This is a genomic window from Paraburkholderia sp. FT54, from assembly GCF_031585635.1.
Lineage (GTDB): Bacteria > Pseudomonadota > Gammaproteobacteria > Burkholderiales > Burkholderiaceae > Paraburkholderia.
Window position 1 is genome coordinate 2,402,639 of record NZ_CP134196.1, and the last position, 115,343, is coordinate 2,517,981.

At 59.7% G+C, this 115,343-nt stretch carries 96 protein-coding genes, 1 rRNA gene and 11 pseudogenes (2 of these 108 running past the window's edge); 52 read left to right on the forward strand and 56 right to left on the reverse strand.

The features are described from left to right. A protein-coding gene (locus tag RI103_RS30395) for a LysR family transcriptional regulator (protein ID WP_310816355.1) crosses the window boundary here: on the forward strand, nucleotides 1-300 show its end. Its footprint begins 585 nt before the window's first position; the window shows 300 of its 885 coding nt (coding positions 586-885); the start codon falls outside the window, past its left edge; it ends in the stop codon at nucleotides 298-300. 185 nt (nucleotides 301-485) lie between these two features. Then, nucleotides 486-1,082, forward strand: coding sequence for a TetR/AcrR family transcriptional regulator (locus RI103_RS30400; protein ID WP_310818610.1), 597 nt, complete (start codon nucleotides 486-488; stop codon nucleotides 1,080-1,082). 1,182 nt (nucleotides 1,083-2,264) lie between these two features. Here the strand turns inward: RI103_RS30400 and RI103_RS30405 are convergent. Both RI103_RS30405 and RI103_RS30410 read right to left on the reverse strand, forming a co-directional pair. After that, nucleotides 2,265-3,365, reverse strand: a complete 1,101-nt coding sequence (locus tag RI103_RS30405) for an NAD(P)-dependent alcohol dehydrogenase (RefSeq protein ID WP_310816357.1) — start codon at nucleotides 3,363-3,365, stop codon at nucleotides 2,265-2,267. 197 nt (nucleotides 3,366-3,562) lie between these two features. After that, a complete protein-coding gene (locus tag RI103_RS30410; RefSeq protein WP_310816358.1) occupies nucleotides 3,563-5,431 on the reverse strand; it encodes a CoA transferase in 1,869 nt (622 codons plus the stop codon). A 72-nt stretch (nucleotides 5,432-5,503) separates the two neighbouring features. Here RI103_RS30410 and RI103_RS30415 point away from each other — a divergent pair, with 72 nt between their 5' ends. After that, entirely contained in the window at nucleotides 5,504-6,409 is a 906-nt protein-coding gene (locus RI103_RS30415) for a LysR substrate-binding domain-containing protein (RefSeq protein WP_310816360.1), read from the forward strand. Here RI103_RS30415 and RI103_RS30420 read toward each other — a convergent pair. Further along, complete coding sequence (locus RI103_RS30420) at nucleotides 6,406-7,209, reverse strand: enoyl-CoA hydratase-related protein (RefSeq protein WP_310816361.1); 804 nt, start codon at nucleotides 7,207-7,209, stop codon at nucleotides 6,406-6,408. The genes RI103_RS30415 and RI103_RS30420 overlap by 4 nt on opposite strands. Nucleotides 7,210-7,220: 11 nt before the next feature. Beyond that, on the reverse strand, nucleotides 7,221-7,997 hold the full coding sequence (locus tag RI103_RS30425) for an SDR family NAD(P)-dependent oxidoreductase (protein ID WP_310816362.1): 777 nt from the start codon (nucleotides 7,995-7,997) through the stop codon (nucleotides 7,221-7,223). 244 nt (nucleotides 7,998-8,241) lie between these two features. Here RI103_RS30425 and RI103_RS30430 point away from each other — a divergent pair, with 244 nt between their 5' ends. Then, the gene (locus tag RI103_RS30430) at nucleotides 8,242-9,543 is read left to right on the forward strand and encodes an MFS transporter (RefSeq protein WP_310816364.1); all 1,302 of its coding nucleotides are present in this window, start codon (nucleotides 8,242-8,244) and stop codon (nucleotides 9,541-9,543) included. Nucleotides 9,544-9,565: 22 nt separating this feature from the next. After that, nucleotides 9,566-10,738: a thiolase family protein gene (locus tag RI103_RS30435; RefSeq protein ID WP_310816365.1), complete on the forward strand. Its 1,173-nt coding sequence runs from the start codon at nucleotides 9,566-9,568 to the stop codon at nucleotides 10,736-10,738. 165 nt (nucleotides 10,739-10,903) lie between these two features. Here the strand turns inward: RI103_RS30435 and RI103_RS30440 are convergent, their stop codons facing one another. Next, nucleotides 10,904-11,077 (reverse strand): DUF3563 family protein, encoded by a 174-nt coding sequence (locus RI103_RS30440; protein ID WP_409077005.1) that lies wholly within the window; start codon nucleotides 11,075-11,077, stop codon nucleotides 10,904-10,906. Nucleotides 11,078-11,152: 75 nt separating this feature from the next. Beyond that, nucleotides 11,153-11,448: pseudogene (locus RI103_RS30445) on the reverse strand (ammonia channel protein); the annotation flags it as partial. A gap of 350 nt (nucleotides 11,449-11,798) precedes the next feature. On the opposite strand from RI103_RS30445, the gene RI103_RS30450 reads away from it, so the two are divergent. The 4 genes from RI103_RS30450 to RI103_RS30465 all read left to right on the forward strand — a co-directional run bounded on the left by RI103_RS30450 (nucleotide 11,799) and on the right by RI103_RS30465 (nucleotide 18,033). Then, complete coding sequence (locus RI103_RS30450; protein WP_310816367.1) at nucleotides 11,799-12,725, forward strand: LysR family transcriptional regulator; 927 nt, start codon at nucleotides 11,799-11,801, stop codon at nucleotides 12,723-12,725. 568 nt (nucleotides 12,726-13,293) lie between these two features. Beyond that, the gene (locus RI103_RS30455) at nucleotides 13,294-15,612 is read left to right on the forward strand and encodes an alkaline phosphatase family protein (protein WP_310816369.1); all 2,319 of its coding nucleotides are present in this window, start codon (nucleotides 13,294-13,296) and stop codon (nucleotides 15,610-15,612) included. A gap of 187 nt (nucleotides 15,613-15,799) precedes the next feature. Continuing rightward, a complete protein-coding gene (locus RI103_RS30460) occupies nucleotides 15,800-17,266 on the forward strand; it encodes a cytochrome c peroxidase (protein WP_310816371.1) in 1,467 nt (488 codons plus the stop codon). Nucleotides 17,267-17,358: 92 nt separating this feature from the next. After that, nucleotides 17,359-18,033 carry a hypothetical protein gene (locus RI103_RS30465; RefSeq protein ID WP_310816372.1) on the forward strand — a complete coding sequence of 225 codons (675 nt, stop codon included), beginning with the start codon at nucleotides 17,359-17,361 and terminating at the stop codon, nucleotides 18,031-18,033. Nucleotides 18,034-18,106: 73 nt separating this feature from the next. Here the strand turns inward: RI103_RS30465 and RI103_RS30470 are convergent, their stop codons facing one another. The 9 genes from RI103_RS30470 to RI103_RS30510 all read right to left on the reverse strand — a co-directional run bounded on the left by RI103_RS30470 (nucleotide 18,107) and on the right by RI103_RS30510 (nucleotide 26,959). Continuing rightward, nucleotides 18,107-18,997, reverse strand: coding sequence for a 2OG-Fe(II) oxygenase (locus RI103_RS30470; RefSeq protein ID WP_310816373.1), 891 nt, complete (start codon nucleotides 18,995-18,997; stop codon nucleotides 18,107-18,109). Between the two features lie 190 nt (nucleotides 18,998-19,187). Beyond that, nucleotides 19,188-20,816, reverse strand: coding sequence for a 3-(methylthio)propionyl-CoA ligase (locus RI103_RS30475; RefSeq protein WP_310816374.1), 1,629 nt, complete (start codon nucleotides 20,814-20,816; stop codon nucleotides 19,188-19,190). Nucleotides 20,817-20,841: 25 nt separating this feature from the next. Then, on the reverse strand, nucleotides 20,842-21,186 hold the full coding sequence (locus RI103_RS30480; RefSeq protein WP_310816376.1) for a Rieske 2Fe-2S domain-containing protein: 345 nt from the start codon (nucleotides 21,184-21,186) through the stop codon (nucleotides 20,842-20,844). Beyond that, a complete protein-coding gene (locus RI103_RS30485; RefSeq protein ID WP_310816377.1) occupies nucleotides 21,186-21,902 on the reverse strand; it encodes a DsbA family oxidoreductase in 717 nt (238 codons plus the stop codon). The genes RI103_RS30480 and RI103_RS30485 overlap by 1 nt, the downstream gene beginning before the upstream one ends. Before the next feature lies 1 nt (nucleotide 21,903). After that, the gene (locus RI103_RS30490) at nucleotides 21,904-22,464 is read right to left on the reverse strand and encodes an alpha/beta hydrolase (protein WP_310816378.1); all 561 of its coding nucleotides are present in this window, start codon (nucleotides 22,462-22,464) and stop codon (nucleotides 21,904-21,906) included. A gap of 18 nt (nucleotides 22,465-22,482) precedes the next feature. Beyond that, complete coding sequence (locus RI103_RS30495) at nucleotides 22,483-23,331, reverse strand: TauD/TfdA family dioxygenase (RefSeq protein WP_310816379.1); 849 nt, start codon at nucleotides 23,329-23,331, stop codon at nucleotides 22,483-22,485. A 10-nt stretch (nucleotides 23,332-23,341) separates the two neighbouring features. After that, the gene (locus tag RI103_RS30500; RefSeq protein ID WP_310816381.1) at nucleotides 23,342-24,322 is read right to left on the reverse strand and encodes a quinone oxidoreductase; all 981 of its coding nucleotides are present in this window, start codon (nucleotides 24,320-24,322) and stop codon (nucleotides 23,342-23,344) included. Nucleotides 24,323-24,430: 108 nt separating this feature from the next. Beyond that, entirely contained in the window at nucleotides 24,431-25,750 is a 1,320-nt protein-coding gene (locus RI103_RS30505; RefSeq protein ID WP_310816383.1) for an MFS transporter, read from the reverse strand. A gap of 153 nt (nucleotides 25,751-25,903) precedes the next feature. Then, nucleotides 25,904-26,959, reverse strand: a complete 1,056-nt coding sequence (locus tag RI103_RS30510; protein ID WP_310816384.1) for a 3-keto-5-aminohexanoate cleavage protein — start codon at nucleotides 26,957-26,959, stop codon at nucleotides 25,904-25,906. A 216-nt stretch (nucleotides 26,960-27,175) separates the two neighbouring features. Here RI103_RS30510 and RI103_RS30515 point away from each other — a divergent pair, with 216 nt between their 5' ends. The 8 genes and pseudogenes from RI103_RS30515 to RI103_RS39725 all read left to right on the forward strand — a co-directional run. Beyond that, complete coding sequence (locus RI103_RS30515; RefSeq protein WP_310818612.1) at nucleotides 27,176-28,177, forward strand: AraC family transcriptional regulator; 1,002 nt, start codon at nucleotides 27,176-27,178, stop codon at nucleotides 28,175-28,177. A 497-nt stretch (nucleotides 28,178-28,674) separates the two neighbouring features. Beyond that, the gene (locus tag RI103_RS30520; protein WP_310816386.1) at nucleotides 28,675-29,172 is read left to right on the forward strand and encodes a MaoC family dehydratase; all 498 of its coding nucleotides are present in this window, start codon (nucleotides 28,675-28,677) and stop codon (nucleotides 29,170-29,172) included. A gap of 2 nt (nucleotides 29,173-29,174) precedes the next feature. After that, complete coding sequence (locus RI103_RS30525; protein WP_310816388.1) at nucleotides 29,175-30,905, forward strand: class I poly(R)-hydroxyalkanoic acid synthase; 1,731 nt, start codon at nucleotides 29,175-29,177, stop codon at nucleotides 30,903-30,905. 605 nt (nucleotides 30,906-31,510) lie between these two features. After that, complete coding sequence (locus tag RI103_RS30530; RefSeq protein ID WP_310816389.1) at nucleotides 31,511-32,512, forward strand: AraC family transcriptional regulator; 1,002 nt, start codon at nucleotides 31,511-31,513, stop codon at nucleotides 32,510-32,512. Between the two features lie 248 nt (nucleotides 32,513-32,760). Further along, on the forward strand, nucleotides 32,761-34,563 hold the full coding sequence (locus RI103_RS30535; RefSeq protein ID WP_310816390.1) for an acyl-CoA dehydrogenase: 1,803 nt from the start codon (nucleotides 32,761-32,763) through the stop codon (nucleotides 34,561-34,563). Between the two features lie 17 nt (nucleotides 34,564-34,580). Then, nucleotides 34,581-36,254 (forward strand): electron transfer flavoprotein-ubiquinone oxidoreductase, encoded by a 1,674-nt coding sequence (locus tag RI103_RS30540; protein ID WP_310816391.1) that lies wholly within the window; start codon nucleotides 34,581-34,583, stop codon nucleotides 36,252-36,254. Nucleotides 36,255-36,315: 61 nt separating this feature from the next. After that, on the forward strand, nucleotides 36,316-37,503 hold the full coding sequence (gene bktB / locus RI103_RS30545) for a beta-ketothiolase BktB (protein WP_310816392.1): 1,188 nt from the start codon (nucleotides 36,316-36,318) through the stop codon (nucleotides 37,501-37,503). Between the two features lie 42 nt (nucleotides 37,504-37,545). After that, nucleotides 37,546-37,686: pseudogene (locus tag RI103_RS39725) on the forward strand (3-hydroxyacyl-CoA dehydrogenase NAD-binding domain-containing protein); the annotation flags it as partial. Here the strand turns inward: RI103_RS39725 and RI103_RS30555 are convergent. From RI103_RS30555 to RI103_RS30580, 6 genes are all read right to left on the reverse strand, one after another. After that, on the reverse strand, nucleotides 37,646-38,290 hold the full coding sequence (locus RI103_RS30555; RefSeq protein WP_310816393.1) for a glutathione S-transferase family protein: 645 nt from the start codon (nucleotides 38,288-38,290) through the stop codon (nucleotides 37,646-37,648). The pseudogene RI103_RS39725 and the gene RI103_RS30555 sit on opposite strands and share 41 nt — an antisense overlap. A 9-nt stretch (nucleotides 38,291-38,299) precedes the next feature. After that, nucleotides 38,300-39,952, reverse strand: a complete 1,653-nt coding sequence (locus tag RI103_RS30560; protein ID WP_310816394.1) for an AMP-binding protein — start codon at nucleotides 39,950-39,952, stop codon at nucleotides 38,300-38,302. A gap of 50 nt (nucleotides 39,953-40,002) precedes the next feature. After that, a complete protein-coding gene (locus RI103_RS30565) occupies nucleotides 40,003-40,989 on the reverse strand; it encodes a nitronate monooxygenase family protein (protein ID WP_310816395.1) in 987 nt (328 codons plus the stop codon). 88 nt (nucleotides 40,990-41,077) lie between these two features. Further along, nucleotides 41,078-41,701, reverse strand: coding sequence for a 2-hydroxychromene-2-carboxylate isomerase (locus RI103_RS30570; RefSeq protein ID WP_310816398.1), 624 nt, complete (start codon nucleotides 41,699-41,701; stop codon nucleotides 41,078-41,080). 182 nt (nucleotides 41,702-41,883) lie between these two features. Then, nucleotides 41,884-42,714 carry an IclR family transcriptional regulator gene (locus RI103_RS30575; RefSeq protein ID WP_310818613.1) on the reverse strand — a complete coding sequence of 277 codons (831 nt, stop codon included), beginning with the start codon at nucleotides 42,712-42,714 and terminating at the stop codon, nucleotides 41,884-41,886. 161 nt (nucleotides 42,715-42,875) lie between these two features. Next, the gene (locus RI103_RS30580; RefSeq protein ID WP_310816399.1) at nucleotides 42,876-44,444 is read right to left on the reverse strand and encodes a class I adenylate-forming enzyme family protein; all 1,569 of its coding nucleotides are present in this window, start codon (nucleotides 44,442-44,444) and stop codon (nucleotides 42,876-42,878) included. Between the two features lie 177 nt (nucleotides 44,445-44,621). Here RI103_RS30580 and RI103_RS30585 point away from each other — a divergent pair, with 177 nt between their 5' ends. From RI103_RS30585 to RI103_RS30615, 7 genes are all read left to right on the forward strand, one after another. Continuing rightward, nucleotides 44,622-45,356 carry an SDR family oxidoreductase gene (locus tag RI103_RS30585; protein WP_310818614.1) on the forward strand — a complete coding sequence of 245 codons (735 nt, stop codon included), beginning with the start codon at nucleotides 44,622-44,624 and terminating at the stop codon, nucleotides 45,354-45,356. A 272-nt stretch (nucleotides 45,357-45,628) separates the two neighbouring features. Further along, nucleotides 45,629-46,810, forward strand: a complete 1,182-nt coding sequence (locus RI103_RS30590; protein WP_310816400.1) for an acetyl-CoA C-acyltransferase — start codon at nucleotides 45,629-45,631, stop codon at nucleotides 46,808-46,810. 13 nt (nucleotides 46,811-46,823) lie between these two features. Further along, the gene (locus RI103_RS30595; protein WP_310816401.1) at nucleotides 46,824-48,029 is read left to right on the forward strand and encodes an acyl-CoA dehydrogenase family protein; all 1,206 of its coding nucleotides are present in this window, start codon (nucleotides 46,824-46,826) and stop codon (nucleotides 48,027-48,029) included. Nucleotides 48,030-48,040: 11 nt separating this feature from the next. Beyond that, nucleotides 48,041-49,177 carry an acyl-CoA dehydrogenase family protein gene (locus tag RI103_RS30600; protein ID WP_310816403.1) on the forward strand — a complete coding sequence of 379 codons (1,137 nt, stop codon included), beginning with the start codon at nucleotides 48,041-48,043 and terminating at the stop codon, nucleotides 49,175-49,177. 140 nt (nucleotides 49,178-49,317) lie between these two features. After that, nucleotides 49,318-49,641, forward strand: coding sequence for a DUF485 domain-containing protein (locus RI103_RS30605; protein WP_310816404.1), 324 nt, complete (start codon nucleotides 49,318-49,320; stop codon nucleotides 49,639-49,641). Next, nucleotides 49,638-51,320 carry a cation/acetate symporter ActP gene (actP, locus tag RI103_RS30610; protein ID WP_310816405.1) on the forward strand — a complete coding sequence of 561 codons (1,683 nt, stop codon included), beginning with the start codon at nucleotides 49,638-49,640 and terminating at the stop codon, nucleotides 51,318-51,320. The genes RI103_RS30605 and actP overlap by 4 nt, the downstream gene beginning before the upstream one ends. Before the next feature lie 96 nt (nucleotides 51,321-51,416). After that, the gene (locus RI103_RS30615; protein ID WP_310816407.1) at nucleotides 51,417-52,202 is read left to right on the forward strand and encodes an enoyl-CoA hydratase-related protein; all 786 of its coding nucleotides are present in this window, start codon (nucleotides 51,417-51,419) and stop codon (nucleotides 52,200-52,202) included. A 480-nt stretch (nucleotides 52,203-52,682) separates the two neighbouring features. Here the strand turns inward: RI103_RS30615 and RI103_RS30620 are convergent, their stop codons facing one another. The 8 genes and pseudogenes from RI103_RS30620 to RI103_RS30655 form a co-directional block, all read right to left on the reverse strand. Then, nucleotides 52,683-53,444: a hypothetical protein gene (locus tag RI103_RS30620; RefSeq protein WP_310816408.1), complete on the reverse strand. Its 762-nt coding sequence runs from the start codon at nucleotides 53,442-53,444 to the stop codon at nucleotides 52,683-52,685. Nucleotides 53,445-54,067: 623 nt separating this feature from the next. Further along, nucleotides 54,068-54,823: an SDR family oxidoreductase gene (locus RI103_RS30625; RefSeq protein ID WP_310816409.1), complete on the reverse strand. Its 756-nt coding sequence runs from the start codon at nucleotides 54,821-54,823 to the stop codon at nucleotides 54,068-54,070. Between the two features lie 432 nt (nucleotides 54,824-55,255). Next, nucleotides 55,256-56,236, reverse strand: a complete 981-nt coding sequence (locus tag RI103_RS30630; RefSeq protein ID WP_310818615.1) for an alpha/beta hydrolase — start codon at nucleotides 56,234-56,236, stop codon at nucleotides 55,256-55,258. Between the two features lie 148 nt (nucleotides 56,237-56,384). Further along, a pseudogene (locus tag RI103_RS39730) lies at nucleotides 56,385-56,504 on the reverse strand (NmrA family transcriptional regulator); the annotation flags it as partial. 119 nt (nucleotides 56,505-56,623) lie between these two features. Continuing rightward, the gene (locus RI103_RS30640; protein WP_310816410.1) at nucleotides 56,624-57,622 is read right to left on the reverse strand and encodes a LysR family transcriptional regulator; all 999 of its coding nucleotides are present in this window, start codon (nucleotides 57,620-57,622) and stop codon (nucleotides 56,624-56,626) included. Between the two features lie 108 nt (nucleotides 57,623-57,730). Further along, nucleotides 57,731-58,138, reverse strand: a complete 408-nt coding sequence (locus tag RI103_RS30645) for a cupin domain-containing protein (RefSeq protein ID WP_310816411.1) — start codon at nucleotides 58,136-58,138, stop codon at nucleotides 57,731-57,733. 70 nt (nucleotides 58,139-58,208) lie between these two features. Then, nucleotides 58,209-58,688 (reverse strand): carboxymuconolactone decarboxylase family protein, encoded by a 480-nt coding sequence (locus RI103_RS30650; RefSeq protein ID WP_310816412.1) that lies wholly within the window; start codon nucleotides 58,686-58,688, stop codon nucleotides 58,209-58,211. Between the two features lie 335 nt (nucleotides 58,689-59,023). Then, on the reverse strand, nucleotides 59,024-59,731 hold the full coding sequence (locus tag RI103_RS30655; protein WP_310816413.1) for a phosphatase PAP2 family protein: 708 nt from the start codon (nucleotides 59,729-59,731) through the stop codon (nucleotides 59,024-59,026). Nucleotides 59,732-60,093: 362 nt separating this feature from the next. On the opposite strand from RI103_RS30655, the gene RI103_RS30660 reads away from it, so the two are divergent. The 5 genes from RI103_RS30660 to RI103_RS30680 all read left to right on the forward strand — a co-directional run bounded on the left by RI103_RS30660 (nucleotide 60,094) and on the right by RI103_RS30680 (nucleotide 65,229). After that, nucleotides 60,094-62,262 carry a TonB-dependent receptor gene (locus RI103_RS30660; RefSeq protein WP_310816414.1) on the forward strand — a complete coding sequence of 723 codons (2,169 nt, stop codon included), beginning with the start codon at nucleotides 60,094-60,096 and terminating at the stop codon, nucleotides 62,260-62,262. 22 nt (nucleotides 62,263-62,284) lie between these two features. Beyond that, nucleotides 62,285-62,974: a MotA/TolQ/ExbB proton channel family protein gene (locus RI103_RS30665; protein ID WP_310816415.1), complete on the forward strand. Its 690-nt coding sequence runs from the start codon at nucleotides 62,285-62,287 to the stop codon at nucleotides 62,972-62,974. Nucleotides 62,975-62,976: 2 nt separating this feature from the next. Further along, on the forward strand, nucleotides 62,977-63,375 hold the full coding sequence (locus tag RI103_RS30670; RefSeq protein ID WP_310816416.1) for a biopolymer transporter ExbD: 399 nt from the start codon (nucleotides 62,977-62,979) through the stop codon (nucleotides 63,373-63,375). A gap of 442 nt (nucleotides 63,376-63,817) precedes the next feature. Next, entirely contained in the window at nucleotides 63,818-64,084 is a 267-nt protein-coding gene (locus RI103_RS30675; protein WP_310816417.1) for a TonB family protein, read from the forward strand. Between the two features lie 65 nt (nucleotides 64,085-64,149). Next, nucleotides 64,150-65,229: a hypothetical protein gene (locus RI103_RS30680; RefSeq protein ID WP_310816419.1), complete on the forward strand. Its 1,080-nt coding sequence runs from the start codon at nucleotides 64,150-64,152 to the stop codon at nucleotides 65,227-65,229. Between the two features lie 103 nt (nucleotides 65,230-65,332). Here RI103_RS30680 and RI103_RS30685 read toward each other — a convergent pair whose 3' ends face one another. After that, nucleotides 65,333-66,010 carry a response regulator transcription factor gene (locus tag RI103_RS30685; RefSeq protein WP_310816420.1) on the reverse strand — a complete coding sequence of 226 codons (678 nt, stop codon included), beginning with the start codon at nucleotides 66,008-66,010 and terminating at the stop codon, nucleotides 65,333-65,335. Between the two features lie 148 nt (nucleotides 66,011-66,158). Here RI103_RS30685 and RI103_RS30690 point away from each other — a divergent pair, with 148 nt between their 5' ends. Further along, complete coding sequence (locus tag RI103_RS30690; protein WP_310816421.1) at nucleotides 66,159-66,842, forward strand: response regulator transcription factor; 684 nt, start codon at nucleotides 66,159-66,161, stop codon at nucleotides 66,840-66,842. Then, a complete protein-coding gene (locus RI103_RS30695) occupies nucleotides 66,829-68,184 on the forward strand; it encodes an ATP-binding protein (RefSeq protein WP_310816422.1) in 1,356 nt (451 codons plus the stop codon). The genes RI103_RS30690 and RI103_RS30695 overlap by 14 nt, the downstream gene beginning before the upstream one ends. A 110-nt stretch (nucleotides 68,185-68,294) precedes the next feature. On the opposite strand, the gene serC is transcribed toward RI103_RS30695, so the two are convergent. The 5 genes from serC to RI103_RS30720 form a co-directional block, all read right to left on the reverse strand. After that, nucleotides 68,295-69,389, reverse strand: a complete 1,095-nt coding sequence (gene serC / locus RI103_RS30700; protein ID WP_310816423.1) for a 3-phosphoserine/phosphohydroxythreonine transaminase — start codon at nucleotides 69,387-69,389, stop codon at nucleotides 68,295-68,297. Continuing rightward, nucleotides 69,386-70,633, reverse strand: coding sequence for a RimK family alpha-L-glutamate ligase (locus RI103_RS30705; RefSeq protein WP_310816425.1), 1,248 nt, complete (start codon nucleotides 70,631-70,633; stop codon nucleotides 69,386-69,388). The genes serC and RI103_RS30705 overlap by 4 nt, the downstream gene beginning before the upstream one ends. Then, on the reverse strand, nucleotides 70,626-70,841 hold the full coding sequence (locus tag RI103_RS30710) for a hypothetical protein (protein WP_310816427.1): 216 nt from the start codon (nucleotides 70,839-70,841) through the stop codon (nucleotides 70,626-70,628). The genes RI103_RS30705 and RI103_RS30710 overlap by 8 nt, the downstream gene beginning before the upstream one ends. A 452-nt stretch (nucleotides 70,842-71,293) precedes the next feature. Then, nucleotides 71,294-71,620 carry a winged helix-turn-helix domain-containing protein gene (locus tag RI103_RS30715; protein ID WP_310816428.1) on the reverse strand — a complete coding sequence of 109 codons (327 nt, stop codon included), beginning with the start codon at nucleotides 71,618-71,620 and terminating at the stop codon, nucleotides 71,294-71,296. Next, nucleotides 71,557-71,736 carry a hypothetical protein gene (locus tag RI103_RS30720; protein ID WP_310816429.1) on the reverse strand — a complete coding sequence of 60 codons (180 nt, stop codon included), beginning with the start codon at nucleotides 71,734-71,736 and terminating at the stop codon, nucleotides 71,557-71,559. Before RI103_RS30720 ends, RI103_RS30715 begins: the two co-directional genes overlap by 64 nt. Before the next feature lie 418 nt (nucleotides 71,737-72,154). On the opposite strand from RI103_RS30720, the gene RI103_RS30725 reads away from it, so the two are divergent. Next, nucleotides 72,155-73,291 (forward strand): porin, encoded by a 1,137-nt coding sequence (locus RI103_RS30725; RefSeq protein ID WP_310818616.1) that lies wholly within the window; start codon nucleotides 72,155-72,157, stop codon nucleotides 73,289-73,291. 102 nt (nucleotides 73,292-73,393) lie between these two features. Here the strand turns inward: RI103_RS30725 and RI103_RS30730 are convergent, their stop codons facing one another. Genes RI103_RS30730 through RI103_RS39735 form a run of 4 tightly spaced genes read right to left on the reverse strand, consistent with a single transcriptional unit; the run spans nucleotide 73,394 to nucleotide 77,174 of the window. Further along, nucleotides 73,394-74,758: a HAMP domain-containing sensor histidine kinase gene (locus tag RI103_RS30730; protein WP_310816431.1), complete on the reverse strand. Its 1,365-nt coding sequence runs from the start codon at nucleotides 74,756-74,758 to the stop codon at nucleotides 73,394-73,396. Further along, nucleotides 74,751-75,467 carry a response regulator transcription factor gene (locus tag RI103_RS30735; protein ID WP_310816432.1) on the reverse strand — a complete coding sequence of 239 codons (717 nt, stop codon included), beginning with the start codon at nucleotides 75,465-75,467 and terminating at the stop codon, nucleotides 74,751-74,753. Before RI103_RS30735 ends, RI103_RS30730 begins: the two co-directional genes overlap by 8 nt. Continuing rightward, the gene (locus RI103_RS30740) at nucleotides 75,457-77,013 is read right to left on the reverse strand and encodes an alkaline phosphatase family protein (protein ID WP_310816433.1); all 1,557 of its coding nucleotides are present in this window, start codon (nucleotides 77,011-77,013) and stop codon (nucleotides 75,457-75,459) included. The genes RI103_RS30735 and RI103_RS30740 overlap by 11 nt, the downstream gene beginning before the upstream one ends. 32 nt (nucleotides 77,014-77,045) lie before the next feature. Next, the gene (locus RI103_RS39735) at nucleotides 77,046-77,174 is read right to left on the reverse strand and encodes a hypothetical protein (RefSeq protein WP_409077006.1); all 129 of its coding nucleotides are present in this window, start codon (nucleotides 77,172-77,174) and stop codon (nucleotides 77,046-77,048) included. Between the two features lie 61 nt (nucleotides 77,175-77,235). Between RI103_RS39735 and RI103_RS39740 the strand changes: the two genes are divergently transcribed. Beyond that, nucleotides 77,236-77,370: a hypothetical protein gene (locus tag RI103_RS39740; RefSeq protein WP_409077007.1), complete on the forward strand. Its 135-nt coding sequence runs from the start codon at nucleotides 77,236-77,238 to the stop codon at nucleotides 77,368-77,370. Between the two features lie 135 nt (nucleotides 77,371-77,505). On the opposite strand, the gene RI103_RS30750 is transcribed toward RI103_RS39740, so the two are convergent. After that, nucleotides 77,506-78,972, reverse strand: coding sequence for a hypothetical protein (locus RI103_RS30750; RefSeq protein ID WP_310816436.1), 1,467 nt, complete (start codon nucleotides 78,970-78,972; stop codon nucleotides 77,506-77,508). Nucleotides 78,973-80,591: 1,619 nt separating this feature from the next. Here RI103_RS30750 and RI103_RS30755 point away from each other — a divergent pair. After that, on the forward strand, nucleotides 80,592-81,296 hold the full coding sequence (locus RI103_RS30755; protein ID WP_310816437.1) for a response regulator transcription factor: 705 nt from the start codon (nucleotides 80,592-80,594) through the stop codon (nucleotides 81,294-81,296). Nucleotides 81,297-81,305: 9 nt separating this feature from the next. Here RI103_RS30755 and RI103_RS30760 read toward each other — a convergent pair whose 3' ends face one another. The 4 genes from RI103_RS30760 to RI103_RS30775 all read right to left on the reverse strand — a co-directional run bounded on the left by RI103_RS30760 (nucleotide 81,306) and on the right by RI103_RS30775 (nucleotide 86,945). Further along, nucleotides 81,306-83,282, reverse strand: a complete 1,977-nt coding sequence (locus tag RI103_RS30760; RefSeq protein ID WP_310816438.1) for an ATP-binding protein — start codon at nucleotides 83,280-83,282, stop codon at nucleotides 81,306-81,308. Nucleotides 83,283-83,412: 130 nt separating this feature from the next. Continuing rightward, nucleotides 83,413-84,234, reverse strand: coding sequence for an ATP-binding protein (locus RI103_RS30765; RefSeq protein WP_310816439.1), 822 nt, complete (start codon nucleotides 84,232-84,234; stop codon nucleotides 83,413-83,415). 353 nt (nucleotides 84,235-84,587) lie between these two features. After that, nucleotides 84,588-85,742 (reverse strand): IS110 family transposase, encoded by a 1,155-nt coding sequence (locus RI103_RS30770; protein ID WP_310812849.1) that lies wholly within the window; start codon nucleotides 85,740-85,742, stop codon nucleotides 84,588-84,590. A 60-nt stretch (nucleotides 85,743-85,802) separates the two neighbouring features. Further along, nucleotides 85,803-86,945 (reverse strand): HAMP domain-containing sensor histidine kinase, encoded by a 1,143-nt coding sequence (locus tag RI103_RS30775; protein ID WP_310816441.1) that lies wholly within the window; start codon nucleotides 86,943-86,945, stop codon nucleotides 85,803-85,805. A gap of 634 nt (nucleotides 86,946-87,579) precedes the next feature. On the opposite strand from RI103_RS30775, the gene RI103_RS30780 reads away from it, so the two are divergent. Continuing rightward, nucleotides 87,580-87,960 carry a DUF4148 domain-containing protein gene (locus tag RI103_RS30780; protein WP_310816442.1) on the forward strand — a complete coding sequence of 127 codons (381 nt, stop codon included), beginning with the start codon at nucleotides 87,580-87,582 and terminating at the stop codon, nucleotides 87,958-87,960. Between the two features lie 1,028 nt (nucleotides 87,961-88,988). Here the strand turns inward: RI103_RS30780 and RI103_RS30785 are convergent. Further along, nucleotides 88,989-90,005, reverse strand: coding sequence for a hypothetical protein (locus RI103_RS30785; protein WP_310816443.1), 1,017 nt, complete (start codon nucleotides 90,003-90,005; stop codon nucleotides 88,989-88,991). A 426-nt stretch (nucleotides 90,006-90,431) separates the two neighbouring features. On the opposite strand from RI103_RS30785, the gene RI103_RS30790 reads away from it, so the two are divergent. From RI103_RS30790 to RI103_RS30800, 3 genes are all read left to right on the forward strand, one after another. Next, the gene (locus RI103_RS30790; protein WP_310816444.1) at nucleotides 90,432-91,463 is read left to right on the forward strand and encodes an AraC family transcriptional regulator; all 1,032 of its coding nucleotides are present in this window, start codon (nucleotides 90,432-90,434) and stop codon (nucleotides 91,461-91,463) included. Between the two features lie 411 nt (nucleotides 91,464-91,874). Beyond that, nucleotides 91,875-92,948, forward strand: a complete 1,074-nt coding sequence (locus RI103_RS30795) for a helix-turn-helix domain-containing protein (protein ID WP_310816445.1) — start codon at nucleotides 91,875-91,877, stop codon at nucleotides 92,946-92,948. A 440-nt stretch (nucleotides 92,949-93,388) separates the two neighbouring features. Continuing rightward, nucleotides 93,389-95,128 carry a sulfate permease gene (locus tag RI103_RS30800; RefSeq protein WP_310816447.1) on the forward strand — a complete coding sequence of 580 codons (1,740 nt, stop codon included), beginning with the start codon at nucleotides 93,389-93,391 and terminating at the stop codon, nucleotides 95,126-95,128. A gap of 63 nt (nucleotides 95,129-95,191) precedes the next feature. Here the strand turns inward: RI103_RS30800 and RI103_RS39745 are convergent. From RI103_RS39745 to RI103_RS30825, 6 genes and pseudogenes are all read right to left on the reverse strand, one after another. Continuing rightward, a pseudogene (locus tag RI103_RS39745) lies at nucleotides 95,192-95,380 on the reverse strand (hypothetical protein); the annotation flags it as partial. Next, nucleotides 95,370-96,383 carry a DUF2955 domain-containing protein gene (locus RI103_RS30805; protein ID WP_310816448.1) on the reverse strand — a complete coding sequence of 338 codons (1,014 nt, stop codon included), beginning with the start codon at nucleotides 96,381-96,383 and terminating at the stop codon, nucleotides 95,370-95,372. The pseudogene RI103_RS39745 and the gene RI103_RS30805, both read right to left, overlap by 11 nt. A gap of 5 nt (nucleotides 96,384-96,388) precedes the next feature. Then, nucleotides 96,389-97,516 carry an HlyD family secretion protein gene (locus RI103_RS30810; RefSeq protein WP_310816450.1) on the reverse strand — a complete coding sequence of 376 codons (1,128 nt, stop codon included), beginning with the start codon at nucleotides 97,514-97,516 and terminating at the stop codon, nucleotides 96,389-96,391. Further along, complete coding sequence (locus RI103_RS30815) at nucleotides 97,513-99,054, reverse strand: TolC family protein (protein ID WP_310816451.1); 1,542 nt, start codon at nucleotides 99,052-99,054, stop codon at nucleotides 97,513-97,515. The genes RI103_RS30810 and RI103_RS30815 overlap by 4 nt, the downstream gene beginning before the upstream one ends. Nucleotides 99,055-99,105: 51 nt before the next feature. Beyond that, nucleotides 99,106-100,209, reverse strand: a complete 1,104-nt coding sequence (locus RI103_RS30820; protein WP_310816452.1) for an AI-2E family transporter — start codon at nucleotides 100,207-100,209, stop codon at nucleotides 99,106-99,108. A 648-nt stretch (nucleotides 100,210-100,857) separates the two neighbouring features. Continuing rightward, the gene (locus tag RI103_RS30825; protein WP_310816454.1) at nucleotides 100,858-101,037 is read right to left on the reverse strand and encodes a hypothetical protein; all 180 of its coding nucleotides are present in this window, start codon (nucleotides 101,035-101,037) and stop codon (nucleotides 100,858-100,860) included. 118 nt (nucleotides 101,038-101,155) lie between these two features. Here RI103_RS30825 and RI103_RS30830 point away from each other — a divergent pair, with 118 nt between their 5' ends. Both RI103_RS30830 and RI103_RS30835 read left to right on the forward strand, forming a co-directional pair. Beyond that, nucleotides 101,156-101,563, forward strand: a complete 408-nt coding sequence (locus RI103_RS30830) for an OsmC family protein (RefSeq protein ID WP_310816455.1) — start codon at nucleotides 101,156-101,158, stop codon at nucleotides 101,561-101,563. 392 nt (nucleotides 101,564-101,955) lie between these two features. Then, complete coding sequence (locus RI103_RS30835; RefSeq protein ID WP_310816456.1) at nucleotides 101,956-102,252, forward strand: hypothetical protein; 297 nt, start codon at nucleotides 101,956-101,958, stop codon at nucleotides 102,250-102,252. A gap of 358 nt (nucleotides 102,253-102,610) precedes the next feature. Here the strand turns inward: RI103_RS30835 and RI103_RS30840 are convergent, their stop codons facing one another. Continuing rightward, nucleotides 102,611-103,114 (reverse strand): hypothetical protein, encoded by a 504-nt coding sequence (locus RI103_RS30840; RefSeq protein WP_310816458.1) that lies wholly within the window; start codon nucleotides 103,112-103,114, stop codon nucleotides 102,611-102,613. Nucleotides 103,115-103,432: 318 nt separating this feature from the next. On the opposite strand from RI103_RS30840, the pseudogene istA reads away from it, so the two are divergent. Then, nucleotides 103,433-103,999, forward strand: a pseudogene (gene istA / locus RI103_RS30845) (IS21 family transposase); the annotation flags it as partial. Between the two features lie 13 nt (nucleotides 104,000-104,012). Here istA and rrf read toward each other — a convergent pair. The 4 genes and pseudogenes from rrf to RI103_RS30865 form a co-directional block, all read right to left on the reverse strand. After that, nucleotides 104,013-104,126 (reverse strand): 5S ribosomal RNA (gene rrf, locus RI103_RS30850). 192 nt (nucleotides 104,127-104,318) lie between these two features. Next, a pseudogene (locus RI103_RS30855) lies at nucleotides 104,319-104,405 on the reverse strand (IS6 family transposase); the annotation flags it as partial. A 180-nt stretch (nucleotides 104,406-104,585) separates the two neighbouring features. Next, nucleotides 104,586-104,846, reverse strand: a pseudogene (locus RI103_RS30860) (UPF0182 family protein); the annotation flags it as partial. Between the two features lie 648 nt (nucleotides 104,847-105,494). Next, on the reverse strand, nucleotides 105,495-106,079 hold the full coding sequence (locus tag RI103_RS30865; RefSeq protein WP_310816459.1) for a hypothetical protein: 585 nt from the start codon (nucleotides 106,077-106,079) through the stop codon (nucleotides 105,495-105,497). On the opposite strand from RI103_RS30865, the pseudogene RI103_RS30870 reads away from it, so the two are divergent. The 11 genes and pseudogenes from RI103_RS30870 to RI103_RS39750 form a co-directional block, all read left to right on the forward strand. Then, nucleotides 106,072-107,260, forward strand: a pseudogene (locus tag RI103_RS30870) (ISNCY family transposase); the annotation flags it as partial. The gene RI103_RS30865 and the pseudogene RI103_RS30870 sit on opposite strands and share 8 nt — an antisense overlap. A 241-nt stretch (nucleotides 107,261-107,501) precedes the next feature. Next, a pseudogene (locus RI103_RS30875) lies at nucleotides 107,502-107,678 on the forward strand (DUF427 domain-containing protein); the annotation flags it as partial. A gap of 172 nt (nucleotides 107,679-107,850) precedes the next feature. Continuing rightward, a complete protein-coding gene (locus RI103_RS30880) occupies nucleotides 107,851-108,480 on the forward strand; it encodes a PAS domain-containing protein (protein WP_310816460.1) in 630 nt (209 codons plus the stop codon). Then, nucleotides 108,470-109,441, forward strand: a complete 972-nt coding sequence (locus RI103_RS30885) for an ornithine cyclodeaminase family protein (RefSeq protein WP_310816461.1) — start codon at nucleotides 108,470-108,472, stop codon at nucleotides 109,439-109,441. The genes RI103_RS30880 and RI103_RS30885 overlap by 11 nt, the downstream gene beginning before the upstream one ends. An 88-nt stretch (nucleotides 109,442-109,529) precedes the next feature. Beyond that, on the forward strand, nucleotides 109,530-110,492 hold the full coding sequence (locus tag RI103_RS30890; protein WP_310816462.1) for a threo-3-hydroxy-L-aspartate ammonia-lyase: 963 nt from the start codon (nucleotides 109,530-109,532) through the stop codon (nucleotides 110,490-110,492). A 93-nt stretch (nucleotides 110,493-110,585) separates the two neighbouring features. Then, complete coding sequence (locus tag RI103_RS30895) at nucleotides 110,586-111,734, forward strand: DSD1 family PLP-dependent enzyme (RefSeq protein WP_310816463.1); 1,149 nt, start codon at nucleotides 110,586-110,588, stop codon at nucleotides 111,732-111,734. Between the two features lie 26 nt (nucleotides 111,735-111,760). Continuing rightward, complete coding sequence (locus tag RI103_RS30900) at nucleotides 111,761-113,020, forward strand: dicarboxylate/amino acid:cation symporter (RefSeq protein ID WP_310816464.1); 1,260 nt, start codon at nucleotides 111,761-111,763, stop codon at nucleotides 113,018-113,020. 382 nt (nucleotides 113,021-113,402) lie between these two features. Next, a pseudogene (locus tag RI103_RS30905) lies at nucleotides 113,403-113,603 on the forward strand (MFS transporter); the annotation flags it as partial. Between the two features lie 176 nt (nucleotides 113,604-113,779). Further along, nucleotides 113,780-114,247, forward strand: coding sequence for a YbaK/prolyl-tRNA synthetase associated domain-containing protein (locus RI103_RS30910; RefSeq protein WP_310818617.1), 468 nt, complete (start codon nucleotides 113,780-113,782; stop codon nucleotides 114,245-114,247). Continuing rightward, entirely contained in the window at nucleotides 114,238-114,981 is a 744-nt protein-coding gene (locus tag RI103_RS30915; protein ID WP_310816465.1) for an HAD-IA family hydrolase, read from the forward strand. Before RI103_RS30910 ends, RI103_RS30915 begins: the two co-directional genes overlap by 10 nt. 279 nt (nucleotides 114,982-115,260) lie before the next feature. After that, nucleotides 115,261-115,343 (forward strand): annotated as a pseudogene (locus RI103_RS39750) (response regulator transcription factor); its annotated part runs 151 nt beyond the window's last position; the annotation flags it as partial.

Here is a 115,343-nt window from a genome sequence, read left to right on the forward strand (position 1 = left end):
GTACAACTCGTCCTCAGCGACCGAACCGCACTGTCCCAAGGAAGCGAATTCGGTGTCCTGTCTCCCTCGACGTGGAGGCTCGGGGATCTGGGGGCCAAGCATGCATTTCTGAAGGCGGGACTGGGCTGGGGCCACATGCCTCTGCACATGGTCAAGGAGGATCTCGAAAGCGGCACCCTCGTGACGATCCGCATTGAAGGCCTGCCGCGCGAAGTCGTGATGCCGATGAAGGTTGTCTACCGGAAGGACGCGCCGCCGGGACCGGCTGCCCGCGCCTTCATCGCACAACTCGGAAAGTAGGCTGATTGCCGCGAGCTGGCCGCACGGACTTTCTCCAGGATGTCGGTCCACCAGAACAGATTGTCCATTCGGATATCCAGATCGGTGTCGGCCTGGCTCATTGCCACCTGGCCAATGACAATGGCATTCGTCATCGTTTCATGGAAAAATGGTCGAACATGACGCGTGGACAAGGAGAACAGTTCATGGGTGTTTCAAGACAGCAAGCCATTGAAAATCGGCAATCGATCATTGCTGCTGCGGAAAAACTCTTCCGCGAGCGCGGCGTCGATGCGGTGGGACTGACCGAGTTGACCAAGGCCGCGGGTTTCACCCAAGGGGGCTTCTACAACCATTTCGAGTCGAAGGACGCGTTGGTGGCAGCGGTGATGAACAAAGCCATGGAGGACGGCGCACATCGACTGGTCGCGGCCATCGAACAATCGGAAGCGATGGGCGTAGATCCCATCAAGCGTCAGATCGATTGGTATCTTTCCCCCGATCATCGGGCCGCTATTGAGTCCGGCTGCCCGGTAAGCACCTTCGCCGGCGACGTCCGACGATTAGGCACGGAAGCGCGAAAATCTTACGCCGAAGGGGTTGCGTCGAATCTCGATTACCTCGCCGATGCACTTGACGGCGCAAATAAAAAAGAACGCCGAAGGAAGGCTATTTCGATCTTGAGTCAATTGGTCGGGACATTGATTCTGTCGCGCGCGGTGGTCGATGCTGATAAAGACCTGGCTGACGAAATATTGAAAGACGGTCGTCGACAATTGCTGCTTGATTTGACCGACTCTTGAGACGTTCGTGCGCGCGTGCACTCCGCACACCTGGCCGATAGCTGAATTCTCATAAGTTGCTATGCTATTTTTGCGTGCTGTCCTCCCTTTTTGAAAAAGCTTCGCGACCGGTCCCGAGAACTCATCTTCACTGGCTCCCGCACGCTCGACGCACCGGTCGCTCTCAAGCGGAGGCGACTGGGTTTTCCGCCCACACTTCAAATTGATTTAGCGTCATTTGAATTGCAAAGTTCCATTGTCGAATCCGCGCTGCAAGTCATTCGCTTGAGGCATTCGATGCACTGCATTCGCTGCTGTCCCGGTCGCGCGATCCGGGCCTGTCGTTGGGCTTATACACATGGTTGTCGCGCGATCCGTTTCGACGATCACACCTGCGGGAATGGGAGCCGCAGTTCGCTTGGTGGTCCGGGACCTCGCCTCAAATGAGGCTACTAGCGGCCGTTTTGCCCTGACCGGCTGAGTCCGCCGTTGACGTCGCTGTTCGCGCCGCTATTAGTACCCATATTTAACCGGTTTGTCTTCCCGCTGTTCGGAACGGTGGTCGCAGTGTTGTTAGACCGGGAACCCGCTCCGGCGTCGGTACGCGTGTCCCCCGGCGAACCATAGTCCTTCTGATTCAGCCCCTTCGTGGAACCGGCGCCCGCGCCAGATGTTGTGATCCCTGCAGCATCGGCAGCTTGCGCGCTTACTGCAGACGATAATGCGACGGCGAGAGCCAACGCAACAAACGACCTGGTTCTATGTTTCATGTCTCACCCCAAAAGATAGTATTCAGGCCAGCGCCTGCCTTCCTATACAGGAGGAGGCGCAAGGCGCGTGCCACGCGCCGTTGATTTGTTGCCTTACGCTGTACCCGTTGGCGCTGATGATCAACGCGCCTGTGCACGGGCATTGTTCATGCGGATGGAAAGGCCGCTCTTCCGCTCCTGACGCGCCGCGACCTGAAAACCGTCGCGAAGACGGCCCGCCTTTGGAGACTCGTACTGTTCGCAAACATCGTCGGAGCGCTGGTGTTTGCGCCGATATTGCAGATTCCGGGCGTGTTTTCCGACGACGTCACTTCAGTCCTCCCTCTGACCCGGACCATCGTGCTATTCGTTGATGGCCCCATAACTCGTTCCCACCGCGGAATCTTCTCGACTCGCCGGACTTTTTTCGACACAACCAGCCTACGTTCTGTCTTCAGTGCGGCTTGATTGCCACCTTCAGAACGCCGTCGCGCTGGTTCGCAAAGAGGTCATAGGCCGAGACAATGTCGTCGAGTTTGTAGTGGTGAGTGACCAGCGCTCCCAGATCGACGCGGCCAGATGCCACCACGTTCAACAGGCGGCGCATACGCTCCTTTCCACCCGGGCACAGCGCGGTATTGATCTTGTGATCGCCCAGTCCAGCCGCAAATGCCGACAAGGGGATCTTCAGGTCGGTCGAGTACACGCCCAGGCTGGAAAGCGTGCCGCCGGGCTTCAGAATGCGCAGACCCGATTCGAACGTGGCCTGCAGGCCCAGCGCCTCGATTGACGAATCGACACCACGGCCGCCGGTCGCTTTCATGATTTCATCGACCACATCACATTGCGTGAAGTTGAGCGTAATATCGGCCCCCATCTTTCTGGCAACGGCCAGTCGCTGATCGTTGCCGTCCACTGCGATGATGGTGGTGGCGCCCAGCAACCGCGCGCCTGCTGTAGCGCACAAGCCGATTGGCCCCTGCGCAAACACGGCCACGGTGTCGCCAATCTTGATATTGGCGTTCTCCGCGCCCTTGAAGCCGGTCGACATGATATCGGGGCACATGAGCACCTGCTCGTCAGTCAGACCATCGGGGATTGGGGCGAGGTTGGCCTGGGCATCAGGCACCAGCACGTATTCGGCCTGCGTGCCATCGATCAGGTTGCCAAAACGCCAGCCCGCCGTTGCCTTGTAACCGTGGCAGCCACACAAGCCCTTGGGAATCAGGTAGCTGCCGTCCTGCGAGGGATTGCCATCCATCGCGGCATAGGAGTTGAAGTTGGGGCAGATCGCGCCGGCAATGACGCGCTGGCCTTCCCGGTAGCCGACCACTGCGCTACCCAGCTTTTCGATAGTGCCAACCGGTTCGTGACCGATCGTGAGGCCTTTGGCGACGGGGTATTCACCCTTGAGGATGTGGACGTCGGTGCCGCAGATGGTGGTGGTAGTGATGCGAATCAACGCATCGTTGGGGCCGACATCGGGAATCGGCTTGTCGGCGAGTTCGATGCGGCCGGGTTCGACGAACACGGCCGCTTTCATCATGGCGGGCATAGCATTTCTCCATTATCAATGGTTTGCACATTCGCCCGGCACCCCCGCGCCCGAGCCTTCGGGATTGGCGACCCGGCAAGGTGATCCTGCAGTCTCCCGGTCAGTCAAAAAGGCGGGGCACCGGCGCGCCAGAAGCCTTAGCTTACGCTCTTGCACTCGCCACCGATCTGTCCGACGTCAACACATATCCACGCCGGCTAAAAGATCCGGCGAGTCGAGAAAATTCCGCGGTGGGGAGGAGTCCCCATGCCACCAGCTCGATGCATCGGCCGCTGTGTCGCACCGGGCACTCGGCGCACGTGCGCTGGTGTCTGCGAAAGCTGATACGGAAGCTTGACCACGGGCCACGAATGCCCGTACGGATCCGTCGCGGTGCTCAATGCGTGATCGCGAAAAGCGGCATCTTGCATCAACGTTTGCAGGCGTATCACGTCGCTTTCGGTCACGCCGGCGGGGCGCCGATTCCCCGCTGCAAAGAGCGCGGACCACGCGGCAACATCCTGCATCGCGATCTCGATGAACTTGCCCTCATCGCCCGACCGCGCTGCAAGTCGCGCGACAATTGCGAAGAGCGCGGCCTGACCGCCGAGAATATCTGCTGCCGACGCGCCGACCTTGACAGGCTCTCCATCGCTGCGCGTGAGATCCATGAGACCGCCCATTGCCTGAATCACGGTATCGAAAGCGGGCCGCGATGGATACGCGGTTTCGATGCCGAAACCGGATATCGAGCAATAGATCAAGCGCGGATTAATCTCGGCAAGCGCGTGGCGATCGAAACCCAGCCTGGCGAGCGCGCCGGGACGCAGGTTCTCGACGAGCACATCCGCATCCGCGAGCAGCGTCCTCAAATGCGCACGATCGTCGGCATCTTTCAGATCGAGCGCCATGGTTCGCTTGTCCGTATTGTTGAGCGCGAAGAAATAGCTAGTTCCGTGCTGGCTGGGTGACCACGTGCGGGAGACCTCCCCTTCGGGGGCCTCGATTTTCACGACATCGGCGCCAAGCGCCGCAAGATGTTTGCCGACCAGCGGCGCGGTCGTGTACTGACCGATTTCGATCACGTTCACGCCGGCGAGCGCGCCTGCGTTCGGGTAGACGCCATCACGCCTGTTCGCGGCCGCATGCGGTTTGCCGGACAACCTGGACTCGCGAAACAGCGAAACATGGCGATAAGTCTCGCTGTCGATACCCCCTGCCGTCATGCGCGCCGCGGCATCTTCATGACGCAATGCAAAGTTCGGTTCGAGCGCCAATCCATCCACGGACACAATGGGTCCCGCCGCGACTCCGATGCCCTCGCAAAGCGAAGCGCATTTCGCCGTCGTCATCGTCGATGTCCACGCGTCAAGCAAGGAGTCGAGTTCCTCGACGTGCCGCACTCGCTCTCGCAAGGTCGAAAAACGCGCATCGTCGAGACTGGGCATGGCGGCCGCGCTTCTGATCTTTCGCCATTGCTCCTCTGTGCTCGTGCAGATGACAATCCAGCCGTCGCGCGTTTTGTACGCGTTCCAGGGTGCGCAGGAAGGGTGCCGGTTTCCCACACGTTCGGCCGGATCGCCCGCGAAAGCCGCGGGAAGAAAGGTCGTGAGCGCACTGACGGCGCACCCAAACAGACTCACGCCGATATGTTGATTCAATCCGCAGATGCGCCTGACACGCAGCGCCGCGGCAATCGCCGCTGAGGCGTACAGCGCCGCCGAAATCTCCGTGAACGGCATGCCGATGCGCACCGGCTCGCCATGCGAAAAGCCGGTCGTGTCCATCAGGCCGCTCATCGCCTGGATCTGCGCATCCGAATACGCGGGGCTTTCGCCAGCACACTGGGAACCCATCGCGGTAATGTCGCAGACGATCGTTTCGCCCGTTGCCTTGAGCCGCGCGATGACGCTTTTCTCGTCCGCGGTGCACGTGTCCGACGAGACAATGATCACGTCATGAGTGGCATCTTCCAAGGTCACGGCTCGAGCAAAGGCGACCTGCGCCCCGGCTTGCGCGAGCACCGCCGCGCTCAGTTCGACGGCCTCGCGCGTGCCCGCTGCAAGAATCCGCATTCCATTCAACATGTCTGTCTCCTCGACTCTCTCTAGGTATCAATCCCGGCACGCGGCACGGTCACTGCGTGCTACCATTTTTTGATGCGAACCCTTCCCTCACTCAACGCGTTGCGAGCCTTCGAGGTCTGCGGCAGGCTGCTCAGCGTGCAACTCGCGGCGCATGAACTGAACGTCACGCCCGCTGCCGTCAGCCGGCAAATCAAGCTGCTCGAGGACCAGCTCGGCGTGCAGTTGTTCGAACGCGGCCACCGCTCAATCACGTTGACGCCGATAGGCGTTCGCTATCTCGCCGACATCTTGCGAGGCTTCGAAACCATGCGAACCGCAACCGTCAATCTCACCGAGGTGCGTCGTCGGCGCACGCTCAAGATTCGCGGCTACACGACGTTCGCGATGAACTGGCTGCTACCGCATCTGTCGACGTTTCATCGCGAGCATCCGGACGTCGAAGTCATCTTCACGACGTCGTTGCAGCCGGTCGACTTCAATACCGAAGATGTCGACGCGGCGATTCGTCTGTCGCATGCGCCTTCGTCCGATATCGGCTCGGACCGCCTCGTTCCGAACGAACTCGTGCCCGTGTGCAGCCCTGACTTTTTGCGCGCGCATGCTGACCTGAACGACGCCACGCCCGAAGCGCTCTCCAACGTGACGCTTCTGCATTCGTTGGCGCGTCGCGAGGACTGGGCGAAATGGCTCGATGAAGCCAAAGTGAGCGGCGTGAATCCGCTCGGCGGACTAAGCTACGAAAGCTCGGTTCTCGCATACGCCGCGGCGATGCAGGGACACGGGGTTGCGATCGCGCAGCGCGTGCTCGTTGCCAATCAGCTTCGTGATGGCACGCTCGTCATGCCTTTCTCGTTCATCCTCGATCTCGGCTCGTTCACGTACTACCTCGTCTATCCGCACGAACATCTGCAGAAACCAGAGTTCGCCGCGTTTCGCGACTGGCTGCTCTCGGTGAGCGCGGCATCGCCCGATGCCTAGCGTCCTTTGAAGCTCGGGCTGCGCTTCTCGGCGAAAGCCTTCCGTCCTTCGACGCGATCTTCCGAATCGCGCATCGCACCCCAGGCGAGTTCCGTGAATTCGATAGCCTGCGCGTGCGGCACGTTGCTGCTCGTCTCGACGATCTTCTTGATCATCTGCACAGCAAGCGGGCCATTCGCTGCAATCGTGCCTGCTATTTGCAGCGCCTTATCCATCAGCGCGGCTGGGGCGGCGACATCTGACACGAGGCCGACACGCTCGGCGTAAGCCGCGTCGATTCGCGAACCGGTGTACAGCATCTTCATCGCGATGGCGGAGGGCACGGCCTTCTGCAAGGCCTGAATGCCGCACACGGCCGGAATGCTCGCCACGACCGGTTCAGGCAAGCCGAACACCGCGTTATCCGACGCGATCCGCAGATCACACTGCAACGCGAGTTCGAGCCCGCCGCCGAGACAATAGCCATTGATCGCGGCAATCATCGGCTTGAAGAGGCGCAACGATGTCAGGTCCATCATTCGCACGTAGATGCCTTCGGCTGCGGCGCGTTCGATCGGCCTCACGAACGACGAAGCAAAGCTCGTCTCCGGTGGCAAGGTGTTCTTGAGATCCGCCCCCACGCAGAAGGACTTGTTGCCTGATCCGGTCAGCACGATGGCGCGCACGTCGTCGTCATCCCGCGCCGTGGCGAGCGCAACGCGCAGTGCTTTGAGACTGTCGAGGTTGAGTGCGTTAAGCGCCTCCGGGCGATCAAGCGTGACAATCGCGACATGCGCTGACTTGCTGTAGTGAATAGTCATGGCGCGCTCCGTCAAACGCTGGGCGACGACAACGAACGCCCGCCGCACACATAGAGCGTTTGTCCGGTGATGTACGACGCTTCACGCTGCGCAAAGAACGACACGGCCTGCGCGATATCGGCGGGCGTGCCGATACGCTGCGCGGGTACGGATTTCTGCAGACGCTCCTGAAGCGCGCTGTCGAAGGTGCGAAACAGCGGCGTATCGACGATGCCTGGCGCAATCGCGTTGACCGTGATGCCCGCACTGGCCCATTCGAGCGCGAGGCTACGCGTCAGACTGACGACGCCGCCCTTGGACGCCGAATAGTTCGACTGGCCCACACCGCCGAGCCAGGCGCGCGAAGCGATATTGACGATGCGCCCATAGCGCGCCGTCGACATAGGCGTGAGTACCGCGCGGCAGCACAAGAACTGCGACTTCAGATTCACGTCGATGACTATGTCCCAATCTTCGTCGCTCATCTTCGTGATGCGCTTGTCACGCACAATGCCCGCGTTGTTCACCAGCACGTCGACGCGTCCGAAGCGCTCCATCACGGCATCGACGGCCTGATTCACGGATTCGCCTTTCGTCACGTCTACGGCGAGTCCGATGACCTCGGCGCCGGAAGCCGCGAGTTCAGTCGATGCCTGATCGAGCGCCGCACGATCGAGATCAAACAGTGCAATGCGCCGCCCGTGATGCGCCAGCGCCCGCGCGATCCCCAAGCCGATGCCTTTGGCGCCGCCCGTGACAATCGCGACTTCGGCGTTATCGGCTTCGGATGAATGATGTGAAGCGTTCATGAAATGTCTCCGTGAAATCCGGTCAGCAGTCTGTGGATTCCATGCTAGGGCGTGCGCCCGTCGGCCTCAAACGACTTTTTTCGTGACTTCGATTGACTTGCGGTCAATCGAGAACGCCTGGCTTCGATACAGAAAAAATCAATCGAAAGCGCAGAAAAAGTCGTTTGCCCGACGCGCGCCATGAAAACTAGGATGCGTTCATGTGCCATTGAGCACGTTCACATCGATAGACACGGAGACAAGCATGCATACCACCCTTCCGGGCATTGCGGAGCCATCCACCGCGACGCTCACGCGCGCCCAGAAACGAGCGATCGTTGCGGCGACGCTCGGCACCGTCGTCGAATTCACGGACTGGATCATTTACGCGACATTCGCCGCCCTTTTCTCGCGGCATTTCTTTCCTGCGCACGACGAGCGCGTCTCGCTCCTGTCCGCATTTGCCGTGTTCGCGGTTGGCTTCATCATGCGGCCCATCGGCGGCGCTTTGCTTGGCGCTTATGCGGACCGTCACGGTCGCAAGAATGGCCTCGCGTTGTCAGTGGCGTTGATGGCCGGCAGCTCGCTTGTGATCGCCGCTTGTCCCGGCTATCAATCAATTGGTTTCGCGGCACCGGTCATCCTCGTGCTTGCGCGGCTCGTGCAAGGCTTCGCGGCGGGCGGCGAATTCGGCTCGGCATCGACGTTTCTGATCGAATCGTCAGCGCCTTCACGGCGCGGCTTCGCGGGTTCTTGGCAGCACTTTGCCGTCAACGCGGGCGTGCTCATGGCGGCATCCATCGGTGCGCTTCTGACTTCGTTCATCGAACCTTCCGGCATGGCGGAATATGGCTGGCGCATTGCGTTCGGCATCGCGGGGTTGATGGGTTTCGTCGCGTTGTGGGTACGACTTGCGGTCGTCGAAACCGATGCGTTCAGGAAGCTCGCCAGGCACGGTCACGTGCGGCATCCGTTTATCTCGATCGTGCGCGATCATCGGCGCGCGGCGCTGCGTGTGGTGGGCATCGCGATGGCGGGCAATCTCTGCATCTATCTCTGGCTCGTACTGTTCCCAACGCTCGCGCATCTGCGCACCGGTCTACCCCTTTCCAGCGCGTTTCGAGCGAGTGTGATTTCGATCGTCGTATCGCTGATCGCGATTCCGTTCATCGGCATCCTGTCGGATCGCATTGGACGCAAGCCAGTTCTGCTCGCGTTCGCCGGCGGCTCGGCACTCTTCGCGTGGCCCGCGCTGACCCTGCTTTCGAATGACTTCTGGACTGCGACCGTTATCGTCACGATCGGCATGGTGCTGTCATCGGGATTCGCCGCGACGTGCGCGACGGTAATGGCCGAACAGTTTCCCGCTCATGTGCGCGCAACCGGCGTCGCCCTACCGTATGCAATCTCGGCGGCGCTCTTTGGCGGCACACTGCCCTACATCGTCACCGCGATGTCCAACTCGGGCCTGTCGCAATACCTGTGGGTCTACGTGGCCGCAGTGTGCGCCGTGGGCTTCGCTGTGTATGCGCGCATGCCGGAGACGCGCGGAAAGATCCTCGATTAACGCTTATTTTCTGGAGACAGCAATGCGAAAAGTAGTCATTGGTGGCGTCGGCATGACGTCATTCGGGAAGTTCCTTGAACGCAATCTGAAGTCGCTTTCCGAGGAAGCGGTTGCGCTCGCCCTTAAGGATGCGCGAGTGAGCGCAAACGACGTGCAGCGCATTTTCTTCGGCAACGCGGCGGCGGGCGTCGTGACAGGGCAGGAAATGATTCGCGCGCAGTCATCGTTGCGTAACACGGGGCTCGACGGCAAACCGATGTTCAACGTGGAGAACGCGTGCGCATCGGGCAGTTCGGCGCTCAATCTCGCGTGCTGGTCGGTTGCATCGGGACAGTCGGAGACGGCGCTGGTCGTTGGTGTCGAAAAGCTCTCGCACGAGGATAAAGCGATCTCGTTCGGCGCGTTCGCGAAAGCCGTCGATCTCGAAGAGCCGCTGCCGGAAGGCGTCACCACGGGCACCGGTTCACTCTTCATGGATCTCTATGCAGCGAAAGCCCGCAAGTGGATGGAAAAGAGCGGCGCCGATGCCAGCGACTTCGCGCGCGTGGTCGTGAAGAGCCGCCGCGCGGGATCGCTGAATCCGGTCGCGCAGTTCCGCAAGGAAACAACTGTCGACGAAGTGCTCGCGAGCCGGATGGTCAGCGATCCCCTGACGCTCTTCATGTGCTCCTCGATCGGCGATGGCGGTGCGGCCCTGTTCATCTGCTCGGAAGACTATGCACGCAAGCACGACATGCCGCCCGTGTTCATCCGCGCGAGTTCGGTCGTCTCCGCCAAGGCGGATGGCTCGGGCGAACTGGTCGCCGTGCGCGCGGCGAGAGAAGCGTACGAAGCGGCGGGCATCGGACCGGAAGACGTGCATGTCGTCGAATTGCACGATGCCTCCGCGCCCGCCGAGTTGATTCATTACGAGAACCTCGGTCTGTGTGCCCCCGGCGATGCCCCGAAGCTCATCCGTTCCGGCGCTACGGATATTGGTGGCCGCGTGTCGGTGAATCCGAGCGGCGGCTTGCTGTCGCGGGGCCATCCGGTGGGCGCGACGGGCGTGGCGCAGATCGTCGAACTCACGCAGCAACTGCGCGGCAAAGCGGGCGCGCGGCAGCGTCCGGGCGCCCGCGTGGCGCTTGCTGAGAACAATGGCGGTCAGCTCGCGGGAGATTCTGCCGTCGCGCTGGTGACGATTCTGTCGCTGTGAGTTTGGGCAGGAGCCGAACCTGGTGAGTCCGGGAAGGCTCCGAAAGCGGTGCGGGAGGAAGCCTGTTCTCCGAAAACGGAAATAGTCGGCAACGCGGTGTGTGCGCCTGCCGTAGCGCAATGGCTCTCTTGCGCGCCACGCTGACCGTGCCCGCTCGCCGTCGCACTATCGCGGAAAGCCGTCTCTTTCGAGCGCGCGCATGCGCAGTTCAAGATCAACCAGGTCTCGCGCGCCCGCAAGGTACTCTTCCCTTCGCTGTCGTTCGGCGCGCTCGAACGAGCGGCCAATGTGATCGAGAAGCAAAGCAAAGTACATGAGGAAGAACATGACGATCTCCATTAAGTCGTGTTTGAGTTGACTCCGCGGCCGTGACAGCGTCGATGAAATCGGCGACGCGCTCACGTCCTTGTCTTAGCCCGCACACTTACCGAGCACGAGACAGCAGACCATATCCGCAATACCGAGTTGATGTGCACCGCCGTGCGGCTCGCGAAGTCAAGGATGCCCGCGCTAGCCAGCCCGCCCGTCGGTTCCCACACCATATGGGCGATCGGCGAGTAGACGATGATCGACCGCAGCGCCATGAATATCAGCATGGCGCAGAACTTCGCACGGTCAGAAAACGCACCCGTAAACAATACCGGCGTGACGATCGCGAAAGTCATCTGATACGCGCAGTAGACCTTTTCCGGAACGGTCGGCGCGAGATGGCATGACGCTCCTGAGACAATGGAAGTGAGTTAGGGACGCCGGTTGCCCGCTGGAAGCGCGGGGATCGCGTTCGTCGACAAGGACGCCTGCGGGACGATTTCTGGCTTCGATCAGTCACCGGGCCATAAAGGGGTGCGAAGCAACATGGATCGTGTCGAGGATCGGTCCCGGGCTGGCCGTCACGTAGTGTCCAGCGCCATGCGCCACGCGCATCGCCGCGCCGCGCTTTGCCCAGCCAGTTGGCGGCCCTTTGCGGCAGGCTCCATGGAACAAGCGTACTGCCGCCAGCCATGGGTTAAATCTACGCGGCCGTTGATGAGGCATGAACTCCAGGTTCATAATCGGAGTGATGCGAAAATCCACAGTCACACGTCCGAAATCCCGAACACCAGGCACGGTTCACCTGCCCGCATTGGTCTGTTTCGAATGCGTGGCGCGCCAACTCGGCTTCGTTCGCGCGTCAGAAGAACTCGACGTGACCACCACGGCGATTTCGAAAACCATCAAGCAGCTCGAAGCGCAGTTGGACGTACGCCTGTTCAACCGCACGACGCGAAGTGTCGCGCTCACCGAGGCCGGGACGAAGCTGCTCGACACGCTCGCACCGGCGTTGGCTCAGATTCGTGATTCAGTGCTGCAAGCCGGAGATTTCTCCGAGCGCCCGCATGGCCTGCTGCGCATCAACACCGGCTACGTCCCGTACGCCACTCTGATTCAGCCGCACCTCGCCGCGTTCGGCGAACGCTACCCGGAGATCACGCTCGATATCGCGATCGACAACAATCTCAGCGATATCGTCGCTGGCGGATTCGATGCCGGCATTCGCCTGGGCTATGCGCTGCAACGTGACGTGATCGCCGTACCCTTGGGGCCGACGCAGCAACTCACGGTGGTGGGTTCGCCGCGCTACTTCGAACGTCGCGGAACGCCGGGAACGCCGCACGAACTGCTCGAACATGATTGCATCCGCCATCGCCTGAACCGTTCGCGGTTCTTCGAGTGGGAATTTCGGGTCGGCGGCAAGGACGTAACCATTGACGTGGGCGGCCGACTTGTCCTCGACGAGATGCGCGCGGTGCTCGACGCCGCGTGTCAGGACATCGGGCTCGGCCTCGTCTTTCGACAATTCGCGGCCGCTGAGATTGCCTCGGGCGCCGTCGTTCCGATACTCGACGAGTTTCTGCCGCCGGACCAGCCGTTTCATCTCTACTATGCAAATCGCGCCCACACCCCAAGCAAGTTGCGCGCGTTCATCGACTTCATGCACGAACGGTGAATTGAAAAGCGCCAAAGCAAGTTAGGGCGCTGATCTTTATTTTGTTTGTCGGCATCCTAAGTTATTCCGCACGTGTAAACGGTACTTGATTGCAAGAACCATTTATACACGGTCACATGGCGGAGCCGCGCCGGGCTCAGGTGCCCCTAGCCGGAAAAATTCACGAAAATTAAAGCGCCCCATTACAGCGGCTCGCAGTGCGCACGTCTATGCTGCGCCCATGTCGGGGCCTGCAATTTGGTGTCGATCCGCTTGTCACGCGATTGCGCGTGTATTGAGCAATTCGAGCGGTCCAGTAAGCGTCGCTAATACAACGCGGCACCACTGCGCCTTCCCTTATTCTTACAAGACGATTACGCCTCGATCAAATCCGATATTGCTTTCCCCTGCCATAGACGAATTTCAATTCGATGAAAAATTGCTGTTTACGATGCCACGGAATATTCCGTGGAAGTAATTGTAATGAAAGTTCCCGTTCACGTTAGATAAATACATCGACTCGATAATCCCTGTCGCCTACGCATAAGGGCGAAAAAGCAGTGCATGCAACCTACAGGGGCCCCCCACAATGTCGGTCAATCGAATAAAACGTACTACTCCTCTGCTAACCTCAATCGCCGCTGCCTGCGTGCTGGCAGCTTGCGGCGGCAATAACGACATCACGCCGACCTCGACAATCTCGGGTGTCGTCGCCTCCGCCGGCTTCGTGCCGGGCAGCACGACTGGCGATCCGACGCTCAAGGCTGGCTACTACGCGGGCGCCACCGTGTGCGTCGACGCGAACGGCAACGGCCGGTGCGACGGGTCTGAAGCCGTCGCGACGACCGACGCCACGGGCCATTTCACGCTGACGACCAGCGGCACCGGCCAATTGATCGCCGACGTGAGCACCAAGGCCATCAACACCGCAACCGGCGCAGCCGCCCCGAGCCACATGATCCTGCGCGCCTCGGCAGCGCAGCTCGCCGACCAGGGCGCGACGAACGTCGTGATCAGCCCGATGTCGAGCGAAGTGCAGCGTCTGGTTGAAGCGAACGCCACGACCTACGCAACCGAGAAGGCCAACCTCGCGACGCGCCTGAGCGGTCCGGGTGTAGCCGCTTCGGCAGCGACTGTCGCAGCCGCCGACGTGCTCGGCGACGTGAACAAGCTGTCGGGCGCCGAACAGTCGGCGATCCTCTTTGAAGACAATGCACTGACGAACCGCTATACGTACGCGACGACCAAGCTCGATCGCGGCGACATGTACCCGGACAACCTCGCGGTGATCGGCGGCGATCCGTCGCTCGTCGGCAACAGCCGTTTGACCTCGCAGACCACCGTTGTGCCGACGCAGAAGCAGACGCCGATCACGTTCGCACAGTCGCAGCAGGCTGCGTTCAACGTCGAAGGCATTCCGCGCTATGACGCGGTCTTCATTGTCATGCTCGAGAACCGCTCGATCGGTACCACGACGGGCGGCACGATCGGTATCGAGGGCTCGGGCGACGCGCCGTTCATCGCCGGCAACCTCGACTTCACGAGCGGCAAGTGGAACCAGGCCACGACCTATTACTCGACCGGCAACCCGTCGGAGCCGAACTACACGGCACTCGGCGGTGCGGACGACTGGGGTATCACCGACGACAACTGGTGGGGCTGCGGCGTAGACGCTTCCGCCCTGAAGGACGTCGCGTTCTCCGGCGGCAAGGCATCGGACGGTCAGCCGCTGGTGGCAACGCCCGCTGGTGCTCCGACCAACCAGAGCGCCCTGACCGCCTTTGGCACTTGTCCGACGGGCTCGACCGCCGCGCACAACATCGTCCAACCGAACCTGTTCACGCAGTTGTCGAACGCCGGCCTGGCATGGCGCACGTATAGCGAGTCGATGAACCCGGGCCAGGATCCGCGTACCGACAGCGTCGCCGATCCGTCCGTGGTGGCTGGCTACAACGGCATCGCCGGTACCGTCACTGCCGGCCTGACCAGCCCGGCTCTGGCAATGCCGTCACAGCTGTACAAGACGAAGCATCACCCGGGCATGGCCTACCAGACCACGCGTTCGCTGCCGGAATTCTACGCGGACAATCGCACGATCTTCGGTACGCAGTACGCTTCGGCGCTCCAGAACACGTCGGTGTACCCGGTCCCCGCAGGCTACAACTTCGACCAGTTCGATACCGACCTGCAGAACGGCGACGTTGGTGCGGTCAACTTCATCATGCCTGACCAGTGCGACGACATGCACGGCACGGGTAACGACCCGACCTGTAAGGGCGACAACCTCGTGAAGCGTGGCGACGCGTACGTCCAGCAGGTGGTGACCAAGATCCAGGCGTCGCCGATCTGGAACAATCCGAAACGTCATGTTGCGATCGTCGTGATGTTCGACGAAGGCGAAGGTAGCTCGACATCGTGCTGCGGCTGGAACCCGAGCACCACGTCGGCCGCTGAACCGCTCACGTTCACGAACGGCAAGTACACCCCGACGACGACCGTGCAGTACAGCAAGGGCAACCACGGTCACGGCAACTCGATCTTCGGTGTGGTCACGAACCATGGCGTGCAGGGCATCCAGGACAGCGACGCATACAGCCACTTCGCGCTCGTGCGTACGCTGCAGGACATGTTCCAGCTCGCCGATCCGGCACCGGGCCAGGAATCGACGTACATCGCCCGTTCGAAGTACACCGAGAGCTTCATCTCGGCGAACATCCTGAACCTGCCGGAACTCGCGAACAGCGCCGATACGCACTTCGACTCGGTCCGTCCGATGAACCATGCGTACATCACGCCGGCGGGTTACACGCAGAAGCTGAATCCGGCCGACATCATCGGTACGCAGGAAGCAAATCGCCAGCCGGGTCCGGACAAGACCCAGACCAACATCTGGTCGATCGTCCAGTAAGTTTCACGCTCCCGGGGAAAGGGCCCGCCCTTTCCCCGGTCTGAAACCATCGTAGTTGCATGCCGGGTATGCCTTGCGCGTTACCCGGCACTTTTGTTGAACATCTCGCACATTTTCCCGGCCGCCTCGCCTCACGCGACTGCGGGGTTGCCCGGAAACTGACTTCCCGGCGAAAACAATATCACCCATGCGTACGCTCTCTCTTGCTCTAATCTGCTCCGTTTCCGTGATGCTGGCCGCCTGTGGCGGCAGCAGCTCGCCCAGCAGCGACGCGTCAAATCCATCATCGGGCGCATCGGCGCCGGCAGCGCCAGCAGCCTCGACGCTCAGCGAGAAGGGGCAGCTCGGCCAAACGATCTTCTTCGACAAGACCCTGTCGGGCAACAAGAACATGTCGTGCGCGAGTTGTCATGATCCGGCCTACGCGTACGGGCCGCCGAACAGCCTGTCGGTGCAGCTCGGCTCCGATCCGTCGCAGTCGGGCGTGCGTGCGGTGCCGTCGCTGCGCTACAAGGCGATGACGCCGCCGTACGACGACAACGCGGCGAACCCGGACGGCGTCACGCAGAACGCGCCTGGCGGCGGCTTCATGCTGGATGGTCGCGCCACGACGCTCGCCACACAGCCGGCGTTTCCGCTGCTGAATCCGATCGAGATGAACAACAGCTCGCCGGACGCCGTCGTGAAGGCCGTGCAGAGCGGGCCGTACGCCGCGCGGTTCCAGCAGGTGTATGGCCAGGGCGTGTTCACCAATACCACGACCGCGTTCAGCGATATCGGCGACGCGTTGCAGCAGTTCCAGACTGAGGACCCGTCGTTCCAGACGTACTCGAGCAAGTTCGACCTGTATATCGGCAACAAGATCGGCGGCACGCTGACGGCCGCCGAGACGCGCGGTCTCCAACTATTCAACGACACCACGAACGGCGCCGGCTGCGCGGCCTGCCACTACGTGGGCGCCAACTTCCAGGGCTCGGTCGGCTTGATGACCGACTTCACGTACCAGGCGATCGGCGCACCGCGCAACGACGCGTCGATCCCGAACAACACCGATCCGATTCCGGCCAACGCGAACGCGTCGTTCATCGACATGGGTCTGTGCGGACCGTATGCGACGCTCCACATTCCGGGCTCCACGACGAGCGGCGCAGGGCCGGATTCGTTCACCGGCGTCAATGTCCCCGATCCGTATTGCGGCCGCTTCAAGGTGCCGACGCTGCGCAACGTCGCGACGCGGTCCGTGTTCTTCCATAACGGCGTGTTCCACTCGCTCGTGCAGGTGATCAATTTCTACAACACGCGCGACACCAACCCTGAATACTGGTATCCGAGCACCGGCGGCGACGCCAGCCACCCGGTGCAGAATCCGTCCTACGCGCTGTTCCCGACGGTTGCGTCGGGTGCGACGGCCCAATCCTTCAACGATCTGCCCGCGGCCTACCAGGGCAATATCGACGAAGAACTGCCGATGGGGCAAGGCCAGACTGATGCAGGTGGCACGACGGCGGCCGACGGTGCGAAGCCGCGTCCAGTTCATTCGACGCCGCAGCTGACCCAGCAGGACATCAGTGACCTGGTCTGCTTCCTGAACACGCTCACGGACGGCTATCAACCGCCCGCCACGCCGCCCACCAGCGGCTCCTGTGTGAACTGATCCTGATGATCCTCGCACGCGGCCTGCCCTTTCGGGCAGGCCGCGTACTGTTTTATCCGTACCTTAGCAATCTAACCAGAGCAACTAAAACCATGACGCGACGTTCCACCGCCGCCCGCTTTGCTTGCGGCGCACTTGCCCTGAGTGCCCTGGCTCTGTTCGCTGGCTGCCATGACAAGAGCCAAGACGTCAGCCGCGAGAATTTCACGGCTACCATCAACGACTTTCTCGCCAAGCGCGGCCACCTGTGCCTCGCCAAATACGACTGGCCGATCTACGTGACGACGGACGACTTCGCCTCGCGTACCAGCGACTCGATCCAGCTGCCGGTGCTCGAGAAACTCGGTATCGTGACGGGCAAGGACATGGTGGTCGAACGCACGGACCCCGCCAACGGCCAGAAGATCACGGCGAACGCTCGCCAGTATCAGTTGACGGCCGAAGGGCAAAAGTACTATCTGCACATTCCGGAAGTCGTCGCGACCGCCACCTCGCGCGTCACGCACCCGGCTGATTTCTGTGCAGCCACGCTCACGCTCGACAAGGTGGTGGGTTGGGAAAAGCCGACGCAGGTGGACGGTAAGACCGCCACCTCGGTGATCTATACCTACAAGATCGATCCGGCGCCGTGGGCCAAGGATGCCGATGCACAGCGCGTGTTCCCGATGATCAAGCGCGTGATCGAGGGCGAGGGCACGATGCAGTTGCGCGAAGGTGTGCATCTGACGTCGAACGGCTGGGTCGCCGACGAAGTCTTCGTGCGCTGAAACGCAGTGCGCGGGGCGTGCGTTTAGCCGCCCCCGCAAGTCGTGCCGCCAGGTTATGCCGGGCTATGCCAGGCTACGCCTGATCACGCGGCACGAAACGGCGAGTGCGGATCCATTTGGTGGCCACCCACTTCTCGCCTGCCCGCAAGGGCGTGCTTGCATGCAGGGAGCTCGGATCGGAGAGCCCGAAACGGTTGCCGTATTCGAAATAGAGCGCCTGGCCACGCTGCGGCACGACCGACCATCCAAGCTGCGGGAACACGGTTTCACCGCCGCCTTGTACATCGTTCAGATACATCAGCAGCGTGCCCACGCGTTGCCCGCTACGCGTGATCGACTCCTGATTCGCGGGGTTGCCCGGGATCAGATAATCGACGTGCGGCGTCGATTCGGCGCCCGCTTCGTAATGCAGGAGTTGCAGGCCCTCGCCGTTCTCGGTCGGCAGGCCGGTGAGCTCGGCGATCCGCGCTTCGAGGCGCGCGATCAGCGGCGTCTCGCCCAGACGAAAAAACATCCCTTCGCTGCTGCGGTGGCCGGCCACGACATTGCGGCCGGTTACCGGATCGACCACGGTCGAACGGTTCAAACGCGGCCGCGCGAGCGCGATCAGTTGCTCGCATTCGTTCGCACTCAGAAAATCGGCGAGCAATACCGCAGCGGGTCGCTGCATACGTGAAATCACACGCGTCTTGCGATCGCCGAGCCGGATCAGCGGCCCGCCCGGCACGCGCAGCGGCTCCGATTCGTAACTGACGGGCGGGGCGCCAATTTCAAGCATCTCGCCTGGCAACGGTGTGCCATACAAAAAAGACGAAGCGACCGCATCGACCATTGCCGACGCGAGCTCCGCCGCGTTGTTTCGATCGACCAACTCGCGCACTATTGCCTGTGGGGTCACGCCGCGTGTGAGGTTCTGAGCGATCCAATCGCGCACTTCGGCGGGAAAGCTAATGGTTATGGACATCGGAGTGTCGAGCTATGGCTGGAGAGAGAATATTGAAGTACCGACGAAGCTGAACGCAGCCGCCATGATACCGGTCCATCAAGAGTCTCGGGGCCATGATCGACACAAGCTTGATTGATCACTGGCAAAAATCAGCTCACAGAAATACGGCTGTTGCCCATCGTTCGTTCCAGGTGGTCATGGCCCTCCGTCAGGCCGTCAGGTAGTAATCCCTGAACTGGTCCCTTAACCGGTTCTTGAGCACCTTGCCGGTTGCCCCGAGCGGAACGGAGTCTACAAATACCACTGCATCAGGCTTCCACCACTTCGCCACCTGGCCGTCAAAGAACTCGAGCAGTTCATCGCTTCCAAGCGCGCTCTGCGGTTTTTTCACGATCACCAGTAACGGGCGCTCGTCCCATTTCGGATGCCTTGCGGCGATGCACACTGCGTTCGCAACCCCTGGGTGCAGGCTCGCCACGTTCTCGATGTCGATCGAGCTGATCCATTCGCCACCGGACTTGATGACGTCCTTGCTGCGGTCGGTGATCTGCATGAAGCCGTCGGAATCGATCTTCGCCACGTCACCGGTCGGAAACCAGCCGTCGCATAGCGGCGACGCATCATCGCTGCCGAAATATCCGGACACCACCCATGGCCCGCGCACCTGCAGGTCGCCGGTCACCTGTCCGTCCCATGACAACGCCTCGCCGTCCGGACCCACGATTCGCATGTCGATACCGAACACGGCGCGGCCCTGCTTGGCCTGGACGGCGTAGCGCTGCTGCGTCGGCAACGACAGCTGGTGTCCCTTGAAACTGCAAACCGTGCCTACCGGGCTCAGTTCCGTCATCCCCCATGCATGCAGGACATCGACGTGGTAACGCTCCTGGAATTCCATGGTCATGGCCGTCGGGCACGGCGCCCCACCGACGATCGTGCGGCGCATGGAAGTAAACGTCGAGCCACGCTCGGCCACATGTCGAAGCAGTCCCTGCCAGACGGTCGGGACACCGGCGGAAAGCGTGACCTGCTCTGCCTCGATCAACTCATAGAGCGATTTACCGTCGAGCGCGGAGCCTGGGAACACGAGTTTGGCGCCGACCATGCATGCGATATAGGGTAGACCCCACGCGTTCACATGGAACATGGGGACAACCGGCAGGATCACGTCACGTGCCGAGCAGTTCAGTGAGTCGGGCAATGCCGCTGCGTAGGTGTGCAGAAGCGTGGAACGATGGCTGTAAAGCACCCCTTTCGGATTGCCGGTGGTGCCTGACGTATAGCACAACGATGATGCATGGTTCTCGTCAAGGAGAGGCCACGCAAAGTCATCACCGTGACCATCGATGAGGTCTTCGTAGCACAACAGCATGATTGGCAGATCATGCGTGGCCGGCATGTTTGCCCGATCGGTCATCGCGACGAATACCTTCGGGCTCTTGATACGTGACGCGACAGACTCGATCAGCGGGAGGAAGGTCAAGTCGAAGAAGATGACCTGATCGTCGGCGTGATCGATAATGTAGGCGAGCTGATCGACGTGCAGCCGCGGGTTGAGCGTGTGGAGTACCGCACCGGAACCCGATACCGCAAAGTACAACTCCATGTGGCGGTAGCCGTTCCATGCCAGCGTACCCACTCGCTCACCCTGACCGATCCCCAGCCCGGCAAGCGCGTTGGCCAGCTTTCTGGCGCGTTGCGCAAGATCGCGATAACAATATCGGTGAATGTCGCCTTCAACCCGGCGCGACACGATTTCCTGCCCGCCATGATGCCGTTCGGCGTGGGTGAGGAGCGACGCGACCAGCAGCGGCTGCTGCATCATCAATCCATTCATGACTATCTTCCTGATTTGTCCAGATTCAGCCTGGCAGCGCGTGACGCGGGCCTGCCGGGGTGTCGTCGACCGTGAGTTCGAGCCTGCCGGCGACGTTCTGGATGGGATAAGTCGCAAGACTCAAACCGCCTTTTCCCGGCATGCAACCGGTCGAGACGTCAAAACGAAGGCCGTGCGCGGGGCAGCGAAGCAGGCGCCCTTCGATCTGCCCACCTGCAAGCGATGCCCCATTGTGCGGACAGGAGTTTTCGACGGCGCAGAGCTCACCGTCGATGTTGAAGAGCACCACACTGCGGCCGTCAACGAAGACCAGCTTGCGCTGTCCTGGCGCGAGTTCATCGGCCGATCCGACCGGTATCTGGCGTGACATTATCTGTTTTCCTGATCATCAATCGAACGCAGCATGGCATCCACGATCGCGCCGGGCGAGTACGCCCCGGACAGCGACAGTGCCGAATTAACCACAAAATGCGGCACACCCCTCACTTCTGCAGCTTGCGGTGAACGCGGCAACGCGATGTTGTCTTCTCGCCGTGACGTCCTGAGATGGTCAGCGAGGCTTGCGGCGTCGAGGCCGCACGCGAGACCCATCCGCTCGAGCACGTCCGGGTTGCCGATATCTTCGCCGCCCATGAAATAGCCGGTGAACAGCCGGTCGATCAGCAACGCGCCCTTACATGCCGCGCCTGTGTTTGCGGCGGTGGCCCAGGCAACGAGTTTGTGCGCTGCCCGTGTGTTGGGCATCACCTCGATCCTGTCGAACGCCAGTTCGATGCCGGCCGCGTGAGCGGCCTCCTGAACCTGTGCGCGCCGCGTAGCGACTGCGCCCGGACTCCCCAGACGGGCCACATAGAACGCCTGATAAGGCACCCCGCCGACGGGCGTATCGGGCAGCAGCTGATGCGAGTGCCACCGCACCTTGACGCTGACGTCGGGACGCAAGCCTGCGAGGCGACTGACGGCCGCATCGAGATTACGCTTGCCAATCAGGCACCACGGACAGACAAAATCGAAGTGGACATCGACCGTCACCCACGTGTTGTTGCTCACTGCCGTGCCCTGCTCCGTCTTCGTTGCACCGTCCATGTCAGAGAAGCTCACGGATCAGGGTGTCTGCCTGCGGCCACTCGCCATAACCGGCCGCGGGGTTCAGGTGCCCAACTTCGCCGAGGTCGACGAGACGGCTGCCCCAGTCCGCCGCCATGCCGGCAGCGCGATCGAAACCTGCAAGCGGATCGTTGCGGCTGGCGCAGAGAATACTCGGGAACGGCAGCGGTTCGCGCGGCAACGGCAGCCACCCGTGCTCTTCGAGCACGTCCAGCGCTGGATAACCGGCGGGCATGGGAACTTCAAGGTCCGCCGGCGTGGCCAGCAGCGCGCCCTGGATCGCGCGGTTATGGTGCCGCGCCCAGTGCACGGTAATCATGACGCCGGCGCTGTGAGCGACCAGCACGATCGGGCCATCGATCTTCTCGATGGCCTGGTCCAGCGCCGCCACGCGCGCCGCGCAGCTGAGCTTGTCGTGCTCGAGCGGCGGGACCGAGGCTGTTTTGGCAAGGCGAGCCTGCAGCAATGTCTGCCAGTGCTCGGCCACATGGTCGCGCAGACCGGGCACGATAAGTACGGTAGGTGCGGTATTGAGCGTCACGACGCTAAGTCCTTCAGGTTAGTACGGCTTGTCGCCAATGATTCCGGCTCGCTCCATCTTGCGATGGCACGGCGCGTAATCCATCACCGCGTAGTGCTGCGTGCTGCGGTTGTCCCATATCGCGACGCTGTTCGGCTTCCAGCGCCAGCGCACCTGGTACTCCGGGATGTACGCCTGGCTGATGAGATAACGCAGCAGGTCGGGCCCGCCCGGATTGGCGTCCTGGCCGAAGCGCACGCGCGACGGCGTGTGGTAGTTCGTGAAGTGCGTGGTGAACGCATTGACGAACAGCAGTTTCTCGCTCGTCTCGGGGTGCGTGCGCACGACCGGATGTTCCGCATCGGGATACAGGGCTTTCAAGGCGTGCCGCTTCTCGATCGGCATCACCGCACCGAAGCTCGCCTCGATACTGTGGCGTGCGCGCAGGTCGGCGATCTGTTCCTTCACGTGCGCGGGCAGGTTCTCATACGCGAGCACCATGTTCGCCCACATCGTATCGCCGCCGACGGGTGGGCATTCCACGCATCGGAGCACGGCGCCGAACTGCGGGGCTTCGCGCCACGTCGCGTCCGAGTGCCACGCGTTTTCGTAGCGGTCGTTGGGCTGGTCCGGCGACTTGTAGATTCGTACAAGGCCCGGATGCTCAGGATCGCTGCCCGCGACCGGGTGGTCTTCCAGCTCGCCGAAGCGGCGCGCGAAAGCGACATGCTCAGCACGGCTAATGTCCTGATCGCGCAGGAACAGCACACGGTGCTTGAGCAGGTTCGCGCGGATCTCGGCAAAGAGGCCATCGTCGTGGATCGCGTCGGCGAGCTTGACGCCCACCAGTTCGGCGCCAATGGCGTTGTTCAGTTGTTCGACAAGCATGGCGTCCTCCTTAAATGACGAAGACCGATGAACCGGTTGTCTTGCGCGATTCGACATCACGGTGCGCTTGTGCGGCGTCCTCGAGCGCATAGCGCTGATTGATCTCGATCCTGATGCGGCCAGCCGCAACGTGGCCGAAGATTTCCCCGGCCAGGTCCGCTTTTTCAGCAGGGTCGGCGATATAGTCGGCGAGCGCGGGACGGGTCAGATACGGCGATCCTTTCATTGCCAGGATCTGCGGATTGAATGCCGGAATGGGCCCCGATGCCGTGCCAACGCAAACAATAAGGCCGCGGCGCTTGACCGAATTCAGCGTCGCTTCAAAGGTATCCTTGCCGACACTGTCGAACACCACATTCACCCCGACGCCATCGGTCAGCTCGCGTACGCGCGCGGCGACGTCTTCATGGCTGTAGTTGATGGTGTGTTCGCAGCCGTGCGCGCGGGCGACTTCCGCTTTCGCGTCGCTCGACACGGTGCCGATCACCGTGAGCCCCAGCAGCCTGGCCCACTGCGAGACGATCAGCCCGACGCCGCCCGCCGCCGCATGAAGCAGAATCGTATTGCCGGGTTTGAAATCATAAATGCGCCGCATCAGATACGACGAGGTCAGGCCGCGCATCGTCATGGCCGCGGCCGTCTCGCAGGCAATGCCTTCAGGCAGCTTGATCAGCGGTGCCGCCGGACACAGGCGCTCCGTGCTGTAGGCGCCAAGCGTGTTGATAAAGCCCGTGTAGGTGACACGATCACCTGCCGCGACGTTCGTCACGCCCTCGCCCACTGCTTCGACCACGCCCGCAGCCTCTACACCCATGCCGGCAGGCAGCGGAACCGGATATAGCCCGGAACGGAAGTAGGTGTCGGCGAAATTCAGACCGACGGCCTCATGGCGCAGGCGAACCTGGCCCGGGCCCGGATCGCCGACTTCGACGTCTTCGTAACGCAAGACCTCAGGGCCGCCGGTTTCATGAAAGCGGATTGCTTTCGCCATGATTCGTTCTCCAGTTTGTTTCTTGATTTACAGAAAGAGGATGCACCTGCCGGAGGACTGTCACGTACCGGCGCAGGCGTCGATTACCGCACGATGTTCAGGTGCCGTTCAAAACGAGGCCTTCTCACGCAGTGCATTCACGAGGTCAAGGTCGCGTTTGTAGCTGCAACGGCCGATGGCAAACGCGACCGCCGCGAGCAACGATGCGAATGGGACCAGTTGCAAGGCGCCCAGCAGACCGATCCGGTCAGCGACGACGCCCGTAAGGATGGCCGCGGGCGCCAGTCCCAGCAGGTTGTTGGCCAGTGTCAGGGTGGCGAATGCCGATGCGTGGATCGACGGCGGGGTAAGGTTCGCCACCATCGCACCCGAAGGCCCCGTCGCACCAGCACAGAAGAACATGCCGCAACCGATCAGGACGAGCTGCAGCCGGCCGGCCGGCAGGTGGAACGCGATGCCGAGCAGGACGCAGCACAACAGGCAATACACAATCGCGGTCATCCACTTTCTTTGTACACCCTTGCGGTTGAGACGGTCGGCGAGGCTTCCGCACGCGATCATGCCAACGCCGGTCACGAGCACGAATACCGCGCCATGTACGGCCGCCTTACCCGGTGCCATGCCGTAATAGCGATTCAGGAAGCTCGGCATCCAGGACCATACGGCCGCCGGAACGAGCAGATGCATACCGCTGCCCACATAGGCGCAAACCACGGACTTCGTGGAAAACAGCCCCTTCATCAGCGCGCGAAAGCTCATGCGCACGCCAAAGTTACCCTTCTGCCCGGCGATCGCCGGTTGCAGCGAAGCCAGCCTTTTCTCCGTGACAACACAACGGTAAATCACAACAAGCGCGATACCGACGCAAGCCATTGCGCCGAACGACCAGCGCCATCCAAGGCTGGACGCGACGGCGCCGCCGAGCGCCATGCCCATCACGGAGCCAAATGCGCCGCCTGCCATGAAAGTGGCGGTGAGGGTGGCGCGCAGACGCGGCGGAAAAATACTCAGGACGAGCGCGATGCCCACACTTCCGTAGGCCGCCTCGCCAATACCGACGCACGCACGCGCGAGCAACATCTCGCCATAACTGGTCGAGATCGCACAGCCGAGTGTCGCGAGACTCCACAGCGCCGCCATCAGTGCGATGCTCTTTACACGGCCCCAGCGATCGGCGAGAACCGACAGCGGAAAGGTCAGCACGCCAACCATCAGTGCCACCACGCTGCTGAGCGAGCCGAGCTTCGTGTCAGAGAGGTTCCACGCCGACTTGATAAACGGAAAGACCGCATTGAGAACCTGACGCGACATATAGTCGGAAAGCAGCAGACCGATCGTGAGCGCGCAGACTACCCATGCGTAGACGGGTATGTCCGATTGTGTTGCCGAAACATCGCCCGTCGTGGGCTCAGCATGCTGTAAAAGCATTTCGTCTCCTCCGCGCCTTGCGCGTCCAGCGCCCTTTTCCCGTGACGGACAAAAGGGGCCGATTTTTGTGTCGCTCCCCCAGGGTCGCCGGGGGGCCTCCTTCTTCAACCGCCATCAGCACGAGATGTCATACCGACGGCGAGCACTGCCTTGTTACGCCGCGCGCAGCGGCAGGTTCTTAACGCCTGCCTTCCGGTTCGGTGCCATGCCGTTGGCCGCGAGTGTCTCGTCGACCGTCTCATACTGCACGCCAATCTTGTAGATCTCGCGCGCTTCCTTACCGGTGGCGATCTCGCGCCCGAGTTCACGCGCGACGCGCACGCACTGCTCGATCTGCTGCACGGATGTCATGCGGTTGCCGTGCTGGTCGATGATCGTGTCCTCGATGCCGCAGCGCGGATGCAAACCCATGGCCATCGCCATCATGTTGAACGGCAGGACGTTCTTCAGCAACGACTCGGCCGTGACCGTGCCGCCGTCCGGCGCACGGTGGACGAAGTTGAAGAAGTTGTGCGGATTCGGACCATCAAAGCCGCCGCCGATGCCGATCCACGTCAGGTTCAGCGGCCCCTTGTAGACGCCCTTGCGCACCAGGCGGTCGAGCGTTTCGAGTGCATGGATACCGGTGAGCTGGAAGTGCGGCTGGATGCCCGATGCCTGCAGGCGGCGCAGGTGTTCCTCGACCCAGGCCGGCCCTGCGGGCACCGTCATTTCACTATAGGCAGCCATGAGCGCAGGATTGGCCAGCGACGTGCCTTCCAGGTATTCCGGATAGAGCAACTCCATGATGTTCATCTGCGTGGTGTTGATCGCGACCGTCACCTGATCGGGCTTCGGGTCGAGATCGGCCAGCATGTGACGCGTGTCGTCGGACAGCCACTTTGCGGCCTGGCCGTCGTCTTCCGGTGCAAACGAGATCGAGCCGCCGACCTGAATGATCATGTCGGGCACAGCAGCGCGCACACCCGCGATCAGTTCGTTGAACTTCGACAGGCGCTTGGAGCCCTTGCCATCCAGCTCGCGCACGTGCAGGTGCAGCACAGTCGCGCCGGCGTTGTAGCAGTCGACGGCCTTCTGGATCTGCTCTTCCATCGTCACCGGAATGTCTTCAGGAAAATCCTCGGGCATCCATTCCGGGCCGTACGGCGCTGTCGTGATGACTACTTTGTCCTGATTCTCAGGGTGCAGCGAGTCGTCGAGAAATTGCATCGTTTCCTCCGGAAATTGTTGGATGCTTTACTTCCGCGTCAGGCACAGGTCGACGCGTCAGGAAATGGATCAGTGACGCAAAGATACGGCAATCCGAAAACACGGATTTCGTTTTTGGTGACATTGTTTTATGATTTGACGACACTGCGCGTTAACACCAATCCCGCGGCCCATCCCGCGCTAAAGGACTTCGCGCGTGAGGAACAAGGAGATCAAATGCCAGGCATGGTGAGGTCGTCGACACTGCACGGGTATTTCGACGTGGTGCGAGGCTTGGGTCTCAACCCCTATGAGCTTGTGCAGGAGGTCGGTCTCGACGCGGTGGCGCTGGCGAACCCGGATGAACGGATCCCGGCTGACGGCGCCTGCCGGTTGCTCGAAGCGACGGCGGCAAAAGCGTCGTGTTTGACACTCGGTCTGCAGATAGCGCAAACCCGCCAGCAGTTCGGCAGTGGCGTCATCAACGTTCTGCTCGCACACAAGCGCACGCTCCGTGAGGTGCTGCTGGCTGCTGCCCAGTACCGCTATCTGCTCAACGAAGCGCTGGGTGTTTACGTCGAAACGACCGGCGACACGGTGACGATCCGCGAAGAGATTGTCGCCGAACCCGGCACCCGCACGGTCCAGGCGATCGAATTGGCCGTCGGCGTGCTGTCCCGCCATTCCAGCGCGCTCCTCGGTGCCCACTGGAAACCGCACAGTGTGCACTTCACTCATGCGGCGCCGCCTGACCTCACCTTCCATCGCCGGTTCTTCGGCTGCCCGGTCACATTTGAAAGCGACTTCAACGGATTCGTTTGTGCGGCAACGGACCTCGATTATCCGAATCCGAATGCAGACCCCGTGCTGGTCCGCTATGCGGAAAGCCTCGCCAATCCGCTCAACAATACGGCGGCAGATTCAATTGCGCTGGATGTGCGCAAGACGATTTACCTGCTATTGCCCCTCAGTCAGGCTTCGATCGAACTGGTGGCGCAACAACTGAATCTGACGGTGCGCACCCTGCAGCGCCAGCTTGATTCGGCCGGGTCCAGTTTCTCGGTCATCGTTGAAGAAGTGCGGCGTGATCTTGCTGTGCGCTACCTGCTCAACCCGCGCTATCCGATCGGCCGGGTCGCCGCCCTGTTGGGCTACACCAACCAGGGAGCGTTTACGGTCTGGTTCCAGAAGCGCTTTGGCCTGACGCCCCGTGAGTGGCGCAGTCGCCACCGAAAGTGAAAATGCACGGGGTCGTGATGACATCTGCGGCGAATCAGGAATGGTCGCCCTGACGTGCGGCATCGGGCAGGTCGGCAGCCCTGAGCGCGAGGCTACGCGTCGCGGGACTGTCGAACGGCGTTCGGATTCGCTGTTCCCTGCATCGGGTAAACACGCGTCGGCAATCCATCTGCCTCGCAAGTCGTGGCCGACTTTGTCAATAGATGGGCCGCTTTAGATAGTCGCTTCGCGTCCAATCGGGACTACGATCGGTTCAACGGTTACCGCGCCGGGCCATTAGCTCTGCCCAAACCCGTGTCCCCTCTCCGATCGCTTTTCTCGTGATTACACCGTTGAATTGCGAAGGCTGACAAAAATCCGAGTGTCTTGCGCGTCGGCAAAATTGCACTTTGCCGCATCCCCGCAGTCTCGCCGCGAAACTGACGCTGCGAGGCAGCAGCGCTTCGGAAACAGACAGGGGCAGTCCATTTATTCAGTAATAACTAGTTGAGAGACAGATGAACGAAATCGGTGGTTACGACATTGAAGACCTTGAACCCGGCATGAGCGCCACCTTTGCGAAAACCATTACGGAGGCGGATATCCTGTTCTTCGCGGCCGCATCGGGCGACAACAACGCCGTTCACATCAACGAGGAATTCGCGCGAACCACCTCGTTCAAAGGACGTATTGCGCATGGGATGCTGACCGCGGGTGTGATTTCCGCGGCACTTGCCGGGCATCTCCCGGGCCCCGGTACCGTGTACCTCGGACAGAACCTGCGTTTCAAGGCACCGGTGCGGCCTGGCGAGACGGTGCATGCAACGGTCACTGTGAAAGAACTACAGCTGGAGAAGCGCCGCGTCGTGATGTCGACCGTTTGTACGGTTGGAGGAAAAGTGGTGATCGACGGCGAAGCGATCGTCATGGCCACGTCCCGTGCGAGGCGCCTGGCTGAACGCGCGGCCAGCGCCGAACCGGCTGCAATTGTGAGTCAGTCAATAGAGGCGCTGTGATCATGCCATTCAACGTACCCACTGAATATGTACAGGGATTCGTCAAGTCCGGGCAGCAGTTCTGGCGCGCCATGGCCGGTCTCGACGCGAATGACAATCCTCAGGGCGACATGCGCACTACAGCGGAGCCCCCGAAAGCACTGGCCGCTCCTGTGGCACTGCTCGAGGCGCACTCGACGTACTGGCCACAGGTGACATCGGTCTGGACCCGCGCGCTGGCCGGCACAATGGGCGCGGAAACCGAGCCCGTGATTGCCCCGAAGCGCGGTGATCGCCGCTTTATTGCCGAAGACTGGCGCAAGAATGCCTGGTACAGCCTGCTCAAGCAGAACTACCTGCTCAATGCGCGCTTGCTCGAAGATATGGTCGATGCGGTTGTCCTAGGTGAAAAGGACAAACGGAAGCTCGAATTCTACGCGCGGCAATTCATCGACTTGCTAAGTCCGGCCAATTTCGCCGCGACCAATCCCGAGGCGCTCAAGCTCGCGTTCGAGTCCAGCGGTGACAGCTTGCGTGACGGCTTCGCGAACCTGCTTGGTGATCTGCAGCGCGGCAACATCTCGATCACGGACGAGACCGCTTACGAGGTCGGCCACAACGTGGCGGCGTCCCAGGGCGCGGTCGTGTTTGAAAACGATCTATTCCAGTTGATCCAGTATGCCCCGCTCACCGACAGTGTTGCCAAACGTCCGCTGGTGATCGTGCCGCCCTGTATCAACAAATATTACATACTCGATCTGCAGCCTGAAAATTCCTTTGTGCGATTTGGCTGCGAACAGGGGATGACCGTGTTCATGGTGTCGTGGCGCAACCCGGACGCCGCGATGGCGCATACAACATGGGACGACTACGTCGAACAGGGAGCGTTGACGGCCATCGACGTTGCGCTGGCGATCACCCGCGCCGATCAGGTCAACGCGGTGGGCTGGTGCGTGGGCGGCACCATTCTGTCGTCGGCCACGGCGATCTCCCGGGCACGCGGCGACGACAAAGTGGCTAGCCTCACGTTGCTCACCACGATGCTGGATTTCGAAGAACCAGGTGAACTGGGCGTCTTCATTGACGAAGCGGGTATCGCCCAGCGTGAGGGTGCAATCGGCCGAGGCGGCATCTACTCCGGCAAGGAACTTGGGTTCACGTTCCAGACGTTGCGAGCAAACGATCTGATCTGGCCTTACGTCATCGACAACTACTTGAAGGGCAAGTCGCCGCCGGCTTTCGACCTGCTGTACTGGAACGCCGACAGCACGAATCTGCCGGGGCCTATGTACACCTGGTATTTGCGTAACATGTATCTGGAGAACAACCTGTGCAAACCGGAGCGGTTGACGGTATGCGGCACGCCAGTCGACCTGGGACGCCTCGACACTCCGACCTACGTACTGGCAACCGAGGAAGATCACATCGTGCCGTGGCGGTCGGCTTACCGATCCATGCAGCTGGTTGGCGGCCCGGCGCAGTTCGTTCTCGGCGCGAGCGGCCACATAGCTGGGGTCGTCAATCCTGCGTCGAAGAACAAGCGAAGTTTCAGGGTCAGTGGTGATTCGACTGGCGATCCGGATGCATGGCTGGCGTCAGCCGAAACACGGCCGGGTAGCTGGTGGACTCACTGGATCGAGTGGCTGAAGCCGTACGCTGGAGATTCGATCAAGGCGCGCACGAAGTTGGGAAGCGCCCGCCATAAGCCGATCGAACCGGCACCCGGGCGCTATGTGAAAGTTCGCACGGCATAGTGTTCGCTCTGGGCAGCGCGGCCCCGGCAGGACACGACCCGTTCGCCGGCGCCGACGCTGTCACGCCTATCAGATCGCGATTCGCCAGACATTCGACCAGTCATCTCCTTTCGGGGCGTGCGTACCTTCCCCACGGAATCGAACCCATTCCGTGGACTTTCGCGATGCCTCGAAACCCCTCCCCGGGCACGGGGAATATTGCTTTCGCTGCTTACGGCAGCAACACTGGCGCAAACGCTCCATTTAACCCATTCAAACATTGACCTTGCAAATTACTATGGATTCCAAATCACCCACGTATAATCTTGAGCCGGACGAAATCAGGTCGGACTTGAATGCAACCGGTCTCCGCCCCGTTGCAAAAAACGAACACGAAAGTAGCGCGGCACAATCAGACACGCCGGCCACGCGCATGCCAAAAGCAACCTGGGCCTGGGCTGAAAGTTCCAGACACTTCGACTGGATGGACTGGCATACCCCCTCGGCACTCGCGGGTGTCACTGACTTTGACCTGTAGATTCAGGTGGCGCTGTTCCCCGTCCAGAACGGGGTGCCGTACAATGACGGCCGTGGTGAACCGACATCAACGAGCCTCGTCAACGCCCATGCAGTCACCCAGCGCCACCGTCCCAATCTCACTCGTGAACGGTTTCCTTGCCGCCGCGGGTGCGCGGCCGGGTCTGGTCGGCAAATACCTGGACGAAGCCAGCATCTCACCGGCGCTTCTGACCGAACCGGGTGCGCGAGTCACGGAGGCACAGTTTTCGACCTTATACCGTGCCCTCGCCATTGAGTTCGACGATGAAATGCCGGGCATCTTCGGCCGTCCGATGCGCAGCGGCACACTGAAGTTTCTCTGCCTGAGCCTGCTCGATGCGCCCAACCTCGAAATTGCCATGCATCGGTTTGGGCAGTTCTTTCATATTGTGCTCGATGACTTCAGGTTCGAATCGCGCAGGGACGGCTTGATCGCGTGCGTTGCCCTTCACCCTGATCCATCTTCAACCGTCAGCATGCTTGGGCAGCAGCTCATGTTAAAGCTCGCACACGGCGTGGCATCGTGGCTGATCGGTCAGAAGATTCCGTTGCTGCAAGTAGAGTTCGCGTTTTCCTGTCCACCGCACACGGTGGATCATCTGTACCTGTTCCCCGGACCTGTCCATTTCGACTGCAAGCAGACGCTGATGCGCTTCAGTGCCGCGTATTTCGACATGCCCATCCGCCAGCGCAAGACGAATTTGCGCAAATTTCTCGCACGGGCTCCCGAGGACTGGATTTTTGTTTCCTTCAGCGAGCAGCTCACGAGCCACCGCATCCGACAGTACCTCGCATCCCGATTACCGGATGTGCCGACCGTTGAAGACGCCGCGCGGAGCTTTCACTGCTCGGTCCGCACGCTGTGCCGGCGCCTCGCCGCAGAGGAAACCGCATTTCAGACATTGAAGGACGAGTTGCGGCGCGATATCGCGATCCAGCGACTCACCGGTACCAAGGACGCGATCGCCGCGATCGCGGGCGATGTCGGTTTCGACGACCCCACTGCGTTTCATCGGGCGTTCCGGCACTGGACTGGAAGCACGCCTGGCGAGTACCGCCGGCAACCCTGAGCGCACCCCTATCCGCCTGGCGGGAGCACTGAACAGCAACCGGCTCCGCCGAGCCGTGCAATGGGGTAAACGCGCATCGGCGATCCGCCTGCTTCGCGAGTCGTGGCCGATTTTGTCAATAGATGGGCCGGTTTAGATAGTCGATTCGCACCCAATCGGGACTACGATCGCTTCACTGTTACCGTGCAGGGCCATCTCGTCGGCCCTGCCCGCCTCCCCTCTTCGATTGCATTTCTGGAAAAACCATCATGAGCTACACGGCGCCCGTCAAGGACATGCTGTTTGTCATCAATGAACTCGCCCACCTCGATCGCGTATCGACGCTCCCGGGCTTCGAGGACGCTACCGCCGACACGGCGCAGGCGGTGCTCGACGAAGCGGCGAAGTTCAGCGCGGACGTGATTGCGCCGTTGAATTTCGAAGGCGACAAAAATCCGAGCGCCTGGCGCGACGGTGAGGTTTACGCCACGCCGGGCTTCAAGGAAGCCTTTCGCCAGTTTGCCGAAGGTGGCTGGCAAGGGGTCGTGCATCCCGTCGAATACGGTGGCCAGGGTTTGCCCAAACTGCTGGCGACACCGTGCATCGAGATGCTGAACGCCGCCAACCTGTCGCTTGCCCTGTGCCCGCTCTTGACCGACGGCGCGATCGAGGCGCTCCTGACAGCCGGCACTGAAGCGCAGAAGCAAGCCTACGTGCCGAAGCTGATCTCCGGCGAGTGGACCGGAACGATGAATCTGACCGAACCGCAAGCCGGCTCGGATCTGGCGTTGGTACGCACACGCGCCGAGCCCCAAGGCGACGGAACGTATCGCGTGTTCGGCACCAAGATCTTTATCACGTGGGGCGAACACGATATGGCGAAAAACATCGTCCATCTCGTGCTGGCTCGTACACCCGATGCACCAGAGGGCGTCAAGGGCATCTCCCTCTTTGCTGTCCCGAAGTTTCTCGTCAACGAAGACGGTTCGCTGGGCGAGCGCAATGACGTGCATTGCGTGTCGATCGAACACAAGCTCGGCATCAAGGCGAGCCCGACCGCAGTGCTGCAGTTCGGCGATCATGGTGGCGCAATTGGCCAACTGATCGGCGAGGAGAATCGCGGCCTCGAATACATGTTCATCATGATGAATGCGGCCCGCTTTGGCGTGGGTGTGCAGGGTATCGCCGTTGCTGACCGCGCGTATCAGAAGGCCGTTGCGTATGCGAAGGATCGCGTGCAAAGCCGGCCGGTGGATGGCTCCGCAAAGCAGTCCGTGTCGATCATTCAGCACCCGGACGTGCGCCGCATGCTGTTGACAATGCGCGCGCTAACCGAGGGCGCCCGGGCGCTCGCTTACGTCGCAGCCACGCATAGCGACATCGCGCATCGCCACGCGGACGAAGCCGTGCAGGCGGAACACCAGGCCATCTACGAATATCTCGTGCCAATTGTGAAGGGCTGGAGCACAGAAATCTCGATCGAAGTAGCGAGCCTGGGCGTGCAGGTTCACGGCGGCATGGGCTTCATCGAAGAGACGGGCGCTGCACAGTACTATCGCGACGCCCGCATCCTGACGATCTACGAAGGCACCACGGCGATTCAGGCGAACGATCTGATCGGGCGCAAAACCTTGCGCGACGGCGGCGCGGTGGCGAAAGCAATCCTCGCCCAGATTGATCGAACGCTGGACGAACTGAAAGACTGTGCGTCGTTCTCGTCCAACCCTGCGTTCCGGTCGCTGCACAAGCGGCTCGCGACGGGCCGTCAAGCGCTCGCGAGCGTAGTGGATTTCAGCCTCGCCAACGCAAAAAGCGATCCGAATGCGGTGTTTGCTGGCGGCGTGCCCTACCTGAAGCTGGCTGGCATCGTCCTGGTGGGCTGGCAATTCGCACGCGCCCTGCTGGTGGCTGCTGAGAAGCAGGCTGAGGATAAGTCGTTCTACGACTCGAAGATCGCGACCGCTCACTTCTTTGCCGATCACATCCTGCCCCAGGCCGTCGCGCTTGAGGCATCCATCGTCAGCGCGAAGAACAACGAAGGCATGTTGGCGCTGAGTGAAGACCAGTTCTAAAGAAAAGGCATCGCATCGTGACAGACGCAAGTCTCATTGAGCAGTACGGCCCACGCGAGTCGATGGAATACGACGTCGTGATCGTCGGCGGCGGCCCGGCTGGCCTGTCCGCGGCGATCCGCCTGAAGCAGCTGGCGGCGAAGAAAGGCGTCGAGCTTGGCGTGTGCGTACTGGAAAAAGGCTCGGAGATCGGGGCTCATAGCCTCTCGGGCGCGGTGATGGATCCGCGCGCTCTGAACGAGCTGATTCCCGACTGGAAGGAAAAGGGCGCGCCTTTGGACGTTGAGGTGACGGAAGACCGCTTCCTGTTCCTCACGGAAACCGGTTCGAGGAGCGTGCCGACCTGGGCGTTACCGGACAATTTCAAGAATCACGGTAACTATGTGATCAGCCTCGCGAACGTCACGCGCTGGCTGGGTCAGCAGGCTGAGGCGCTGGGTGTCGAGATTTTCCCGGGCTTTCCGGCCGCTGAAATCCTCTACAACGACGATGGCTCGGTCAAAGGCGTCGCCACCGGCAATCTCGGCATTGGCAAGGACGGTGAGCCGACCGAGAACTTCCAGCTCGGTATGGAACTGCACGCGAAATACACGCTGTTCTGCGAAGGCGCGCGTGGGCATCTCGGCCGTCAGCTGAACGATAAATTCCGGTTGCGCGAAGGCGCCGATCCACAGGTCTACGGGATCGGCATCAAGGAACTGTGGGAAATCGATCCGAGCAAGCACAAGCCGGGTCTGGTGATGCACACCGCTGGCTGGCCGCTGGAGAACGACACGTACGGCGGCTCGTTCCTGTATCACATGGATAACAACCAGGTGGTGGTGGGCTTCGTGGTGGGTCTGGGCTATACCAACCCGTACCTGTCGCCGTTCGAGGAATTCCAGCGCTACAAGACGCATCCGGCGATCCGCGCGGTGCTCGAAGGCGGCAAGCGTGTGTCGTATGGCGCGCGTGCAATCACGGCCGGCGGCCTGATGTCGCTGCCGAAGCTGGTGTTTCCGGGCGGCGCGCTGGTGGGCGACGACGCGGGCTTCCTGAACGCATCGCGGATCAAGGGTTCGCACGCGGCGATCAAGACCGGCATGCTGGCGGCCGAAGCCGCTTTTGAAGCCGTACAGGCAGGACGCACCAGCGACGAGCTCACCGCCTATCCGGAAAGCTTCAAGACCTCGTGGCTGCACACCGAACTGCATCGCGCGCGCAACTTCAAGCAGTGGATGAGCAAAGGCCTGTACCTCGGCACGCTGATGGTCGGCATCGAGCAGAAGCTGCTGGGCGGCAATGTGCCGTGGACGCTGCATCACCAGCATTCGGACCACGAGATGCTCAAGCCCGCGTCACAGTGCAAGCCGATCACGTATCCGAAGCCGGATGGCAAGCTGACGTTCGACCGTTTGTCTTCAGTGTTCATCTCGAACACGAATCACGAGGAAAACCAGCCGGCCCACCTGACGCTGAAAGATCCATCGGTGCCGGTGAACGTGAACTGGCAGACGTATGCGGGTCCGGAATCGCGTTACTGCCCGGCGGCGGTGTACGAGTTTGTGAAGAACGACGACGGCAGCGAGCGTCTCGTGATCAACGCGCAAAACTGCGTGCACTGCAAGACCTGCGATATCAAGGACCCGACACAGAACATCGTGTGGATGACGCCTGAGGGTGGCGGCGGCCCGAACTATCCGAACATGTAAGTCGATACGCGGGGCATCGAAAACGATGCCCGCGTGTGTCATCTAAATCAAGGATTGCGACGTGCAAAGAGAAGTCGTTATTGTGAGTGGTGTACGCACCGCGATTGGGAAATTCGGCGGAAGCCTGAAAGACGTGCCGCCGACGGAGCTTGCAGCCCTTGTAGTACGAGAGGTACTGGCACGCGCCAAGGTTGCCGGCGATCAGGTGGGACACGTGGTGTTCGGCAATGTCATTGCGACTGAACCCAAAGACATGTACATGGCACGTGTGGCCGCCATTAACGGCGGTGTCTCCGAGGCAGCGCCGGCACTGACCGTGAACCGTCTGTGCGGCTCCGGATTGCAGGCCATTATCTCCGCCGCGCAAGCCATTCTGCTGGGTGACGCCGACGTTGCCATCGGCGGCGGCGCAGAAAACATGAGCCGTGCGCCTTACATCACTCCCGACACACGCTTTGGCGTGCGGATGGGCGATGCGCGTCTGATCGACATGATGCTGGGCGCACTGAACGATCCATTCCATACCGTTCCGATGGGAATCACGGCGGAAAATGTTGCACAGAAATATGGCATCACGCGCGAGCAGCAGGACGCATTGGCTGTGGAGTCGCACCGCCGTGCAGCGCGCGCGATCGCCGAAGGGCGCTTCAAGGAGCAGATTGTTCCCGTGACGCGTCGAGTCAAGGGGAAAGAAGTGTCGTTCGATACGGACGAACACGTGCGTCCGGACGTCTCCCTCGACGACCTTTCCGGTATGCGACCCGCTTTCCAGAAGACCGATGGCACCGTGACGGCGGGCAACGCATCCGGCATCAATGACGCCGCCGCCGCGATCCTGTTGATGGAGCGCAGTGCCGCGGAACAACGCCGGATCAAGCCGCTGGCCCGCCTCGTGTCCTACGCTCATGCCGGCGTGGATCCGCTCTACATGGGTATCGGTCCCGTGCCAGCCACACGCATCGCACTCAAACGCGCGGGCCTGGATATTCGCGATATCGACGTGATCGAAGCAAACGAAGCATTTGCGGCACAAGCCTGCGCCGTCGCACAAGAACTCCAGCTCGATGCTGCCAAAGTGAATCCCAACGGCTCCGGTATTTCACTAGGTCATCCAATCGGCGCAACGGGCGCATTGATCACCGTCAAGGCTCTCCATGAACTGAAGCGTGTGAACGGCCGCTTCGCGCTGGTGACCATGTGCATCGGCGGCGGTCAGGGTATCGCAGCCATCTTCGAGAATCTTCAATAGTCGCTATGAACTATTTGACTGCAAGAGCGAGCTGAACGCACGATCCTGAAGGAGATCGAAGCGGTCGCAAAACAACGCGCGATTATCGCGACGAACACCTCGTCGATCTCCATCACATCGTTGGCGGGATCACGCGGACACATTACGCTTGCTTCCCATCCTGACGATCCGGAGCACTTTCTGCATTCAGCGCCCGCCCGAAGGCATCTCTTGCGCGCAGCCGTTCGAGATACGCGGATACTTGCGGTGGAAAGTCATCCTGTAGCCCGTTCATTGCCGCGAATATGAGCGCATATCCGACCGAGATATCAGCTGCTGTAAAACGGGCACCGCACACGTAATCGTCTTTGGAAAGAATTGCGCTGATTGCCCGAAGGCGCCCGAAGAAAAAGCGCCGGTAATCGTCGGCCACCCGAGGTGCTCGCGTTTCCTCGGGTTCGAGGCGCGTGTATCGCATGTAAATGGCGATCGGAAACGTCAGCGTGGCTTCACCGAAACTCAAAAAATTAAGGTATCGCGCGTACGTTGAATCCGATGGCAAAACGGCGAAGCGATGGGTTTCGTCCCGATCTGCCAGATACTGGCAGATCGCGCTAGACTCCGTCATGATCACGTCTTCGTCAATGAAACACGGGACGGTTCCTAGCGGATTCAATCCCAGGTACTCTCGCGCCTTTACCCGCGGAGGAAATGGCAGGACGTGCAGCCGATAAGGCAGTTGCAGTTCCTCGAGCATCCACAGAGGGCGAAACGATCGCGACCGGGCGCAATGATAGAGGTCGATCATGGTCAGTGGCTATTGATTGCCATGCGTGGGTCCAGGCGCGTCCGCTCGAGTCGTGCCGGTACGTATCGAGGGGTCCGCTGCGGCGCGTTCGCGTAAGACAGCCTTTGCAACCTTGCCGATTCCGATACGCGGCAGGCTCTCGATAAGCAGAACCTCACTCGGTCCTTTGAATCTTGCCAGGTTTTGCGCACAATGCTCACGCACCATTTCTGGCAACAGTCGGATCTGGTCCGGATCAAGGTCCGGGCTTGCGACAACGTATGCGACGACCACCTCGTTATACATTGCACAAGGCTTACCGACGACCGCGACCTCTTTCACAGAAGGCAGCGTTGCGATGGTCGCCTCGACTTCCGCTGCTGAAACATTCTCGCCGCCAACCTTGATGATGTCTTTCTGCCTGTCGGCGAACTCCATCCAGCCATCGTTGTCGAGCCTGACTCGGTCTCCTGTTAGAAAATAGCCTGCCGAATCGAACGACTCTTCCGTCGTGCGCTCGTCGCCATCGTATTCGCTGAAAATTGAGAGTCCGCGACGGCCGCCAACGAGGAGACGACCTGTTTCACCCGCTCTAACATGGCGTGCCTCGTCGTCCACTACTCGCACCTGATATGCATGGCTCGGTCGACCGATGCCGCCCGTCAATTTTCCGTGGCTGGGCGTCGATACGATAACTTGGGTCAGCACCTCAGTCATGCCCCATCCGGCTACCATTGAAACACGGTAAAAGGATGACAAGGCGTGGTCATGTCGGGAAGTTACCCAGACGCGGAAGTTGTGGTCGGGTACCGGCTCGGCCTTCAGCGCTGCCATGGTGAAGTGCACCTGAGAGCCTACACTCGCCCTGTGCCGCAGCGCGCTGTCCCAATAGCGGCTTCTGGAGAATTTTGGCTGAAGGACGACCGTGCCACCGGCCCACATTGTCGAAAAGAAGCACCACGACAGGCCAACGACATGGAAGAGCGGAAGAAAGAGCAGGTGAACATCGTCGTCCTGCAAGCGCTGTTGCCGCGCATTTAGTTCCGCCGCCCAAAGGATATTGGCATGCGTCCAGACAACACCCTTTGGTCGAGAAGTAGAACCGGTGGTGTACATCACCGATGCCTGGGCCAAAGGATCGGCCGGCCTGCGAGGCAGAGGCCTGGCATACAGTCTTGAGAAGTCAAAGAGCCTCTGAGCCGCTACCGCACTCTCACCGCCTTCGGCCTCAGCATTCACTACAGCAATCCAGGCAAGTTGGGAGCAATGTTCTGCGAGAAGTGGAGCGAGATGCGACTGGGTCACGGCACAAACAGCGCGCGCAGCGGCAACCAGATAGGCGAGTTCGGGTCCAGCTGCCAGCGCATTCGTTGCGACGCACACAGCGCCAAGCCAGGCGCACGCAAAGCGAACCAACACTGCTTCGGGACAGTTCTCCATGTGGACAACGACGCGGTCACCTGCCTTTACTCCACGGGCAGCCATACCGCCCGCGAGACGCTGCACATGGTCAAGAAGATCCGCATAGCTGTACGTACGACCGTGGCCATCGAAGGGATCCCATATGAGGAAGGGATGATCTCCTCGACGTGCAGCAAGCTCGACTAGCCATGTGGCGATGTCATAGCCGGCATAAGGGTTAGTAACGACGTCTTCAGTATCGGAGATGCGGGAAGGGACCATACTGCTTTCTCTCTGTCATCGGGTGATTGTGACGGTAAGTTCGCAAGTTGTTAGACACTGCGCAGGCTTGATTCCGGAAATGCCAGTCGTGATTGCGCCTGGTCATACTCGTGCCTCAGCCGCTCTATCAGTTTTGCTGCAGGTACGATCTGCTTTACAGCACCGATTCCCTGGCCTGCGCCCCACACGTCCCGCCAGGCTTTGGCCTTTGCATTGCTTCCCGATCCAAAATTCATGGTTGACGGGTCTGACTCAGGCAGGCCATCTGGATCGAGTCCCGCTGCAACAATGCTTTTGCGCAGATAGTTGCCATGCACACCCGTAAACAGATTCGTATAAACGATGTCTGATGCCCTGCCTTCGACAATGGCGTCCTTGTAGCCTTCGACGGCATTGGCCTCCTCCGTGGCGATGAAAGCACTGCCGACATAGGCGAGGTCGGCACCGCTCGCCTGCGCTGCCAGGATCGAGTTGCCGTTGGCAATTGCGCCTGACAACAATAGCGGGCCATCGAACCATTCCCGAATTTCCTGAACAAGAGCGAACGGCGAAAGCACGCCGGCGTGACCACCCGCACCGGTTGCAACTGCGATCAGTCCGTCTGCGCCCTTCTCGATTGCCTTACGTGCAAACACGTTGTTGATGACATCGTGAAACACAATCCCTCCCCACCCATGGACTGCGTCATTGATCTCTTTCCTCGCTCCGAGTGAAGTGATGACAATCGGTACCCGATACTTCTTGCAGACTTCCATATCCGTGTCGAGACGATTGTTTGATCGATGGACAATCTGATTGACCGCGAACGGTGCCGATGGTCGCTGCGGATGATTCCTGTCATGCTCCGCCAACTCGGTTGTGATGCGATCGAGCCATTGCTCAAGCACCCCTTCAGGTCGTGCATTCAAAGCAGGAAAGGAGCCGACAATCCCGGCTTTGCATTGTGCAATGACGAGATCAGGGTTCGAAATGATGAACAAAGGCGAACCGACGACCGGAACGGAAAGCCTGTTATGCAGAATGCTGGGAATAGCCATACACATACTCCGTCGTAAAACGATTTTGGAAAAGTACCGCTGCAAGCGAGGCCTGCAGGGCGCTGCTTCTACCCGTTGGCCACTTCTTTCAGGCCCGAGGGGCAGTCAGCCTGATGATTTCTTCTTCGACATCGCGCAGCTGGTCTTTGCCGAAGTACATTTCGTCGTTAACAAAGAAAGTGGGGGAGCCAAATGCTCCTCTTTCAAAAGCTTCCTGGGTATTGTCGATCAGCCGCTGCTTGACCTCGGGAACGTCGATCCGCTGTGCAAATCCTTTGCCGTCCAGACCAGCCTTATCGAGTGCCGCGGAAAGCACGGCAGGGTCGCCCATGTCCAGTTCGTCTTCCCACATGAACCGGTACACTGAAGTCACGTACAAGTCGAACGTTCCGTCCAGCTGGGCTGCAACGGCCCCACGCATCAGCTTTAGGGTATTGATCGGAAAATGCGGGTTGTATCGGTACTCCGTGATCCCATGTCGGGCAACAAACCTGGCAGTTTCGAGTTTGCTGAACTGTGGTTTGTTCTTGATGCGGGAGAAGGCGTCTGCAGGTGATTGATTCCCAGTCAACTTGAATAGCCCTCCTAGCAGAATAGGCACGTACCTGAACACCACTTCGTGACGCGCCTCGACATGCGGGATCACCTTGTGGCTGAGGTACGCATTTGGACTGCCGAAGTCAAAAAGAAAATCAACCTGGACCTTACTCACGTTGTCTCCCGTCATATCGTTCAATATGCACTATATTGTGCATATGCACTCGCAAACAGTCATTGCGACTGGAATTCGCAATGACCAATCGATCACCAAACAACAACCATCCACGCTGAAAATGATCGTCCGGGCACCGTCATCGACCGAAAAGCACCGATGCCACCGCGCACATTGTTCAGCTACGGCATCTTGCCGAGATTTTCTTCAATGCTTTTGACCACATTGATCAACTTCGGAGCGAAGTGCATCAACTGATCTTTTGGGAACGCTTGTGCAGCGCCTGCAACACTCATGACCATAACCGGCAGCCCCCTCCCCGGATTGAATGGGACGGCGATACCGTGCACGCCCTTCACCCAGTCTCCGAGAGAAGAGCAACAGCCGGTCGCCTCATACTCATCAACCGCCCGCACAATACCTGCGCTTATCGCAGGCCAAGCAGCGTCGTCCAGCGCGCGGATTCGTTCCATCAGATCTGCACGTTCGGGCGCGGGCAATCCGGCCAACAGCGCCCGGCCTGCGGCCGTGGTGCCCAAGGGTATGCGCGAGCCTACGTCCAGGCTAAGGGTGACGATAGAACTTCCCCTGCAACATTCCAGGTACAGCATCGAAAGCCGGTCGCGCGTTGTCAGCGCAACAATGGCCTCAGTCTCTGCGGCAAGCAACTGCATGAACGGACGGGCGACCTGACGCACGTCGAGTTTTGCCAGCATTGCGCTGCCCAATGCAACCGTTGCTGTCCCGAGGCGATATTTACCGCTGTTCGGCACCAGATGAAGATAGCCCAGCCTGGTCAGCGTGTACGTCAGTCTCGTAACGGTTGAACGCGGCAACCCGCATTTTTGTGCGATCTCGTGATTTGCCAGAAAGTTATCGCCCGTCTTAAAGCAACTCAATACCTCCAGGCCGCGAGCGAGGGCCGTAACAAAATGACGATCAGACGCGCCATCAGAACCTGACTCCTCGTCCGCTGCGTCATCGTTCACGTGATCGCCTTCCGCTGTGTTCATATTCAATTTTTCATCTCCGGCCGATCGCCGTTCGTAGAGGATTGTCGAGTTTGCGCGTCGCACAATGCACTTTGCAACACCCGGGCACCCTGGTCGGCGCCGCGAGCCGCGACACGATACCACGCGTCCAGTACGAAGAAGCGGGCTTGCCACCCTCCCTGTCAGCCACCAGGATGCGTCGCGTGGCGCTCCGCGCTTCGTAGCACGTCAAGCGCGCGGAGATTGCTTTTTAGCACTTTCCCAGTCGGCGCGGCCGGGAGTTTTCCTATCACGTGAATTTCTGCTGGCACCTTGTACGGCGCAAGTTGCTGCCGAACCCAGCTATTCAGATCGTCAGTGTCAATGTAGACATTGGCTTCGGGCTCCACGTAAGCAATAACCTGTTCGTTTCCTTCGGCGGGACGGCCGATTACTGCGGATTGAACTACCCCAGGATAGGAATTTATCGCCTGCTCGACTTCGGCCGGAAAAACGTTGAACCCTGAGCGGATGATCAGTTCGCGGGTACGTCCCATGATGAAGACACCGCCGTCCGCGGCCTGTCTAGCGAGGTCGCGAGTATTGAACCAACCATCCTGAATCGATTCTGCCGTCAGGTCCGATGCGCGGTAGTAGCCTTTCATCACGTTGGGTCCATGCACCCACAGTTCGCCAACTTCGCCACGAGCTACCTCGCGGCCGTCACGTCCCATCATACGAACCTCGACGCCCGGTACAGGTGGTCCAACGGAACAGTCGTTCCGGGGGGCGGCCAGCAGCAATGTCTGGCAAATGGTCGGCGAGGTCTCTGTCAGCCCATAGCTGTTTTGCAGGGTTGTCTGCATGGCCGCCTCGACCTGCTCCTTAAGTTCCGGAGTCAACGGCGACCCTGCCGCACCGACTGAACGTAGCTGATGGCGACTTATATCTACGCCATTCGCGCGCGACCATTCAAGCAACTTCGAAAACATCGCAGGGACACCGACGAAAACTGTCGCGCCGCGCTTCAGTATCGCGTCGGCCAGCGCCTCCGCCGAGTAGCGCGACTCAATGAACAACTTGCTACCGCAGGCAAGCGCTCCCAGGAGTTGCGATGAGAGTCCCACCACATGCGCCATGGGCAAGACGCCATAAACCGTATCTTGCGGCGACAGGAGCCTGACCGTTCGTGCGACTTCCGATATGTATAAGAGATTTGAATGCGTCAGCATGACGCCCTTCGGGCTGCCTGAGGTGCCGGACGTGTAAATCATGACCGCGACCTGTTCCGCGGGATCAGTGTGCGTTTGCTCTGCCACAGCCGACTCGTTCTGCGGCCCGATACATAGACGGCCAGTCAGCGACCAGAATTCCTCCTTTGCTCCAACCCGCCGGGCATGTGCCCCGGCTTCAAGAGAAACGTCAGGCGTATAGATGACACGCCTCGCACCCGAATGCTCAGCGAATGTATCGATCTCCCGCGGTGACAGACGCGCATTGACCACGACAGCCCACGCATCACACCGGCTCAGCGCCAGCAGGAGCACGCCTACCGCGACACAATTCTCGCAAACAATGAGTACGCGATCACCTGATCGCACGCCAAGCTCGCCGAGGCGCTCCACAGCCTCCTCAACCGCCTCGTGCAACTGCCTGTAAGTCAGGCTGGCAATCCGGTCGAGCAAGGCGGGGGCATCCGGAGTTGCACTGACCCATGGGTCGATCACGTGGTGAATGCGCCGTAGCGGAAGCTCGTTCAGCAGGACGGTCATGCGGTGTCTCCGAGTCATTTCTGTATCGCTCTGCAGTTCACTATACTGCAATGCAGTTCGTCAGCGCAAATTTTTCATTGATGCCGACTTAAAAAATCTTTGACTTTCCCAGAATGCATTCCGATAATGGATCGCAGTGCAGTTCATCATTCTGCGCTGCAGTTCAATTTCGGAGACATGATGGCAACATCCAAAAAGGCTGTAGTGGTGATCGGGGCCGGCGACGCGACCGGCGGAGCAATCGCACGTCGTTTTGCGCGCGAGGGTTACGTCGCATGCGTGACCCGCAGACATCCGGAGAAGCTCACGCCCCTTGTCGAACAGATTCGCTCGGAAGGCGGTGAGGCGTACGCCTTCGGGTCGGATGCACGAAAAGAAGAAGCAATGGTTTCCCTGTTTCAGGAGATCGAAGCGAACATTGCTCCAGTCGAAGCGGCCATTTTCAACATTGGCGCGAACGTCAAATTCGACATCACGGATACCACTGCCCGCGTGTATCAGAAAGTTTGGGAGATGGCGTGTTTTGCCGGCTTCCTGATGGGCCGGGAAGCGGCAAAAGTGATGTTGCCCCGTGAAAGAGGCTCGATTTTTTTCACTGGCGCCACTGCGAGTTTGCGCGGCCGGGCCGGTTACGCAGCGTTTTCCGGCGCGAAGCACGCGTTGCGCGCGTTGGCTCAGTCGATGGCCAAAGAATTGGCACCTAAAGGATTACATGTTGCACAGTTGATTGTCGACGGCGCCATCGACACCGAATTTATCCGCGAGAACTTCCCCGATCGTTACAAACTCAAGGAAGTCGACGGAATCGTCAATCCCGAACATGTCGCCGACACCTACTGGATGCTGCATCAGCAGCCTCGCGATGCGTGGACGCATGAACTCGACATTCGGCCCTGGATGGAAGGGTGGTGAGCGGATCGGAAGCTGGCAGGAATGAGCAGCGGCACGTCTGACCAATCCGTAGCCCGGCGGCTGGATCGGTCCGTCCTTGACATTGCAATCAGCAGTCCCCTTCTGAATCCACTGGGCATCAGGGTCCGTGCAAAGCTCCTGGATGCCATCCGGTTCGCGGAGACCAACCCCGCAATAGGGACGGCTCCCCGCTTCTTGTCCAGCTAGCAGGTCAAGGACACGACCTTTACCGCTCAAACGATTAACGACCTACTTCTTTCCTGAAAAAACATATGCGTGAAGCCGTTATTGTTTCCACCGCCCGAACTCCGCTTGCAAAGTCTCACCGTGGAGAGTTCAACCGGACACATGGGCCGACCCTCGCTGCATGGGCCGTTCGAGCAGCTGTAGACCGCTCCGGCGTAGACCCGTCCCTGATCGAAGACGCGATTCTCGGCTGCGGATATCCAGAGGGCATCACCGGGCGCAACATAGCGCGCCAGACTGTCGTGCGGGCAGGCCTCCCTCTATCCATTGCAGGGACAACCATAAACCGCTTTTGCGCCTCGGGACTTCAGGCAATCGCCTCGGCGGCCGCACGTATTGTCGTCGATGGCGCACAGGCCGTGATTGCCGGGGGCGTAGAAAGCATAACCGCAATCCAGACTCGCGAAGACGCCGACAAACACCTCGATCCGTGGATTGCGGAGCATAAGCCTGACCTGTACATGGCCATGATCGATACGGGTGACATCGTCGCAAAGCGCTACGGCATCAGCCGCGAAGCGCAAGACCAATTCTCCCTCGCAAGCCAGCAGAAGACTATGCGGGCGCAGGCTGAAGGCAGATACAAGGAAGAGATAATCGCTGTCACCACCACGATGGCGGTCAAGGATAGACATACGGGCGTCGTCACGCTGAAAGAAGTCACGATCGACAAAGACACATGCAATCGGCCCGACACCACGTTCGAAGGCCTTTCGCGGCTTGAGCCAGTAAAAGGCCCAGATCGATTCGTGACAGCCGGGAACTCGTCTCAATTGTCCGACGGTGCGTCGGCGTGTGTACTGATCAACGCTAAGGATGCCGAACGGGCAAACATTGATCCCCTCGGTGCGTTCAGGGGAATGGTTGTCGCTGGCTGCGAGCCTGATGAAATGGGGATTGGACCGACGCTGGCCGTACCCAAGTTGCTTGCTCGACACAATCTCAAGGTAGATGACATAGGACTTTGGGAATTGAATGAGGCATTTGCATCGCAGGCGATTTATTGCCAGGAGAAACTCGGCATCCCGTCTGAACGCCTCAATGTGGATGGAGGCGCAATTGCCCTAGGCCATCCGTTCGGAATGACAGGAGCACGCCTTGCCGGCCATGTTCTCATTGAAGGACGTAGACGCGGTGTGAAATATGCCGTAGTCACAATGTGTATTGCTGGCGGCATGGGTGCGGCGGCCCTCTTTGAGATCTTTTAAGGAGGCAGAGCAGATGGACCTCGAATTTAGCGCAGAGGAAAACCGTTTCCGCTCTGACGTGCAAGCTTTCTTGCAAGGCAGTTTGCCTGCGCGTATTTCAAACAAGGTACGCAACGGAATTCGACTGACTAGTGCAGACCTCCACGATTGGCACTGCATCCTGAACGCCAAAGGCTGGCTGGCCGCTCACTGGCCCATCGAATATGGAGGCACCGGCTGGACGCCCACCGAGAAATACATCTTCGAGACCGAATGCGCGCTTGCTGGTGCGCCTCGCATCGTCCCATTTGGGGTGAACATGCTCGCACCGGTTGTTATCAAGTACGGAACAGAACAGCAAAAACGACAATGGCTGCCCAGAATATTCGACGGATCCGACTGGTGGTGTCAAGGCTATTCCGAGCCGGGGTCCGGTTCCGATCTGGCGTCGGTCCGCACAAGCGCAGTACGTCAAATCGACTCCCAGGGCGAACACTACATCGTCAACGGGCAAAAGACATGGACCACTCTTGCGCACTATGCCAACAAGATTTTTTGCCTCGTTCGAACTTCCTCGGAAGGCCGCAAGCAGGAGGGAATCAGTTTTCTTCTGATCGATATGGAGTCGGAAGGTGTAGACGTGCGCCCCATTATCACGCTTGATGGTGAACACGAAGTTAATGAGGTGTTCTTCAGTGACGTAAGAGTTCCCGCCGAAAACCTCATTGGAGAAGAAGACAAAGGCTGGACATACGCCAAGTATCTGCTTACCTACGAACGAACCAATATCGCGGGTGTCGGCCTGTCCGTCGCCCTGCTCGATCGGCTCAAACGGATTGCCAAAAGCCAGACTCTGCGAGGACGTCCTCTCATCGAAGATCCGTATTTCGCTGCTCGTGTCGCGCGCGTCGAGATCGAACTTGAAAACATGAAGACCACCAATCTTCGCGTTATTGCCTCAGCGACGTCCGGCGGCGCCCCGGGTGCGGAGAGTTCAATGCTAAAAATCAAAAGCACCGAAATACGACAGGAGATCTCTTCGCTGATGCGCAGGGCTTTGGGTCCGTACGCGCTCCCCTATATTGAGGAGGCATTGCACGGCGACGACGTTTTGGGTGTCGGTCCTGCCGGCGCATCCTCCGTCACCCCGCTATACCTGAACAATCGCAAACTCTCGATCTATGGCGGCTCGAATGAGATTCAGAAGAACATTATTTCCAAATCCATTCTTGGGCTCTGAGGAAGATCAGGATGAAATTTGAGCATACCGAAGATCGCCGGATGCTGGCCGACAGCCTGAATCGACTCTTGTCGACCCGCCGGCCACCCGGTACACACGCGCCAAACGATCACGGACTCGATGAACATAATCGTCGGCTATGGGACAGTCTGAACAGCCTCGGCGTGGTTTCAGCTCTATTTGACGAGCAGTCTGGAGGCTATGGCGGTCACGGCTTCGACATTGCCGTTGTCTTTGAGTGTCTTGGCCGAGGGCTGGTATCTGGCCCGTTGCCTGGCACGCTGCTATTCGGCAAGGCTATCGAGTTCGCAGCTTCAGAGACACAGAAAGCTAAATACCTGCCCAGTCTGATCGAGGGCACGACGGTCGCTGCTGCTGCGCTCGATGAAGCGGGTGCCCACTATGACCTGGCGACTGTACGCACAACGGCGACCGCGGTACCGGGAGGTTGGATACTGAACGGCCACAAGGCAGTTGTACCGTATGGAGATATCGCCAATGTCTTGCTCGTTCCGGCGCGTACTTCTGGATCGGATCAGGACACCGACGGCATTTCGCTATTCATTGTCCCGGCCGACGCGGCAAACCTGCACAAAATCTCGTACTCGAATATTGATGCCAGTCGGGCTTCCGAGATTCGCTTCTCCAATGTTGTTCTTGGCCCGGACTCACTCATCGGCCAAGCTGGCGAAGGCCTTCGGATACTTGAACATGCTGTCGGCTACGGCGTCCTCGCATTGTGCGCAGAAGCCGTGGGAGCAATGGAGTTCGTGAAGGAGCAAACGCTCGACTATTTGCGCACGCGCAAGCAGTTTGGCGCACCGATCGGCAGTTTTCAGGCTCTACAGCACAGAATGGCCGACGTCCTCCTCGAGATTGAACAGGCTCGTTCCGCAGTAATCAATGCCGCGGCAGCAGTCCAGGACGAAGGTCCACGACGTGAACGGGCGCTCTCAGCCGCGAAGCTAACCGTTGGGCGCACGGGGACGTTTGTCGCTGAAGAGGCAATCCAGTTGCACGGCGGCATCGGCATGACCTGGGAACTCGCCATGTCCCACTACGCAAAGCGCCTTGTGATGATCGATCATCAACTCGGCGACGAGGACCATCATCTCCGCAGGTACATCGCGCTTGAGGCACGTGTATGAGTTCGACGCGAGTTATCAATCAAATTGCCGCGGCGCGCAACCAATATAACAAGTCCGTCGCTGGTACAAGACGGTTGATTAGCAGATGTTAGGCCGACATACGCCAAAAGGCGATTCCCAGAGGCAGAAAGGAGACATCCATGCAACAGATCCTAATAGACGCAATACGGAAAAGTGGAGACTATCGGGCGCTTGTGAGAGCCAAGCGCCGCTTTAGCTTCACCTTTGCTGGACTGATGACACTGACTTATTACGGATTCATCGTTCTCGTGGCCGCTGCGCCTCGCTTTTTAGCACGGCCGATCTACCACGGCGCTTCCACCAGCATCGGCATCGTTGCCGGTGTAATCGTCATTGTGACTGCTGTCAGTCTGACCGGATGGTACGCGCTTGTCGTGACTCGCGTCCTCGACCCCAGTATGAAACGCGTCTTGCAGAAATCCAGCGGAGCGCACGCAGAATGAAACCGACATTACACATTCCGCTTGCTGCTCTTTGTGTTCCAGCTTGCGTTCAGGCCGCCGAGGGCACCGGTTCCGCTGTCCACGGAGCGACGCTGAACCCTATCGCCATTTCGATGTTCTTCCTGTTCGTCTGTGTGACTCTCGCAATTACACGCTGGGCCGCCCGTCGAAATACATCGACGCGCGCTTTCTACACAGGCGCTGGCAACATTACAGGCTTACAGAACGGACTCGCTATGGCGGGCGACTTCATGTCCGCTGCGTCCTTCCTGGGTCTTTCCGGCATGGTTTTCGCGTTTGGCCTTGATGGACTCATATACGCCATCAGCTTTCTTGCAGGATGGCCATTCCTCATGTTTCTGCTCGCCGAACCACTGAGAAACCTGGGCAAGTTCACCTTTGTGGACGTGGTTGCACACCGGTTGCAACAGGTGCCAATACGGTTGCTGACCTCGTGTACTTCGCTTGTAGTCGTCGTCTTTTTTCTGATCGTGCAGATGGTTGGCGCGGGCAAGCTAATCGAGTTGCTTTTTCATCTGCCTTACTGGATTGCCGAAGTGATCGTCGGCATATTGATGGTCACGTACGTTTCATTTGGAGGGATGACCGCAACTACATGGGTGCAGATAATCAAGGCTGGGCTCCTTCTTTTTGGCGTAACGTTCATGGCGGTAGCCTCCCTTGCTCAATTTGGTTTCAGTCCAGAGGCGATGTTCACCGCGGCGATTCACGCCCATCCGCACTCGGGAGCAATCATGGGACCAGGGCACCTCATGCACGAGCCACTAAACGCACTATCGCTCGGCATAGCCGGCATGCTCGGTCCAGCGGGATTTCCTCATATCCTGATGCGTTTCTTCACCGTTCGTGACGCGGCCGAAGCGAGAAAATCGGTATTCTTCGCAACGGGCTTTATTGGTTATTTTTACCTGCTCACCTTTGTCATCGGCTTTTCTGCGATCGCCCTTCTCTCCCAACATCCAGAATTTTTCAAAATTGGTTCGACCGGTCAGTTTCTGCTCACCCGGGACCTGATCGGCGGAACAAACATGGTCGCCGTTAACCTGGCCAAGGCAGTCGGAGGAAGTGTCTTTTACGGCTTCATCGCCGCTGTGACTTTTGCGACCATACTCGCCGTGGTAGCGGGTCTGACATTGGCCGGTGCGGCAACCGTCTCGCACGATCTATATTCTTCGTGCATCGCTCGCGGGAAGCAGTCCGATCGCCGCGAGATGCAGATATCGCGCATATCAACTGTCGCACTAACGATGATCGCAGTAGGCTTGGGCATTCCTTTTGAGCACGTGAATGTCGCCTTCATTGTCAGCATGGGGGCAGCGATTGCCGCCAGCGCCAACTGCCCCGTTCTTCTTTGCTCAATATTCTGGCGAGGCACAACCACGCTAGGCGCTGTGCTTGGCGGCCTGCTCGGCCTTGTCTCAGCCGTAGTTTTGACAATACTGTCCAAACCGGTATGGGTTGACGTCATGCAACATGCCAGCGCGCCCATCAGTCTCGACAATCCTTCGCTTCTTTCCGTGCCGCTCGCCTTCGCAGGCATATTTATCTTCTCGAAGCTTGACCGTACTGCTCGCGCAAAAAAGGAGATTGCCGCCTTCGACGCGCAGGAGTTCATCTCGCAGACAGGCATATCACCAATGGAAGCCACCAGCCACTGATATACGGCAAGACGCTGTGCAGGCATCCGAACTTTAAACGCGATGGCGTTCCCGAGGAGATACCTCTCGACGCCTCGAATTTTAAGAGGCAAGAAAATGACCCCGGAAATCAAATATGAGCTATCAGGTTGCGGTGTACTGGCCGTCACGATTGCGCGGCCGGATAAGAAAAACGCGCTCACTAACGAGATGTATGGCGCTCTTGCGGATGCCATCGCGAGAGCCAATGACGATGACGAGATCCGGGTGTTGTTGATTCAGGCTGATGGAGACACGTTCTCGGCCGGCAACGACGTTTCGGAATTCGCAGCGCAGTCGACGGGCGACGGTCCGAAAGAACCTAACGTGGTTCGCTTCCTGCAAGGCCTGGCGAATGCGAGGAAGCCGCTCGTTGCCGCGGTCCAGGGCAAGGCTGTCGGAGTGGGAACGACCATGTTGCTCCATTGTGACTACGTGCTTCTCTCTGAAGAGGCGCAATTGATCACCCCCTTCGTGAATCTGGCTCTCGTTCCCGAAGCCGCCTCAAGTTACCTGCTTCCCTTGCGAATTGGGCATGCCAGGGCATTCGAAATGTTCGCCCTCGGGGAAGCCGTTCCCGCGAGTGCTGCCGTTGCATGGGGTATTGCAAACAAGGTGGTTCCCAACGCGGAACTCCGTGCGGAGGCGCACCTTGTCGCCGAAAAGATTGCCGCCAAGCCCATCGGATCGCTGACCGCGATGAAGCGACTAATGCGAGACGCGGAGAAGTTGATAGCGCAGATGGATTGCGAACGCTCCATCTTCGTGGAGCGACTTGCAAGCGCCGAAGCGAAAGAAGCCTTCGCGGCGTTTGCGCAAAAGCGCCAGGCGGATTTCACGAGAATCGTTCGACAAAAAATGTAGAGTTCATCAATTGATGTCGCGGTTTAACGACCCATCCTCGTCGTTTTCAGCCGCGAAATCGATCGCTCGAAAGACTCAAAGCCGGCAAACATGCGGATCTGCTTCGAACCCTTCTTAGCATAGAGGCGGCTCCGGCGCTTTCCCAGTTAGGCTTTCGGCTTCATTGGCGGGAGGGCCGGGGACTCGGCTGCCATTTCGTCGGTGCGATAGAGCGTGAGAAATGAACGGACCTCTTCCGTGTTCGAGCAGGCGAGCAAGTCCTGATAGGCGTCGGGCCTGATTATCACAAGGCTGCATGTTGTTCGTCGGGCCGCTATGCCGTTCAAATTGGCTCTCGAAGTCGACGAATTTGTCAGGATCGTCACGCGCGGCTCTCATCGTGGCGCGGGAACACTTTCCCACAACGACGCCGGATAGATTTAAGGAAGCTAACCACTGCATCAGAGATCGGGGTTCCAAAAATGAGGGTGGATTCCGTGGCTACTGGCCGAGCATGGTGAGCGCCTCGCGCAACGGCGCAAGCGAGACAGCGATAGTCCCGCCGAGCGGCGTGTTCATCTCCAGGATGAGAAATATTGCGATGGAAGTGGACACCGCGCCCAGAAAAAACGTCGTGGTGACAGTCGTGTTGGGGGATGTGAACAGGCCAAACGAGCCGAAGATGATGCACAGCCACAACACTAGCGTTATCAGTAGCGGCATGGGGGTTGAGCCTGCTGCTTGCAGCAGCGCAAGCTCTCGCATCGCCAACCCTTCACCGGCGATCTTGATGGCGTCCGCCTGTAGCCGGCGTTGCGCTTCGCTGTGCGGCGAGAGTTCCGCCACTCTGCGTTGAATGTTCTCCCCCCGTCCAAGGTCCTCGGGACTACGCATACTTGCCAACTGATCCGGGTCGCCTGAAGTGGCCTTCTGGATTCCCCCGGCGATGAACTGCTTCAGCAAGGTACGGATCTCTTGCGTCTCGGGCCCATATTGGGCCAGTGTGCGATCGAGCAGAATGATATCGGTAGCGTCGCGTACAACCGCGGCGTTCGCGGCATCGAACGAACTTTTCGCCGACGAGATCAGCAGTCCAAGCACTATCGCTGCCATCGTGGCTATCAATCCGATCGTCAGTTTGATGACACCGACCGATTCATCGCTGAGATGGCGCTCTGGCAACAGAGAGTGCAGATGCAATCCGAGCAGGGCGCTACCAAACACGCATGCAAACACAATGACGACAATGCTTAGATGGTGCACTGTTCGATTCTCCGTTTCTGTATGTAAGCGTGGTTGCCTTCTCTGTGTGCGTTGCCGCTGCTTTCGCGCTCTGATGCCGATCCGGTGCGATCGCTGTGCCTGCCGAGTGCAGCCGCTCGCGGTCCGGAACACGTCCCGGCGCGACAACGGTTACGCTAGAGCGGATTCCCGGAAGCCATCGCCGCGTCGGTGGATGAGATTCAATTTTCCGAGCGCCCCGCGGCAATCAGGGATCGTATCTCGGACTGACAACGCGATGACGCGGTTGGTCGGTGGTGAACACGCGATTGCCATCGGCCGACGTAACCGCAAACATTAGCTTCACGAACGGTCGCAGAACCGTCATTGACCTGGCTGCGAATGGCCCCTCAAGCACGCTAGCACAGATGAACGCTGACTTTGGATGTGTGTGGCCGGGCGAGTAGCCGCCCGGACCGTACTCGACGAGCACACTCTTGATGCACTTTCCAGGAACGTTCGGTTGCTCGTGCTGGTAGACGAGCGCCACTTTCGCGTTTTTTTCTTCGACGTCTCTGCAAAGCTGCCAAACGGTAAGGCGCTAACGAGTAACGCACAGATAAAGTGTTTCATGTAAGACATGCTTTCAAACGTTTCCGCGGGAATTACGACTTGCCCTGCGAGCGCCGAAACCACTCGTCAAATCCGATGCGACCGAGGCGCGCTTCGCCGAGTGGCACGAGCGAATGCTCTCCGACGAGGCCACCAAAATAACGAGCCTGCGCGTCACGCACGACTTCTCGCTTGTCGCCCGTTGCTTTTAGATAGCGGGCAACGATCTCGTCAAACGGTGCGCGTTCCGGACCTGCGATTTCAACGATGCCGTTGCGCGGGGCGGCGAGCGCCACATCGGCGACAAAGGCGGCGACGTCGTCAGACGCAATGGGCTGGAACGGGCCCGGTGAAAGCCTCACAGTGTTGCCTTCCGTGCCGGAATCGGCGATACCGCCGAGGAATTCGTAGAACTGCGTCGAACGGATGATCGTGAAGGGAATGCCGGAAGCCTCGATCAGCTTTTCTTGCGCAACTTTCGCGCGGAAATAACCGTTCTCGGGCGTCCGGTCGGCTCCGACAATCGACAGCGCGACATGATGTTGGACACCCGCCTCAGCCTCGGCTGGGTGGAGATTCCGGCCGGAGCTTTCGAAGAATTTCAGCACTGCGTTATCTTCGAACGACGGCGAATTGGCGAGGTCGATCACTACCTGCGCGTCGGTGAGGACTTCCTTGAGTCCCTCGCCAGTGAGCGTGTTGACGCCGTTCTTCGGCGAGGCTGCGATGACGTCATGGCCAGCCTGACGCAGAATGGGGACGGTCTTCGAGCCGATGAGGCCGGTGCCGCCGATGATAACTATTCGCATGATTCACCCTCCTTCGTCGATTGTTGGAGAAAGCTAAAGAGATCCGGAAGAAGCGCCATCGCGGTGCCGGCTACATATCGCCCTGCTCCAGTCGTTGGCGCCAGGCACCGTCGAAGCCGATTGCGGATTTTTACGGACCGCGGCAAGAACCGCGGGTGGCGTTCGAGATGCTGGAAGCATCTCAGGAATCGTCAACGGGCCGGTAAGCCCGTGGTGCGCGCAAAGGACAGCGCACCATAGAAACATAGACGCTCTTCAGGAAAATGGAACGTCAACTTGAAAGGTTCGCGTACTGAGTTTGTATTCATGCGCGTGCGCCAGTCGCCATACCATTCCACGTTTCATCATTTCATGATGAACTGCTTAACCGACGGGCCAAACGATGGAAGGCATGGCGTGTCCGGAAGATGCCTCGCGCACCCGCGTTCGACTTCAGCTCTGAATGAACGCCAGCAGGTCCGCGTTGAACTTGTCCTTGTGTGTGTCCGTCAAGCCGTGAGGGGCGCCGGGATAAACCATCAGCTTTGAATTCCTGATTAGCTTCGCCGATGCGCGACCTGCAGCGTCGATGGGCACGATCTGATCGTCGTCGCCGTGAATGATCAGCACGGGGACGTCGATTTTTTTCAGGTCCTCGGTGAAATCGGTTTCGGAGAACGCCTTGATCGAGTCATAAGTGTTCTTCTGGCCGCCTTCCATTCCTTGCATCCACCACGAATCGATCAATCCCTGCGAAGGTTTGGCGCCCGGCCGGTTGAAGCCATAGAACGGACCTGACGCAACATCTCTATAAAACTGAGAACGGTTGGCCAGTTGAGCGGCACGGAGTTCGTCGAATACGTCGATCGGCAGCCCTCCCGGGTTCGCGGCGGTTTTCAGCATCAGCGGCGGCACGGCCGAAACCAGCACGACCTTCGACACGCGACGCGTGCCATGACGGCCGACGTAGCGGGCCACTTCCCCTCCGCCGGTGGAAAACCCCACGAGGATGGCGTCGGTCAAGTTGAGGGTATCGAACACCGTCGCCAGGTCGTCGGCATAGGTATCCATTTCGTTGCCGCCCCATGGTTGGCCGGAGCGCCCGTGTCCCCGGCGGTCGTGAGCGACGGCACGAAAACCGTGCGAGGCCACGAGCATCATCTGCGATTCCCAGCTATCGGAACTCAGTGGCCAGCCATGACAGAACACCACAGGTCGGCCAGTGCCCCAATCTTTGTAGTAAAGCTGTGTGCCGTCCTTCGCTGCGATGTAGTTCCCCGGCTGCTGCTGGCCGCGAGGATTCGAGGCGCCTGACCGCGCTGCCTCGGCCGTGCTGGAGAGCAGCGAAACTCCCAATCCTCCGGCGACAGCGGCGCCGCCAATCAATAGGTTGCGACGCGCCGGTCTGCTCGCGAACTTGTCCCTTGTGGACATGATGCTGCTCCTTATGTGAATACTTAGTTGAAGAACGGACTGCAATCTCTCATCGCACTGATCTCCAGCGGCCAGCATCTCGTCATGTGTCCGAGTTCGACGACCTTGCGCGAATCGTGAGTCGCCGAGAGGAAACGCTGGACGTTTAGAAGAATTCGAGCACGGCGGCATCTTCGAACGATGATGAATTGGCCAGATCGACTACGACATTCGCACCCGTCAACGCCTCGTTCAGGGTTTGTCGGTGCTTCGCCGGACTAGCCGCGATTCGCGCGCCCTCCGTACAGGAAGCATCGTAGGCGCGCACTGCATCATGCGGTAGGGCTGCTGAGGGACGCATCGTGTTGCGTGAGGAGCACCAATCGACGCACCGTCGTTCGGGCGCCGTCACTCGAGCGTCGGTAACGCCGTCATCGTCGTCAGACACTGCAGGTCGAGCGCTCTCGTGTGCTCGGTCATATAGTCGATGAACACGCGGACCCGGGCAGGAAGTTGTTTGCGGCTGAGATAGCAGATGTAGTGGCCGCTGTCTTCCGGTGCGTGCTGCGCGAGACAACTGACCAGCTGCCCGTCGCCCAGCAGATCGCAAACCTGATGCGCAGGCAACTGCGCGATGCCCAGCCCGTCGAGCACTGCCTGCACGATCAGATCCGCGTCGTTGAATGTGTGCTGCGCGACGGGCTGGCGCCGCTGCGGCAGACCGTCGACCTTGAACTCCCACTCACTGATGCGCCCGGACGCGGTCAGGAAATTGATGCAGCGATGATCCGCCAGTTCATCGACATGCCGCGGCAATCCGTGTCTTCGCGCATAACCGGGCGACGCGCAGACGAGCATCTGCATCGGAATCAGCTGGCGCGCCACGATCCCGCTGTCTTCCATGCGCCCGTCGCGAAACGCAACGTCGACGCGATCGGCGATGAAGTCGGCGGGCCGGTCGTTCAGCAGCAATTCGAGGGCGATCTCGGGATAGCGCGAATGAAAGCCCCGCAGCAGCGGCGCGACGATCTTGCGGCCGAAGCCCGGTGTCGAGACGATGCGCAGATGGCCGCGCGGCGGCCCGTTGCGCAGTTCCCGCATGTCTTCCAGCGCCTGGGCGATGCGCGCTATGCCAGGCTGACAGTTCTCGTAGAAGAGTTCCCCCTCGCGCGTCAACGACGTGCTGCGGGTCGTGCGCAGGAACAGGCGCGCGTCGAGCTGGGCCTCGAGTTTCTGCACATTGCGGCTAACGGAGGAACGCGCGATCCCGAGACGATCGCCCGCACGGGCAAAGCTGCCTTCGTTGGCAACGGCGAGAAAGGAAACGACGCCGGCGTAGCTGGTCGCACAGCTGCTTGCGAACGGGTCGGTGCCGCCGGAGAGGCGGTCTGATAAGTAGTTTGACATGGAAGCGCGATCCGTGAAGTCCGTAGCGACTAGACGTATCAGCGCTGCCATCTGTGACAGGGTTCGCCGTTTTTCTGGCGGATCGGGCATGCGGACGCTGTTATGCGGTTACTTTTCCGGAACAAGAACGGGCGCACCCTTGTCCTTCAGCAGCAGCACGATGAACCTGGCAGGCTGCGTCTGACTTGCGTTACGTCCGACCGTGTGAACATCGTTCGGACCTTCATAGAAGGTCTGTCCGGGCGTCAGCGTGACTTCCTTGCCGCCCTTGACCTGCATCACGACCGATCCTTCAAGTACGTAGATAAAACCGTGCGCGTGATGCCGATGAATGGGATCCGCCGCACCCGGCGGATACTCGACGCTGATCATCAGGGCTTCCTTTCCCGGATAGTCGGCGAGAGACTGCGTCATCAAGGGCGTGACGATCGCGTCGGGCGGGGCGGCGCGAGCCACGCCGAACGACGCGCCTACGATAAAAAGCGCGGCCAGAGCGGAGCTTTTCAAACGAAGCATGATGATGTGCTCCTGAGTGACGCGACCCGCCCGCGCGGGCCCAGATTGAAGAGAAAACGAAATAGCCCGCTCAGGCGAGGTTCGCCTTGTCCAGACCGAATGCCTTGTCGAACGAACCCGGCACCATCTTGAACGCGACGTTCGCGCGGTTCCATCCGTTGATGGCCATCACGTCGAACGTCAGGTCCGAGAGTTCCTTTTCGGAGAACTGGGTACGCACGCGCTCGTAGATCTCGTCGGGGACGCCGTGTTCGGGAAGGTTGGTCAGCACTTCCGTCCAGGCAAGCGCGGCGCGTTCTCGTGGTGCGAAGAGCGTCGACTCGCGCCACGCCGGGAGGTGATGGATGCGCAACTCACGCTCGCCGTGAATATGCGCTTCCTTCACGTGCATGTCCAGACAGAATCCACAACCATTGAGTTGCGACGCCCGGATTGAGACCAGGTCACGGATTGATTCTTCGATGGTGCCGTCTTTCAGCAAATTGTTGAGTTCAATGAACTTCTTGACCAGTGCCGGCGATTGCTGAAAATAGTTGAGACGCTGTGTCATGATTTCTCCTGTCGACAATGACTGAGCACCCTGCGTTGCAGGTGCAGTTGGCGGCGATGAGCCGCACGAAGTCATCGTAGATGGAGGCAGCGTGTCACGGTAGCCATGCGGACGGGCTCACAGTGTTGCCCGCGAAGCATCAATCGGTGAGTTGAGTTGCGCGAGCGCCGCCGAGGCTGATCCGAGTTTGCCTTCGATAAAGCGCAGCAGCGCCCATTGGCCGTGCCAGAAAACGCGGCAAGATATCGTTCAACCTGTAACGCAAAAACAGCCTGTTTCGAACCACGCCAGATACTGCGATCGTGGCATGTGAGCGGCCATTCGCTAACGTCGGATCAATTGAGCCCCAAGGCCGTACGTACTTCGGCTCTCGCCTCGACAAAGGCTTTCTGAAACTCGGGATTTGCCATCAGCGCTTCGGCGACGAGCGTGCCGTCGATTCGGCCGGCTTCCACATCGCTCGGATAATGGACGCCATCCACTACTCGGTTATCGCCGTATTCGCGGCCGCGTGCAAAAATTGCGTCGCGCTTTTCAGGGACCATCTGCGCAAGCAGGATTGCTGTCATATAACCAAAGGTGGCGTGACCGCTTGGGTACGAATCGTAACCGTCTTTCGGATTGAGCGGCACCGACGGATGCACGTCCGGATTCGCAATGTAAGGTCGTGCCCGCGAGAAAAATTCCTTCCCGCTCTTCGCCACTATCGACGCATCGTGGTTCGCGGCATCAAAGAGCGCCGTGGTCTTCGGCAGATTGGCTTCGTTGAACGCAGGGCCAAGCACATCTGCAAAGCGAAACACCGTCTTCTTAACATCGGCTCTCGCACGCTCCACCTTCTCAGGCGTGCGGGTGCGCTGCACCTCCAGAACAGTTGTCATATCCGCCTGTCCACGCGCGGATTCCACGGAGGGAGGCGGCGCGAGGAGCTTGCTTAGGTCAACCTGGTGCGCGTCGAGATACGTGGCGGTATGCGCCTGCGCAGGCTGGGCTGCCGCGCCCATTGTGCCCGCTGAAATCAATACGCAAACAATCAGCGACAAGGAAGAAAAACCTTTCATAATGCCCGCGAAGAGAGGATGGCTTGCAGCGAAGCCCGGACGTAGCGCCCGCAATGGCCACCAGGCTAACAGATTTCGAATACGCGTCAAGCGCGGATGAAGGTGCTGATCGTAGTGCGAGCATATGAATGCGCGGTGTCCGCAACATTACGAATCTAAGCTCTCGCGCGGCATTTCTTACGATTCTCGCGGCTCGTTGTTGACCTGCAATGAGAACCTTAAGTTCGTAAGTTAGCTATCACTGGGCATTAATGCACCGTCGCTAACATCGCGCCTTGTTTGACTCAACGCCCCATGGCGACATTCAATCCAAGGATCCACGCACCATGCATCGGGAAAGTTCAATGCTTCGCAAGAAGCCGCTGACGCAGTTCGTTCTCGCCACACTCTGCGTCGCCGGAACGCAGGTCTCTTACGCTCAAGCCACCGGGGCTCAGAACTCAGGTGACCTGGGATCCGTGCAAAGCACCGCCGTCTCGTCGTCGGATAGCGCGACAGCCGCAAACAGGAAAGTCGAATCCGCACCGGCTCAAGCCCCTTCGCAAGGTTCGCTCACGGCGACTGAACCACAGTCGACGATCAGCCGCCGTTACATCGAAAACAGCACCGCGCCGACTTCGAACTACAGCGACATTGCCAATATCGCGCCGAGTGTTCAGAGCGTCAATCCGAACGGCCCCGGTCTGATGGAGTCGGCGGGCGTCACCATCCGGGGTTTCCAGGACGGTCAGTATAACGTAACGTTCGACGGAATTCCGTTCGGCGATACGAACGACTTCTCGCACCACTCGACATCGTTCTTCACGTCGCAATTCCTCAACGGCATCACCGTCGATCGCGGGCCCGGCGACGCATCGCAAATTGGCTTCGCGACGTTCGGCGGCACGCTCGGCATGCAATCGAAGGATCCGACGATGACTCCGTCGGCTTCGCTGATCGGCTCGTATGGCAGCTATGACACGTGGCTCGCCGGCGCCGAATTCAACACGGGCGACATACAGCAGCTGGGCGACGCGCGCGCGATGTTCGGCTACACCCAAAGCAGCAGCGATGGCTATCTGACCGGTGCGGCCCAGCGTCGTCAGAACGTCTACTTCAAGCTCGATAAGCCGCTAGGCGACAATACCGTGCTCACGTTGTTCGGCACGTATACGAAGATCCACCAGAACGTGTCGTACGGCGCGACCGCGGACCAGATCGCGCAGTTCGGTCCCAACTACGGCCTCTCCAGCGACCCGATGAGCCAGGCGTTCTCGGGTTACAACTTCGACCTGATCAATACGGATTTCGAGTACATCGGCCTGAAGACGAAGGTCGCACAGTGGGTGATCGACAACAAGCTCTACACATACGGCTATTATCACAACGGCTTCAACGGTATGGATCCGAACGGCGAAACGCCGAACGGCACGATCTATGGCGCGAATAACGTACCTGGCCAGGAGATGAACAACAACTACCGCGCGTGGGGTGATGTACTGCGCGCGCAAAGGGATATCGGGCCAGGCACGCTGGAACTCGGAACCTGGCTCACGTATCAGACGAACTTCCGCAACAACTTCAACGTCGACGACAGCCTCAATTTCGCGTTCACGTCGCCGAATTTCACGATGAACGACAACTTCTTTACGTGGCAGCCGTATATGCAATACACGCTGAAGTTGCCGTACGGCCTCTCGATTACGCCCGGCGTGAAATACGTGTCGTTTACGCGTCATCTGTACTCGGACATGAACCAGGGCTCAGGTACGCCGGTGGACTTCAGCCACACCTGGACCAAGGTGCTGCCTTCGCTGCAGATTCACGAACAGATCAATCCGTTCTGGAGTGCCTACGCCCAGTATGCGCAGGGCTTTCTCGCGCCCAATCTGAACGGGCTTTACGTCAACAATCCGGCTATCTCCGGCCAACCATCGCCGGAGCAAACGGACAACTACCAGATCGGCACCACGTTTAAGAACGATCGCCTGACGGCCTCAGCGGATCTCTACTACATCAACTTCAAGAATGCGGTCACGAGCCAAACGCTCGGCGGTGTCACCTACTTCCAGAACGCAGGTGGGGCGATCTACAAGGGCGTCGAACTGGAAGGGACGTACTACGCGGGGCTCGGCTTCAGTCTGTACGGCAACTTCACGATCAATGCGGCCAAGCAGAAGGGCACCAATGACTGGATGCCGAACGCGCCGCGCGAAACGGCCGCATTCGGTCTGATATATGAACGCGGACCGGTGACCGGTTCGCTGATCACCAAGTTCATTGGCCGGCAATACGGTCTCACCGGCAACCAGATCCCGATTGGCGGCTATGCCGTGACGAATCTCGCCGCCGGCTATACGTTCAAGAGCCCCGCGCCGTGGTTCCGCGACGTACGCCTTGGCTTCCAGATCGACAATCTCTTCAACCGGACCAGCATCGATTGGCTCGCCGGCCAAACCGTTGCTGACAGCACGCCGCTCTACTACACAGTCCCGGGCCGCGCGTTCATCGGCACGATGCAGTTGGACTTCTGATCTCTACCTGGAAACTTTTATCATGAACATTGCCCACTTCACCGACCTTGCCAACGATTCGGGCGGCGTGCTCTACGTCATCGCTGTGATGCTGTTCGTTGCGTTGACGATCATCGTCGAACGCTTCTGGTATATGCACCGCGTGGCGGGCAGCGGTCAGGTTGCGCTGGAACAACTCGACCACCTGACCACATTGAACGCGACGACGCTCGCGTCATGCGCCGAGCAGTTCGACGGTCTGCCCACCAGCAGGTTGTTTGAGACGGCGGCGAGGTTGGTCGGCAAGGCATCCCGCGAGGAACTCGGCGCATGTCTCGATGAAGTGATCATGCGCGAAGCACCGCGCATCGACCGCTTTCTATGGGTACTTGACACGATCGTGACGCTCGCCCCCTTGCTGGGATTGTTTGGCACGATCTTGGGCATGTTCAACGCGTTTCAGGTGCTGTCGAATCCCGGCAATGCTCCGACCCAGGTGACGGGCGGCGTCGCCGAGGCGCTGATCGCGACGGCGTCGGGTCTGTTCGTGGCGATGATCGGCCTTGTGTTCTTCAATGGCTTGCACAACCGCGTGCGCTCGATCGTGCATCAACTGGAGACGGTGAAAACCGCACTTGTCAACCGGCTTGCGCGCACGTCCCAGGAAGGCTCGAAAGCCGTGCGTGAGGCGCCGCGCGCGGCGGCCGGCCAGCTCGCGTCGCAGGGAGTGTGACGATGAAGTACTTCGAAGCGCGCAAGGCTCGCATCGAGATCATTCCGATGATCGACATCATGTTTTTTCTGCTGGTGTTCTTCATCATGATTACGCTGCACATGATCCCGAATGCCGGTCTGCGCACGCAATTGCCATCGAGCGCCACCACGCAGTCGCTACCGCCGCCGAAAGTGACGGTCACGCTGTCGACCGACGGCTCGCTGTCGGTCGACGGCCAGGCGCTCAGCACCTCGCAGTTGACGGCGATGCTCGCTGCGCGCGCCGACGCGGCCCATACGTCGGTGACAATTGCGGGCTCGAAGCAGGCGCAGATCCAGAAGCTCGTCGCGGTGATGGACGCGTGCCGGGCCGCTGGCGTCACGCAGATCGCGCTGGCTGCGCAACCGGTGGCGAACTGACATGGCAACTGTTCCCGCTTCCACGATGCACCAGGAACGAACGCGCCTTTATCCGGCTGCAGCAATCGCGCTAGTTACGGAAGCGCTCCTGATGGGCGGTGCGTTTTTGCTTTTGACGCACAAGTTGCCGGCGCCTGTGGATCCGCCATCGACGCTGTTGACGCTCGCGGCGCCCCCAGCACCGCCGACGAAGCCCGCGCCAAAGCCGGCGGTGCAAACGCCGCCGCGGCCCGTGGTGCCGCCTCCGGTTCGGCCACCTGTGCCGGTGCATCACGTGGTAACACATACGCCGCCGAGGCCAACGGTTCCGAATGAACCTCAGCCGGCGCCTGCGCCAGCTCCGGCGGTGCCTTTGGCCTCGCCGACCGAGCCTGCGCCCGAACCGCCGCGCCCTACGCCGCCCGCTCCGCCCGCAACTGCGTCGCCGAGTTTCGAGGGCGCATTGCGTGCCGCAATTCAGGCGGCACTGCATTATCCGGAGTCGGCACGCATGGCTGGCATGGCCGGCCGCACGCGGGTGGCCTTCCAGTATCGCGACGGTGAGGTGTCGGATGTGAGGGTGGTGGTCTCCAGCGGAATTGGATTACTGGATCGCGCCGCTGTCGCGGCGGTGCGTGACGCAGCTTACCCAAAGCCGGAGCCGGCCTTTGTGGGCAAAACGCTTTCTGAGCAGTTGTGGGTCACGTTCAATCTCGACGACCAAGGTTGATCGCCAACGCGTTCGTCTAACGATCGCATCAACAGTATCGACTGCATCAACCGGAGTATTCCAACTTGAAACAAAACAATATTCTGCGAACCTTACTCGTCAGCGGACTCCTTTGCGCAGGGTTGTGTGGCGCGGCGCATGCGGTAACCTTCAAGGCCGACGCGCAGTTCGAAGTGACGAAGCACTATAGGCTGGACGGCGCGCAACGATGGGACTACGTGGCGTACGATACGGTGCGTCATCATCTGTTCGTGAGCCGCGGCGACCATGTTCAGGTGCTCGATACGCATACGGGCAAACTGTTCGGCGAAATCGAAAACACCGACGGCGTGCACGGTTTCGCGTTCGTGCAGGACCGCAAGCTCGGCTTCGTGACGAACGGCCGGGCGAATACGATTACCGTCGTCAACCTCGATACGCTGAAGGTTGTCGACACCATTCCCGCCGCCGGCGCGGATCCGGATGGCATTTTGTATGTGCCTTCCCTGCACCGTGTTTTTGTCAGTAACGGGCATGCCGAGAGCGTGAGTGCGATTGATGTTGCAACACGCAAGGTGGTCGCCACCGCCCAGGTTGGCGGCAAGCCGGAAGCGCTCGCGGCCGACCGCCAGGGCAACATTTTCGTCAACGTGGAAGACAGAAGCGAGATTGTGGAACTCGACGGCAAGTCTACAACCGTGCAGGCGCGTTGGCCGCTCGCACCATGCGAGAAGCCAAGCGGGCTCGCCATCGACGCCGCAAACGAGCGCCTCTTCACGGTATGCGCCAACCATCACATGATGGTGATGGATGCTACGTCGGGCCGTCGGGTAGCGGACTTGCCGATTGGCGGTCATCCGGATGCCGCAGCGTTCGATTCAGCTTTGAAACTGGCGTTCAGTTCGAATGGCGAGAGCGGTACGATGACGGTGGTGCACGAAGACGACTCAGATCACTACAGCGTCGTGCAAAACTTGCAGACGCTGGAAGGCGCGAAAACTATGGCGCTCGATCCGCAGGAGCACCGCGTGTATCTGGTGTCGTCGAAGTTCGGTCCTCCTGAAGCGGCGACCGCACAAAATCCGCACCCGCGTCCGACGGTTATTCCTGGCACGTTCGAAGTGCTCGCCGCGCAACGTCGCGCCCGGTCGGGCATGGAGGACTGACGCCCGAAACAACTGGCGCCGGATAGGACCGCCCTGTCATCGGAAAAGCCTCTGGCAGCGCAACATACAACCGTAGCTCGAACGTCCCGACAGGCGGTGCGGATCAGGGCGCTGGGTTCAGCACGTAACCCGCGCCCATGACGGTATGAATCAACGCCACCGGAAAAGTCCGATCGACTTTCGCGCGTAGCCGATGCATGTGCATATCGATGATATTGCCACGGGGTTCGAAATCATAGTTCCACGCGGCTTCGAGCAACATGCTGCGCGTCACGACCTGTCCCACGCGGCGCGCGAGACATTCGAGCAACAGGAATTCGCGGTGCTGCAGGCGCAGATCGCGCCCCCCTCGGCTCGCGGTCCGCGCCCGCGTGTCGAGCATCAGATCCGCGCATTCGAGCCGCTCGCTCATCCTGCTGCGATCCGCTCGCCGCGCGAGCGCCTCGATTCTCGCCAGCACTTCGGCAAAGGCATACGGTTTCACCAGGTAGTCGTCACAACCCGCGCGAATCGCGCCGACGCGATCGTTCAGGCCGCCAACAGCCGACAGCATAAGCACCGGCGTCGACTGACCTTCGGCGCGCAACTGCTGCACCAGCACGATGCCGTCGAGCGCGGGTAGTAGCCGATCAGTCACAATCACGTCGTAAATGCCTTCGCGCGCATACGCGAGCCCGGTCGCACCATCCGCCACCGCGTCGACGATCAAACCGCTCTCGCTCAACCCGCGCGCCAGGAACTGTCTGGCGCGCGCGTCGTCCTCGATCAGAAGAATTCGCATGCTTTATTCGAGATTACATTAAAATTTTTCATGTTGGGGCGAAATGCCTGTGCGGCTTCGCGGAGCATACTGCGGACAATGTGGGTACGATCTAGTGTAAACGGCCGGGCAACCGGTGCGCGATCTTTGCTCACTTCTGGAAAAATGCATGTCGAACGTATTGGTCGTCGAAGACGACGAGCAGACTCTCGCGGAGATCATTGAAGCGCTGACCGATCACGGTTGCAAGGTAGCGTCGGCGAGCACCGGCCGCGACGGCTTGATGCTCGCGGTCGCCAACAGCTATGACGCCATTGTGCTCGATCGAATGCTGCCGGGTGGACTCGAAGGGCTCGGCATGCTGGCGGCGTTGCGCAGCGCCGGCGTGCTCACGCCGGTGCTGATTCTGAGCGCCCTGTCCGCGGTCGACGAACGGGTGCGTGGCTTACGAGCAGGCGGTGACGATTATCTGACCAAGCCGTTCGAATTCGTCGAACTCACCGCGCGGCTCGACGCCTTGATGCGCCGGCGCGAAGCGGCGCCTGGCGCGCAGGGATACCAGGTCGGTCCGTTGTGGCTCGACCCGCTCAAACGTGAGGTGACCTGCGCCGGCCGGCCGGTGCCGCTCCTGCCACGCGAATACCGGCTACTCGAATATCTGATGCAGCACGAGGGCCAGGTAGTGAGTCGCACCATGTTGTTCGAGGCGGTATGGGACTACCGGCTCGACGAGCGGACCAACGTGATCGATGTGCATATCAGCCGCCTCAGAAAGAAGCTGGACCCGGACGGGACCACATCAATGATCGATACCGTGCGCGGTTCGGGATACATGCTGCATGCGCCTGACTGAACTGCATCGCACCACCGGCTTTCGCCTCGCCACGCTGTTTCTGGCGCTGTTCGGCGTGATCGCCATACTGTTATTTGGTTACCTGTACCGCGAGATCACGGGTTTCGAGCAGGAGCGCATCGACGACTGGCTAGTTCGCGAACACGTGCGACTGACGCGCGCAGCCCCGCAGGAACTGGTTGCCCGCTTTGAACATCAGAACCAGCTCGATCCCAGCCATCAGCGCCCGTTTGGGCTCTTCGACGCGGACGGCAAACATCTTGCGGGCGGTTATGCGGGCAATCAACCGGCGATCCCCTTCTTCGACAAGCCGTTCTCCATGCGCCTCACAGATCTGCCGCGCCAGCCGCCTGGCCGATGTATCGCGGCACGTGTGCCAGGCAGCCGCATTGCGCTGCAGTGCCAGAACACGCGGGAACTCGATCACTTCGACGAAGAGTTGGTGCACGCCTTGCTCTCCACTGCAATGATCACGTTTGTGGTCGGTCTCGTCGGCGCGAGCCTGATTGGCATCTCGGCGATGCGAAGGCTCGATGCGGTGACAGCCTCGATCGAGGAAATCGTCGCTGGCAATCTCAGCAGGCGCCTACCTTTGCATTCGAAACGCGACGATGTCGATCGCCTCGTCGGCGTCGTCAACGGCATGCTCGACGAAATCGAGCGGCTGATGAACGAGGTAAAAGGCGTGTGCGATGCGATTGCACACGATCTGCGCACGCCGCTTACACGCATGCTCGGCGGACTCGAACGTGCTGAGCGGCGCGCCAGAACCGAGGAGGAATACCGGGCAGTAATCGACGAAACCATCGTCGAAACAAATGGATTGCTACGCACCTTCAATGCGCTACTGTGTATTTCGGAAATCGAAAGCGGTGTGCGTCGTGCGGGTTTCACCACTGTCGATCTGGCTGAGGTCGTGGACGACGTGTTCGAGTTCTACGAGCCCACTGCCGAAGAAAAACAGATCGCGTTTGAACTGCGGCGGCCCATGTCCGAGCCGCTCGAGATTCAGGGCGACCCCAATCTGCTGTTCGAGGCGCTGGCGAATCTCGTGGAAAACGCCATCAAGTTCGCACCGCACGGCGGCCATGTGCGGCTCACCGTGTTCCGCGACAGAACTGGCGCTGGCGTGATAGTTTCCGATGACGGCCCCGGCATTGCGCCCGCCGAACAACACGCTGTGATGCGAAGGTTCTATCGGGGCGAGGCGAGCCGTCATACGCCGGGCAGCGGGCTTGGACTGAGTCTCGCACTCGCGGTAGCGGGGATGCATGGCATGACAATTCGTTTCAAAGACGCAACGCCCGGATGTGAAGTCCTGCTGTACAAACCGAACGAGTAACGTCGCCTGCTCGCCAGTCCCGCATGAGCAGGCGTCTGATGCTGAGCGGGAACCGGTTTTCGAAAGCGACACTCCCACGAATCACCGCGAACCTTTTACCTCGCTTGTGCTCAGGACCGACGCCGCGCGAACTCTAGCAACGCGTCGGCGAGACTCTCTACGGCATCTTCCGTCACCGCGTTGTACAGCGACGCTCTCAACCCACCGATCGAACGATGTCCTTCGAGACCGACCATGCCTCGTTCACCCGCTACGGCGATGAACGCATCGTCGAGCCGGGCATCACCGAACGTGAATGCTGCGTTCATCTGCGACCGCCAGCGAGGCGCCGCGTGAATGGAGACCGCATCTTGCATTGCGTCGAGAGCACCATAGAGACACTGCGCCTTTCGTACGTTGATCGCTTGCATCGTTTCAAGCCCACCCACTTCAGTGCGAAGCCAGCGTGACACCAGGTTCAGCACATAGATCGCAAACACAGGCGGCGTATTGAAGTTCGAGCCGTGAGAAATATGCGTGCGAAAATCCAGAATAGCCGGCAACCCGTCCGGAATCCGCTCAAGCAGATCGCGCCGAATTACCGCTACTGTCACGCCGGCCGGACCCAGGTTCTTCTGGGCATGCGCGTACATCATCGCGTACTGATCTGAACGAAACGGTCTTGACAAAAAATCCGAGGACATGTCTGCAATGAGCGGGACACTCGTTGCATTCTCCACGAGCGGAAATTGCAAGCCCTCAACCGTCTCATTTGAAACGTAGTGCAAATATGCGGCCGACGGATTGATATCCAGATCATGAAGTTCAGGAAGTTGTCGATAGCCCGTGTTGCGGCCGTCCCATGCGATTTTTCTGGTCGCTACCTTCGCGGCCTCGGCGGTCGCCCGGCCACTCCAATAGCCAGACGTCACATATTCGGGCGGCGCATAGGCAGGCGTCGCAAAGTTCATCGGAATCGTGGCGAATAGCAGACTGCTGCCGCCTTGCAGGAACGTGACAGCGTAATCGTCCGAGATTCCGAGCAGCTCCCGCAGGTTCGTTTCCGCTTCGACCAGGATCGAACGGAACCAGTCCGAACGGTGACTCATACCGAGCACAGAAATGCCCGTCTCCGGCAAAGCGACGATAGCTGTACGAGTCTGCTCCAGAACGATTTCAGGCAGCGCGCCAGGACCACCTGAGAAATTCAGGACATTGGAATTCATTCTGATCGACATTCGTGTGTGTTGGTCGCGGTAGCCGACAGCGTTCCCGCATCGACCAGCATTTCATGAAATGCACTGAACACGCGGCGCATTTGTGGAAGTTTGTACGGAAAGGAGGTCGCGTCATCCATATCGTGCACGATCATACCTGTCGCAATTTCAAAAATAAGCAGCCTTCCATCCTCTGTTTCGGCGCAGTCGAATCCGACGTAATCCAGACCTGTCAGCTCGGCTACAGCGCGCAAAGCTCCACGATGGCGCACCGCAAAGGTCGTGTCAAAATTGCTCATTAGACGTTCCTCTTCATCCCGACGCTCGGGATGCGCGATCATCTCCGCATATGGGTAGTGAACCATCCAGTGCGCCGAAATACCCATATGACACAAAAAGGGCGTCATACCGACCATCACGATCCGGTATTTTCGGAACAGACCGTCTGCACTGCTGTAATCGATGAAGGGTGCGATGTAAAACTCGGCATCAGCCGTTCGATCCGCGTAATCGGCAAGTTCCGCAGGACACGAAACGCGCTCCAACCCATTGCCGGCATGCGATTCGACCGGGCGGATAATGAGCGGATAGTTCAAGTCCAGCATGAAGAGGTTGTCGGAACGACCCGCGAGCAGATCCAGAATTTGAGCGCGCGAAACACGTGTCGTTGGCGCCATACAAATGCCCGGGACACGTCCCAGCAACGCGTAGGCAGCATCGCGCGTCGTATGCGCGATGCCTTCGGGCTCGTTGAGCACGCGCTTGCTTGTCTGACGCAACAACGCGGCGATCCGGGTGAGAGCTGCCGCGTTTTTATCCAGCGCGCACGCCGCCACCAGGACGACGTCGTGCTCCGGCAAACCGTATTCCTGCGTGGCGTGTCCATCGACATAAAGCACGTCGATCTGCAGGTCGGCGTGATCAAGCAGGCACTCGAACGGCGTATTTGCCATCAGGTCGCCAGGCGCTTTCAGCACGAGCAACTTCAGCGATGGATTCTCGTTACTGGCATTCCTGATACGGTACAGTCGGCGCATCTGTAGTGCCTGCTGCTGAACGGCAAGCGCAGCCTGTTTTTCGTACTTCATCTCCAACACAAGCGAGAGATCGAGTAGTGCTTCCGGATCGTCATGGTCCTGTGCGTACTCAAGCAGACTCACGCCGATTGGCGTCAGATCGTTGCCGGCGGTTGTCGCCCTTAATAGCACGCTCAGGCCCAGTGATTGATAGACCTGACGGGCTGAATCAGTCATGGCCGTCCCATTCGCTCGCATTTGAATCCGATACAACCTGAAGCGCAGAAGCCCGCACGCCAACATATCCCACTTCTTCCTCGAACCAACCCTGGAGAATGGTCTGCCCGGACTTCGCTCCGCGATTCGCCGACCTCTCACGCACCGGCGAGTTGTCGACAACCAGCGACAGACCTACAGGGATTGCGCGGTCCTTCGGTACGCCCATGTTTATTCCTCTCTGTGTGAAAATGGCAGCGTGCTGCGTCCAGCGACCGCTACCTCGAGTGCGCAGTCGGATTGCGTTACGCGTCGTCATAACGTCCATACGGGCAAGATGGTAGACGCGGGGATCTTGCAGTCTTTTCGCGCGAAGATGAAAAAGAGTTAATGCAACAGCTCATACAGCGCCGCGCGATGCCGAATTCCGCATGCGCTGCCTGCTTGACGACTTGATGACTTTGTATGAAACAGACATCGAACTCGCTGGCCGCTACGTCGCTCATACTGTCAAAGAGACGTTCAGGTCGAAACGCATTCGGGGTTGCAGGGCACGATAAGCGGCCAGCACCCACGAACAGCTTACCGGGGTCGCGCGAACAAAAAACAGGCGCCCGCTCTTCGGGTCGAAGGCGTAGTTGCGCGTTCGCATTCAGTTTCAGATCGGACTTCACTTCTCCCCTACTCGTCTCTGATGACATATCCAACCCTCCGCACCGTTTCGATCGTCTCCGCCCCGAGCTTCCTGCGAAGGTTGGAGATGTGAACCTGGATCGCATTACTCTCTACTTCCTCTTGCCACCCATAGATGCAGTCTTCGAGCGTCGACGACGACTGAGGTATGCCACGGTAGGCAATAAGCTGGAGCAGGATTGCCCACTCCCGTGCCGATATCGTGACCGGTACACCCGCGCGCGTCACCGCTCGCGATGCCGTGTCGATAATCAGTTCGCGGTGCCGGATCTGACCCGTACTGCTCCCTGAGAGCGACGTACTAACGCGCGACATCGAGCGACCAGTTCGCGCGAATCGAACGGCTTGTTCAGATGGTCGTCGGCGCCGGCCTCGAGGGCACGTACACAATCGGCGACGCTGTCACTTTCCTTGAAGGTGAAGACCGGCACCGCACGATTGATGCGACGTAACCGGACAAGAAGATCGAGATCTCGACCCGCGGGGCAACATCATGTTCAAGACGACCAGCGCATATCGCGCCGTGCTGAGTGCGAGCTGCACCTGGCGATCGTTCCTGACACGGTCGACGGCATAGCCTTGGGCGCGCAGAATCGACGACAGTCGCCTTGCGTCCCGCTCAACCGATTCGGCTAAAAGAATACGCATGCATGCCTTGTCCGTAGGACAAATATTTTTCGCCTTTATTCCGCACGGGATAAGTGATCAGCCGTATGCGCAAGAGAACCAGCAATTCTGAATTGGTGTGACGGACGAGGACCCGCGTCCATTCCAATGATTAAGATGCCGTGGGCTTCATCTCACAGAAGTTGAGCCTTTCTAACATCTCTTTCGCTTTGGAGAACCTGAATCAAAAAAAAGTCTTTGCTTGCAGTTAGTGCATTGTGTCTTTCGGCGAGCGCCGCCCATGCACAAAGCAGCGTCACGCTATATGGTTTAATCGATGCAGGTCTGACCTACACCAACAATCAGCACGGTCAGAAAAACTTCCAGGCAACCAGCGGCGACACAAACGGCAGCCGTTGGGGATTGCGTGGCGCCGAGGATCTTGGCGGCGGACTGAAAGCCATCTTCACATTGGAAAACGGGTTTAGCATTCAAAACGGCTCGCTTGGTCAAGGCGGCCGCATGTTTGGACGTCAGGCATTCGTCGGTCTGTCGAGTGAAACGTATGGCGCACTGACCGCCGGTCGTCAATACGACTCCGTGGTCGATTACCTTGGCCCACTTTCGTTGACCGGCACACAATACGGCGGCACGCACTTCGCCCACCCATACGACAACGATAACCTGGACAACTCCTTCCGGGTCAGCAATTCGGTCAAGTATCAAAGCATCAACTACGGCGGCCTCAAGTTCGGCGGCCTGTACGGTTTCTCGAACCAGGCTGGTGGATTCGCCTCGAATCGTGCGTATAGCGTTGGTGCGTCCTATAACTGGGGTCCGTTGAATGCAGCAGTCGGCTACCTCCAACTGAATAACTCGGGTTCGACATTTCCGGCGGGTGCGGTTTCTGACGACGCGACGTTTAGCGCGGGCAACCAGCGCACGTTTGGCGGCGGCCTCAGCTATGCTTTCGGTCCTGCAGTGGCGGGTGTCGTGATCACGCAGACTAAATTGTCCGCAGCGACAGGTATTGGCGCGTATGCCTCCGGTACGAGTAAGGGGCTGACGTTGACAGGCGGCGATGCCCGATTTACGAACTACGAACTGAACGGACGCTATAACCTGACGCCGGCATTGGCTCTCATCGGGTCCTACACATTTACCGATGCACGCGTAAGCGGCGTCAGCCCGAAATATAATCAGATCAACTTGCGCACGGATTACTCGCTGTCCAAGCGCACCGACGTTTATCTCGAGGGTGTCTATCAGCACGTGAGCGGTGCTGGCAACTCCGGCATCACCGCGAACATCACCGGCCTGTCAGCGTCGTCGGGCAACAGTCAGGTAGCGGCAATAATTGGCTTGAGGACGCGCTTCTAATAGGTTGTCCGGACATCCGCCGTTGCTGCGCCAACGTGCAGCGCGACGGATTCTGCAGGTAACTGCGTGTCATGTTCTCGTTGCAGTACGAACCCGCGCGGCTCAGCGGATGTAACTCGTGAATCTCACGGAGGCCTTGCACCCGGGTTGATTGTCCGAAAGCTCGAACTCCGCGTCATGCACGCGCGCGATCGCTGCAACGAGGCTCAGCCCGAGACCGTGTCCGGACGCCTTCGAATGTAAATTCATACTTCGATAGAACGGCCGCAAAACCGCTTCGCGCTCGGCAAGAGCGATGCCCGGACCGGTATCGGTGATTTCGACGATGACCCGTTCTCCGTTGCAGTGCGCGGTCAACAGGATCGCTCCGCCAGTAGGCGTAAACTTCAACGCATTATCGAGTAGATTCTCAACCGCGCCGAACAGCAGATCGACGTCCCCAATGACGTGAACCGGCGATTGTGCCTGCACTGTCATCCGAATTCCTCGCTCGTGGGCGAGCGGCTCGTAGAGTTCTACGAGGTCGCGCAATACGGTGTCGATCGCAACCGGCGCGAAACTCGCACGGCGAACGCTTGCCTCGACGTCAGCGATTCTGAGCAATGCGGTGAACCGGTTCAGCACGAGGTCCGATTGCGTGATCGCGGTTTCGACAGCGTCGGAATAGTCCTCGCGCGTTCGAGAGCGGCGACTCGCCCGCTCCAGACCTGCGCGCAGTTGCGTCATAGGCGTGCGGAGATCGTGTGCAACACCCGCGCACACACCGCGGACCTCTTCGACCAGACGCTCGATCTCGTCGAGCATCGTATTGACGATCGTGGCTAGCCGATCCAGGTCGTGACTCGTGCCGCGTGTCGGCAGGCGACGATTCAGCTTGCCCGCCATGATTTCACGACTCGTCTCGCCTATCTCGCGAATCCGCCGGTTCGACATGCCGTTGAGCGCCCTCCCGCAAACAATGGCCAACAGGATCGTAATCAGCACGCCGGCGCACAAAGTCCTCACCAGCGTGCGGTCAAAACTGGATATCTCGTCGATCGAATGTCCGACCAGGATGCGCAAACCACTGGTGGTCGGCACGATGATGCCGCGATAGTGGCCGGCCGATCCGACGCCACCGCCGGCGAGGGGCTGCGTGTAGTCGAACGGTACGCGGTCGAGCCGATCAGGTAATCTGGTCATGTTCCCCGCAAGCCATGTGCCGTTGCCATCGAACACGCCATAAGGCCGGCTGGTGGCAATGTCGCGCCGGCACAATGCCGTAATGGTGGCGACTGCCTCCGCACGTCCGATCGACTGAAATTCCGTCACTTCGCCGCGCAAACGTTCATCCACTTCACGCACCAGATAGCTGCTCGTCAACCAGTACAACAGCGTAAATAGCACGATCGTGGAGCTGACGAACACGCCAAGCAACCAGACGATCCCAGGGACGCTGGCCGGAATGCGTTGGCGAATTCTATTCATGAATGATATAGCCGACATTGCGCACAGTGGCGATCATGCCCGACAGCCGACCGTTGCAACTCACCTTGCGGCGCAGATTGGAGATATGCATATCGACGACGTTCGTCTCCGCGTTGAACCGGTAATTCCAGACGGATTCGAACAGCATTGCACGGGTGACGACTTGTCCCGCGTGTCGCATGAGGAATTCGAGCAGGCCGTACTCGCGCGACTGCAATTCGAGCGTGCAATCCGCCCGCTTCACGAAACGCGTGACGGGATCGAGCGTGAGATTCCCGACTCTGAGCAGCGACGGTTCGCCGACGGACGAGTGACGGCGTAGCAACGCGTTCAGCCGCGCCGTGAGTTCGAGTCCGTCGAACGGCTTGGTGACGTAATCGTCGCCGCCTGCGCGCAACCCACGTATGCGCTCATCGACCGCACCTAGTGCGCTCAGGATCAACACAGGCGTGCTCCGGCCGACGTTGCGCAGCGTCGCGAGGATCGAGAGTCCATCGATATCCGGCAGCATGCGATCGAGGATCACTGCGTCGTACTCGCCGTTCATTGCTCGCAGTAGCCCATGATGACCGGTCGACACTTCCTCGACCTCGAAGCCATAGTCCTCCAGTGCCGCAGTGATCTCTACCGCGACGTGCGGATCGTCCTCGACGACCAGCACGCGCGGCGGCTTCCCGCACAGGCGGGCAATCGGCAGTTCACTTGCCAAGTGGAGCGTCTCCTTGTTGGGCTTGCGCGAGTTGTCCGGACCGGACCCAGTTCGTGGCAGGCAATACAGCCGTGCCCTCTTCCACAACGGCCTGCAACTCAGCGGGCGAGAGGCCCAGTGCGGCCAGAATGGTCGGCGCGACCTGTGTGGTCGAAACGGGGAATGTCACGCGGCGACCCGAATTCGCCAGCTGCGGGCCAGCAACGAGCAACGCCACCGCCGTGTCGTCGTCATGAAAACCGCCGTGTTCGGCGAGTTTGCCATCGTCTGGTTTCGCGAATATGACACCGTCTTTCGACACCACGACGATATCCGGTGTCCGGCTATCCTGGGCCGGCGCCGGGAAGCGCATGGCGAGACGATCGCCGTTCAGCACGTCCGCGATGCCAAGTGCGTTGGCGTGCGCGCGCAATGCGGCGCTGATCTTCGGCGCCGCGCTCCCGTCGTGCAACCAGATCAAAGCGCCGTGGTCGGTCGTCAACTGCGCGAGCGCGCCGGGTGCCGCGTCGGCAATCACTTTCTGCAATTTGCGCTCGTCGATCTTGTCCAGTCGTGACGGATCGATCGGACCGTTGCCATGTTTTGCGGTGACGATCACGAGCGTTCTGTCGCGCAGATGCTGTCGCGCGAGTTCGTCGACCATTCTGCCGATCAACTGATCCGTGTAACCGATTGCGCGATCCACACCGGGCGTCAATGTGCCGTTGGCGTCCCGATAGCCGTACAGTTTCTGTGCAACATTGACAGCCTGCAGATTCAGCCCAAACACATTCGGTACTTGCACATGGCGGCTGCCGTCGTGCGTCAGTCCGTCGATTTCATTCAGCACGGCACGCGCCTTGATGCCATCGTAGTCCTCGGTGCGCGCAAGCGAACCGGTGATTCCACCCGTGTCCGTGTGATCGAGTCCTTCGAAGTTCGCACCGATTTCCGGCACGAACAGATCGTCGACGCCGCGCCCGGACGGTCCGTTGACGAGTTCATAAGCGGGATGCTTGTCGGTCCAGGCCGTATAGCCGCCGGCATCGTGTATGGCTTCGAAAATCGTGTTCACCCGCAAGTACGAGTGCGGATAGACCGGCGCGCAACCGCGTTGCGGATCGCGCGGCAACTTCGCGGGATCGATCGTTTCACGACCGTCGGTGCCCGCCATGTCGAGCGTTTCGTCGTAGAGCACCGCCGTGCCTCTGCGGCTGCAATCGCTACTGGGAGCGGCCAGCATGCGGTCGTACGAAGCGTCGTAGTAAACACCCGTCACGGCCGGTGTGCCGCCCGTCGTCAAGGCGAGCAAGCCGGGAAACGAATCGGCGGGCGCCACCGTGTGCGCATTGGTGTAGTCGATCCCCTGCTGCGCCAGTTTGGCAATTGCGCTCGCTGGGTGCAAGCGCATAAAGTTATCGAGGTCACTCGCATGCAGACCATCGACGCTGATCAGCAGCACGTGTTGCACCGGCGCGCCTGCTGGCAGTGTTCCGGCGCATGCTATGCCGACCGTGGAAAAGGCTACGGAAAGGGCAATGCCGAGTTTTGAAAAGATCGGTTTCATTCTTGCTCGTTGAGTTTAAAGGTAACCCACAATTATTCGGATAGCGTCTTGCCTGCGAACGCGGCATCAGGCTTCAGGCACGCGGCGTCCCTGACGGCAGCCAGCGCTGCGCGATCCAGCAGTCCAACGCCGCTCGACACGACGACTCTCACGCCCGACACCGTGCCATCGCGGCGCTGGAAAGCGACCCGCGATGCCGGCCATCCGTGCCGATTCCGGGTAATGCAGCGCGGCCTGGATGGCGGCTCGCAACGCCGCTTCGCGCATCACGACTTCTTCCAGATGGGCATCGATATCCTCGCGATCGCGCACGCCTTGCAGCCGCACTGCCGCACTGAAGAGTTGCGCAATCGGTAGGTCGCGATACTGCGCGACCACACGCTCTCCTCACCTCAACTTCCCGAACCGCCCGGTGCGGACCCGCATGCCAGGTGCTGTGGCAGGGGTACGGCCTCACGGCCGTCCCCTATGCCGATCGATCCGATGCCGTGCTTACGACTTCGGAACGATCGCGACGCCGCGCAGCGCCTGACCGTAGGGTGCCGTCTGCATGAGCGTAAAGCCCTTTGCGGACGTCACCGTGGAGCCCGTCACGTTCACCGTAATCTTGACCAGTTGGTTGGACTCCGCACCCGCATCGAACGCGGTGCCCAGGCTTGCGCCGATCGTCGAGGTCGTCGCATACAACGTGTACGAACCATCGCTGTTGATCTGACCGGTGATATCGCGCAGACCGTCCGGCGTCGTCGTGTAACTTGCGGACTTCACACCGTAGACGCCCGTGGTGTCGGTGATCGAGTACGCGGTGCCGAGATTCAGGCCGACGGTAAGGTGCCCGATCGGTGTCCACGTCGCGCCGCTTTTCTGATAGACCCACAAACCGCCACTTCCGGATACCTGATCGCCTGCTACGCCGTCGCCCTCGTCGGCCACGAACATCAGCGACGGATTCGACGCCGGGATCCACATGCCGAACGGGTAAACCGTGCCGGTCACCTGGCCGGGAGACGTGAGATTGGTCAAATTAGCGGCCAGCGCAGTCGGGAAACCCGGCACGATCGTGATCGCAGCAGCTTGCGGCAGCAGCCCGCCGTTCGCGAGCGCGGCAGTTGCGCCGAGCTGGTAGATCGTATTCACGCCGTTGCCACCGCTACCTTTCGATGTATACACGGTGCCGTCCGGCCCGACGTACAGGCCACGGAAGTTGGCATCCTTACCGCTCTTGTCGGCAGCGGTTGCGGGTGTGGTCTGCAGGCTCGCAATGGTAAAGCCGAACTGATCTCCCGTTGAGCTACCGTTGGTGATCGCGCCGATGGACGCAAGCGAGCACGCAGTGCCCACCGGAGCCGTGGCGTAGGTGCCGCTACCCGCGCCAGACTGGAATGCCCCGATTACCTGCGTGAATGCACAGGTACTGCCCGGGACGATGCTCTGAACGCCGCTCGACATCGTCAACATGTCGAGTTGCGCGGTGGTCGGCTTAGGGTTTTTGCCCGAGTTGCCGGCGTTGCCGACGATGTAGTACATGCCATTCGCGAGTACCGCCGAACGGCCGTTGTTGCCAGCGTAGGCGTTGGTATTGGTGAACGAAAGGCTGCTGTCGGTAAAGTTCAGCTGGCCGACCGTGCGGTAGGTTGGCGTCGCGACGTCGGTGTTCGTGGTGTCCACAACGCCCGGCGTATTCGAATTCGAAATATCGAGCTGGTCAGGCGAGGCGTTGTAGCCCACGAACGTGAGCGACCGGTTGTCGAGCGATACGTTCAGTGCCATTTCCGATTTGGACGCAAAGCTCGTCGCAAACTTCACGCCGTTCTTCGCGGCTTGCGCGGTGATGTCGAGCGTTTGCGAAGGTGAACTATCATCGGGTGACCACTGGTCCAGGTACGCTTCGGAGGTTACGCCGAAGTTGGCGTCGTTCCCATCGTTTGTGAATACGTTCGGAAAGGTACCCGGCGACACGGCGCTGATCGGGGCGGCGTTTGCCGCGGTTGGCGTCGCATTGTAGGGCAGTGTTCCAGAAACGGAAAATGTGGGATCGTATGCTGTGCGAGCCACCAGCAGGTTGCCGGCAACATAGGCGCTGGTCGACGTAACCGGCGGCGCAGGCGTCGCGGGATTACTATTCGGTGCCGTCGGCGAGTTGGAGCCCCCACAGGCGGTGAGTATCGAGACGACAGCTGCGATCGGCAACAAGCGTAGCGTGGTTTGCATTTGAGTCGTTTGTCCTCGAGAAGAGATCGCGGAGCGACGATTGATTATGGAAGTGCAAACCTGGAAGATACGATTGGGACGCTGCGGCCAGATGACCCGAAAATTACGAAAGTAAAGACGGTCTCACGTCGAGAAATAGTTCACGGCTCGTCTGTAATTTCTGGCTAGTCATCGAAAAACTACGTGAGCGTCACCTTGAACCCACCTCTCGCAGCGCGGCTGGTACAGAGAGGGCGGGAGGCCAGACGTAGGGAAAAGGTGGAACGTGAAGAAACTCGCTTCAACGACTACTGGCAGTCCCTGCAGGAGATATGCCGAGAGAACGGAAAGCAAACGGGGAACAGAGTCGCGGCGCGGTTGCCCCAGCGTACCGGGAGGGGAATTGCAGAGTTCACCAATTGATGTCGCGGTTTAACAACCCATTCTCGTCGTTTTCAGCCGCAAAATCGGCCGCTCGAAAGACCCAAAGCCGGCAGAGACACGCAATTCCTGTCGCTTTGATACGCCGACGCTTAAAAAAACCACGGGCCGCCCGTTTTATGCACCTACAGGGCTTCGCAGATTCGGCGGCCGCGCCCCATACTGGCTCGCAGCTACGCCTCGATTGGTGGCGAGCCGCAATCCTCTCACCGCGGAAAAGCAGCTCTCGCAATTTTATTCTCATGAGTGGCAGCGAGCGTTCGTTCGCGAATCATAAGCGAGCGATCGCTTTTGGCCCGCAGGCCTAAACCGCTCGCCCGGTGGGGGCTGCGGTCAGTCGCCGGCGGTCAGGGACAGGCCTGCCACGCGGTTCCGTATGTTGGCGAACGAGGCAAGCCGCAATACCTTGGTTGTCTGCCTCGGCTGTGTTGGGGCTACAGCAATATCAACTATCTCGAGCCAACAAAATGGATCGTTTTATGACGAGGTTAAGGTCCCGTTCGTAAGGTAGCAGCCGCACCTCCGCACGTCGTTGGTCTGATCCGGGGTTCGTCTTCGTCAGCCTGATCATTGCGCAAAAGCCGTCCGCTGACTACCTTATAAGTCAATCCTCTGGCTTCCGACGCGTTTCGCGCATGGCCGGAACACCGAGCTGTCGGCATGCCGCAGACATCTCGCCCCGAGGCTGTCGGCGCGCCACCACCACTTGCGAACGACCTATGTCCGCGGTTGCCATGGAAGCCTGACTTCGATCCGGCGAATAGCATGCGTCCGCCAGGCTATAACCAACCAGGTGACGTAACTCAAACGCCGCGCAAGCAGAAAGCTCTCTGTCATTTTAAAGCTTCGCGGCGTTGCCCGATATGCTAAGCTCATAAGCACGTGTGCGCACACACGTGGCGCGCAATCGACTGCTTTTCTCTAGTGTATGAAGAGGAGAAGCGACCATGAAAATTTTGTGGGTAGATGACCACGAAATTCTTTGCGTTGCGCTTTCCGAATATGTCCAATCACACGCGTCGGAATTGAGCGCAACTCCAATCGAAGTCACGCCGGTGTTTACGCTTGCCAGCGCGCTTGAAAAAGTAAACCAGACACCTCCTCCAGACCTCGTATTCCTGGATCTCAATCTGGATGGTGAGAACCGTGGCGCCACGACACTTGAACATTTCCAGGCCGGAAATCCATCGCATGTTCCCGTGGTCATCTGCACGGGACTCGCTCCGGGCAACGATCAGGAAGTTGAAATTCTGCGCACCTGCATGCGTGACTATGCTGCGCGAGGAATCATTTTGAAAGGAGGCGCGCACAAAAAAATGTTTGTTGGATTGAGCAGGATTTTGGGCGGCGAACTCTGGATTCCTGAAGAAGTGTTACTACGCCTTGCCTGCTCGACGCAACCGCCCCCGGCAAGCCGCAATCAGCATCATCTCGGACTTTCTCCGCGAGAATGGGACCTCGCGCGTTGCATTGCACGTGGTCTCTCAGGCAAACAGATCGCCAGAGAACTCAACGTCTCCGAGGGACATGTGAGACAGGTTTCTTGCGTGATTTATGACAAACTCCAGGTCAGAAACCGCGTTGAAGCCGCACTCAGAGTCAATGCCGAGTTGACGCTCGGAAGAGAAGCCGCAGATAAGGGCGTGTCGTGAAAATCTCTGTTATTCGCTCCTGATGTGCCCCGTCATTACCTTCTCCACGCTCTCGGTCGATGTTTTTGGCTTATGTTTCGCGAGTATGCTCAACAAGGTCTGTTCAGAAACCGGCTTCGACAATAGCTTCATCCCACTAAGCGCTACTTTCTTGAGCACCGCCGACGAGGTATCTCCCGACCACAGGATCGCGGGAATCGAAGCACCGGCAGCAGCGCGCACCGCCCCAATCGCGGCCACACCGTCCTCGTGCTCCAGCCGGTAGTCTGAGAGGATAAAGTGCGGACCACTTGCCAAGGCCTCGACGCGCAACTGCTCGATCACGTCGTGTGATGATTCTCCCGCCACGACGTAGCATCCGTGCTCGATCAGGCGCATCGAGATTTCGACTCTCAAGTCACTATTGTCTTCGATGATCGCCACTACCATATTGGTCAGGTCCGGGTCGTCGTCTTCAACCGCTTTAACCTCAAGCAACTCAGGCGGTACCAGTCCCATGAAGGGGACCGTAACCGAAAACCGCGATCCACGACCCGGTGTCGAGTTCACATCCAGTTCGTGACCAAGCAGGTCGGCGAGACCCTGGACAATGGACAGACCCAGGCCAAAGCCTTTTTCCCGATTTCTCTCGGGATTGTCGACCTGAACATAGCTCTTGAAGATATCCGCCTGTCTGTCTTCAGGGATACCGATCCCGTTGTCCCAAACGCTGATCTTTATCGCGTTGTCACTTCTCCGGCAACTCACCAGAACATGCCCCTTATTCCCCCCCCGGCCGGACGGCGTATAACGGACCGCATTTATCAACATGTTGCGGACAATTCTGTCCAGCGCGTATCGATCTGTACGAACCAGATAGGGCCGGCTATGGAGCCTTAACTTCAGGCCCTTCGCCCCGGCCAGCGGCTGCACATCCTCGACGATATCGTGTAAAACCAAGGGCAGCACGACCTCTTGAATTTCGACATTCCACGTGCCTGACTCTAGACGGCAGATATCCAGCGCACCATTGATCATCCCTTCCATCGCATCCACTTGCCTTTGCGCGATCGACAGGTCTTCGGCCAGACTGCTTGATTGAATGTTCCGCTCGACATAATTTAACTTCAGCCCGAGCGTTGTGAGCGGTTGCCGCAAGTCATGGCTTATCGCAGCGATAAGCTGGTTCTTCTCCGCCCTTGCCGCTTCGGCCCGCGCTCGTGCCTCGTCGAGAATGACCCCCTTTACACATCCACGCTTCTGATTGTAGAAAATGAACCAGGCGATGAAACAATAACCAATTAGTTGAGCCGTAAACCAGATGAGCATTCCTGGCCGGTATACATACAGCGGAGGTACTATGCTAAATCCAAATGGGATAGCGCCCAGCACTAGTGAACCTAGCGTCGCACGAAGACTGGGGGCAAGCAGCAACAGGGTAAATGCATGGCTGATCAGTGTGTACTCAAAAAACCCGTATCTGGCCAATTTCAGGTAAGACGCATGGCCCGAGAAGTTGGGCGGGCTCAACCCAAAGCTCCCCACCGCCCACCAGAACGATGTCAGAATGACCAATGCGGCCCACGCCCGGTGCATCTGCTCGATCGCGTCGACACCAGCGTGCTTCGGCAGCACCATGGTCTTTTTCAGCAGGTATGTCGCCATGGGAATGGCGATCCCCCACATTCCCAAGAGCCAGAGCGCACGGAACAAAACATGGAAAAGCGAAGTTTGGATCCACGCTCCAAATACGAACAGAAGCGAGCTTCCGACCGCCAGTAGCACAGTCCAATATAATGCTCGACGCGACAGTGAAAACAATAACGCGCGTTCGACATGAAGGGTCTGCTCGGCGTTGAGCGCTGCAAACGGTCCCAGAAAGGGCTTCAGGAATTCGGCGAATCTGCCGCGCTCATTATTAAGTGTTTCACTCGCACCCGGTCGTGTTCTCGCCTGGGGCTTTCCGCCTGCAGCAGAACCACTTCGCGTTTGAGTTAAGGATGCCATCGAAGGCCTCCGAGGATCAGGCTCAGCATGCTGCTCGATTGTGCAACCAGTCCATCGGTAAGTCGATGGACAGATGTTCCGTTATGCGCCGAACAAAGGTTCGTAGTCTATGAAAGCGCGAAGATCACTACTATCCACTCCTGACGTTCCCCGCGACCGCTTTCACCCCGATTTCTGTCGATGTTCTTGATTTGTGTCTGGCGAGTATGCTCAACAAGGTCTGTTCAGAAACCGGCTTCGACAATAGCTTCATCCCACTAAGCGCTACTTTCTTGAGCACCGCCGACGAGGTATCTCCCGACCACAGGATCGCGGGAATCGAAGCACCGGCAGCAGCGCGCACCGCCCCAATCGCCGCTACACCATCCTCGTGCTCCAGCCGGTAGTCGGAGAGGATAAAGTGCGGACCACTTGCCAAGGCCTCGACGCGCAACTGCTCGATCACGTCGTGTGATGATTCTCCCGCCACGACGTAGCATCCGTGCTCGGTCAGGCGCATCGAGATTTCGACTCGCAGGTCGCTATCGTCCTCGATGATCACCACTACCATATTGGTCAGGTCTGGGTCGTCGTCTTCGACCGCTTTAACCTCGAGCAACTCGAGCGGTACGAGTCCAACAAAGGGGACCGTAACCGAAAACCGCGATCCACGCCCCGGTGTCGAGTTCACATTCAGTTCGTGACCAAGCAGGTCGGCGAGACCCTGGACAATGGACAGACCCAGGCCAAAGCCTTTTTCCCGATTTCTCTCGGGATTATCGACCTGAACATAGCTCTTGAAGATATCCGCCTGTCTGTCTTCAGGGATACCGATCCCGTTGTCCCAAACGCTGATCGTTACTGCGTTGCCACGCCTCTGGCAACTCACCAGAATATGCCCCTTCTTTTTCCCCTGGTAGGACGGCGTATAACGGACCGCATTGATCACCATGTTGCGGACGATTCTGTCCAACGCATGTCGATCTGTACGGACCAGATAGGGCCGGCTTCTATGAGCAGTGAGTTGTCAAGTGCTGGTCAGCTTTGTGTTGATGTTCAGATCATAAGGGGCTCCTCGAGTATGGGCTGGCACGATCCATATTCGTAATGTCGGGTTAGAGCCGTCTCCTGCGCACGTGAGATCCAACGTCTCACCAACTTCTATCCGCCGGTGTTGTACCGGCCACATCCCTTATGCGCGTTGCGCCGGACAGTGCGATCCGGGAGATGCGCCCCATCTAAGGATCAGTTGCGTTGAGCAACCCGCCGACCCTACGGGCACATCACACTCTAACCTTCAGAACGTCGAGCTATCTGGGCGTGGTTTCATGCCGGCTTGAACTGGGCGCCGTCGGGAATGATTCCGTCTTTCAGGAAACGCCACAATGCAATCGCGAGGCGCCGGGCGACCGCAACGATCGCGATGCGACGCGCGCGGCGATTCGGGCCGGTGCCTCGCGTGCGCTCGTCGAACCACCGCGCCAGCGCACTGTCGGGCTGGTATCGCAGCCAGCACCAGGCCATCTCGACAAGCTGGCTTCGTACGCGTCGGTTTCCCTGTTTGCTGATGCCTTGATCGACACGGCTTTGACCGCTGTCGTATGGCTGCGGCACGAGTCCCACGCATGCACCAAGCTGGCGACGGTTGTTGAACTGGCGCCAAAACAGTTCAAGCACGAGGCGTGTTGCTCCAATGTTGCCGACACCCTTGAGCCGACTGAGGTAAGTGATCCGCTCACGCACGGGGGCAGGCAGACGTTCCTGGAGCGTGCGCTCAATCGCAGCGAGTTGCTGTTCCGCGAGCTCGAGGCGCGCGCATTCGCGCACTAGCCGTTCGCGCAACTCGTCCGGCAGTGGTGTGCCGTCGTAACAGGCGAGCTCACCGCGTCTAAGTAGTCCGGCGAACGAGCGGTGGTTGACGTTATCCCAGCAACCGAGCGTGACGAGCAGTTTGCGCATGCGGTTGCGGTGTTGCAACACTTCTTTCTGCAACTGTCCGCGATCGCGAATCAGATGACGCGAGGCTTCATCCTGGACAGAGGGCACACGCACCACGCGCATGCGGTCGCGCTCGCCATGAAGCCATGCCCGCAGGTTGGTGACGAGTCTAATGACATCTAGCCGGTCCGTCTTTGCGCGCCGTTTGTGGCGCTCCACAGGAATGCTCGCGGCATCGACCATATAACAATCGATGCCGCGAGAGCACAGCGCGCGATGGATCCAGAATCCGTCCTGCCCGGCTTCATAGCTGACGACTACGCGTACCTGCGAGGGCAGCGACCACTTATGCTTTTGCTGCGCGATCAGATCGAGAACGGCCTGGAGTCGCACGTTTGGCTGCGGTGCGCTGACCGTGTGGACCGCCGGCTGCTCTCTAAGTCCGTCGTGAAGCGCGACCTTCCACTTGGCGGCGGACAGTTCGAGCGACACGGCGAGAATAGCTTCGCCAGCGTCGGATCCAGTAACGTGATTTTTGTCCATAATGCCCTCCATTGAGCAAGCCTTGACCCGTCAATCTTACGACTCGGGCCTTGGCGACTCTCACGCTACATAGGATCTATGGAGTCTTAGCTCCAGGCCCTTCGCTCCGGCCAGCGGTTGCACATCCTCGACGATGTCGTGTAAAAGCATGGGCAGCACGACCTCCTGAATTTCTAGACTCCATGTGCCAGACTCGAGACGGCTGATATCCAGCGCGCCATTGATCATCCCTTCCATCGCATCCACTTGCCTCTGCGCGATCGATACGTGTTCGGCCAGACTAGTTGATTGAATGCTCCGCTCAACATGATTCAACTTCAGCCCGAGCGTTGTGAGCGGTTGCCGCAAGTCATGGCTTATCGCGGCGATAAACTGGTTCTTTTCCGCTATTGCCGCTTCAGCCTGCGAGCGAGCTTCCTCGAGAATGACCTCGTTTACACTTGCGCGCTTCTGATCATTGCAAATAAACCATGCCATGAAAAAATAGCCAACTAGTTGAGCGGTATTCCAGTCGAACATTCCCGGTCGCTTGATAAATAGGACGGGTCCCATGCTGAATCCGAACGGGATAGCGCTAAACACGAGCGAACCTAAGGTCGCACGAAGACTGGGGGCGAGCAGCAACAGGGTAAATGCCTGGCTGATCATCGTCAGCTCGAAGAAGTTATACCTGCGCAATATGAAGTGGTAACCATGGAGCAGCGCGAAGTCGGGTGGAGTCAACCCAAAGCCGCCCGCCGCCCACCAAAGCGATGTCAGGACGATCAACCCAGCCCATGCCCAGTGCGTCTGCTCGATCGCGTCGACGTCCCCGTGCTTCGGCAGCGACATGGTCTTCTTCAGTAAATAGATTGCTACAGGAGCGGCCATCCCCCACAGCCCGAACATCCACACGACACTGAACCAGAATCCGTATCCGACGGGTAGATCCCACGATCCAAATACGAACCAGAAGGAGCTTCCGGCCAGCAGCAGCGCGGTCCAATATACTGTTCGACGGGACAGTGAGCTCAGCAATTCGCGTTTGACGAGGAGGTTCTGCTCGGGACTAAGTGATGCAACCGGTCCCAGAATAAGATCCCTATATTCGATGAATCGGCGGCGCCCGATTTTCTGAACCGCTTCACTCACGCTCAGCGATGTTTTTCCCCCGCGTTTTTCTCCTGTGTCGGAATCAATTCGTGTTTGAGTAAAGGACGCCATGGGAGGCCTCCGAGCATCGGCTACGGCATGCGTCCCATTGTGCTACTTCGCCTCCAGCAAGTCGATGAACAGGTGTTCCGGTCGTTGCCGAACAAAAGTTCAGGTCCACCTAAGTAAACTCTTCTTGAAATCGCTGTTTGTCATGCTCGGCATTCAGCGGGAAAACCGGTCGGAACGGCTGAGAGAGGCCAGACATCGGGGCATTTTCCGACACCGCACACCGGCAACTCGCAGTTGTCCAGGTTAAGTACGTCGCAAAGCAAACCTAACTTTTATTCGCGGACAACGGAACATTTAATGCCGAACATCAAATAGGCACTCTCACTACATCTGACATGGCTGATCAAAAGAATAATGAAACATAATTCGACACAAGGAAGGTGTACTTCGCCGCGCAATGACACACGCTCTTTTCTGGCCCCATGCCGATTCGAATACGGCCCTATGACTGGCCAATGAAAAGGTGCAGTGCATATCCACGCACCGTCCGCTTTTCCTGCTACCTCGACGCTGCGATATTTGATCCGGCTGTGTCGGCCCGACGAGTCTCGGCACTCCGTACTTCGGCAGCTGATCGCCCGATCCGCGCCGTCTTGACACGACGCCCCGTTCAACCAATTCAAGGAGTTTCACCATGAAAACTTTTGTATGCCTCGCCCTCGCCAGCGCTGCACTTGCCAGCCCGGTCATCAGCGTCGCTCAAAGCAGCGCGCCCCTCACTCGCGCGCAGGTGCGCTCGGAACTGGTCCGTATCGAGCAGGCCGGCTACCACATCGGCGACGGCGACGAAACGACCTATCCCGTGCAAATTCAGGCAGCAGAAGCGAAGACCGCCGCACAGGACAGCCAGCAGGCCGCCAGCACCTCTGCACAGGACAGCCGGCAAGCAGCCGAGAACGCCGTTGGCGGCACGACGCTCAACGGCACCTCGGCCGCCGGCAGTTCGATGCATCTGGCACAGCCTTCGTCATGCGTCGGGCCTGCAGATTATTGCAACACCTTCTTCGGCCACTGACTACCGCCTGCTAGCCAGGCGTCTCTCAGACAATTCCGCTAAGTGGGCTCTCCCTATCGCGACATCAGCAACGCAGAGCAATTTGAGTATGTGCGGTAGCACACCACGCCGCACCGACGTTAGCGGGAACATTTCCTGGACGCCAGTAGTGAGTACCCTCTGCGAGGCAACGCCGTTCCCGGGTGTTCGTGTGTTGCCTCGGACAGGGGGTATACCAATGGAAACGATTGCGATGAGGCCTCGCCTGTTGGTGTTGGCGAGACGGTGCTGTCATGCGGCATGGTTATCAGGCTGCCCGACCGCACTCGTCGCCGCGCATGAGCCAGCAAGTACCCAAAGTCCGCCCACCACCGTTGCCCCGACCTACAAGGTCGGAGACACCCCAGAATCCGTTGCCCGCTCCTCGCAACGGCCCATCCTGCTTTCCCGGTTTCCCGTGTCTCGTCGCACCGCTTCTTGCACGACGTGCGGCGACTGATGATCGCTTCACTGACGCCCCAAACTGGCGCCCGCAAAGGGCGGCCTCCACGAAACTGAATGAGTCTTTGCGACCCGTTGCTGACGGTCGCGCCGGTCCGCTTTCAGGATGGCTAGTTACGAAAACGTTTGACACGAGCGGCGGTCCGAAGCTGCAGGCCGCGATCCGTCCGCTCGATGGAAGGTCGGCCGCGATCGCTATGCTCTCGCGGCCGCCGTGAGTACGCCTATAAGCCATGCCGCGTCTCGGTCGAAACGCGCACGATAGTCCGTCGTAGCTTCATCAGCAAGCCGTATCGTAGATTCAACATAGTGTGCATGATTCGTGAGGGAATCGTCGAGCCGACTGATAGTCTGACAACGGCGCTCGTGAGCGTCATATTGCAGGGAGTCGGCCGCGTGACGCGGGCCGCGATGAAAGGGAAACTCGCCGGCGGGGGTCGCGCGCGACACGGTCGTAAGTTACTCCGACCTGCGTGCGTAAAGCAGCGACGTCGAATCCGGAGGGGAATGTTAATGCCATGATTGAAACTCCGTGTTTTGGATTACGGTCAACCCCTGATCGGTGCGAGCGCGGTGCTAATCCGTAGCGCTTGTTCCGGCGAGATCATTGCATTGAGCATTTCGCCGAACCGCGGAATCTGCACGCCCGACACGATGTACTGGAAGCGATATGCTGCGAGGACAGTGGACGTCACGGTCTCGATCTCGACGGGCGTCATGAAGCGGTCGCAAAGTCCGATGAAATAGCCCGTGTCTGCCGCCGACTGAGCCTGCAGGATCGCGTCCACGGCGCCCACCAGCGCAATCAGGTCGTCCACGGCTGCATCGCGCGCGTGCGGCATGAGTTTCGCGTTCTCGCGTACCCATTCCAGTTCATCCAGAATCGCGTGCTGCGATTCCTCCTTCCAGTGGAACAGGAACACATCCTTAAACAGGGGCGAAAGCTCGCTGTCGGGCTCGATGCTGGCTCGATAGTGCGCCTGTGTGAATAGTTCAATCAGGCACGTCAGCGCGAGAACCGACCAAGTCGACTTGCCCAACACGACTGATGCGACGTCGTCGGGCCGCGGCTCGAACGTGTATCCCGGAGGCATCTCGGCACCGATCATCGTCTCGATGCGGCGAAACAATTCCTGATGCTTTAGCTCTTCGTCGGTGAAGCGAACCAGCGCCTCGAGTGCGATCTGGTCGCCAAGCCAGTGGTCGCGGCTCACTTCGAGCATCTTGGCGCCGATGAAACGCTCGACCAGGCCGAAGATATTGGCGTACGAGCGACCCTGGATCTGCGACAGCAGGCGGCGCTCGATGACGTCCAGGAACGGCAGGCGATCGACGAACGACAGGCCGTCAGGCAGAAACTTCATCGTGAAGTCGAATTTGCGATCGCGAAGCACGTCGCGATCAATGTCCCACCGGATGCGCTTGGACACTTCCACGCACTTTGCGTAGCGCACGGTATCGACGTACGGTTGCGAGACAGGTTGATGAATGTCGGCAACGGCATGCCGGATCCTGATTGCGGCGAGATCGGTATTGTGCAAGGAAGGTGATTTGACTGCGGACATGACGCACTCCTGAGAGACGGGCTGGTTTTGCTGTGAAAATGCGGTCGAGGCATGTCTAAAGACTGACGACGGCGGCTAGAGTCCACGCCGGTGAATTCGCATTTGTCCCTCGACACCTGCGCCGCGCAACCTCATGGCGTTGCGGTTGATGTGAGCAAAGCAGTGGGAGCGCTCGTCGACGGCACGACGCGCCACATGGGCTCGCGAAATCACCAGGTTCGTTTGGAGCAGGCGCATACAACTCATACTTGACCCGCCTGTTTCGCGGAGTACGCCACGATCCTCATGGCTGCCCTCCCCGATCGAATCTTCTTGTCGTGTGTTGGCCTTCAGGCATGGTGCTAGTATCCCGACGGTAGGCGCGAAATTGAATAGCCGGGCGTCCAGCTTTCTTGTGCGTGACCCCAACATCGCTTAACCGCTGCCATGGATGCTCTCTCCGATGTCTTGCGCGTCATCCAATTGACCGGGGCGGTCCACCTCGACGGCAGCTTCTCTGCGCCTTGGTGCGTCATCGGGCAAGCCGATTCGGCGCTTTGTTCGGCATACTTGCCGCGCTCCGAGCGCGTCGTCTCGTTCCATCTCGTGACAGAAGGAAGGTGCTGGGCGATGCTGCCAGGCGATCCGGCAAGCACGCTGCAGGCGGAGGCAGGGGATGTCATCGTGGTGCCGCAGGGCGAGACCCACGTGTTAGGCAGTTCCACCGATCTGTTGCCGGAGTTCCTGGCGCCGCTATTGGCAAATCAGGTCGAGGCGAAACCGGGTGAAGTCATGACACTCGTCCACGGCGGTGGCGGGGAGCTCACTCGCATGGTGTGCGGCTTTCTCGCAATGCAGGACAATTCGAGAAATCCTTTGCTATCCGCGCTGCCGAGGCTGTTCAAGGTGGGCATGCGCGGACCCGGCGCGTCGTGGCTCGAACCGTCATTGCGCTTCGCGACCGAAGAGGCGGCCTCGGCGCAGGCGGGCAGCGCCACCGTGCTGGCCAAGCTTGCGGAGCTGGTCTTCGTCGAAGCGGTGCGTCGTTACGTAGGCACGATGGCCGGGGATCGCAAGGGCTGGCTGGCGGGATTGCGTGATCGCTTCGTCGCACGGGCGCTCGCGCTGATGCATGCGCGGCCGGTGTACGCCTGGACTGTTGAAGCTCTCGCCCGCGAGGTAGGCATCTCGCGTTCGGGGCTGGCACAGCGCTTTACCGAGCTGGTCGGGCTACCGCCGATGCAGTATCTGGCTTTGTGGCGCTTGCAACTCGCCGCGCGGCAGCTTCGCCTCACTGATTCGTCGCTAGCGTCGGTCGCCGAGGCTGTTGGTTACGAATCGGAAGCCTCATTCAATCGCGCGTTCAAGAGGGAGTTCGGTGAGCCGCCGGCGACGTGGCGCAGGAATACAGTCGGCGCCGCGACTCGGGACAAGGACCGCAAGAGCGGCGCTGCATTGGACGGTAGTGCCTCGGACTGACGAACGACCAAAGAGGCCGGGGGTGTCAAATTTGAGCGGACGGTGATCGCCTCACACGTGCTTCACGCAGGGGTACTAACTCGGTGGTGGCGTGCCGCGAGATTTGCGACGACCGACCGTCATCGACCCGGAAGGGACCGTGGCCCTCCTCGAAAACGGTCATTCCAACAAGCCGAAAGGGAAATGTGATGCCGACACCGATAGTCGGTCTGTTCGAGAGCGTGTGTGGTTTCCGAGTACTGAAGCGATCGATTTATCGATGAGTCGGTCGCTGCTGTGCGCTACGGCAAAGCAAGTACTGGTAAGCTTGCCAACCTACGCTAGCGCTCTCAGAACGGGCTAGTGCTCAACATAAAGTTCAGCCGCACGGGGCGAATCAAAACTGGACGAAAATCAGCGCTGAGCGCTGCAATGAAAGACGACCCGCTACACACTGCTATACCGCTAAGCCGCTTGTTGTTGCCGCCTGAGCCGCCGATGCTCGCGCCCGGCATCGTGCACAGCAACTTCAGCGTCCAAGGCGACGCCCGTCAAAGCTTCCTGGCCTGGCAGGAGCGCATGAGTCCTGTCTACGACATACGGCCTTCGTCAACGCAAGTTGAGGCCAGGTTCGATGCATCGCTGTCTCGTTACACGATCGACAATCTGAGTTTCTTCGACTTCCGCACCGGGCCGAACCTGGCCGTGCGATCTTTGGGTCGGGTCTCGACCGAAAGCGTTCGCGACATTACCTTTAGCGTTTTCCTTGGCGGGCCACCGGCGCAGTTCCTGGGCAGCAAGCCCCGGTCCGACGCGCCGCACATGCCGCAAGTGCCAAGTATCCTCGCGCTGGACATGGATCAGCCGTGCTCAATCCGGAGTTTCCATGGTCGGCTACTGCTCCTTTTTGTGCCGCGAGCGCTGGTGGAAAGGTCGTTCCCAGACGCCGCCTCGCTGCATGGCCGCTCGATTCACGCCACCACCCCTCTGACGCGCATACTGATTGAACATCTGGTGGCGCTCAAGCGACAAATTGTCGGACTGAGCAAGGAGGAAGCGCATCAGTCCCTTCTCACCGCAGCAGAGCTACTCGTCGCAGCTTTCAGCCGTCAAGCGGGTCTTTCCGGCAACGGCCGCGCGGCGGTACGTGCTGCTGTGTATGGACAAGTCCGGCGGCATGTCGAGGCCAATCTGCACGATCCGGATTTGTCGCCTGACAGCGTGTTGGCATCGCTGCATCTCTCGCGTGCCAGCGTGTATCGCATATTTGAGCATGAAGGTGGGTTGGCCGCTTATATCCGCAGCCGCAGGCTGCGAATGGCGGCCGATGAGTTGGTGCGCTTTCCGCATCTGGAGGTACAGGACATTGCCTCGGGGTTGGGTTTCAATGATGCGTCGAGTTTTACGCGTGCATTCCGTCGTGCCTTCGACATCGCGCCACGGGACTTGCACGAGTACGCACCGTTGCTCCAGCGCGGACATGCAAGACGGGAGCGCTTCACGTAAACCGTGAATGTTGAGAGAACCGGCAATTGCGCGAGGACAACGCGCTGCTAAAAAAAGCTTCGACCTTCTTTGCGCGGGAACTGAAGTGACTTACCGCGTGGTAACTCACTTGCAACAGGAGGCCGTATCGGTCAGTGACGCCTGCCGGGTTTTGCAGGTGAGCCGCTCTGGCTACTACGCGCACCGGCGTGCCAGGCCGAGCGCAAGGCGCCTGCAGGAACAGACCCACGTCAAGGCAGCATTCGCCGCCAGCGGCGCGAGCTAGATGATCGAGCGATTCACGTCTATGCGTCCGATCCTTCGCTGGCGCCGCCGTCGGATGTGGGCCTCGCCCGATTTCCCTATTGCCGTTGGCGTGACTGAAGTATCCTTCCTCTTGAGACGGCGGTACCGCCCTACTATCCGCATAGTGGGTCCTTTCGATCACCACCATCAGACAGATGCAATCCGACGAGCCAAGTCCTGGAGGCGGGCAAGCAGCGGACCCCGCTCGGGGATGGTTCCGCTGGCTGCCGGGCCTGAGGATGCTCAAGGCGTACAGGTCCAGCTGGCTGCCAAGCGATCTGACGGCGGGGCTTGTATTGACCACCATGCTGGTGCCTGTCGGCATTGCATATGCGGAAGCATCAGGGGTTCCCGGCGTCTACGGTCTCTATGCGACGATCATTCCACTGCTCGCCTATGCGGTGTTTGGTCCCAGCCGGATTCTTGTTCTCGGGCCTGATTCCGCACTGGCTGCGCCGATTCTCGCTGTCATCGTACCGATCGCCGGCAGCGATCCGTCGCGCGCCATTGCGGTGGCCAGCATGATGGCAATCGTCTCCGGCCTGTTCTGTATCGTGATGGGCCTCCTGCGGCTCGGCTTCATTACGGAACTGTTGTCCAAGCCGATTCGATACGGCTACATGAACGGAATCGCGCTGACCGTCCTGATCAGCCAGTTGCCGAAGCTTTTCGCGATTTCCATCGACGACCAGGGACCCCTGCGGGACCTCCTGAATCTCGGCACCGCCCTCGCTGCGGGCAAGGCCAACTGGTACAGCTTCGCGGTGGGCGCGGGGAGTCTCGTGCTGATCCTTTTGCTCAAGCGTTTCGAGAAGGTTCCGGGCATTTTGATCGCGGTTGTCCTCGCGACGCTGTGTGTCACCGTGTTCAACCTGGACACTGTTGGGGTGAAAGTGCTGGGCAAAATTCCCCAAGGCCTGCCGTCCTTTGCGTTGCCATGGGTCGGTGATGCCGATCTCGTCAGGATAATACTTGGCGGCTGCGCGGTCGCGCTGATCTCATTTGCGGATACCAGCGTGCTGTCGCGTACCTTCGCGGCGCGCTTCCATACTCGCGTCGATCCGAACCAGGAGATGGTGGGGCTTGGAGCAGCCAATCTTGCCGCTGGCTTCTTTCAGGGTTTCCCGATCAGCAGCAGCTCGTCGCGAACCCCCGTGGCGGAAGCGGCTGGCGCCAAAACCCAGATGACGGGCGTCGTCGGCGCGGTAGCGGTGGCGGTGCTTCTGATGGCTGCACCAAATCTGATGCGGTATCTGCCTAATAGTGCCCTGGCTGCCGTCGTCATTGCCGCAGCCCTCGGTCTGTTCGAATTTGCGGACCTCAAACGCATCTATCGCATCCAGCAATGGGAATTCTGGCTCTCGATCGTCTGCTTTGCCGGTGTCGCGGTTTTCGGAGCGATTCCCGGCATCTGTATCGCGGTAGTGATCGCGGTCATCGAATTTCTGTGGGACGGCTGGCGGCCCCATTTCGCCGTTCTCGGTAGCGTGGAGGGTTTGCGTGGATATCACGACATCACGCGCTACCCGCAGGCGGCGCGCATCCCTGGGCTCCTGCTGTTTCGCTGGGACGCGCCGCTCTTCTTCGCGAATGCCGAACTCTTCCAGCAACGCCTGCTGGAAGCCATTGAGGAATCGCCGACGCCCATCAGGAGAGTGGTGGTGGCGGCTGAACCCGTCACCAGCGTGGACGTCACATCGGCCGACATGCTGCGGGAACTGAGCCGGATGCTGAGAGAGCGCGGCGTCGCACTGCACTTCGCTGAAATGAAAGACCCCGTGCGCGACAAGCTCAAACGTTTCGAGCTGTCCGACATCATCGGTGATGAGGGCTTCCATCCTACCGTGGGCAGCGCGGTCGATGACTACGTTGCCCGCACGGACAGCGCGCCGTGACGGGTCATCGACTGCCTGAATGTTACGACGGTCCGCAAGCCGCCCGACACTCGCCACCAACTACGACGTAAGGTCGTTGAGCCCAGCACCCCTGCGCCGTCTCCAAAGTAATGCGCGTAGGCAAAATTCAGCACATGGCGGATCGGCATGCGGGCGCGCGCCAGCGTGTCCATAGGCTCAGTTGCTGCGCCATGGCTGCCCCCGAACGACATCCGACGAATCGCCGAAGCTGCGCGCCGCGTCATCGCACGCGGCGGCGTCCCTCGAAAATCAGGAGCATCACACACGCGTAGGCGGTCACAGCCAGAAAGAGCCCCATGCGTACCGCGAATGCACTGTAGACGTCCTTGCCTGCCACGCTATCCTGCACCGACTGGCCGAGCAGGATGATCGTCGTGACGAGACTGTTCAGCCAGAAGCCCGGCGAGTAGCGCGTCGGGCTGATGCGATAAAGCTTGCGTCCCACCACCAAACCGAACAGCAACATCCACAGGAAGAACATCCAGAGATCAACGAAGAGCCTGAGTGCAAACCAGAACGCGACCGCGAGCAGGCCACCCAGCAGCGTAGAGCCGATGAGATCTCGCGCCGCGCTGCGGGCCGTGGTGGTACAACTCTGTCTGCCGAGGCTCACGGACTTCATGATGATCGGCATGTAGCTCGCCGGATCGGTCATCGCGAGCAGGTAGACCGGCATGACCACGAGCGCGGCGCGCAGCGCAACGCGTACGGCCAGCTCGTTCGCCATGACGGGCGCGGCAGGCTGCAGCCGCGCGCTCATGGGCTCGGGAAACAGCCTGTGGACCAGGGCCGACACCACCACGGCAAGCACGAGCCCCTTCACCAGTGCGCCAACGACCGTCACGGCTAACTGGAAGTCAGCTGTACCTGCTGCGGAGATCATCGTCAGTCCCGCCACCAGAAAGGTGGCGACCAGATTGTTCCCGCCGCGCAATCCGTAGCGAAAAGCAAGAAAGAGCATGAGACCCGTGATCATCACGCCAGCGAACGCGTAATGACGTAGCAGCGGAACAAGCAGCAAGCCACTGCCCGTGGTCAATGCGACGACCAGCGCGAACGCGATGCCTGCCTTGAACGACAGTGGCCGGTTTTGCGTCGCCAGCAGAAAGACGGCGAACACCGGCGCGACCACGGGAATCGGCAGATCCAGCGCGAAACTGACTGCGAGGCAGAGTGCCGTCCCCGTGGCCACGCGCAACGCACGGCGACCGGGAAGCTGGAGTGCGTTTTCCATCGACGTCAATAAAGGTAGGAAAGCCAGCTCATCACGCGCAGAAACACGCGACCCAGCGGATTGAGCGGATTGCCCTGACTCGGAAATGCCATCACCTCGGCCTGCCCGCCAATGCGGATGTTGTGCAGACGTGCGCGCTCACCCGGGTCGAACTCGACGATCACCGGAAAGCGCTGGGCCGGACGCAGCCAGTCGCGGCTGTTCTGCACGGTGGGCAGACTGCCGGGTGGCGTGCTCTGCCCCGCGCTCACGCCATAGCCGATACTGCGGACGCGCCCTTCGAAGACTTCGCCCGGCAGCGCGTCCAGCGCGATAGCCACAGACGTGCCGGGCCGGAGGTGGCCGAGGTTGTTCTCGGTCATATCGGCGCTGACCCACACGTTGCGGATCGCAATCAGTGTCATCACCGGATTGCCCGCCGCCGCGAACTGGCCGACCTCGGCGCGCAGATCGGTGATGACGCCGCCTGTGCGGGCCGTGATCCGCGTGTTGGCCAGATCGAGTTCGGCCTTCTGGACGGCAGCCGCCGCGCTGCGCAACTGCGCGTTATCTGCATCGTGGCCACCCTGCTGCTCGCGGGCGCGCTCAACTTCGGCACGCGCTGCGGCAACCTGGCTTTGGGCCTGCTCGTGCGTTGCGCGCGCCACTTCGAGGCGTCGAAGCGAGACCGTGCCTTCGTCTTCGCGGTACAGCCGTTCCAGGCGCTCGCTGTCCTGCCGCGCCTTGATCTCGTTTGCGATCGCCGCTCGCAGCGATGCGAGCGCCGAATCGATGCCGGCCGTGCTGGCGCCGACCTGACGGCGCGTGGAGTCGAGGTCGGCCCGTGTGCGATCGGCGGCAATGCGGTATTGCCCGCTATCGATTTCGAACAGCACGTCACCCGCGTTGACTTCCTGGTTGTTGTGCACGAGAACGCGCGTCACCCGTCCTGCTACTTCCGCGACGACGGGCACGACATAGGCCTGCACACGCGCCTGTTGCGTGTAAGGCGTAAAGCGGTCGGCGAGCAGATACCAGATCAGGCTCACGACGATCAGGCCGACAATCCACTTCACCGCCCTGCCCGTTGGATCGGCGTCGGGCGACGGTGCCGGTGTCGGCGCGGCATGGGAGGGCTCGGGCATGTCGCTCATTGGGACGGACCTGAGGACGGATTGGCGGCAGCCGAAGGAGCGCCCGGCTCGCTCAGCAGATCGCCCCAGTCGGTGCGTTCCTGCATCTGCGCGCGGGTCGCTGGATCGACGATCGGCTGCTCCGCGTACCAGCCTCCGCCGAGCGCCTTGTACAGCGCGATCAGGCTGCCAACGGCATTGCTGCGGTTGACGATAAACGCGTCCTGTTGTGCGAACAGCGCGCGCTGGGCATCCAGCACGCGCTGGAAGTCTGAATACCCTTCGCGGTAGATCGTATTGGCAAGCGTGAGGGACCGCCGCGCGGCTCCTTGAGCGTCGTTCAGAATGGTGTCCCGCTGCAAGGCGGCGATCAGTGCGGTAGCGGCATCATCGGCTTCTCGCGCGGCTTCGCGCACGGTGTTCTGATAGGCGACCGTCAACAGTTGCAGCCGGGCGTCCTGCACGCGCACGTTGTTGATGATCCTGCCATGATCGAACACGTTCCACGTGATGCTCGGGCCGGCTATCACGGCCAGCGTGTTCGGTGAGCCGGTGAGCGAACTCGCGCTCCAGACAAGCGAGCCTACCAGCGACACGGACGGATAGAGATCGGCTTTCGCCACGCCGATCAGCGCCGACTGTGCGGCCATCTGATACTCGGCAGCGCGAACGTCGGGGCGACGCAATAGCAGATCGGCTGGCACGTCCTGCAGCACCGCGTGATCGATGAGCGGAATCACGGCCGCCTTGCTGGACTGCGCGTCGAGCTCCGGCAGCGGACCGGGCGGTCGCCCCGTCAGCACCGACAATGCGTGACGCGCGAGCACGATCTGGCTCTCGAATTCGGGGATGCTGCTCAGCGTGCCCAGATACTGCGTTTTGGCCTGCTGGAAGTCCAGTTCATCCGTCTCGCCGCTCTTGAAGAGCTTTTGCGCGATGTCGTAGCTGCGCTTCTGCAACCGGGCGTTGTCGCGCGCGATGCGCAGGCGCGCCTCGGCCGTGCGCAGCGTGAAGTAGGTATCGGCGAGCTGTGCATGTAACAGGACCAACGCGGCGTCGCGATTCGATTGCGCGGCAAAGAATGCGGCGTCGGCCGACTCGATTGCGCGGCTAAAACGCCCCCAGAAGTCGAGTTCCCAGCCGATGCTGAAGCCCGCGCCGTATTGCCAGTAGGCACCCGAGCGCGGGTTGAATCCATCCGAGCGCTTGCGCGCCGAGTAAAGCACGTCGGCGTTGACCTGCTGCAGTTGGGGATAGCGTCCCGCAAGCGCGATGCCGAGCTGCGCGCGGGCCTCGATCACGCGCAGGCCAGCAATCTTCAGGTCGCCGTTGTTTGCATCGGCTTGCGCGATCAGGCGCTCGAGGTTCTCGTCGCCGAAAATCTGCCACCACTGACGCGCATCGGGCTGCGCTGCCTGCTGGGTAACCTGCCCGATCGATGCGCTGCTCCAGTGCTCGCTCCACGCCTCATGCTGCGGACGAAAGTCCGGACCCACGAGCATGCACCCGCTCAGGAAGCCTGTGAGGCCGCCGATCAGCAACACTGTCCGAAGCGGCATCGCCACCCTGCATGGGAGCATTGAAGGCGACACGGCGTGGTCTCGGGAGACTCAGGATTGTTCGGGTTTCTGACACTGCCCGGATGCCGGCTGGTCTTTCACCCATCGCCAGAACAGCTGGTAACCCACCGCGAGCATGACGGGACCGATGAAAAGCCCGACGACGCCGCCTGTCACCATGCCCCCGATCGCGCCGATCAGCACCACTGGCATTGGCACCGCGACGCCACGGCCCAGCAACAGTGGTTTGAGCACGTTATCAGCCAGGCCGGCAATGAAAACGTAGACCGAGAATGCGACGGTCGCTGTATTCACCCCCTGCGTAACAATCACGAAAATGATGACGGGTACTGTAATCAGCGTTGCGGGTAACTGCATGATGCCGATCAGCAGCACGGCGAGCGCGAGCAGGCCCGCGCCGGGAATACCCATGACGATGAACGCGATGCCGATGAGCAGCATCTGGATGAACGCAATACCCACCACGCCCTGCGCCACTGCGCGAATGGTCGACGTGCATAAATCGGCAATCTGCTGGCCGTTCTCGGGCCCCGAGATGCGCGAGGCAATCTGCACTGAACTTTGGTAGCCCTTCTCCCCATGCGCCATGAAAATGCCCGCGACTATGAGCGCAACGAAAAAAACCAGCAGTCCCGCACCCAGGCCCGTGACCGTGCCGAGGATCGCGAGCCCGGCTTCCTTGAGTTGAGGTGCGAACTTCTGCGCGAGCCCAGTGAGATCGGTCGAAGCCTGCGTCCAGAAGTCATAGATCCGCTGGCCTATTAACGGCCAGGCGGCCACGGATTGATCCGGCGGCGGAATCTGAAAGCTGCCGCTCCTGAAAATGGCCATCGCCCGCTCGATCGAATTGGCGACCGCGACGCCCAGCAGATAGGTCGGCACGAGAATGACTACGAACGCGCAGAGGATGATCACCGTGGCGATCAGGCCATCCTTGCCGGCGAGCGAACGCCGCAGCCTAACCTGCAGCGGATACAGCGTGATTGCAAGGATCAATGCCCAGACCATGAGATTGAGGAACGGGACAAAGATCCGGAAACAGAAGATGGCCAGAACGGCGACAAGTCCGGCACGGATCAATACATCCAGCAATTGCCGGGACAGCACCCGTTGGGTATCCGGTGTGATCAGCATAACTATCCTCCCGGCGGGTCACTCCTGAGCATGTGCAGGCGACAAATCAGGGCGCGCCTAATCTGGCACCGTCGACATGGCAGGGAGAAACGCGCACTGATACTGAAGTAGTGCCACGGTTGAAGCTGGTCTGCAAAGATCTAAAATCTTGCCGCGAACGTGCACCCGTTCTATTCACATTCAGCCGCGAACGCGTGATACCGTGCGGATGAAAAGCACTTTTACTGACTCATGTCGTGATGGGCGGCTTTAGTCGCAGCATCGCGCTTCTTCCCGGCTTCCCCTTTCTTGCGGTCGTAGATTGGGCTCGCACCCGGATTCTCTTCAGGCCATATTCACGAATTGCATGACAAGCTCCCCCTTGGCCCGCAGGTAAAGAATTTCAGCCTATACACGTTGAACAAAAGTCTGTATTGGACTTTGGTCCTATGACTGGTTGGACGGCGTGGACATCGTTCTGCCCAGAAGAAGCATTGCATTTGTGGTTGTATGTGCGTTACCGTGCAAGTCATCTTGCGAACCCGAATCGACGCCAGTGCTACTGCTCACGTTACCGCGCCTGAGAGAAGATCGTGCGTGACATTGCACATCCTCAGCCGGCGTTGACATCGTGCTGCGCTTCATCAAACGCAGTTCGTTTGGAGTCCATTACTGATAGTTTTGTAATTCCACCGCTTCGGCAAGGGCCTTACGGCGCCGCTTGCCCGTTTCGCCTGACGAGAACAGTTCGTCGAGGGAAGCACAGCCGTCGGCAGCACGCATTTCGCCGACCGATTTGATCGCCTCACCGATGCCCCCTGGGCGTCGACTGGCCCAGGATGCTGGCATAGCATCACCGCATATGCACGCGAGGAACCGGTGCACCGCATGTGCCCGGCGAAGCCCGCAGCATCACGCCATTCAACTGATCTCGCGCGCGAGATCGTGCCACTCCGAGGAGTTACCCATGCCGCTCGCCTCCGCCACTGCTTGCCTTGCGGCCGACGCGCCCAACTACGTCGTCGCCATCGAGGCTGGCCGCCACCCGCTGACCGGCGACGAAGGCCACCACGAAGGCGGCCAGGATCGCGGCCCCGCGCCATTCGCGTTCGTGCTGTCCGGGCTTGCCGCGTGCACAGCCGCCACGCTGCGCATGTACATGCAGCGCAAGACGTGGCCGGCCGCCACGATCGCCGTTGAAGTCAGCCTGCATGCCGATCACGACGGGATCCAGTACATCCGCCGCGGCGTGGCGGTCGAAGGACCGCTTGAAGAGGCGCAGCGCGTGCGCCTTGCCGAAATCTGCGAAAAGACGCCGGTCACGCTCTTCATCAAGCGCGGCACGCCCATCGACACGACGCTGCGCATTGCATGACGCAAGCGTCATTGCCACACGCGTCGAAGTTACCGCGCCTGTATTTGTTTGAGCGCTTACATCAGTTCACGCGGATTCCAATGAGACATCCGGCATCGCGGACGTCTAGCTTCCGCTTCGCGGTAGCACGCCCCGTTCGACCAAGATGCTCGACCTGCTCCGACAGGTTGGAGTATCAGCTTACCTAAGCCAAGGTTTCGATAAGAGCATTAGAGTTTGACAATTGCTTTACATAGACAGCATGGTTACTACACTTGGTTGTTGCGGCGCCCATTGGGTCTGCCGTGCTCGTGGTCACTACTGAGCAATGATGAGAGGGTGCGCACTGTGGTCAGTTGTCGGGCGCCCTGCTGATAGTGGCGTCTTATCTTGCGGAATTGGAGGTCGCAATCATGCAAACTGTTTTAAGACGATATTCCGGAAAGGGCGCGAAAGAATTGTTTGATTTGCTCGAGAAGCACAACGCTGAGGTCGAAGAATGGATGGGTGGTGTCAAAGGCTTGGTAACGTACACGCTCGTACGCAGCGGGGATGGCGGATTCTCCGTGACCGTTTGTCAAGACAAGACAGGTATCGATGAGAGCGTGCAAAGAGCGAAGGAATGGATCGCGAAGAATGCGGGGAGTGTTGGAGCGGCGGCGCCGGAAGTGACGGAGGGTGCAGTCATTGCTCATTTGAACAAGTCTTAGTTCTTACACTTGCGACGCACGTGTTAGGTGGTGGCATGGACGTGCGTCGCACAAAAGCGTAGATGGTGACGTCAGCAACACGAGATAAATTCTCATAAAGGCCGACGTGTTGTCGACATGATCCCAACCACGAGGTCCGGTGCCTGGTGCGGAGCCGACGCTTGAATGGCCACCTGAGCGTGCGGAGGAACAACCCTGGTTGGCCGAACCCGGTCCGACGCCGGTTCGAGAAGCTTATCTGCCTTCGACCGCTTTATCCGCCAGAAGTCGACCCCCAAGGCACAGTGGCATTTCTCTGAAACGGCCATTCGCAGCGAGGCGTGACGTCCCGTATTCTGGCAGCCCATTCCGCACTGGCCTATTGCACTTTTTTGTCTTCGCGTTTCGCGTCCGCCATGGCCTCCGGCTCCAACTCTTCCGCGGACCGGTTCAGGTGGACGAATAGCCCCCAGGAGGCAAGAAGCAAGGCTGTCGACGCAATCAGCCCGGCCGCATATCGAAGCTGCGATGGATCCTGGTGCAGCGCCTTGAACGTTGCCACTAGCCCTTCGATGGCAAGCGCGACGACGACAACCACCAGGAATCGCGACATGAAACGTCGCACCCGCGTCGGCGCGCTCACGTCAGCCGCCCGTATGACCTCTTCCTCTACGATGGTCTCGGCGATCTGCAAGGCGACAACGGCCCCGGCCAGCAGCCCCAAAGCTTCAATGACGGATTGCGCGCTTGCCTCGTCCCATTGACTCGCCAATGCAATCGATCCGATGCGAGCAGCAATCGCAATCAACATCAACGCCGCGCAGGTGAAGAGAACAGCCATCAGCCCATGGACGATCGTAAAGAAGCGCACAAGGAACTTCATTTTTTTGGCTCCCTTGCATTGCAAGTGGGTGATCCATGCGGTGTTCCATCAATTTCTGAAAGGCGCGGCGATGAGGGCTGGTTAATTCGTGTCGTAAACGACATTAGTTGACAACTCCACAGGAATCAACGAATGCCCCGGGAAGCCGTGTATGGCGGAAGGCAGCCGGCTCCAACAGTTGCCCGCAAAGCGCCGCCAGGTTTGACTCCCGCTCTGCCTGATCACGGCCTACCCATCATCCTACCCATACTGCAAGATCAATAGCCACAACAGATCAGAAAGAGGCGCGTGTGGTGCTTCCGACCAGGTCGCTGTGGGGGCTACAGCCGCGCGAGCTTCGTGCGGCTCACCGCGCGTGAGGATGCCGCGACGCTGTGCGAATGCCTGCGCGAAGCGCTCGTCTACTTCGGCGGCACGCCGGAACATGTGCTGTTCGACAACGCGAAGTCGGTGGTCATCGAGCGCGATGCATTCGGCGAGGACGGGCATCGCTGGAATCCAAAGTTGCTTGCATCGGCCGAGACCTACGGCTTCACGCCGAAGATGTGTCGTCCGTATCGCGCGAAGACCAAGGGCAAGGTCGAACGCTTCAACCGCTATCTCAAGGAAGGCTTCGTGGTGCCGCTTGCTGCGACGCTCAAGTCATCGGGGTTGAAGCTGGATGTAGACGCCGTCAATGCGCACATCGGGTGGTGGCTGTCAGAAGTTGCCAACGTGCGCCGTCACGCGACGACGGGCGAGCGTCCAGCGGTGCTACTTGCTGCTGAGCAGGCGGCGCTCCTGCCGCTGCCGGCGCAGGCGCCAGCGCTCGCTGCCCCGGACAACCGCCGGGTGCTGCCACGCGAGAGTCTGCAACATCCGCTGGCAGTCTACGACGCGTTTCTGTTGCTGCTGGGGAGCCTGACGATTACCTACTTTCACACGGGTAATCCGCACTATCATCGGCGTGGAGTCGTTTCACGGTCCTGTTCGGGATGGGAAGGGGTGGGACCGACTCGCTATGGTCATCAGGCATGACTTGTTGTCATGCTGTCCTGGGGACAGCACAACCAATCGGGAAGAAGTAGTTTCTGGTGATGCTCACCAGGGGTAGAGCTGTTGGGGTTGTGTTGTCTGTGTGTATCAATTCGCACAACACTGATCTCAACCGTCACGTGTGCAAGACACACCGGTTATAGGATCAAGCCTTACGGGCAATTAGTATCAGATACCAACGCACGCAAAGGACGATGACTTCGCGGTCGAAATGACGCCCGTTGAACAACCATTCGAGATCTTTCAGCTTGCTCATTGGCTCGTGGCCGTCAAAAGCTCGAGAGTAACAGATCGACGCGCCGGAATTGCACCACAACCGGACGATGGCTATGCCGGCAATGCTGACGCGCCAGGGAATGTACGGCGCGAACTGGTCCGCCAGCCCGCCGATGATTTCCGGCGTAGCTGACGGATGAGCGGGTTCCACTTGCCAGCTACCGGGACGTCGCGCGTAATGATGCGCGAGGAACCCTGATGCGCTTATCGCGCCCGCCGAGGCGGCGAACACCGCGGCAAACAGAAGTGTCTGGGCGGAGATGACCGTCCAGAAAACCTTGGCATAATCGATTGAAGAAAACCACAGCCAGTCGACCACGATGCCCGTGATGCGCCCGACGACGATCAGGCCGACGACGATGATCGCTACGGTGACTGCGGTGCGTTTGAAGCGCACGCGGGAGTTTGCCTGCGAACGCATCGACCCTCCTTTGCCGGGACGCTACTCATGGCTCGCTGTGATCGGGCCTAGAGCGTTCTATCAATGCGCCCGCCGAAAAGCCGGCGCACTGCCAGAGCCTGATTGGGACCACATAAATGATTGTAGTCCGGGCGCGGCAGGACGCGGATGCTCGCCTGGCCAGTCTGGCGGTGGAATAAGTGACCAGGATCGAGACTGGAATTCGACACCAAGATCGAATCTTGATATGGAGATCGGTCAACGCTCAGGCACGACGCATAGCGACCGCACGCTCGCCGAAACGTTGTCCGCCGGGCAGCGATGGTTGTGCGCATGCCCTTCGCCAGGTAAAGACGGGTATCAATGGGTTACAAGTTGGTTTGACGGATTGTTCGGTACCGTGGATACGCGTATTCCGCAGCGGTGTCTGATTCACGGCAGGCCGCGCGAAAGGGGACTTCGTCAGAACCTTTGCCTTCGTGATGGGCGTGCTCATGGTTGGCTTCCCGCGTTCCAGAGGGTCGCGTGATCAAGGACATCGCCAGCGCGCTGCCGTAGTCGCACTGTTTCGTCCGCGAATGGCACGCTGCGGCCACGCCCCGTCGTTGGTCAAAGTCCGCCGTCGGCGCAGTAACGCTTCGCACGCCACCGCTGTCGTGCGCTCCCGCATTACGCCAACGAGCTCGCCAAAGCGCGCAGAGTCTGGCTCGGATGATCTTCGATGGGCGAACCATGCGACACGAGAATGCGCTTCAGCGACTCAAGTTCTGCCCATTGCAGAAGCTGAAGGCGCAGCGCCTCTTTATCCTCGACGAGGATCAACTTCACCGGCTTCGGAATATGCGGCTCGTCCCCCGCGAATCCCATCACGCGCAGCAACCAGCCACCGAACCCGGATTCATGGCGAATGTTGCCGACCAGATCGTTCAACACCAGCGTCGTGCCGTTAGGCATGCGTATGACGAGCGCCGCCTCATGTCCACGCGTTCCAGGGACGGTCACGAACTGCACGTTCGGATCGCCGAAGCTCGGGTCCGTCGTGTCGACGTGCACCGCTTCCTCCACCTTCGTCCGGGAGCCTTCGGGCGCAACGACCTGCATTGACGGGTAGCGCTCTTTCCATACTATTGCATCCAGCCGATGCTGGTCGTTGGGCACCACCAGAAAGGCGGGGCGCCCGTAATCTTCGAGCGCTCGCATCTCGACCTCATCGAGCGCAATTGCGCTGAATATGACCAGTCGCGAGTCGTTCATCCGTGAGCGCTATGCCGATTTTGGGCCGACGCTGGCCTGCGAGAAGCTGGTCGAATCTCACGGCATCCGGCTCGCCAGGGAGACGGTCAGAAGCCTGATGACGGATGCGGGTCTGTGGGTGCCACGCCGGCAGCGGCCGCCGAAGCTCTACCAGCCACGGGCGCGGCGATCGTGTCTGGGCGAACTGATCCAGATCGATGGCAGCGATCACTGCTGGTTCGAGGAACGGGCGCCGGCCTGCACGCTGCTGGTCTATGTCGACGATGCGACCAGCCGGCTGATGGCGCTGCATTTCACGGCAAGCGAGTCGACCTTCAGTTACTTTGAGGCGACGCGTACGTACATCGAGCGCCACGGCAAACCCGCGGCGTTCTACAGCGACAAGGCCAGCGTGTTTCGCAGTGGCAAAGCCCATGAAACCGGCAGCAGCGTGACGCACTTTGGCTGCGCGATGTACGAACTGAACATCGACAGTTTCTGCGCCAACAGCAGCTCCGTGAAGGGCCGCGTCGAGCGCGCCCACCTGACGCTGCAGGACCGGCTGGTGAAGGAGCTGCGGCTGCGCGGCATCAGTACCATCGCGGCGGCCAATGCGTATGCGCCGGCCTTCATGGCGGCCTATAACGCGCGGTTTGCCCGGCCGCCGAAGAGTGCGTTCGATGCACACCGGCCGCTTCGCGCGGACGAGAATCTCGACCTGCTGATGACGTGGCGCGAGACGCGACGTGTGACGAAGTCGCTGACGGTGCAGTACGACCGGGTGATGTACCTGCTGGAGGACACGCCGGCGAACCGCAAACTGATCCACCGGTATATCGACGTGTGGGAGTATCCGGACGGGCGCATCGAGGTGAGAACAGATGGCGCTGCCCTGCCCTGCGTCCCCTATGACCGGCTGGCCGGGATCGACCAGGGCGCGGTGATCGAACACAAGCGGCTGGGGCACGCGCTGCAGGTCGCGCAGGCGATCCAGGCGCAACGTGACAACCGGCGCATCTCCGGCTCCCCTGCGCGCACGAATCAGGGACAACCGGTTCGGGCAACGGAACGCGCGCAGGGCACGAACAAGCAGCGTGAATTCACGCAGGACGACATTAACGGCGTGATCACGGAACTGGCACAACGCAGGCAGCCAGAAACCATCTGGAAAACCTGGCCGTCGATCTGCCAGACCAGGCTGAACGGCCTGACACGCCCTGCCTGTTCAAGGCTGTCCTTCAACACTGCGTGATCGGTGACCCAAGAAAAGACGAACCTCAACCCCTTAAAAATGCGACATGCGACATGCGTGCTCATTATTTTTCAGGCGACCGGTGCGCTGTAGGCGGTTTTGTGTTTTGTGGCGCATGCAGTCGGCACAGTCGGTTAGTTGCGTATCGGAAATCAACGTTCCTCGCTATGGTGAGCTTTTCCGGGAGTATCGACATGACGTTGTTCGAGCGCACCGACCACGCAACCTGCTGCCCATATAAGTGCGATTGCGCGTACTTCTCGATTCCGGCTGGCGGCGAGCGCGCGGTCAACGCCGTCTGGACCTACGAGAACCCGTACGAAGCCCTCGCACCGATCCGCAATCACCTCGCGTTCAATCTGGACCGCCGCCTGCAGCGCCTCCGGGTAGCGGACTCCTCCCGGAAATCGGTGCTGTCCAGTAGCAGCGTGTCGACCTGCAAAGCACAAGCCAGCGCTGTCCCGAGCCCGATGACGCAGAGCTGGAAGGCGCCAGAAGATGGAATTTGACAAATTATTTAGTTCCAGATAAATTGTACAAATGCAGAAACTAACTACGGAACAGCAAACGATAGTCGAACAACTGAAGCAGATTGCGGAAGGTCTCGGCGAGACGTTCTCCCCATTTTGCGAAGTTGTGGTTCATGACTTGGTCCATGCCGAGCATGCAATCGTGGCGATCCGTAACAATTTGTCAGGTCGAGTCGAAGGCGAGCCGGCCACCGAGTTGGGACTCGCACGCATAGCGGACGACCGTTATCCCCAAGTGATCGTGAACTACGCGAACCAGTTTGCCGATGGGCGTCGCGCGAAGAGCACGTCGATCGGCATTAAGGATTCAAGCGGCAGATATGTTGCCGCACTATGCCTCAACATCGATCTGACGCTTTTCGGGGCTTTGCAAAACGTGCTCGGGCGCTTCGTAAGTACGGACGCTGCCGCAGGGGTCGAGGAATCCTTGGAGCCCTTGGGTGCGGACGCCATACGGCAGCGCATCGACCAATTTGCCGCTCGGCTCGGGACCATCCCGCGGGCGCTAAAAACGGAGGATCGCCGCATGTTGATGCGCGAACTCAAGCAGTCGGGCAGCATGGAAGTGCGCCGGGCAATGGAAATCGTCGCGCTCCATTTGGGCGTTTCACGGGCAACGGTATATAACGATGCGAAATAACGAAAGATTGGTCCTTCTCGACAAGGACGCGGTCGAGTCTTTGTTGAAAGCGGACGACGTGCTCGAAGCCGTGCGGGAGGCATTCGTACTGCACAGCCATCGAGAAGGCAGGGTCTTCCAGGTCGTGCGCGAACGACTCTCCACGGGCGGCGTATTCGGAATTAAATCGGGCGACGTTCAGACCCAAAGTCTGCTTGGATTCAAAGCGGCCGGCTTTTGGCCGACCAACCGGCAGTCGGGTGGGGAGCCGCATCAGGCGACCATCATGCTCATCAATCCAGCGACGGGGCGCCCGATCTGCGTGATAGACGGTAACGCCGTCACGACCATGAGAACGGGCGCCGCTGGCGGTTTGGGTCTTATGCAGCTTGCCCGCCCGGACAGCACTCAGGTCTGTGTATTCGGCTCCGGCGTGCAGGCTCGCGTCCAGCTGACTTTCGCCCTGCGGCTCATGCCTTCGCTCAAACGGGTGCAGTACGTCACCGTCACCGGCGAGAAGGACGAAGCGTTCGAGTCGCAGTTCCGTTCGTATTGCGACATCCGTTTGGCGAAAGACCGAAATGGCGCGGTGACGGATAGCGATATCGTCATTACCGCGACACCCGGGGCGGGTGCGCTATTCGATCTCCATGCGGTTCGGCCGGGTACGCATTTCAACTGCGTCGGTGCGGACACCAAGGGCAAGCGCGAACTCCCGGAAGGTTTGTTGGAGCGCGTTCGACTTGTGGTCGACGATCGTATCCAGGCCTCTGAGATAGGGGAAACCCAATGGGCGCCGCAAACAGAAATGGTCGAATTGGGCGATCTGCTTACCGGCAATGCGTATCTCGAACGGCAACCCGGCGACATAACGGTGTTCGATATGACAGGGCTCGCCTTGCAAGATCTGACAGTCGCCCGAATGCTGCGTGATCGCGCCACTGAGGCAAACGTCGGCACGTCGATCGCCTGGCCGTGGTGAGACCTGGCTGAATTCAAGCGGCTGGTGGGTGGCGCGTACGTTGTCGCAGGCCAAGCCACATAGACCTCATCCATGAATCAATATTGATATGCACGATCTTCCTACGTATTTCGATGTAAAGACGGCGGCTGAGCGAATCAAGACCGAGGTCCGCAAGACCCCAGTCATGACTTCGCGCACGGTAGACGCCGAGCTAGGCGCGCAGGTGTTCTTCAAGTGTGAAAATTTCCAGCGCATGGGTGCCTTCAAGTTCCGCGGCGCGATGAACGCGCTAATGCAGTTTGACGAGCGTCAGCGCGAAAGAGGCGTAGTTGCCTTTTCATCGGGTAACCATGCGCAGGCGATCGCCTTGGCGGCAAGATCGCTGGGCATCCCGGCAACCATCGTGATGCCCCTGGATGCGCCTGCCGCCAAGGTTGCCGCGACGAAGGGCTATGGTGGCAATGTGGTGACCTACGATCGTTACACGGAAGACCGCGAACAGATCGGCCTCGACCTCGCCGCCAGGCATGGATTGACCTTGATCCCGCCGTATGACCACCCGCATGTGATCGCAGGTCAGGGTACGGCGGCGAAAGAGCTGATCGAGGAAGTGGGCGAGCTCGACGGACTGTTCGTGTGCCTGGGCGGCGGCGGCCTGCTTGCCGGGTCCGCGCTCGCGGCCCGTGAGCTCTCCCCGCATTGCAAGATCTACGGTGTCGAACCGGAGGCCGGCAACGACGGTCAGCAGTCTTTCAGATCCGGCGCCATCGTGCATATCGACACGCCGAAAACCATTGCCGACGGCGCGCAAACCCAGCATCTCGGGCAATATACCTTCCCGATTATTCGACGAGACGTGGACGACATCTTGACAGTCACCGACGATCAGCTCGTTGCATGCATGCGTTTTTTCGCCGAACGCATGAAGATGGTCATCGAGCCGACTGGCTGCCTTGGCTTTGCCGCGGCACGCGAGATGCGCGACGAATTCAAAGGCAAGCGAGTCGGTGTCATCGTCAGCGGAGGCAACGTCGACATCGGCCGCTATGCCAGTTTCCTGGCCGCCTGATTCAAGCACGGTTTCATAAAATATGACGGCCGTCGAAAGACGGCTTGCGGTTTGGTATTGTCGTAACTTGATGTATTTAGGATAACTAGTTATATGTCGTTAAAAGAATTGGAAACGCCGGCAGCGCTCATAGACCAGTCGCGAATGGTGCGGAACATCGAGCGCATGCAGCAGCATTTGGCGCGGCTCGGCGTGACGTTTCGACCGCATGTAAAGACGTCCAAGTGCGTGCAAGTCTGGAAGGCTCAGGCCGATGCCGGCGCGTCGGGGATTACCGTTTCGACATTGCAGGAAGCGGAACAATTCTTTGCCGCGGGCGAAAAGGACATTCTGTACGCGGTGAGCATCGTTCCATCCAAGCTGGAGCGAGCACTCGCCCTGCGGCGCAAAGGCTGCGACTTGAAGCTGATCGTGGACAACGTCGAATCGGCCAAGGCGGTCGCCGAGTTTGGCCGTGCCCATGGGGAGACTTTCGAAGTCTGGATCGAGATCGATACGGACGGTCATCGGTCGGGGATCCAGGCGGAGGACTCGCTTCTCCTGAGTGTCGGACGAGCGCTGCATGAGAACGGAGCCCGTCTGGGAGGGGTGATGACCCACGCCGGCTCCAGCTACGAGTTGAATACGCCCGAGGCGCTGGCTGTCATGGCGGAACAAGAGCGCGCCGGTTGCGTGCGGGCCGCGCAACGGCTGCGCGACGCCGGGTTGCCTTGTGAAACAGTCAGCGTCGGATCGACGCCGACTGCACTCGCCGCTCAACAGCTAGACGGTGTAACGGAAGTTCGCGCCGGAGTCTACGTATTTTTCGACTTGGTGATGCATAACGTCGGTGTGTGCAAAATCGATGACATCGCGCTTAGCGTGTTGACGACGGTCATCGGGCACCAGATCGACAAGGGTTGGGCGATCGTCGACGCAGGCTGGATGGCCATGAGTCGAGACCGTGGGACCTCGAAACAATCTCGTGACTATGGGTATGGCCAGGTGTGCGCACTGGACGGTACGGTGATGGCGGGGTATCAGATGATCGGCGCGAACCAGGAGCACGGCATTGTCGCTCTTGCCGAAGAGACTTGCGTAGACGCTGCGGGCCAATGCGATATCGCCGAGCGCTTCCCCATCGGAACGAAATTGCGCATCTTGCCGAATCACGCCTGTGCGACCGGCGCTCAATATCCGGTTTATCAAGCGCAGAATGCCAACGGCGAAATCACCGGCTGGCCGCGCAGCTACGGCTGGTAAAGCGACCATACCCCGAAAGGAACACGATGAAAAATCGCCTCACATTCTATATCGCCGTCGGTATGGTACTGGGTGTTGTCGCCGGATATGCCTGCCATGCCGGTGCCGCCAACGCAGCCCAAGCCAAGGTCATCGCCGGATATTTCTCGATCATTACGGACATTTTCCTGCGGCTCATCAAGATGATCATCGCGCCGCTCGTTTTCGCGACGCTTGTTTCAGGACTGGCCGGCATGGACGGCGGTCAAGATGTCGGCCGCATCGGTTTGCGCACTGTCGTTTGGTTCCTGTGTGCCTCGCTGGTCTCGCTGGTGCTTGGTCTGCTATTGGCCAATGCGCTGCAGCCTGGCAGCGGATTGCACATGACTTCGAGTGGCGACAACATCAATACCGGCCTCAACACAGCCGGCCTGAACTTCAAGGACATCGTCGAACATGCGTTCCCGAACAGCCTGCTCGACGCGATGGCCCGCAACGACATCCTGCAGATTCTGGTGTTCTCGTTACTGTTCGGCCTTGGGCTGGGTGCGCTCAAACATGATCCCCGCGTCAAGGTGCTGGTACAGGCCATCGACGGGCTGGTGGAAGTCATGCTGCGCCTGACTGGCTACGTAATGCGCGTGGCGCCGTTTGGCGTGTTTGGAGCGATCGCCTCGGCTGTGACGTTGCGCGGCCTCGGCATCCTGATCACTTACGGCAAACTGATCGGCTCGTTCTATCTCGGTCTGGTTCTGCTGTGGGGGATTCTCATCGGCGTCGGATATTGTTTCCTCGGCAAGCGGACCGGTCCGTTGATCAAGGCGGTCCGCGAACCGGCAATGCTGGCCTTTTCGACCGCCAGTAGCGAAGCTGCCTATCCGCGCCTGATCGAAGCGCTCGAGAAATTCGGTGTCGACAAGAAAGTGGTCGGGTTCACGTTGCCGCTGGGTTACGTGTTCAATCTGGACGGCTCGATGATGTATCAGTCGTTCGCGGCGATCTTTATCGCACAAGCTTTCGGCATCGACATGCCACTGTCGCAACAGATCGTGATGTTGCTCGTGCTGATGCTGAGCAGCAAGGGGATGGCCAGCGTGCCGCGCGGCTCAGTGGTGGTCGTTGCCGCCGTGGCGCCGCTCTTTCACTTGCCGCTTGACGGCGTGGTGATGGTATTGGCGATTGACCAGATTCTCGACATGGGCCGCACGATGACGAATGTGATCGGCAACAGTGTCGCGACTGCCGTGATTGCAAAATGGGAAGCGCGCCGCAACGACATAGGCGTTACCGCCGCGAGCCTTGAATGAGGGCGCTGTTGTTAGGGCCGCAAGAAGAACGTCAGAGCTCGCTGGGAAAGCGTGCCTTGTCCCTGGCACATTGGCGCATGAATCCCGCAATTCTTTAGGCGGTCCAGACAGGTCAGCAGGCAGCAGTGACGAGGTGCTATCAAGCGACCCAGCGTCCATTCAGGTCACAACGAAGGCAGTCCGCCGCTAGAGCAGACGTTCAATGCGTGGCGCCGGAGAAAGGAGGCTGACTTCTGCGGCACGCCGCCTGTCCATCGATGAACAACGCCTCTGGAAACAGGGCTTTTTCTATGATGTGATTTCCCCCCAAACGACCGGTCCTACGGCGCGGCGGCGCCCGTCCCAACATTCGATCACCCATATGTAGACTGAAAACAGAATCATGATGATGGAACAGAATCAGCCGGCGGGTAACGATCCGCCGGAAAACGGCGACTCGTCCCCATTGCGCGAGTGGCTGGCGGTGGGATCGGTGACGATCGGCGCATTTGCGTTTGTCACCACGGAGTTTTTGCCCGTCGGTCTGCTGCCGCAGATTGCACGGGATCTCGGCGTCACGCCCACTGCCGGGCTGATGGTGACCAAAGGCAAACGCATTGGCATCATCAGCGGTGGAAATGTCGACCCTGAGCGGCTATGCTCGCTGGTCGCTACGTAAGCTTCAACTCGCTTTCCTGGGGGGCGAAATTGACTCAGGGCAGCGCAGTTATGTGACGCCGACCTGGTTATATGTCGAGGGAATCGAACAACATGCCAACCATGTATGAGAAGCTGGTCGCCCTGCTAGCGCGCGAGGGCGCCAGGTATCGTGTAATCGAACATCCTGCGGAGGGACGGTCTGACGCGGTTGCCGCCATTCGCGGAACGTCGCCAGGGCAAGGTGCAAAGGCGATGCTCTGCAAGAGCAAAGATGATGGGCAGGCATTGATTCTCGCTATCCTTCCCGGCGACAGGAAGCTGGACTTCAAGAAAGTGGCGGCAGCTGCAGGGTTCAAGAAGGCCACACTGGCCTCAGCCGAAGAAGCGCAGCATGAAACGGGGTGCGTTATTGGTGCAATCCCTCCGTTTTCGTTCTCTGCGAATATAAAGTTGATTGTTGACCCGGCTTTGATTGACAGTTTTGACGAAATCGCGTTCAACGCCGCTCGGCTCGACAAGTCCATAGTCCTCAGTTCGGCCGATTACGTGCGGATTGCACGCCCGCTCCTTCAGCCGCTATGCGTTTAGGCAAAGTATCCGCAATCTCATTCGACCTTGATGACACCCTGTGGCCATTTAGGCCTTCCGTCGAGCGTGCCGAAGCGACTCTTCATTCATGGCTGATTGAGCACGCGCCAAATACTGCGAGCGTACTGCCTGCATGGCATACGCTCGGTCGGTTGCGAGACGAGTACGAGCGTTCGCGCCCGGACCTCGTCAACGACTACCGTGCTTTGAGAATCGGTTCAATCAGACTCGCGTTGGAGCTGGCGAAGGAAGATGTAACTCTCACTGACAGCGCATACGATGTCTTCTATTCAGCCCGACAGCAGGTCGAGTTTTATGAAGACGCTTTGCCAGCGCTTGCATGGTTGAGTGCCAGGTTTCCACTCGTCGCAGTGACTAACGGCAACGCAGACCTCCGGCTGACTGGCGGTGCTGAGTTCTTTCGCGAAACGTTAAGTGCTCGTGCTCTGGGGATTGCCAAACCTGAGCCCGAAATATTCCATGCGGCTGCCCGGGCAGCGGACGTGCATCCAACAGATTTGCTTCACGTGGGGGATGACTTTCACCTGGACATTCTCGGGGCGTTGGGTGCCGGGTTGCAGGCGGCATGGCTGGTTCGCCAGAATCATCTCGAGACGAGATTTCTGGAGCATTGTGCCCGCTCCCCGCACCTCACAATTCGCGACTTGTCGGTGCTCTGTCGCGCCCTCGGCGGACCGGCCGACTTATCAGCTGGTCAATTCCGTATTACGTAGACGCCTTCGTGGCCCACGACTTTGGTCCCAACTCCAGGCTATTGCTTGCCGCGCGACGTCGCCCAATAGCTCCGTCCGACGCAGGGAGCGGAAGCCGCTGGCTGATGCACAATGTCTCGCCGATTCATCCTGACCTTACCCCGCCGAGTTCACCACTCATAAGTTATCTGGCTGGCCGGCTTCTGGTTGACTCAATTGCCGGAACTGGTCCCGCGCCAGTTGCCCCAAAGCGCTGTGCGGGTTGCGGGAGATACTGCCGGCGGATCTGCGGGCGTCGTATCACTCTCTCCGCGCGAGAAAGAGGTCATGGCCTTTGTGCTGTCCGGCCTACTGAACAAGCAGATTGCCTCCGGAATGAACCC

Bases quoted from the DNA above. Each gene is read 5' to 3' on its own strand.
- RI103_RS30400 (WP_310818610.1), top strand. From the start codon at position 486: ATGGGTGTTTCAAGACAGCAAGCCATTGAAAATCGGCAATCGATCATT.
- RI103_RS30405 (WP_310816357.1), bottom strand. From the start codon at position 3,365: ATGCCCGCCATGATGAAAGCGGCCGTGTTCGTCGAACCCGGCCGCATC.
- RI103_RS30410 (WP_310816358.1), bottom strand. From the start codon at position 5,431: ATGTTGAATGGAATGCGGATTCTTGCAGCGGGCACGCGCGAGGCCGTC.
- RI103_RS30415 (WP_310816360.1), top strand. From the start codon at position 5,504: ATGCGAACCCTTCCCTCACTCAACGCGTTGCGAGCCTTCGAGGTCTGC.
- RI103_RS30420 (WP_310816361.1), bottom strand. From the start codon at position 7,209: ATGACTATTCACTACAGCAAGTCAGCGCATGTCGCGATTGTCACGCTT.
- RI103_RS30425 (WP_310816362.1), bottom strand. From the start codon at position 7,997: ATGAACGCTTCACATCATTCATCCGAAGCCGATAACGCCGAAGTCGCG.
- RI103_RS30430 (WP_310816364.1), top strand. From the start codon at position 8,242: ATGCATACCACCCTTCCGGGCATTGCGGAGCCATCCACCGCGACGCTC.
- RI103_RS30435 (WP_310816365.1), top strand. From the start codon at position 9,566: ATGCGAAAAGTAGTCATTGGTGGCGTCGGCATGACGTCATTCGGGAAG.
- RI103_RS30440 (WP_409077005.1), bottom strand. From the start codon at position 11,077: ATGGAGATCGTCATGTTCTTCCTCATGTACTTTGCTTTGCTTCTCGAT.
- RI103_RS30450 (WP_310816367.1), top strand. From the start codon at position 11,799: ATGCGAAAATCCACAGTCACACGTCCGAAATCCCGAACACCAGGCACG.
- RI103_RS30455 (WP_310816369.1), top strand. From the start codon at position 13,294: ATGTCGGTCAATCGAATAAAACGTACTACTCCTCTGCTAACCTCAATC.
- RI103_RS30460 (WP_310816371.1), top strand. From the start codon at position 15,800: ATGCGTACGCTCTCTCTTGCTCTAATCTGCTCCGTTTCCGTGATGCTG.
- RI103_RS30465 (WP_310816372.1), top strand. From the start codon at position 17,359: ATGACGCGACGTTCCACCGCCGCCCGCTTTGCTTGCGGCGCACTTGCC.
- RI103_RS30470 (WP_310816373.1), bottom strand. From the start codon at position 18,997: ATGTCCATAACCATTAGCTTTCCCGCCGAAGTGCGCGATTGGATCGCT.
- RI103_RS30475 (WP_310816374.1), bottom strand. From the start codon at position 20,816: ATGAATGGATTGATGATGCAGCAGCCGCTGCTGGTCGCGTCGCTCCTC.
- RI103_RS30480 (WP_310816376.1), bottom strand. From the start codon at position 21,186: ATGTCACGCCAGATACCGGTCGGATCGGCCGATGAACTCGCGCCAGGA.
- RI103_RS30485 (WP_310816377.1), bottom strand. From the start codon at position 21,902: ATGGACGGTGCAACGAAGACGGAGCAGGGCACGGCAGTGAGCAACAAC.
- RI103_RS30495 (WP_310816379.1), bottom strand. From the start codon at position 23,331: ATGCTTGTCGAACAACTGAACAACGCCATTGGCGCCGAACTGGTGGGC.
- RI103_RS30500 (WP_310816381.1), bottom strand. From the start codon at position 24,322: ATGGCGAAAGCAATCCGCTTTCATGAAACCGGCGGCCCTGAGGTCTTG.
- RI103_RS30505 (WP_310816383.1), bottom strand. From the start codon at position 25,750: ATGCTTTTACAGCATGCTGAGCCCACGACGGGCGATGTTTCGGCAACA.
- RI103_RS30510 (WP_310816384.1), bottom strand. From the start codon at position 26,959: ATGCAATTTCTCGACGACTCGCTGCACCCTGAGAATCAGGACAAAGTA.
- RI103_RS30515 (WP_310818612.1), top strand. From the start codon at position 27,176: ATGCCAGGCATGGTGAGGTCGTCGACACTGCACGGGTATTTCGACGTG.
- RI103_RS30520 (WP_310816386.1), top strand. From the start codon at position 28,675: ATGAACGAAATCGGTGGTTACGACATTGAAGACCTTGAACCCGGCATG.
- RI103_RS30525 (WP_310816388.1), top strand. From the start codon at position 29,175: ATGCCATTCAACGTACCCACTGAATATGTACAGGGATTCGTCAAGTCC.
- RI103_RS30530 (WP_310816389.1), top strand. From the start codon at position 31,511: ATGCAGTCACCCAGCGCCACCGTCCCAATCTCACTCGTGAACGGTTTC.
- RI103_RS30535 (WP_310816390.1), top strand. From the start codon at position 32,761: ATGAGCTACACGGCGCCCGTCAAGGACATGCTGTTTGTCATCAATGAA.
- RI103_RS30555 (WP_310816393.1), bottom strand. From the start codon at position 38,290: ATGATCGACCTCTATCATTGCGCCCGGTCGCGATCGTTTCGCCCTCTG.
- RI103_RS30560 (WP_310816394.1), bottom strand. From the start codon at position 39,952: ATGGTCCCTTCCCGCATCTCCGATACTGAAGACGTCGTTACTAACCCT.
- RI103_RS30565 (WP_310816395.1), bottom strand. From the start codon at position 40,989: ATGGCTATTCCCAGCATTCTGCATAACAGGCTTTCCGTTCCGGTCGTC.
- RI103_RS30575 (WP_310818613.1), bottom strand. From the start codon at position 42,714: ATGAACACAGCGGAAGGCGATCACGTGAACGATGACGCAGCGGACGAG.
- RI103_RS30580 (WP_310816399.1), bottom strand. From the start codon at position 44,444: ATGACCGTCCTGCTGAACGAGCTTCCGCTACGGCGCATTCACCACGTG.
- RI103_RS30585 (WP_310818614.1), top strand. From the start codon at position 44,622: ATGATGGCAACATCCAAAAAGGCTGTAGTGGTGATCGGGGCCGGCGAC.
- RI103_RS30590 (WP_310816400.1), top strand. From the start codon at position 45,629: ATGCGTGAAGCCGTTATTGTTTCCACCGCCCGAACTCCGCTTGCAAAG.
- RI103_RS30595 (WP_310816401.1), top strand. From the start codon at position 46,824: ATGGACCTCGAATTTAGCGCAGAGGAAAACCGTTTCCGCTCTGACGTG.
- RI103_RS30600 (WP_310816403.1), top strand. From the start codon at position 48,041: ATGAAATTTGAGCATACCGAAGATCGCCGGATGCTGGCCGACAGCCTG.
- RI103_RS30605 (WP_310816404.1), top strand. From the start codon at position 49,318: ATGCAACAGATCCTAATAGACGCAATACGGAAAAGTGGAGACTATCGG.
- actP (WP_310816405.1), top strand. From the start codon at position 49,638: ATGAAACCGACATTACACATTCCGCTTGCTGCTCTTTGTGTTCCAGCT.
- RI103_RS30615 (WP_310816407.1), top strand. From the start codon at position 51,417: ATGACCCCGGAAATCAAATATGAGCTATCAGGTTGCGGTGTACTGGCC.
- RI103_RS30625 (WP_310816409.1), bottom strand. From the start codon at position 54,823: ATGCGAATAGTTATCATCGGCGGCACCGGCCTCATCGGCTCGAAGACC.
- RI103_RS30630 (WP_310818615.1), bottom strand. From the start codon at position 56,236: ATGTCCACAAGGGACAAGTTCGCGAGCAGACCGGCGCGTCGCAACCTA.
- RI103_RS30640 (WP_310816410.1), bottom strand. From the start codon at position 57,622: ATGTCAAACTACTTATCAGACCGCCTCTCCGGCGGCACCGACCCGTTC.
- RI103_RS30645 (WP_310816411.1), bottom strand. From the start codon at position 58,138: ATGCTTCGTTTGAAAAGCTCCGCTCTGGCCGCGCTTTTTATCGTAGGC.
- RI103_RS30650 (WP_310816412.1), bottom strand. From the start codon at position 58,688: ATGACACAGCGTCTCAACTATTTTCAGCAATCGCCGGCACTGGTCAAG.
- RI103_RS30660 (WP_310816414.1), top strand. From the start codon at position 60,094: ATGCTTCGCAAGAAGCCGCTGACGCAGTTCGTTCTCGCCACACTCTGC.
- RI103_RS30665 (WP_310816415.1), top strand. From the start codon at position 62,285: ATGAACATTGCCCACTTCACCGACCTTGCCAACGATTCGGGCGGCGTG.
- RI103_RS30670 (WP_310816416.1), top strand. From the start codon at position 62,977: ATGAAGTACTTCGAAGCGCGCAAGGCTCGCATCGAGATCATTCCGATG.
- RI103_RS30685 (WP_310816420.1), bottom strand. From the start codon at position 66,010: ATGCGAATTCTTCTGATCGAGGACGACGCGCGCGCCAGACAGTTCCTG.
- RI103_RS30690 (WP_310816421.1), top strand. From the start codon at position 66,159: ATGTCGAACGTATTGGTCGTCGAAGACGACGAGCAGACTCTCGCGGAG.
- RI103_RS30695 (WP_310816422.1), top strand. From the start codon at position 66,829: ATGCGCCTGACTGAACTGCATCGCACCACCGGCTTTCGCCTCGCCACG.
- serC (WP_310816423.1), bottom strand. From the start codon at position 69,389: ATGAATTCCAATGTCCTGAATTTCTCAGGTGGTCCTGGCGCGCTGCCT.
- RI103_RS30705 (WP_310816425.1), bottom strand. From the start codon at position 70,633: ATGACTGATTCAGCCCGTCAGGTCTATCAATCACTGGGCCTGAGCGTG.
- RI103_RS30710 (WP_310816427.1), bottom strand. From the start codon at position 70,841: ATGGGCGTACCGAAGGACCGCGCAATCCCTGTAGGTCTGTCGCTGGTT.
- RI103_RS30715 (WP_310816428.1), bottom strand. From the start codon at position 71,620: ATGTCGCGCGTTAGTACGTCGCTCTCAGGGAGCAGTACGGGTCAGATC.
- RI103_RS30730 (WP_310816431.1), bottom strand. From the start codon at position 74,758: ATGAATAGAATTCGCCAACGCATTCCGGCCAGCGTCCCTGGGATCGTC.
- RI103_RS30740 (WP_310816433.1), bottom strand. From the start codon at position 77,013: ATGAAACCGATCTTTTCAAAACTCGGCATTGCCCTTTCCGTAGCCTTT.
- RI103_RS39740 (WP_409077007.1), top strand. From the start codon at position 77,236: ATGCAGCGCGGCCTGGATGGCGGCTCGCAACGCCGCTTCGCGCATCAC.
- RI103_RS30755 (WP_310816437.1), top strand. From the start codon at position 80,592: ATGAAAATTTTGTGGGTAGATGACCACGAAATTCTTTGCGTTGCGCTT.
- RI103_RS30760 (WP_310816438.1), bottom strand. From the start codon at position 83,282: ATGGCATCCTTAACTCAAACGCGAAGTGGTTCTGCTGCAGGCGGAAAG.
- RI103_RS30770 (WP_310812849.1), bottom strand. From the start codon at position 85,742: ATGGACAAAAATCACGTTACTGGATCCGACGCTGGCGAAGCTATTCTC.
- RI103_RS30775 (WP_310816441.1), bottom strand. From the start codon at position 86,945: ATGGCGTCCTTTACTCAAACACGAATTGATTCCGACACAGGAGAAAAA.
- RI103_RS30780 (WP_310816442.1), top strand. From the start codon at position 87,580: ATGAAAACTTTTGTATGCCTCGCCCTCGCCAGCGCTGCACTTGCCAGC.
- RI103_RS30785 (WP_310816443.1), bottom strand. From the start codon at position 90,005: ATGTCCGCAGTCAAATCACCTTCCTTGCACAATACCGATCTCGCCGCA.
- RI103_RS30790 (WP_310816444.1), top strand. From the start codon at position 90,432: ATGGATGCTCTCTCCGATGTCTTGCGCGTCATCCAATTGACCGGGGCG.
- RI103_RS30795 (WP_310816445.1), top strand. From the start codon at position 91,875: ATGAAAGACGACCCGCTACACACTGCTATACCGCTAAGCCGCTTGTTG.
- RI103_RS30800 (WP_310816447.1), top strand. From the start codon at position 93,389: ATGCAATCCGACGAGCCAAGTCCTGGAGGCGGGCAAGCAGCGGACCCC.
- RI103_RS30805 (WP_310816448.1), bottom strand. From the start codon at position 96,383: ATGGAAAACGCACTCCAGCTTCCCGGTCGCCGTGCGTTGCGCGTGGCC.
- RI103_RS30810 (WP_310816450.1), bottom strand. From the start codon at position 97,516: ATGAGCGACATGCCCGAGCCCTCCCATGCCGCGCCGACACCGGCACCG.
- RI103_RS30815 (WP_310816451.1), bottom strand. From the start codon at position 99,054: ATGCCGCTTCGGACAGTGTTGCTGATCGGCGGCCTCACAGGCTTCCTG.
- RI103_RS30820 (WP_310816452.1), bottom strand. From the start codon at position 100,209: ATGCTGATCACACCGGATACCCAACGGGTGCTGTCCCGGCAATTGCTG.
- RI103_RS30825 (WP_310816454.1), bottom strand. From the start codon at position 101,037: ATGCCAGCATCCTGGGCCAGTCGACGCCCAGGGGGCATCGGTGAGGCG.
- RI103_RS30830 (WP_310816455.1), top strand. From the start codon at position 101,156: ATGCCGCTCGCCTCCGCCACTGCTTGCCTTGCGGCCGACGCGCCCAAC.
- RI103_RS30835 (WP_310816456.1), top strand. From the start codon at position 101,956: ATGCAAACTGTTTTAAGACGATATTCCGGAAAGGGCGCGAAAGAATTG.
- RI103_RS30840 (WP_310816458.1), bottom strand. From the start codon at position 103,114: ATGAAGTTCCTTGTGCGCTTCTTTACGATCGTCCATGGGCTGATGGCT.
- RI103_RS30865 (WP_310816459.1), bottom strand. From the start codon at position 106,079: ATGAACGACTCGCGACTGGTCATATTCAGCGCAATTGCGCTCGATGAG.
- RI103_RS30880 (WP_310816460.1), top strand. From the start codon at position 107,851: ATGCAGAAACTAACTACGGAACAGCAAACGATAGTCGAACAACTGAAG.
- RI103_RS30885 (WP_310816461.1), top strand. From the start codon at position 108,470: ATGCGAAATAACGAAAGATTGGTCCTTCTCGACAAGGACGCGGTCGAG.
- RI103_RS30890 (WP_310816462.1), top strand. From the start codon at position 109,530: ATGCACGATCTTCCTACGTATTTCGATGTAAAGACGGCGGCTGAGCGA.
- RI103_RS30895 (WP_310816463.1), top strand. From the start codon at position 110,586: ATGTCGTTAAAAGAATTGGAAACGCCGGCAGCGCTCATAGACCAGTCG.
- RI103_RS30900 (WP_310816464.1), top strand. From the start codon at position 111,761: ATGAAAAATCGCCTCACATTCTATATCGCCGTCGGTATGGTACTGGGT.
- RI103_RS30910 (WP_310818617.1), top strand. From the start codon at position 113,780: ATGTATGAGAAGCTGGTCGCCCTGCTAGCGCGCGAGGGCGCCAGGTAT.
- RI103_RS30915 (WP_310816465.1), top strand. From the start codon at position 114,238: ATGCGTTTAGGCAAAGTATCCGCAATCTCATTCGACCTTGATGACACC.